We start from the raw sequence: 115,343 nt of genomic DNA, 5'->3' as shown, positions 1-115,343 counted from the left end.
GGTACGGCTCGGGCCTCGTGGCGCTGCATGGCCAGAGCGGCGACATCATGTTCCAGGGCTGTTCCACCGAGAACGTGCAGAAGGCGTTCGACGAGTTCAACGCCATCGGCTTCGATCTCGGCGGCGCGGGGCCTGCGCTGCGCACCTCGATGAGCTGCGTCGGCCACGCCCGCTGCGAGATGTCGTGCTACGACGAGGTCAAGGCGCACCGCCGGGTGATCAACGAGTTCCTGGACGAGATGCACCGTCCGGCGCTGCCCTACAAGTTCAAGTTCAAGTTCTCCGGCTGCGCCAATGACTGCGTCAACGCCATCCATCGCTCCGACTTCGCGGTGATCGGCACTTGGCGCGACGACATGAAGGTCGACCAGGCCGAAGTGAAGGCCTATGTCGCCAAGGTCGGACGCAAGTACGCCATCGACCACGTCATCGCCATGTGCCCGACGCGCGCGCTGTCGCTCAATGACGACGACACGCTCGACGTCGACAACCGCTCGTGCGTGCGCTGCATGCACTGCCTCAATGTGATGCCCAAGGCGCTGTCGCCGGGCGACGTGCGCGGCGCCTCGATCCTGATGGGCGGCAAGCGCGCCCTCAAGATCGGCGACCTGATGGGCACGATGATCGTGCCGTTCTTCAAGCTCGAGACGGACGAGGATTTCGAGCGGCTGGTCGAGTTCGCCCGCCGCGTGATCGACTTCTTCGCCGAGAACGCGCTCGAGCACGAGCGGATCGGCGAGACCATGGACCGCATCGGCCTGCCGGCCTTTCTTGAGGCCATCGGCATCGATCCGGACCCCAACATGGTCAATCATCCGCGCACCTCCTGCTACGTGCGCACCGACGACTTCACGGACGAGGCGGCGAAGTTCTTCGAGCGCAAGGCGCGCGAGGCCGGCCTCGACGTCGCGGCCGACTGACGCCACCCGTCCGCATCCTTGGCTCCAAGCCGGCGGCCACAGCCGGCACGATCAGACATCTGGGGGACCTCGCTCATGAGCACGGCGGAGCAACTGCGCCATCCGATCGAATCCGGCGTCCCGGATCCGTTCCCGTTCATGCATCCGGTGCTGAAGAAGAACTACGGCGCTTGGGTGTGGCACGACCGCCCGCGGCCCGGCGTGCTGCGCCACGTCGCCAAGAATGGCGACGAGGTGTGGACGGTGCGCGCCGGCACCCAGCGCCAGATGGACGTGTTCACGATTCGCACGCTGTGCGACATTGCCGACCGCTTCGCCGAAGGCTATGTGCGCTTCACCACGCGCAGCAGCATCGAGTTCATGGTCAGCGCCGCCGACAAGGTGGCGCCGCTGGTCGAGGCGCTCACCGCGGCGGGATTTCCGGTCGGCGGCACCGGCAACTCGGTGACCATGATCTCCCACACCCAGGGCTGGTTGCACTGCGACATCCCCGGCACCGACGCCTCGGGCGTGGTGAAGAGCATGATGGACATGCTGCACGCCGAGTTCGTCGCCGAGGAGATGCCCAACCGCGTGCACATCACCACCTCCTGCTGCCAGATCAATTGCGGCGGCCAGGGCGACATCTCGATCAACGTGCAATACACCAAGCCGCCGAAGATCAACCACGATCTCGTCGCCAAGGTGTGCGAGCGTCCTGCCGTGGTGGCGCGCTGCCCGGTCGCGGCCATCCGCCCGGCGATGGTCGACGGCAAGCCGTCGCTGGAGGTGGACGAGCAGAAGTGCGTGTGCTGCGGCGCCTGCTATCCGCCCTGCCCGCCGATGCAGATCAACGGCGCCGATTCGACCAAGATCGCGGTGTGGGTCGGCGGCAAGCACTCGAACGCGCGCTCCAAGCCGGCGTTCCACAAGCTGGTGGTCGCCAATCTGCCGAACAATCCGCCGCGCTGGCCCGAGGTCGCCGAGGTGGTGCGCACGATCCTCGCCACCTACAAGGCCAATGCCAAGGACTATGAGCGTATCGGCGAATGGATTGAGCGCATCGGCTGGCCGCGCTTCTTCGAGCTGACCGGCTTCGCCTTCACCCGGCACCACCTCGACACCTGGACCGGCGCGCGCAAGACCATGAACATGTCGGCGCACGTGCGGTTCTGAGCGACCCGCATCACATCGATCTCGGCATTCGGCGGAACGGCGCGGCGGGACCGCGCCGCCCCATCAGGGAGACGAACCCTTGCGCTTCGGCATTGTCGTCAATGAAGGCCCCTATACGCACCAGGCGTCGGACACGGCCTACCACTTCACCAAGGCCGTCCTCGCCGGCGGCCACGAGGTGTTCCGCGTCTTCTTCTATCATGACGGCGTCAACAACGGCACGCGCTACACCGTGCCGCCGCAGGACGACCGCAATCTGCAGAAGCTGTGGAGCGAGCTCGCCGAGCAGCACGGCATCGACCTCGTGGTGTGCATCGCGGCGGCGCAGCGGCGCGGCATCCTCGACGAGAGCGAGGCCAGGCGCCACGGCAAGAGCGGCGACAATATCGCGCCGGGGTTCCGGATCTCCGGTCTTGGCCAGTTGATCGAGGCCGGCATCGAAGCCGACCGCCTCGTGGTGTTCGGGGATTGAGGGCGGGGCGATGGCCGAAGGCAGCACGAAGAAATTTCTCTACATCAACCGCAAGGCGCCGCACGGCTCGATCTATGCGCTCGAATCGCTGGAGGTGGTGCTGATCGGCGCGGCGTTCGAGCAGGATGTCAGCCTGGCCTTCCTCGACGACGGCGTGTTCCAGCTCGCAGCCGGCCAGGACACCTCGGGCATCGGCTCGAAGAACTTTTCCAAGACCTATCGCGCGCTCGGCGACTACGAGGTGCGCAAGCTCTATGTCGAGCGCGAATCGCTGGCCGAGCGGGGCCTCAGCGAGGGCGACCTGATGCCGATCACCTATGAGGACGAGGATGACGACTATGCCGAGAAGCCGTCGATCCATCTCGTCGACCGCGCCGAGATGGCGCGCCTCATCCGCGACGCCGACGTGGTCTTGAGCTTCTGAGGGGGCCGTCATGCCGACGCTTCACACCGTCAACAAGTCACCGTTCGAGCGCAGCGCGATGGCGAGCTGCCTCAACCACGTCACCGACGGCGACAGCGTCCTGATGATCGAGGACGCGGTGGTCGGCGCCCGCAAGGGCACCGCGCTTGCCGACGATCTGCGCGACCGGCAGCGCACCTGCGCGCTCTATGTGCTGGGGCCGGATCTGGTGGCGCGCGGCCTGAAGCCGGACGACCTGATCGAGGGCATCACGGTGGTCGACTACGCAGGCTTCGTCGATCTCGCCGCGCGCAATATGCGCGTCTGCGCCTGGCTCTAGTCCTGGCTTAAGCATTGGCTCCGATCGGAGCAGCACTTTCGAACCGATAACCGAGGGAACAGCACCATGTCTGCCTATCAGTTCAACGGCTCCGCCGTCGCCCATGACGAAGAGGGCTATCTCGTCGACATTGCCGAGTGGTCGCCCGACCTCGCGCTGCTGATCGCCAAGTCCGAGAACATCGAAATGGCGCCGGAGCATTGGGAAGTCGTGAACTTCCTGCGCTCCTACTACGAGGAGTACCAGGTGGCGCCGGCCGTGCGCGTGCTGGTCAAGGAGATGACCAAGAAGTACGGCAAGGAGAAGGGCGACCAGAAGTATCTCTATTCGCTGTTCCCCTACGGCCCGGCCAAGCAGGCATGCAAGATCGCCGGCCTGCCGAAGCCGACCGGCTGCGTGTGAGGCACGACGTTCGGCTTGACGGCTCAAAAAGAAGCCGCGGCCCGGGGAGGAAACGGTGGCGAATGAAGCTTTCGTCGTCCTGGCATATGCCGTGGCGCTGATCTTCGCCGGCGGGCTGGCCTATCGCGTCTGGCAGTACGCGACGACGCCGGTTCCGCTGAAGATCCCGACGACGCCGGCGCCGGTCACCCGCGCTGGTGCCGCGGCGCGGATGCTGCGCGAGGTGGCGCTGTTCGAGAGCCTGTTCCGCTCCAACAAATGGACTTGGCTGTTCGGCTGGGTGTTCCACGTCTCGCTCGCGCTCGTCGTGCTGCGTCACCTGCGCTATGTCCTGGAGCCGGTGCCGCTTCTGGTGCAGCTCATCCAGCCGCTCGGCGTGCTGGCAGGCTTCACCATGGTCGGCGCGCTGCTGGCGCTGTGGGCACGCCGCCTGTTGGTGCCGCGCGTGCGCGTCATCTCCGGGCCATCCGATCATCTGATGCTCGCTTTGCTCGTCGCCATCGGCGCGAGCGGCTTGGCGATGACCTACGTCGCGCGCACCGACATCGTCGCGGTCAAGGCGTTCTGGCTCGGGCTCGTGCATGTCGACTGGCAGCCGCTGCCGACCGATCCGGCGCTACTCGTCCATCTCGGCCTCGTCGCGGTGCTGGCGCTTATCTTCCCGTTCTCGAAGCTGCTGCACGGCGTCGGCGTGTGGTTCAGCCCGTCGCGCAATCAGGCCGACGATGCGCGCGAGCGGCGCCACACCTCGCCGGCCGGTCTGGCCCCGGCTGTGCGGGAGGGCTGACGTCATGGCCGGCGACGACAACATCATCGACCGCGCCAACGGCGATCCGCTGGAGTGTCCGGCGCTTGCGCCCGGCGTGATGGCCTCCTCCAAGCCCTATGTGGCGGCGCCCGCGCATCAGGAGGCGCTGGGCTTCCCCGGCCAGCTCGTCGAGGGCTGGCAGGAGAAGGCGATCGCCCGGCTCGGCGAGCTGCTGGAAAGCTCGCGGGCGCTGCGCGTCTATCTCGACTCCTGCGTCAAGTGCGGCGCCTGCACCGACAAGTGCCAGTTCTTCCTGGGTAGCGGCGATCCCAACAACATGCCGGTGGCGCGCCAGGATCTGCTGCGAAAGGTCTATCGCCGCTATTTCACGCTGGCCGGGAAGCTCACGCCGTCGCTGGTGGGCGCCGAGGATCTCACCGAGCAGGTGCTGGAGGAGTGGTTCAGCTACTTCCACCAATGCTCGCAGTGCCGGCGCTGCTCGCTGTTCTGCCCCTATGGCATCGACACCGCCGAGATCTCGATGGCGGCGCGCGACATCATGGACACCATCGGCAAGGGGCAGAAATACTCCAACGAGATCATCGGCAAGGTGTTCAAGATCGGCAACAATCTCGGCCTGCCGCCCAAGGCGTTGAAGGCGACGCTCCAAGGGCTGGAAGAGGAGATCGAGGAGGAGACGGGGGTCGCCGTCCGCCTGCCGCTCGACGAGCCGGGCGCCGAGATTCTGCTGGTGACGCCGAGCGCCGACTTCTTCGCCTCGCCGCACATGGAGGGCCTGATCGGCTACGCCAAGGTGCTGCACGAATCCGGCATCAGCTGGACCTTCAGCTCCCATGCCTCCGAAGCCGCCAATTTCGGCATGTTCATCGGCTCCACCGACAACATGCGCAATGTCGCGCTGCGCATCCGCAAGGCGGCAGAGGATCTCGGCGTCAAGCGGCTGGTGTTCGGCGAATGCGGCCACGCCTGGCGCGTCGCCTACAATTTCCTCGACACGCTGGCCGGCCCGTTCGATTTCCTCGATCCGAAATATCCACGGCCGCAGCACATCTGCGAATTCACCTGGGACCTGATCAAGGCCGGCCGGCTCACCTTCGACAAGTCGAAGAACGACCAAATCCGTCTGACCTTCCACGACTCCTGCAACGTCGCGCGCGCCTCGCGCATGGGCGACGAGCCCGGCGGTCAGTTCGAGATCCCGCGCGCCATCCTGCGCGCCACCTGCAACCACTTCTACGACATGGCGCCGGAGACCATCCGCGAGAGCACGCTGTGCTGCGGCGGTGGCGGCGGGCTTCTGACCGACGAATTGATGGACGTCCGCATCAAGGGCGCCCAGCCGCGCATGCGGGCGCTGCGCGCCGTCGCCGACGAGCACGGCGTGACGCACATGGCGGCGATCTGCGCGATCTGCAAGGCGCAGTTCTCGAAGATCCTGCCCAAATACGGCTTCGACATGGAGGCGATCGTCAGCGTGCATCAGATGGTGTCGAATGCCATCGTGCTGAGCGGATCGCGGACGGGCGACGCGTCTGATGAGGACGACGCGCCGGACGGCGAACACGATGGCGGGCCTGCGGCACAAAAGGAGGGGAGCGGCGATGAGTGACGTGACCAGCGGCGAGAAGCTCACCTTCCGCCGGTTCGAGACCGGCAAGACCATGTGGGAATGGGACGACCTGACGGAGAAGGTGTTCCAGGCCGGCCGCTCCCACAGGTGCCCCACTTATGTCCACCGCACGCCGCCCTGTCAGGCGAGCTGCCCGTCCGGCCACGACATTCGCGGCTGGCTGGCGATCGCCCGCGGCATGGACAAGCCGCCGGTGGCCGGCATGCCCTGGCAGGAATATGCCTTCCAGCGCATGGCGGAGGCCAATCCGTTTCCGGCGGTGATGGGCCGGGTGTGCCCGGCGCCGTGCGAGGACGGCTGCAACCGCAACGAGGTCGACGATTTCGTCGGCATCAATGCGGTGGAGCATTATGTCGGCGACTGGGCGATCGAGCACGGCCTGTCCCTGCCGGCGGCGGCACCGCTCGGCGGCAAGACGGTCGCGGTGATCGGCGGCGGGCCGGCCGGCCTGTCGGCGGCCTATTTCCTGCGCCGCGCCGGGCACGCCGTCGTCATCTTCGAGGCGCACGACCAGCTCGGCGGCATGATGCGCTTCGGCATTCCCGGCTATCGCACGCCGCGCGACAAGCTCGACGCCGAGATCGGCCGCATCCTCGCGCTCGGCGGCATCGAGACGCGGCTCAACACCCGCGTCGGCCAGGACGTGGCGATCGCAGATCTGGAGCGCGATTTCGACGCCATCTTCTGGGCGATCGGCGCGCAGCGCGGCCGGCCGCTGCCGGCGCCCGGCGCCGATGCCGAGAACTGCCTCACCGGCATCGAATTCCTTGAGGCGTTCAACCGCGGCTGGGTGTTCTCCACCGCCATGCGCATCGTCGTGGTCGGCGGCGGCGACACTTCGATCGACGTCGCCTCGGTGGCGCGCCGCCTCGGCCACATCACCCGCGCCAACGAGCACGATGTGCGCCCCAGCACCGAGTTCGGCCACACCGCCCACGATGTCGCCGGCACGCTGCGGCGCGAGGGCGTGCGCGCGGTGCTGACCTCGCTGTTCCCGATCGCCGAGATGACGGCGGCCGAGCGCGAGCGCGAGGATGCGCTGCGCGAGGGCATCGAGATCAAGGGCGGCATCATGCCGCTCGAAGTGATCAAGGACGAGGCCGGCCGCGTCACGGCGCTGCGCGTGTGCGAATGCACCATGAAGGGCATGACGCCGCTGCCGGTGGACGGCAGCGAGTTCGAGATTCCCTGCGACATGATCATCTCGGCGATCGGCCAGATGGCCGACCTCGCCGACGGGTTGGAGCGCCTCGACAGCGGCCGCGGCGCCATCGCCATCGACCCGGTGTTCCAGGTCAAGACGATGCCGAAGCACTTCGCCGGCGGCGATGCCGTGCGGCCGCATCTTCTCACCACCGCCATCGGCCACGGCCGCATCGCGGCAGAGACCATCGGCGACTTTCTCGACGGCAAGCTCGGCGAGCGCCGGCCCAAGATCGATGTCCGCCACTTCGACATGATGGCGGAGCTGCAGACGCGCGGCCTCGCCCCGGCACCCTACGATCACCGGCAGGCGCGTGGCACCTCGGCCGGCAATTTCGCCATCCACAATTACGAGGACCGCAGCGCCACCCAGGTCGTCTCGCACGAGGATCTGTTCAAGGGCCACTTCGCCCATGTGCCGCGGGCGCGGCGGGCGGAACGCCATGTCGAGGCCGACGCGGTGCTCGGCGATTTCGCCGAACGCATCATCGGGCTCACCGAGGAGCAGGCGCGCAAGGAGGGCGAGCGCTGCATGAGCTGCGGCCTGTGCCTGGAGTGCGACAACTGCGTGATCTTCTGCCCGCAGCAGGCGGTGTCGCGCGTGCCGAAATCGCAACGCGCGGTCGGCCGCTACGTCACCACCGATTATGCGAAGTGCGTCGGCTGCCAGATCTGCGCCGATGTCTGCCCGACCGGCTACATCCAGATGGGCCTCGGAGACTGAGCGATGATCCGCGCAAGAGCGATGGCGGTTGCGCTGCTGGTCTCGCTCATCGGGGCGGGCAGCGCCATCGCGGGTGACGGCAGCGGCGCCGGCCGCACGCCGCGTCCCAACCCGCCGAAGGCGCAGGGCGAGGCGTGCGTGCGCGACACCGATGTCATGCGCCGCAACCACATGACCCTGCTGATGCACCAGCGCGACGACACGGTGCATCGCGGGGTACGCACAAAGAATCCGGGCACCAAGGATCTCAGCCTTTCCGGCTGCATAGGCTGTCACGCCGCGCCGGGCGCCGACGGCCGGCCGGTGAGCTATGCCGACCCCGGCCATTTCTGCCGTGCGTGCCACAGCTATGCGGCGGTGTCGATCGACTGCTTCGAATGCCACGCCTCGCGCCCCGCCCCGGCCAAGACGGCATCGGGCAGCGACGGCACGATGCCGGATCTCGCAAGGGACATGGCAAAGGATCTGTCGGCCTATCTCGACCAGGGGCGTGACCAGACGCGGGAGGACGGGCGATGAGCGATGCGCGCGACTCCCGCTCCGATCTCGCGGCCGACCGCCGCGCGCTGCTGCGCGGCGCTGGCGGCCTGCTGGCGGTGCTGCTCGCCCCCGGCGTCACGCTCTATGCGCTGGGCGGGACGGAGGCCGCGGCGCGCGCGCCGGGCGAGGCCGTCTCGCCCAAGGTGCGCTGGGGCCTGCTGATCGACGTCAATGCCTGCCCGGCCGAGTGCGACGCCTGCGTCGCCGCCTGTCGCACCGAGAATGGCTGGGCCGACACCGGCCACAGCGCGACCGATCCGCACTGGATCCGCAAGGTCAGCGTGCGCGATCCCGCGTCGGGTGCGGCGCGCGAAGTGCCGGTGATGTGCCAGCATTGCGCCAGCGCGCCCTGCGTCGATGTCTGCCCCACCGGCGCTTCGTTCCGGCGGGCCGACGGCATCGTGCTGGTCGACCGCCACATCTGCATCGGCTGCCGCTACTGCATCATGGCCTGCCCCTACAAGGCGCGCACGCTGGTGCACGAGCCGGTGCACGACCAGACGGCGGATGCGCCGCGCGGCAAGGGCACGGTGGAGGGCTGCACGCTGTGCGCGCCGCGCATCGATGCCGGCCGCCTGCCGGCCTGCGTCGAGGCCTGCGCCGCCAAGGGCGCGGCGATGCTGTTCGGCGACCTCAACGATCCGAATAGCGCGATCGCCAAGGCGGTCGCGGCACGGGCGCCGGCGCGCATCCGCGCCGACCTCCGGCTCGATCCCGGCGTCGGCTACCGGGGGCTGTGACGCTCTCCTTCAAGCGTGTGGACTCAAGCGATGGCGAAACTGGCGTTTCAGACACTCGACGACCACAGCACGCCGTTCTGGGCGCTCATCGCGTTCCATGTCGCGCTGGTCGCGGCGGGGCTCGGCGCGGCGCTGTACATGGAGGAGAACGGCCACATCGTCACCGGCATGAACAACCAGGTCGTCTGGGGCCTGCCGCACGTGTTTGCGGTGTTCCTGATCGTCGCGGCGTCGGGCGCGCTCAATGTCGCCTCGGTGTCCTCGGTGTTCAACCGCCTCGCCTACAAGCCCTATGCGCGCCTGTCCGGTCTTCTCGCCATCGCGCTCCTGATCGGCGGGCTTGCCGTGCTGGTGCTCGATCTCGGCCGGCCGGACCGGCTGCTGGTGGCGATGACCACCTATAATTTCAAATCGATCTTCGCCTGGAACATCTATCTCTATTCCGGCTTCGTCGTCATCGTCGCCGCCTATCTGTTCTCGATGATGGACCGGCAGGCGGCGAAGTCGGCGGCGTTCGGCAAGGCGATGGGCTGGCTCGCCTTCGGCTGGCGGCTGGCGCTGACCACCGGCACCGGCTCGATCTTCGGCTTTCTCATCGCGCGCGAGGCCTATGACGCGGCGATCCTGGCGCCGCTGTTCATCGCCGCCTCGTTCCTCTACGGGCTGGCCTTCACCGTGCTGGTGCTGCTCACCATGTCGCGCGAGACCCGCGACGAGCTGATGCCCGAGGAGATGCTGGGCAAGTTCCGCGGCCTCTTGGCGATCTTCGCGCTCGCTGTGCTCTATTTCACCGCCGTGCAGCACGTGACCAAGCTCTATTCCGCCGCGCATCAGGGCGTCGAGCTGTTCCTGCTGCGCGACGGCGGCGTCTTCCCGCTGGTCTTCTGGCTGGGCCAGATCGGCATCGGCACCGTGCTGCCGCTGGCGCTGCTGGCATTTGCGCCGCGCGGCACCAAGGGCCGGCTGGCGATCGAGCTGGCTTCGGCCTTGTTCCTCATCGGCGGCCTCGCCCAGCTCTACGTCATCATCATCGGCGGGCAGGCGTTTCCGCTCGCGCTGTTCCCGGGCATGGAGGTGTCGAGCCCGGCCCTCGACGGCGAGGTCGGCCGCTACGTGCCCGCGCTGCCCGAGCTGCTATTGGGCGCGAGCGGTGTGTCGATGGCGATGCTGATCGTTGCCCTGGCGCTGCGGCTGATGCCCTTCTTGCCCAAGGCGCCGGCTGGAGAAGTCTCCGCAAATGCGGCGACCGCTCAGGGGCTTGGAGCGTCCGATCCGATGCCGTCAGGTCGGACGCTCTGAGGCGTGATGAGTGATGGTGAGCCGGCTCCTCATCTCCGCCACCCATAAGTCGTCCGGCAAGACCACGCTGACGCTGGGCCTTGCCGCAGCACTCTCGGCGCGCGGGCTCCCCGTCCAGACCTTCAAGAAGGGGCCGGACTATATCGATCCGCTGTGGCATGCCTGCGCCAGCGGCAGGCCCTGCTACAATCTCGATTTCAACACCCAGAGCGAGGCCGAGATCGTCGCGACGTTCCGGCGCAACGCGCGAGGCGCGGACATCGCCATCGTCGAGGGTAACAAGGGCCTGCATGACGGCCTCGACCTGGAGGGGCACGACTGCAGCGCGGCGCTGGCGAAGCTGGTCGCGGCGCCGGTGGTGCTGGTCGTCGATGCCACCGGCATCACCCGCGGCGTGGCGCCGCTGGTCGCCGGCTATGCGGCGTTCGACCCCAAGGTGACGATTGCCGGCGTCATCCTCAACAAGGTCGGCTCGGCGCGCCAGGAAGCCAAGCTGCGCCAAGTGCTCGAACGCTACACCAACGTGCCGGTGCTGGGCGCGGTGCGCCGCAACGATGCGCTGGCCGTGGCCGAGCGCCATCTCGGCCTCACCACGCCGCTGGAGACCGAGCGTGCCGCCGCGGTGATCGCCGCCGCCCGCGAGGTGGTGGCGGACGGCGTCGATCTCGACCGCCTGATCGCGATTGCCGCCAGCGCGACACTTGAGAGCCCGGTCGCGCCCGCCATCGTCGAGCCGGCGCCGCGCCGGGATGTCCGCATCGCCGTGGCGCGCGATGCCGCCTTCGGCTTCTATTATGCCGACGACCTCGATGCGCTGGCCCAGGCCGGCGCCGATTGCGTGTTCTTCGACACGCTGGCCGACGCCCGCCTGCCGGCGGCCGATGCGCTTCTCATCGGCGGCGGATTTCCCGAAACGCAGGCGGCGCGGCTTTCCGCCAACACCGCGCTCCTCGCCGACATCCGCCAGGCGATCGCACGCGGCCTTCCGGTCTATGCCGAATGCGGCGGGCTGATGTATCTGACGCGTTCCATCACTTGGCGCGGCGTCACGCACCCGATGGTGGGGGCGATCCCGGCCGATACGGTGATGCATGAGCGGCCGCAGGGCCACGGCCTCGTCGCGCTGGAGGAGACGGCGGTCTCGCCTTGGCCCGGGCGGCTGATCGGCGCCACCATTCCGGCGCACGAGTTCCATCACGCGGCCCTGGAGAACGTCGCGCCGGACTGCCGGTTCGCCTATCGCGTGCGGCGCGGCGTCGGCATCGGCGGCGGCCATGACGGCGTCGTCGTCAAGAATGTGCTGGCGAGCTTCAGCCACCTGCGCAACACGTCGCGCAACGCCTGGGCGCAACGCTTCGTGGCGTTCATCCGGGAACAGCGGACACGCCGAGCGCTCGGCGGAACTCAGGACGTCTGGCTGGCGGCGAGCCGATGAGCGGGGCCTGCGCCCTGGAGCAGGTCCGGCGTGCCCACGACCTCGAGCGCATCGTCCGAACGCTGGAGGATGGCGAGGACGGTGTTGTCCTCGACCCGCAGGTCGTCGGTGAAGCCGGCGGCGAGGCACTGCATCGGCACGTTCGACTTCAGGCACGACAGCTCGATGCGGCGGATGTCGGCGCGCCGCGCCTCCTCAATCATCGCCACCATCAGGCGCGAGCCGATGCCGTGGCGGCGCCAGCAGCCCTCGACGCTGAAGGCGCCTTCCGCCGAGCGGGTGATCTCGTCGCTCAGCATCAGCTCGCAGGCGCCGCGGATCTCGTCCTCGACGACGAAGCCGATGACGATCCGACCGTCCGACAGCGCAGCACCGGCGTGCAGCACGACATGGAAATCCGAGACATCGGCGAAGAAGCGAAGTTCACGTGCCGCCTGATCGAGCCGCATCATGTGCTCGCAATAGCGATCGGCATCGGCAGGGCCGAGCCTGACGATGCTGCCGGGCATCTCGACGGATGAGGCCATGGTCTTGAACTTCCGATTCGCAGCGTGCTGCATCGCAGCAAAATGTGACAACACTTAGGCTAAAGTCGCATGATGACCATTGGGCACGCAAGACGTGGACAGAGTCTTAAATCATACGATTATTCGCATGTATTGATATTATGACGGGCGGCCGGTAGGCTGATCCTCGAAGCCGGCCGTTCGAGAGCCGGCACGGACGGAGGCGGCGCCGATGCGGCCCGCCCCGCGCGGGAGGCGCGAGCGACCATGCGACATCTGCCGATCTGTCTCGATATCGAGGGCAAGCCCATCGCGGTCATCGGCGGCGGCGTGGTCGCTGCGCGCCGCACCGAGCTTCTCCTGCGTACGGGCGGTCGCGTCACCGCGTTTGCGCCCGAGCTTGCGCCGGATTTCCGGGCCATTCTCGATCACCCCAATCTTCGGCACGAGCCGAGAGACCCGACGCCCGCCGACCTCGATGGCCGGGCACTGTGCTTCGTCGCAACCCCGAGCCCGGCGCGGGACGAAGCCTTCGGCGCCCTCGCCCGGCGCGCCGGCGTGCCGGTGAATGTCGCCGACCGGCCGGATCTGTGCGACTTCATCATGCCGGCGATCGTCGATCGCGATCCGCTGATCGTCGCGATCTCGACCTCGGGCGCCTCGCCGATCCTTGGGCGAATGCTCAAGGCGCGTCTAGAGAGTACGATTCCGGCTGCCTATGGCCGGCTGGCCGGTCTGGTCGGCCGGTTCCGCGAGCACGTGCGCGACCGGCTGTCCTCGCCCGCGGCGCGGCGCCGGTTCTGGGAGGACGTGCTCGAAGGCGCGGTCGGCGACCTCGCTCTGGCCGGCAACGACCGCGCCGCCGACGCCACCCTGCGGGCCGCGCTCGAACAGGCCGCCGCAAGTCACGGCGCAAGTCATGGTGAAGCCCAAGGCGAAGGCCATGCTTTGGCGCCGCGCGGCGAAGTCTATCTGGTCGGTGCCGGGCCGGGCGATCCCGATCTTCTCACCTTCCGGGCGCTCCGCCTGATGCAGAAGGCCGACGTCGTGGTCTACGATCGTCTGATCGACGACGGCGTGCTCAATCTCGTGCGGCGCGAGGCCGAGCGCATCTTCGTCGGCAAGGCGCCGGGCCGGCACACCCTGCCGCAGGCGGAGATCTGCAGCCTGCTCGTGCGGCTGGCGCGCGAAGGCAAGCGGGTGCTGCGCCTCAAGGGCGGCGATCCGTTCCTGTTCGGCCGCGGCGGCGAGGAGATCGAGGTGCTCGCCGCGCACGCCATCCCGTTCCAGGTCTGCCCCGGCATCACTGCGGCGAGCGGCTGCGCCGCCTATTCCGGCATCCCGCTCACCCACCGCGACCACGCCCAGGCCTGCGTGTTCGTCACCGGCCATGGCCGCGACGGCTTCGTCGATCTCGATTGGCAGGCCCTGCTGCAGCCGCGCCAGACGGTGGCGATCTATATGGGGCTTGCCCATCTCGACGACCTGATGGCGGAATTCATGGTCCGCGGTGCCGATCCCGACCTGCCGGCGGCGGTGGTCGACAACGGCACCCGCGCCGATCAGGCGGTGGTCACCGGTACGCTGCGCACGCTCGCCGCGGTGGCGCGCGAGACCAAGCTGCGCGGCCCGGCGATCATCATCGTCGGCACGGTGGTGACGCTGCACGGGCGGCTGAACCGCGGCGCCGGCGTGCAGCCGGCGCTGGACGACGCGGGCGACCTGCTCGCCGCCCATCGCGGCGCGCCGGCCGCGACCTGCCCGGTGTGAACCCGGATCATACGGTTTCCGGCCTTCAGGGCCGGAGAACCGTATTCCGATCGCCGAAAACCCTGCCCTCGAACAAGGGGTTTCGGCGAGACCGTTTCCGGTATCCCGGAGGGATCAACCGGAAACCGTATCAAGCCTCGCCGGTGGCCACCGGCGCCTCGGGCTGCAGCGCGTACTCGACCCAGGAGCGCTTGTAGAGCCGCACCCTGCCGAAGCCGAGCTCGGCCAGCACGGACGCGGTCTCGGTGGCGCGCACGCCCGACTGGCAATAGACCACGATCTCCTTGGCCGGATCGAGCGATGCATAGAGGTCGCGCAACTCGTCCAGCGGCTTCAGTCGCATGCCGGTGCTGTCGGCCACCAGCCCGCGGGCGAGCTTGACGGCGGTCTCCGGATCGCGCCAGTTGGCCTCGAACGGGATGTTGATCGCGCCCGGAATGCGGCCGCCGCGGGCGGCCCGCACGTCGGTGCCGGCGAACTCGCCGGGGGTGCGGACGTCGAGCAGCACCATGTCGGGCGCGCCGAGCCGCGCCAGCACCTCGCGGGTCGAAATGACGAGCGCCGGATCGAGCCGGAGTTCGACGGTCACCGGCTGCCGGCGGCTCCCGGTGGTCTCGATCGCCTCGCCGGCCTCGCGCCAACCCTCGATGCCGTCATGGAAGGTGGCGACGCGACGCGCCCCGAAATAGCGCAGCGCGAACGCCCCGGCATAGGCGAACGGGCTGCCGCGGGTGCCATAGGCGATGATCTCGCGGTCGAGATCGAGCCCGGCCTCGCCGAGGCTGTTCGCCACCCATGCCAGCTCGCCGCCCTCCTCCGGGGTCGGCAGCCGCAGCAGGCGCTCGCCGCCCGGCACGTGCACGGCGCCGGGAATGTGGCCCTGGGCGAAGCTTGCGCCGTCGCGCACGTCCCACACGATCGCATCGCGCGCCATGGCGGCGGCGACGCCTGCGGCATCGACGATGCCGGCCAGGCCCGAGGTCATCGACGGGGTGGCGCTGGCGGCGTTCGGCAGGGAAGAGGTCATCGGTTCGTTCCGGTGTGGCGTGGGGTCGGGGAGGGACGATTCACCGGAAGCGCGGGCGATGCAAGCCACGACGCTCGCCGGCAGACCGCCGATATGCGGGGCTCGGGCGTGTGGCCTCACGGACGTCATGCCGTCAATGCGGCGGCGTGCGGCGCCCGCGCGCCCCCAACGCCTTCGGCGGCACCGCGCTGCACGCCCCGGCGCAGAACAGGTCGTACAGCACGGCGATGATGCGCGACACGCCGACTGCGGCGATCGAATAATAGATCGTCTGCGACTCGCGCCGCGTCTTGACCAGCGCATCCAGCCGCAGCCGCGCCAGATGCTGCGACAGCGACGACTGGCTGAGACCCATCGCCTCCTGCAGCTCGCTCACCGAACGCTCGCCCTTGTGCAGCTCGCACAGGATCATCAGGCGGTGGCGGTTGGCCAGCGCCTTCAGGAAGGCTTCCGCATCCGCGGCCCGGGTGCCGAGCGTTTCAAATTCCATCTTGTTATATTAGTGTATTCTAATATATGTGTCAAACGACACTGGAGAGACCCGATGCGTCCGACACCACTCATCGCCGGCCTTGCCTGCACCCTGTTCGCGTCCGCCGCGCCGGCGGCGGAGATCGTCGTCAAGTCCGCCCCCGTCGAGGATTGGAAGGCGGTGTTCGCCACCGTCGAGCCGGTGCGCCAGCTCGTTGCGCGCGCGCGCATCGGCGGCACCATCGAGACGCTCAACGTCAAGGAGGGCGACGAGATCGCGGCCGGCGCCGAGGTCGCCACCGTGGTCGACGAGAAGCTCCTGCTGCAGACCAAGGCCTCCGACCAGCGCATCCGCTCGCAGGCCGCGCAGCGCGACCAGGCCAAGGTCGATTTCGCGCGCATCGAGGAGCTCAAGCGCCGCGGCGTCTCCTCGCAGACCCAGCTTGACCAGGCGCGCACCGCGCTCGACGTCGCCGAGCGCACGCTGGCGGCGATGCAGGCCGAGCGCAGCGTCATCGAGCAGCAGATGAAGGAAGGCGTGGTCCACTCGCCCGGTGCCGGCCGGGTGCTCACCGTGCCGGTGTCCGAAGGGCGCGTCGTGCTGCCGGGCGAGACCATCGCCACGCTGGCCGAGGACCGCTACATCCTGCGCCTGCGCCTGCCCGAGCGCCACGCACAGATCATGCATGCCGGCGACGCGGTGCGCATCGGCGCCCGCGGCCTGGGGAGCGACGACCTGAAGGGCAAGGGCGAGGAGGCACTGCGCACCGGCCGGGTGCGGCTCGTCTACCCGGAAATCCAGACCGGGCTGGTGGTCGCCGACGTCGATGTCGAGGGGCTGGGCAATTATTTCGTCGGCGAACGAACCCGGGTCTATGTGACGACCGGCCAGCGCAGCGCCATCGTCGTGCCGGCGTCGGCCGTCTATGCCCGGGCCGGCGCCCATTTCGTGCGGCTGAAGGACGGCACCGAGGCCGTCGTCCAGCCCGGCGAGACCCGCGACGGCCAAGTCGAGATCCTGTCCGGCCTCAAGGACGGCGACGTGGTGGTGACGCCATGAGCGCCGACATGCAGCCCGACGTCCGGCTCGGCCTGTCCGGCCGCCTCACCAAGACCTTCATCCAGTCGCCGCTGACGCCGCTCTTGCTCATCGGCAGCCTGATCGTCGGGCTTCTCGCGCTGCAGTCGGTGCCGCGCGAGGAGGAGCCGCAGATCTCGGTGCCGATGGTCGACATCCTCGTGGCCGCCAATGGCTACAAGGCCGAGGATGCGGTCGAGCTGATCACCCGGCCGCTGGAAGACATCGTCAAGGGCATCAACGAGGTCGAGCACGTCTACTCGCAGACGCTCGACGACAAGGTGATGGTCACCGCCCGATTCTATGTCGGCACCAACCAGGATACCGCGGTGCTGCGGGTGCACGACAAGATCCGCGCCAACATCACCGGCCTGCCCAAGGGCATTCCCGAGCCGCTGATCGTCGGCCGCGGCATCGACGACGTCGCCATCGTCGTGCTGACGCTGTCGCCGAAGCCGGAGCGCGCCGGGGCCTGGACCGACAACGGCCTCTATCAGGTGGCCGAGGAGCTGCAGCACGAGTTGAGCAAGGTCGACTCGATCGGCGGCAGCTACATCGTCGGCGGCAGCGCCAACCAGATTCGCGTCGAGCCCGATCCCGAGCGGCTGTCGCTCTACGGCATCACGCTCAACCAGCTCGTCGCCAAGCTGGAGAACGCCAACCGCTCCTTCCAGCTCGGCACCTTCCGCGAGCAGGGCCGCGCCGTGCCGGTGGTCGCCGGCCAGACGCTGCAGGGCATGCCCGATATCGGCCTGTTGCTGCTGACCTCGCGCGACGGCCGCCCGGTCTATGTCAAGGACGTCGCCGACGTGAAGGTCGGCGCGGCCCAGCCGGAGCATCTGAGCTGGACCCTGACGCGCAACGCCGAGGGCGGGCTCGACAAGCGGCCGGCGGTGAGCATCGCGCTGGCCAAGCGCAAGGGCGCCAATGCGGTGGTGGTGGCCGAGGACATCCTCAAGCGGCTCGATATCGTCAAGGGCCGCATCGTGCCCAACGACATCGAGATCGCGGTCACCCGCAACTATGGCGAGACGGCGACCGAGAAGGCCGACGAGCTGCTGTTCCACCTCGCGCTCGCCACCGTGTCGATCGTGCTGCTCATCACGCTGGCCATCGGCTGGCGCGAGGGCGTGGTGGTGATGGTGATCATCCCCACCACCATCCTGCTGACGCTGTTTGCGGCGTGGCTGATGGGCTACACCATCAACCGTGTCAGCCTGTTCGCGTTGATCTTCTCGATCGGCATCCTGGTCGACGACGCCATCGTGGTGGTCGAGAACGTGGTGCGCCACTGGAAGATGCGCGGCGACCGCGGGCTGGTCGAGACCGCCATCGAAGCCGTGGCCGAGGTCGGCAACCCGACCATCGTCGCGACGCTGACCATCGTCGCGGCCCTGCTGCCGATGATGTTCGTGTCCGGCCTGATGGGCCCATACATGGCGCCAATCCCGGCCAACGCCTCGATGGCGATGCTGTTCTCGTTCTTCGTCGCCGTCACCATCACGCCGTGGCTGCTGCTCAAGGTGGCGCGGCGCCGCTTCGAGCGCGAGCGCGGCACGCCGGGCGGCGACGGCCACGATGCCGGCGCCATGGGCCGCTTCTATGCCTGGGTGGCGCGGCCGCTATTGAAGGGCCGCACCCGCTCGAAGGTGTTCCTCACCGTCGTCGGCGTCGCCACCCTTGCCGCCTGCACGCTGTTCGCCACCAAGACGGTGCGGGTGAAGCTCCTGCCGTTCGACAACAAGTCGGAAATCCAGGTGGTGGTCGATCTGCCGCGCGGCGCGTCGCTGGAGGAGACCGACCGGGTGCTGACCGCGGCCGCCGGGCGGCTGAAGGATCTGCCCGAGCTGACCTCGATCCAGGCCTATGTCGGCACGGCCGCGCCGTTCAACTTCAACGGTCTGGTGCGGCACTACTATTCGCGCGAGACGCCGGAACTGGGCGACCTGTCGGTCAATCTCGTGCCCAAGGGCGACCGCGAGCGGCCGAGCCACGCCATCGCGCTCGACATCCGCAAGCGTCTCGCCGACCTGCCGGCGCCTGCCGGCACGGCGGTCAAGGTGGTGGAGGTGCCGCCGGGGCCGCCGGTGCTCTCGACCCTGCTGGCCGAGGTCTATGGGCCCGACGCCGAGACCCGGCGCGAGCTGGCGCGCAAGGTGCGCCAGGCGTTCCAGTCGGTGGATTTCGTCGTCGATGTCGACGACAGCTTCGGCACCCGCGGCGAACGCCTGCGCTATTCGATCGACCAGGACGCGCTGGAGTTCCACGGCGTCGAGGAGCAGGCGGTCTACGACACGCTGGCGGCGCTGATCGGCGGCGTGAAGATCGGCTATTCGCAGCGCGGCGGCAGCCTGAAGCCGATCGACATCACCGTGGCGCTGCCGCGCGCCGGCATGACGCCGGGCGAGAAGGTGCTGTCGACGCCGCTGCCGGCCGGCGGCACCGCGCGCCAGGGCGCCAATGTCGAGCTTGGCGACGTGGTGACGGCCAAGCGCGAGCTCGCCTCCTTCCCGATCTTCCGCCACAACGGTCGCTTCGCCGAGATGGTCAGCGCCGAGGTCGCCGGCCGCTTCGAGGCGCCGGTCTACGGCATGTTCGCGGTCGAGGATGCGCTCAAGTCCATCGACTGGGGCGAGGGCGGCCCGCCGGTGGTCAAGTATCACGGCCAGCCGGAGGACGACTCCCAGCCGACGATGCTGTGGGACGGCGAGTGGGAGGTCACCTATGTCACCTTCCGCGACATGGGTGCGGCGTTCGGCGTGGCGCTGCTCGGCATCTATCTGCTGGTGGTGGCGCAGTTCGGCTCGTTCCGGCTGCCGCTGGTGATCCTGGTGCCGGTGCCGCTGACGCTGATCGGCATCGTGCTCGGCCACTGGCTGTTCGACGCGCCGTTCACCGCCACCTCGATGATCGGCTTCATTGCGCTCGCCGGCATCATCGTGCGCAACTCGATCCTGCTGGTGGATTTCATCCGCCATGTGCGGGCGCGCGGCGTGCCGCTGCGGGCGGCGCTCATTGAGGCCGGCGCCATCCGCTTCAAGCCGATCGTGCTGACGGCACTGGCGGCGATGATCGGCGCGGCGTTCATCCTCACCGACCCGATCTTCCAGGGTCTGGCGATCTCGCTGGTGTTCGGCCTTGCGTCCTCCACCGCGCTGACGGTGCTGGTCATCCCGGCGATCTATGTGCTGCTGCGCGACGACGGTGTGCCGCTCGAACGCGGGCAGGCGGCGGGGTAGAAAGTTTCCCTCCCCGAAGATCGGGGAGGGAAAGAAAAGCCCGACATTTCCGGCTGTTGTCCCTCCTCCGCGAAGCGGGGGAGGGTGACCGAGCGCAAGCTCGGGCCGGTGGGGGGCTTCGGCGCTTGCCAAACCCCGACCCGATCAGCCGGAAACCGTCAGACGCAAACCGGATGACGGCGCGGCAGTGGCTCGGGCCGCTCCGCCCCGGCGGCGGTCTCCGCGGGCGGCGACTGTTCCGGCCGGCGGTCCGCCGCTTTGTCGCGCGCACCCCGGTCGCCATCGCTCAGCACGACCGGATCGGCGTTGACGCGGCGCCCGAGCTTGCCCGCCCGCGACAGGGCGTGGAGCTGCTTGCGGATCCCGGGCTCCATCGCCTCAGCTCCGTTCGATGTCGGCGACCGCGCGGTCGAGCGCCTCGGCAATGGTGCGCGCGGCGTCCTCGGTGAGCGGGCCGCGCTCCATGCGCATGCGCAGTGCCAGCTTCAGGTTTTCCATCGCGCGGATCACCGGCGCCGGCACGTCGGCGCGGCTGGCGCCGATCTCGGCCATGCGCGCCAGCATGGTCTCGACCGTCGCCCGGTTGGCGTCGAGATAGGCGCGGCCGGCCTCGGTGATCGCATAGAGCTTCTTGCCGCCCTCGGCGCTGCCGGCCTCGACCCAGCCCTGCTCCTCAAGCAGCGCCAGCGCCGGATAGATGGTGCCGGGGCTCGGGCTGTAGGCGCCGTTCACCGCGGCCTCGATCGACTTGATCAGCTCATAGCCGTGGCGCGGCTTCTCCGCGATGAGGTGCAGCACCACGAGGTGAAGGTCGCCATGGGCGAACAGGCGCCCCAGGCGTCCGCCGCGTCCCCGCCCGCGGCCCTGCTGCTCGCCCCAGGGGGCGAAGCCGTCGGTCTCGAAATCGCGTTGGCCGCGGCCGCGCCGTCCGCCGAAGCCGCCGGGGCCTCCCGGCCTGGAATTGAACATCTCTTTCTCCATCATCATTCGCTGGTGTCGCCGTTGGTGGCGCATGCGCCGCTGTTCGCCGTCCGGCGCGTCGGTGCCTGTGGGCTTCTCGGCCGCTGGGCCGGTCCGGCCCCAAAAGTGGCGGCGCTGTCGGCCGCCGTTCGTGTGCATCGGAAACATCTGTCCCTCTCTGGGTTTCGATGGCATTTAGATATATCGAAGACACGTCGAAATCAACACCCGTCATGACGAATCTGTCGCCGCGAGGCCCGATCGTTGCGGCTGGCCTCACGGCGCGGCCCGGCGTCCGGCCCCGTCCGGGCGGCCGGCGCCCCTCCGGGCCGCGCGATCAAGCGATCGTGGCTGGGGCCGAGGCTGCGCCTAAGACGCTGGTCGGATGACGATTTTTGAGGTGCGGCGGCGAAGCTCGGGTGTGGCCGGCCGAGGGTCGCGTCCGGGGATTTCTTCCCCGCGTCACGGACGGGAGTCATAATTTGGGGTTATGAACCGCCACCCGTCCCGGACGGGTGCGCCTCGCCAGGGTGCCTCAGGACGTCTCCCGCGCACGGAGACCGGAGCGGAGATCGACCAGCATGCAGACCGCGGTATCGGACCATCGGCAGACCCTGCCGGCGCCGGAGAGCGAGCGGCCGGCCCCCATCCTGCCGGCGGAGGCGGACTGGGACCGCTATTTCCACGCCGGCCTCGCCGCGCTGACCGGCGGCTTTTCGCCGATCCCGCTGCAGACCGCCCTCTACAATTGGGCGGCGCACCTCGCGACCTCGCCGGCGCGGCAGGCCGAGCTGTCGCTGCTGATGGTCCAGGAGTGGACGCGCTTCGCCGGGCTGGCGATGCAGACGGCGATGGCGGGCGGGACGTCCGAGCCCGCGGCGCGCGCGCTGCCGCAGGACCGCCGGTTCCGCCACGACAGCTGGCGGATCGCGCCATACGCCCTCTATGCCGAGGCGTTCCTCGGCATCGAGCGCTGGTGGCGCGAGGCGACCACCGGCGGCCACGGAATTGCCGCCGCCGACCGCGCGCTGCTCGAATTCGTCGCGCGCCAGGCGCTCGACACCGTGGCGCCGTCGAACTTCCCGGCCACCAACCCGGAGATTCTCGAACGGATCATGACCACCGGCGGCCGGTGCCTGGTCGAGGGCGCACTCAATGCCGCCGAGGATTGGACGCGCAAGGCCAGCGGCCAGCGGCCGCGGTCGACCGATGCCTTCGTCGTCGGCAAGACCGTGGCGACGGCGGAAGGGTCCGTGGTGCTGACGACGCCGCTGTGCGAGGTGATCCAGTATCGGCCGCGCACGGCGACCGTGCGCCCGGAGCCGGTGCTGATGATCCCGGCCTGGATCATGAAATACTACATTCTCGATCTGTCGCCCGCCAACTCGCTGGTGAACCACCTGCTTGAGGCCGGCTTCACCGTGTTCATGATCTCGTGGAAGAACCCGACGCCGGAGGACCGCGACGTCGGCTTCGACGACTATCGTCGCCTCGGCCTGCTGCCGGCGCTGCAGGCGGCGCTGGCGATCACCGGCGCCCGCCGCGCGCATGGCGTCGGCTACTGCCTCGGCGGCACGCTCTTGGCGATCGCCGCGGCGGCGATGGCGCGCGACGGCGACGACCGGCTGGCGAGCCTGAGCTTCCTCGCCGCCCAGACCGATTTCGAGGAGGCGGGCGAGCTCAAGCTGTTCGTCAACGAAAGCCAGGTCAGCCTGCTGGAGGACATGATGTGGCGCCAGGGCGTGCTCGCCGCGCCGCAGATGCAGGGCACGTTCAACCTGCTGCGCTCGAACGACCTGATCTGGTCGAAGATCGTCAAGCAGTACTGGATGGGCGATCCCGAGCCGTCCTTCGACATCATGGCGTGGGCGACCGACGCCACCCGCATGCCCTACCGCATGCATTCCGAATATCTGCGCTCGATGTACCTCAACAACGACCTCGCCCGCGGCCATTTCCTGGTCGATGGCAGGCCGGTGGTGGTGCAGGACATCCGCGCCCCGGTGTTCGCGCTCGGCACGGAATGGGACCACGTGGCGCCCTGGCGCTCGGTCTACAAGTTCAACCTGCTGGCCGACAGCGAGGTGACCTTCGTGCTCACCAATGGCGGCCACAATCAGGGCGTCGTCTCGCCGCCCGGGCGGCACGACCGCCACTACCGCATCGCCACGCGCCAGGAGCAGGACCGCTACATCGATCCCGAGGCGTGGGTCCGGCAGGTGCCGCCGCACCCCGGCTCGTGGTGGCCGGCCTGGTTCGAATGGCTGGCGCAGCGCTCGGGTGCGCCGGTCGCGCCCCCGCCGATGGGGAGGCCCGACCTCGGCCTCGCCGAGACCGCGCCGGCACCGGGCAGCTACGTGCTGGGGTAAGAGAGTGTCTTGCCGGTCGGGCCAGACACCGGGTGAGGCGGCAGCCGGCGATTGCCCGTTCCGCGGGCAGCGATGCCGCCCGCTGCGCCAGGCCCGGCGCCGCCTGGGGCTGCCGCCGGCACCGCATGCACGTTTTCGTGATGACAGCCAATGGCGTGGGCGGATGCCTGCCCAGATTTTGATCGCGCTGCCCGTTCTGTCGTCAGATTGGGCAGGCGGCGGTGGGCGTGCCCGATGCGCGCAACCGCGGCGAACGGTTGGCATCGCAGCATGAACAGCGCCTTGCTGCGCCGCGGGGGCGCGCGGCCATGTGGTTGGCCATGTGGCACGGCGGTTGCCCATGGCAGGGCGCAGCCAACCAATAGCCGGAGGCATTGTCATGTCATTCACCAGGCGCAGCATGCTTGGGGCCGTCTCACTGCTCGCATCCCTGTCCCTTGGGGTCGGCGCCGCGCGTGCCGAGGACACCATCAAGGTCGGCATCCTGCATTCGCTGTCCGGCACCATGGCGATCAGCGAGACGACGCTGAAGGACGTCATGCTGATGCTGATCGAGGAGCAGAACAAGAAGGGCGGCCTGCTCGGCAAGAAGATCGAGGCGGTGGTGGTCGACCCCGCCTCGAACTGGCCGCTGTTCGCCGAGAAGGCCCGCGAGCTCATCGCCCAGAACAAGGTTGCGGCCGTGTTCGGCTGCTGGACCTCGGTGAGCCGCAAGTCCGTGCTGCCGGTGTTCAAGGAGCTGAACAGCATCCTGTTCTATCCGGTGCAATATGAGGGCGAGGAGAGCGAGCGCAACGTGTTCTACACCGGCGCCGCGCCGAACCAGCAGGCGATTCCCGCCGTCGATTATCTGATGTCGGAGGAGGGCGGCGGCGTGAAGCGCTGGGTGCTCGCCGGCACGGACTATGTCTATCCGCGCACCACCAACAAGATCCTCGAGGCCTATCTGCTCGCCAAGGGCGTGGCCAAGGAGGACATCATGATCAACTACACGCCGTTCGGCCATTCCGACTGGCAGACGATCGTCGCCGACATCGTCAAGTTCGGCTCGGCCGGCAAGAAGACGGCGGTGGTCTCGACCATCAATGGCGACGCCAACGTGCCCTTCTACAAGGAACTCGCCAACAAGGGCGTGAAGGCCACCGACATTCCTGTGGTGGCGTTCTCGGTCGGCGAGGAGGAGCTTGCCGGCGTCGACACCAAGAACCTGCTCGGCCACCTCGCCGCCTGGAACTATTTCCAGTCGGTCGACACCCCCGAGAACAAGGAGTTCATCGCCAAGTGGCATGAGTTCACCAAGAACCCGAAGCGCGTGACCAACGACCCGATGGAGGCGCACGTCATCGGCTTCAACATGTGGGTCAAGGCGGTCGAGAAGGCCGGCACCACCGACCCCGACAAGGTGATCGACGCGATCATCGGCGTCGAGGTGCCCAACCTCACCGGCGGCACCTCGAAGATGCTGCCCAACCACCACATCACCAAGCCGGTGATGATCGGCGAAATCCGCGAGGACGGCCAGTTCGACGTGGTGTGGCAGACCAAGGATCTCGTGCCGGGCGACGCGTGGTCGGACTTCCTGGATGGCTCCAAGGACCTGGAGGCCGACTGGGTGGAGAAGAAGTGCGGCAACTTCAACACCAAGACCGGCAAGTGCGGCGGCTGAGCGCCACCTGACCCGAACAACGGAGCGGCCGGAAGCTTTGCCGGCTCAAGGCCGCTCCCCTCCCGCCCGGCCGCGGCGCCATGCCGCCGCGGCGACGTCCCTCGCACATCGTTCCGGACCATCACGGTGACCTTCATTTCGGGCAGACAGACTGGCCGCGTTCCGGCCTTGCGGGATTGCGGCAGGCGGGCGCTCGTGCGCGTCTTCGCCGTGCTGGCGCTGTTCGCGGCGCTGGCGCTGCCGGCCGCGGCCGCCTCGCTGCAGGAGACGCTGGCGCGCTTCGCCGCCAACGACTTTTCCGAGACCGCCAAAGCCATCGACGAGATCGCCGAGTCGGGCGCGCCGCAGGCGGCGAGCCTGATCGACGCGCTGCTCAACCGGCGGCTGGCGGTGACGCCGGACGGCGGCGTGTTCTTTACCGACGCTCAGGGCCGCGCCTTCGATGCGCTCACCGGCAGCCCGGTCGCCGCCGTGCCCAAGGGCGCCCAATTGGTGCGCACCAACAACAAGCTGCGCGGGCAGATCGAGAATTCGCTCGGCACGCTGCGGCTGCAGGCGCCCGATCCCGCCAAGCGGCGCGAGGCCGCGGAAATCGTGCTGCGCGCCCGCGACGTCAGCGCGCTGCCCGCGGTGCGCACGGCGCTTTCGCGCGAGCAGGATCCGGTCATCGCCAAGGTGCTGCGCGAGACGGAGGCGGCGCTGGTGCTGTCGCGCCCGGATGCGACGACCGAGCAGAAGACGCTCGCCATCTCCATCCTGCGCGCCCGCTCCGACCAGGACGCCATCGCCGCGCTGCGCGCCGCCACCGCCGGCGCGCCCTTCGCCATCGCCCAGGAGGCGCGGCGCGCCATCGTGGCGATCGAGAAGCGGCTGGAAGTCCAGGCAGCCATGCAGAATGTCTGGTACGGCCTGTCGCTCGGCTCGGTGCTGCTGCTGGCGGCGATCGGCCTTGCCATCACCTTCGGGGTGATGGGCGTCATCAACATGGCGCACGGCGAGATGGTGATGCTGGGCGCCTACACCACCTTCGTGGTGCAGGAGGTGTTCCGAGCCTACGCGCCCGGCGCCTTCGACTTCTCGCTGCTCGTCGCATTGCCCCTGGCCTTCCTGGTCGCGGGCCTCGTCGGCATCGCCATCGAGCGCGGCATCATCCGCTTCCTTTACGGCCGGCCGCTGGAGACGCTGCTCGCCACCTGGGGCGTCAGCCTCATCCTGCAGCAGGCGGTGCGCACCGCCTTCGGCCCCACCAATCGCGAGGTCGGCAATCCCAGCTTCATGTCCGGCGCCTTCGATCTGTGGGGGCTGCAGATCACCTATGGCCGGCTGTGGATCGTGGTGTTCACGCTGGTCGTGTTCGCCGGGCTTCTGCTGCTGCTCAAGGCCACCTCGTTCGGCTTGCGCATGCGTGCGGTCACTCAGAACCGGCGCATGGCCGCCTCGATGGGCATTCCCACCGCGCGCGTCGATGCGCTGACCTTCGGCCTGGGCTCGGGGATTGCCGGCATCGCCGGCGTGGCGCTGTCGCAGATCGACAATGTGTCGCCCAATCTCGGCCAGAGCTACATCATCGACAGCTTCATGGTGGTGGTGTTCGGCGGCGTCGGCAGCCTGTGGGGCACCTTCGTCTCGGCCTTCGCGCTCGGCATCGCCAACAAGCTGATGGAGCCGGTGGCCGGCGCGGTGCTGGCCAAGATCGTGATCCTGGTGCTGCTGATCCTGTTCATCCAGAAGCGGCCGCGCGGCCTGTTCGCGCTCAAGGGACGGGCGGTGGAATCATGATCACCCGCATGATCGTCTCCGCGCTCGGCGACCGCGGCAGCCTCGTCTTCCTCGGCCTGCTGGGGGTGGCGGCGCTGTTCGTGGCGCTGTCCAACCTGCTGCTGCCGCCGGGCTCGGCGCTGCATGTGCCGATCCACATCGTGGCCCTGCTCGGCAAGTATGTCTGCTACGCCACCCTCGCCGTGGCGCTCGATCTGGTGTGGGGCTATTGCGGCATCCTCTCGCTCGGCCACGGCGCGTTCTTCGCGCTCGGCGGCTACGCCATGGGCATGTACCTGATGCGCCAGGTCGGCACCCGCGGCGTCTATGCCGATCCGGTGCTGCCGGACTTCATGGTGTTCCTCAACTGGAAGGAGTTGCCGTGGTTCTGGCACGGCTTCGACAGCTTCCCGTTCTCCATGCTGATGGTGGCGCTGGTGCCGGGCCTGCTCGCCTTCGTGTTCGGCTGGTTCGCCTTCCGCAGCCGCGTCACCGGCGTCTATCTGTCGATCATCACCCAGGCGATGACCTACGCCTTGATGCTCGCCTTCTTCCGCAATGACATGGGCTTCGGCGGCAACAACGGCCTGACCGACTTCAAGGACATCGTCGGCTTCAACGTCCAGGCGCAGCCGACGCGCATCGCGCTGTTCCTGATCAGCGTGGCCGTGCTGGCGCTCACCTACGCGGTGGCGCGCGTGCTCGTCACCTCCACCTTTGGCAAGGTGCTGGTCGCCATTCGCGACGCCGAGAGCCGGGCGCGCTTTCTCGGCTACCGGGTGGAGAGCTACAAGCTCGTGGTGTTCGTGGTCTCGGCCTGCATGGCGGGCGTCGCCGGCGCGCTCTACGTGCCGCAGGTCGGCATCATCAATCCCGGCGAGTTCGCGCCGGCCAATTCCATCGAGGCGGTGATCTGGGTCGCGGTCGGCGGCCGCGGCACGCTGACCGGGGCAGCGCTCGGCGCCGTGGTCGTCAATGCGATGAAGACCACCTTCACCTCGGGTCTGCTCGCGCCCTATTGGCTGTTCATGCTCGGCGGCCTGTTCGTGCTGGTCACGCTGGCGCTGCCCAAGGGCATCGTCGGCACGCTGCAGGGCTGGTTCGCAAAACGCGGGGAGGCCAAGCGGGTGGAGACGAGCGAGCCGAGCCCGCCGCCCGAGGCGCCCGCGGCCGGCAAGGCGGAGAGCGCATCATGACCGACGCCCTGCTTGACGATGCCGCCCAGAAGGAGGCGGCGGCCAGGAAGGCCAGCGCCAAGGGCAGCGTGCTCTATCTCGACGGCGTCAGCGTGTCGTTCGACGGCTTTCGCGCGCTCAACGAGCTGTCGCTGGTGCTGGCGCCCGGCGAGATGCGCGCCATTATCGGCCCCAACGGGGCGGGCAAGACGACGATGATGGACGTCATCACCGGCAAGACCCGCCCCGACGAGGGCGAGGTGCTGTTCGACGGCACCCACGACCTGACCATGCTCGACGAGGCCGAGATCGCCAATCTCGGCATCGGCCGCAAGTTCCAGAAACCGACGGTGTTCGAGTTCCACACCGTGGCCGACAACATCCGCCTCGCGCTCAAGGGGCCGCGCACCACCCGTTCGGCGCTGTTCGGCGCCCGCAACCGCATCCCCGATGACGCCATCGACGAGGTGCTGAGCCGCGTGCGCCTGATCGAGCACCGCGCCCGGCCGGCCGGCGACCTCAGCCACGGCCAGAAGCAGTGGCTGGAGATCGGCATGCTGCTGGCGCAGGATCCCAAGCTGCTGCTGGTCGACGAGCCGGTCGCCGGCATGACCGACGCCGAGACCGAGGACACCGCCGAGCTGCTGCGCGAGATCGCGACCCGGCATTCGGTCGTCGTCGTCGAGCACGACATGTCGTTCGTGCGCGCGCTCGGCGTCAAGGTCACCTGCCTGCACGAGGGATCGGTGCTGGCGGAAGGCCGGATCGACGTGGTCTCGGCCGATGAGCGCGTCATCGAAGTCTATCTCGGCCGCTAGAGCATTCTCCGCAAAAGTGGGAACCGGTTTTGCGAAAGAGAATGCGATAAATCACAAACTTAGAGCATCCGATCTGGCGCAGTCAGATTGGATGCTCTAACGGGGAGCCGCATGCTGAGTGTCGAGGACATCGATCTGCACTATGGCGCGGCCCAGGCGCTGCGCGGCGTCTCGCTGATCGCCGAGCCGGGACAAGTGACCTGCGTGCTGGGCCGCAACGGCGTCGGCAAGACCAGCCTGTTGCGCGCCATCGTCGGCCAGCACCCCATCTCGCGCGGCCGCATCAAATGGAACGGCGAGGAGATCCAGCGCCTCTCCGCCCAGCAGCGCGCCAAGGCCGGCATCGCCCTGGTGCCGCAGGGCCGCGAGATCTTCCCGCTGCTCACGGTGAAGGAGAATCTGGAGACCGGATTTGCCGTGCTGCCGCGCCGCGAGCGCGAGATTCCCGGCGAGGTGTTCGATCTGTTTCCGGTGCTCGACGGCATGCTGCGCCGGCGCGGCGGCGACCTCTCGGGCGGCCAGCAGCAGCAGCTCGCCATCGCCCGCGCCATGGTGATGCGGCCCAAGCTCCTGGTGCTCGACGAGCCGACCGAGGGCATCCAGCCCTCGATCATCAAGGACATCGGCCGCGCCATCGCCTATCTGCGCTCGAAGGGCGATATGGCCATCGTGCTGGTCGAGCAGTATTTCGAGTTCGCGCGCGACCTCGCCGACCGCTTCGCGGTGCTGGACCGCGGTCAGGTCGTGCTGTCGGGAACCCGTGCCGGGATGGTGGAGGAGGATGTCCGCCGCAAGCTCGCCATCTGAGTCCTCGCCGCAGGCGCTGCAGACGCTGCGCGTCAAGGGCGGCGTGCGGGCGGCGTTCCGTGCGGCCTCGCGCGGCACCTTCGCCGCCAGCGTGCACGAGGCGGACGGCTGGCGCGTGCGCTTCCCCGATACCGGCCCCGGCGCGGACTGCGAGGCGGTGATCCTCAACACCGGCGGCGGCATCGCCGGCGGCGACGAGGTGCGGCTCGACTTCGACCTCGGCCCCGGCGCGCGGGTGACGGCGACCAGCGCCGCGGGCGAGCGCGTCTACCGGGCGCTCGATGTCCCCGCCCGCATCGCCACCGCGCTCAGCCTCGCCCCCGGCAGCGCTTTGGCCTGGCTGCCGCGCGAGACCATCCTGTCCTCGGGCGCGCGACTGGCGCGCCGCATCGAGGTCGAGATGGCGGAGAGCGCCAGCCTGAGCCTGCTCGACATCCTGGTGCTCGGCCGGCACGGCTCGGGCGAGCGCATGCAGGCCGGCATGCTCGACGATCTGTGGGCGATCCGCCGCGACGGCCGCCTCGTCCACGCCGAAGCGCTGCGCCTCGACGGCGCGATCGCCGACGCCCTGGCGCGGCCGGCCATCGCCGGGGGCGCGCACGTGATCGGCACGCTGCTTCACGTCGCGCCCGAAGCCGAGGCTTGTCTGGAGCGCGTGCGGCGTGAGATCGTGGGCCTCGGCGACATCGAGATCGCGGCCAGCGCCTGGGAGGGCAAGCTGGTGCTGCGCGCCCTGGCCGGCTGCGGCGGGCGGATGCGCGCGGCGATGCAGGTGGCGCTCAGTGCCCTGCGCGGCACGCCGATGCCGCGCGCCTGGATGATGTGATAGGAGCATTTTCCGCAATAGCGGATACCGGTTTTGCGACAGAAAATGCGACAACCAGGAAGCCTGGAGCGTCCGATCCGATGCAATCAGATCGGATAACGCTCCAGGAGCCGCCGCGAGACGGAGGAGGAAGCCATGAACCTCACACCACGCGAGAAGGACAAGCTGCTCGTCGCCATGGCGGCGATGGTGGCGCGGCGGCGGCTGGAGCGCGGCGTCAAGCTCAACCACCCCGAGGCGGTGGCGCTGATCACCGATTTCGTCGTGGAGGGCGCGCGCGACGGCCGCCCGGTTCGCGACCTGATGGAGCAGGGCGCGCAGGTGCTGACGCGCGATCAGGTGATGCCCGGCATTGCCGAGATGATCCACGACGTGCAGGTCGAGGCGACGTTCCCGGACGGCACCAAGCTCGTCACCGTCCACAACCCGATCCGCTGACGGAGGCCGTCATGATTCCCGGCGAAGTGTTCACCCTGGGCGGCGAGATCGGGCTCAATGCCGGCCGCGAGACCCGCACCATCGAGGTCACCAACACCGGCGACCGGCCGATCCAGGTCGGCAGCCACTATCATTTCTTCGAGACCAACCCGGCGCTCGCCTTCGACCGCGCGGCGGCGCGCGGCTTCCGGCTCGACATTCCGGCCGGCACCGCGGTGCGCTTCGAGCCGGGCCAGTCGCGCACCGTGCAACTCGTCGCACTGTCGGGCGCGCGCACCGTGTTCGGCTTCCGTCAGGCGGTGATGGGCAAGCTGGACAACTGAGGCGGGGGACGACAGATGCCTTATCGGATTTCACGCGCCGCCTATGCCGGCATGTTCGGCCCCACCATCGGCGACAAGGTGCGGCTCGCCGACACCGACCTGATCATCGAGATCGAGCGCGATCTGACCACCTATGGCGAGGAGGTGAAGTTCGGCGGCGGCAAGGTGATCCGCGACGGCATGGGCCAGTCGCAGGCCTCGCGCGCCGATGGCGCCGTCGATACCGTGATCACCAATGCCGTCATCGTCGATGCCGTCACCGGCATCATCAAGGCCGATGTCGGCCTCAGGGACGGCTTGATCGCGCGCATCGGCAAGGCCGGCAATCCCGACATCCAGCCCAACGTCGATATCGTCATCGGGCCGGGCACCGAGATCATTGCCGGCGAGGGCAAGATCCTCACCGCCGGCGGCTTCGACACCCACATCCATTTCATCTGCCCGCAGCAGATCGAGGAGGCGCTGAATGCCGGCCTGACCTCGATGCTGGGCGGCGGCACCGGCCCCGCCCACGGCACCTTCGCCACCACCTGCACGCCCGGCCCGTGGCATATCGAGATGATGCTGCGCGCCGCCGAGGCGTTTCCGATGAATCTCGGCTTTGCCGGCAAAGGAAATGCCGCGCTGCCGGCGGCGCTGGCCGAGATGGTGGAGGCGGGTGCGGCGGCGCTCAAGCTGCACGAGGACTGGGGCACCACGCCGGCCGCCATCGACAATTGCCTCGCGGTCGCCGACGCCTATGACGTGCAGGTGATGCTGCACTCCGACACGCTGAACGAATCCGGCTTCGTCGAGGACACCATCGCCGCCTTCAAGGGCCGCACCATCCACGCCTTCCACACCGAGGGGGCGGGCGGCGGCCACGCGCCGGACATCATGAAGGTGGCGGGGCTGGCCAATGTGCTGCCGTCCTCCACCAATCCGACGCGGCCGTTCACCGTCAACACCATCGACGAGCATCTCGACATGCTGATGGTGTGCCACCATCTGTCGCCGCGCATCCCGGAGGATCTGGCGTTCGCCGAGAGCCGCATCCGCCGCGAGACCATCGCGGCGGAGGACATCCTGCACGACATCGGCGCGCTGTCGATGATGTCGTCGGACAGCCAGGCGATGGGCCGCATCGGCGAGGTGATCATCCGCACCTGGCAGACCGCGCACAAAATGAAAGTGCAGCGTGGGCCGCTGCCGCAGGACAACGGCAACGACAATTATCGCGTGCGGCGCTACATCGCCAAATACACCATCAATCCGGCGATCGCGCATGGCGTCTCCAAGCACATCGGCTCCGTCGAGGCCGGCAAGCTCGCCGATCTCGTGCTGTGGTCGCCGGCCTTCTTCGGCGTCAAGCCCGATCTGGTGATCAAGGGCGGGATGATCGCGGCCGCGCCCATGGGCGATCCCAACGCCTCGATCCCGACGCCGCAGCCGGTGCATTACCGGCCGATGTTCGGCGCCTTCGGCAAGGCGGTGGAGGCGACGTCGCTCACCTTTGTCAGCAAGGCGGCGCTCGATGGCGGGCTGAAGCAACGGCTGGGGCTCGCCAAGCGCCTCGTCGCGGTCGAGAACGTGCGTGGCGGCATCTCGAAAAAGTCGATGGTGCTGAACGACGCCACGCCCAACATCGAGATCGACCCCGAGACCTATGAGGTGCGCGCCGACGGCGAACTGCTGGTCTGCCAGCCGGCGGCCGAGCTGCCGATGGCGCAACGGTATTTCCTGTTCTGATGCGAAATCCGATTGATCGCCTCGGAACAGCCGCTGACCGGGAGCCGCGCTCTTTCCCTCTCCCCTTGCGGGAGAGGGTGCCGAGCGATCTTTAGATCGCGAGGCGGGTGAGGGGTGAATCTTCAAACACGCGTCCGCACCGACCCCTCACCCGGCTCAACCTCGCTGACGCTCGGTCTCGCCACCCTCTCCCGCAAGGGGCGAGGGAAGAAGAGGCCGAAGCGATCGGCCGGAAACCGATAGGGATATTTCCATGCTGCGCGCCGCAACCGTGATCCGCCATGACCAACGCGCCGGGCGCGCCTGCGCCGACACCGTCACGCTCGACCGCGAGGCGCGGTTCCGGCGGCGGATCGCCATGACCAGCGATGGCGGCGTGGCGTTCCTGCTCGACCTCGATGCGGCGACCTATCTGGCGCAGGGCGACGCGCTGCAACTCGACGACGGCCGGCTGATCGAGGTCCGCGCCGCGGCCGAGGAACTGATGGAAATCGCGGCCCCCGATGCGCGCACGCTGGCGCGCATCGCCTGGCACATCGGCAACCGCCACACCCCGGCCGAGATCACTGGTGACGCCGTCTATATCCAGCCCGATCACGTGCTGGCCGAGATGGCGGCGGGCCTCGGCTATTCCGTGCGGCGCGTGACGCGGCCGTTCGAGCCCGAAGGCGGCGCCTATGGCAGCAAGGGCGCCCTGGTGTCCGGCCATCATCACGGCACTGACCAGGATCATCGCCATGATCATGGTCACGACCATGGCCACGATCACGCGCACGGCCATCATGAGCATGGCCACCACGCACATGGTGGCGTGCCCCCTGGTACGCACCGCGACCATGGCTGACGCCGGCGGACCGGCGATCGCCGTGCCGATCGAGCTGATGGTGTGGCTGTCGCCGGCCTTTCCGGTCGGCGCCTTCGCCTACAGCCACGGGCTCGAACAGGCGGTCGCGCGCGGCTGGCTCGCCACGCGTGCCGATCTCGAAATCTGGCTCTCCGACCTCATCGCCATGGGCTCGCTGCGGACCGACCTGATCCTGCTCGCCGCGGCGTGGCGGGCGGCAGCCGCAGGCAATGACGCCGACCTGCGCCACGCCAATGACTGGGCCTGCGCGCTGCAGCCCTCGGCCGAGCGGCACCTCGAAACCGTGACGCAGGGCGGCAGCTTCGTTGCCGCCATTCGCGCGGCGTGGCCGGCGCCGGGGCTCGACGCCCTGCCGGCGATGGCCGAGCGCGGCATCGCCTATCCCGTGGCGGTTGGCGCAGTGGCGGCGCGGCACGCCGTGCCGCTGGAGGGCACGGCGCTGGCCTATGGGGTGGCCTTCGTCGCCAATCTCGCCTCCGCCGCGATCCGCCTGAACATCATCGGCCAGACCGACGGCCAGCGCCTCATCACCGCGCTCTTGCCGCGCCTGCGCGATCAGGCGCAGCGCGTTCCCCACGTCACGCTTGGCGATCTCGGCAGCGCGACGCTGCGCGCCGACCTCGCCTCGCTCAGCCACGAAACCCAGTATTCGAGGATCTTCCGGTCATGAACAGTCCCCACGGTCCGTTGCGAGTCGGCATCGGCGGCCCGGTCGGCTCCGGAAAAACCACGCTCGTTGCCGCGCTCTGCGTCGCCTTTCGCGCGCGCTTCGAGATCTGCGTCATCACCAACGACATCTACACCAGGGAGGACGCCGAGATCCTGATGCGCATGCAGGCGCTGTCGTCCGACCGCATCCTGGGCGTGGAGACCGGCGGCTGCCCGCACACCGCGATCCGCGAGGACTGCTCGATCAACCTCGCGGCGATCGACACCATGCGCCGCCGCTTTCCCAGGCTCGACCTGATCCTGATCGAATCGGGCGGCGATAACCTCGCCGCCACCTTCTCGCCCGAGCTCGCCGACCTCACCCTCTATGTCATCGACGTGGCGCAGGGCGAGAAGATCCCGCGAAAAGGCGGCCCCGGCATCACCCGCTCCGACCTGTTGGTGATCAACAAGACCGATCTTGCGCCTTATGTCGGCGCCAGCCTCGAGGTGATGGAGCAGGACACGAAGCGCATGCGCGCCGACAAGCCGTTTGCGTTCGTTAGCCTGGCGAACAAACAGGGCGTCGACGACATCGTGCGCTTCATCGCCCAGGCCGGCGGGCTGGATTGACACCAACGGCGGCGACAGCCGGCCGTCGGTTCCGCTGGCCGGATACGGTTCTCCCGCTTGATCGGCCGGAAACCGTATCGCAGGGTTTCGAGGGCACGAGGACACGAGCACATGCGGCGCGAGGCAGCACAATGGTGAACCCCATCTTCGGCGAGGCCGGCACCACCATCTTCGAGGCGATGTCGCGCCTTGCCGCCGAGACCGGCGCGGTCAATCTCGGCCAGGGCTTTCCCGAGGGCCTGGAGCCGCCGGAGGTGGTGGAGGCGGCAAGCCGCGCGCTGCGCGAGGGGCCGCACCAATACCCCTCGATGATGGGCCTGCCGGCGCTGCGCCAGGCGGTGGCGGCGAGCTCCAAGCGCTGGCTCGGCCTCGACGTCGATTGGGAGCGCGAGGTGCTGGTCACCTCCGGTGCCACCGAGGCGCTGGCCGATGCGTTCTTCGCGCTGCTCAATGCCGGCGACGAGGTGATCGTGTTCGAGCCGGCCTATGATTCCTACATGCCGATCATCCGCCGCGCCGGTGCGGTGCCGGTGCCGATCCGCCTCGCCCCGCCGGACTGGCGCCTGCCGCGCGCGGAGATCGCCGCCGCCATCACCCCGCGCACCCGCGCCCTCGTCATCAACACGCCGATGAACCCGATCGGCAAGGTGTTTTCGGCCGAGGAGCTGCGCCTGCTGGCCGACCTGATGCTGGCGCACGACCTCGTGGCGATCTCCGACGAGGTCTACGAGCACCTGGTGTTCGACGGCCGCCGGCACCAGACGCTGTTCGCCTTGCCTGAGGTGCGCGACCGGGTGGTGCGCATCGGCTCAGCCGGCAAGACGTTCTCGGTCACCGGCTGGAAGGTCGGCTACGTGAGCGCGGATGCCAAGCTCCTGACGCCGATCGCCCGTGCCCACCAGTACGTGACCTTCACCACCCCGCCGGCGCTGCAGGCGGCGGTGGCCTTCGGCCTCAATCTGCCCGACGCCTATTTCGACGGGCTGCGCGCCGACCTCGCCCGGCGGCGCGACCAGCTCGGCACCGGGCTCAGTGCGGCCGGCTTCGAGATGGCCGAGGTGGCGGGCACCTATTTCGCGGTGGCGCCGATCGAGGGTCTCGATGCGGATGGCGACGATCTCGCCTTCTGCCGCCGCCTCGCCATCGAGGCCGGGGTGGCGGCGGTGCCGCTGTCGTCCTTCTACGGGGCGCGGGACGTGCGCAGCCACATCCGCTTCTGCTTCGCCAAGACCGAGGCGACGCTGGCGGAGGCGATGCGCCGCCTCGCCCGCTGGCGCGAGACGGCGGGGCTGCGGCCGGCGTCGTAGGAGACGTGTTCTCCCCCTCGCCGGCTCACCAGCTCCCGGTGTTGGGCATCGATGCCCAGGGTTCGGCCGGCGCCAGCGGCGTGCCCTTCTGCAGGAACTCGACCGAGATGCCGTCCGGCGTGCGGACGAAGGCCATGTGGCCGTCGCGCGGTGGGCGGTTGATGGGGACGCCGGCCGCCATCAGCCGGGCGCAGACGGCGTAGATGTCGGCGACCTGGAAGGCGAGATGGCCGAAGTTGCGGCCGCCCCGATAGTCCTCCGGATCCCAGTTCCAGGTCAGCTCGACCTCGGGCGCGCGGTGGGCGAGGGCGGCTTCAAAGTCCTCGTCGGCCGCGAGATAGATCAGCGTGAAGCGCCCCTTCTCGCTCTCCATCCGCCGCGTCTCGCGCAGGCCGATGAGCTCGAAGAAGCGGATGGTCGCTTCCGGATCGCTGACCCGGATCATCGTGTGCAGAAAGCGTGTCATGTGCGCACCTATTCGGCGTGGATCGCCCTGGGCGACGTTCTACCCGCTCCAGCCCGATAGGCTCAAATCGGTGTCGATCGGCGGCGGCGGGCCGGCGGATGAAGCCGGGTTTGGCCGGTCGAGACCCTGGATCATCGGGCGACGGACAAGGCACGGATTGAGCCGCGCGCCGGAGCGCAAACGCGCGCCCGGCCGGTGCCCGTGGCCAGCCGCTTTTCAATTGTCAGCAGTGCGCGACCGCGATATTGCCAGCGTGCGCGGCGGCACTGTTCGCGGCGCGCCGACTGGGGACTGGATGTCAGAGCTTGTGTGACAGGGCTCTCTGAATCTCAGAGAGCCGCGTGAAGTCAAAGCCGCCGGGTGCAGCGCACCCGGGGTGTTTTTTCACGTCTGTCATACAAGAATCCCATGAACATCTCACGCAATGAACAACGTGCGCTGCACGTTCTGGCCCTTGGCGGCCGCATTCTTCACGAGCGTGGCGACGGCCCCAAGATCACGTCCGTCATGTGCGTCACGCGCGAGGCGATGATCCTTGCCGACTTCGACCTGACCGTCTTCAACCGGCTGCGGCAGAAGCGGCTGATCGAATCCCGCTCGGGCGGCCCATACCGGATTTCGCGACGCGGCCGCACGTTCGTGCGCGCCCAACTCGACAATCAGGGGGCCTGACATGCTGATCCGCAACGAAACGGCCGGTGACATCCCGGCGATCGGCCGGCTTGTCACCGAAGCTCTGCTGATGCTCGCGCAATCCACCGGAACCGAGGCGGGCATCGTCGCGAGGCTGCGGGCGGAGGGCGCGCTCGCCCTGTCGCTGGTGGCCGAGGACGCGGGCGGTGTGGTCGGCTATCTCGCCGCCTCGGCGGCGCGGGTCGGGACGCAGGAGGGCTGGGGTCTGATCGGCCCGCTGGTCGTCTTGCCGTCAAGGCATCGCCGGGGCATCGGCACGGCGCTGATGGCGGAAGCCCTTTGCCGGCTGCGGCGGACCAGCCGCGGCGCGGCGCTGGAGCATTTTCCGCACAAGTGGATACCGGTTGTGCGAAAGACCCGAAGGGCCGCGTCAGCGAAAATGCGACAAACCAGAAACTTAGAGCGTCCGATCTGATGCAGTCAGATCGGATCACGCTCTGGTGGGCGACCCCGCTTATTATGGCCGGTTCGGCTTTCGCGCATTCCCTGGGCTGGGCGTGACCGGCTGTCCCCCCGAGGTGGTTCAGGCCCTGCCCTTCGACGGCACCGGGCCGCGCGGCGAACTGATTCACCACCCGGCCTTCGGCCTGCACCAGCCGGCGTGATGCTGTCTCCGGCCGGGAGACCGGAGAGCCGCATTCCGATCGCCGAAAATCCCGGTGTCGCGTGTTTCTTGCGGAACCGGGATTTTCGGCGAGATCGTTTCCGACATCCCGACAGGATCGAGCGGAAACCGAATTATCGCGCCTGCCTGTCCGGCTCTTGCCGCTCCCTGGTCACTCCGCGCCGGCGGCGGTCGGCAGCACGGTCGCGACGATCGAGGCGTCGAGCGCCTCAAAGGCGGCAAGGCCGATCAAATCGTAGAGCTCGGCGCGGGTCTGCATCTCGCCTTGCATTGCCTTGGTGCTGCCGTCGCGGGCGAGCGCGGCATAGAGCTTCTCCTGCGCTCTGTTGGCCACCCGCAGCGAGGACACCGGCCAGATCACCATGCGATATCCCATCGCCTCGAATTCGGCGGCGGTGAAGGTCGGCGTGCGGCCGAATTCGGTCATGTTGGCGAGCAGCGGCACGCCGGGCAGGCGCTCGGCGAAGGTGCGGAACATCTCCGCATCGGTGAGCGCCTCCGGAAAGATGGCGTCGGCGCCGGCCTCGACATAGAGCTTGGCGCGTGCCACCGCGCCGTCGAGCCCTTCGGTTGCAGCGGCGTCGGTGCGGGCGATGAGATAGAGGTGGCGGCGCGCGGTTGCGGCCGCGGCGACCTTGGCGGCCATGTCGTGGGCACTGGCCAGCTTCTTGCCGTTGAGGTGGCCGCACTTCTTGGGCAGGATCTGGTCCTCGATGTGCAGGGCGCCGGCGCCCGCCTCCTCGAACACCCGCACCGTGTGCATCACATTGAGCGCTTCGCCATAGCCGGTATCGGCGTCCACCAGCACCGGCAGTCCGCTGGCGCGCACAAGCTGGCGGATGAAGACCGCCACCTCGTCGACGGTGATGATGCCGAGGTCCGGCAGGCCCATGGACGCGGTCATCGCCGCGCCGGAGAGATAAAGCGCCTCAAAGCCGGCGGCCTGCGCCTGCAACGCCGCCATGCCGTTGTGGGCGCCGGGCAGGCGCAGGATGCTAGCGCGCTCGACGAGGGCGCGAAAGCGCACCCCCGCCGGCTCGCTCGGATGATCGGATGCAATCAGATAGGGCACGGCGACCTCATGCGGCGCGAATGGAAGACACGGAACGCCCGCGCCCTTCCAGCGGGACGAAGGGCCGGCACTCGGGACCGATGTAATTGGCCGAGGGGCGGATGATCTTGTTGTCGATGCGCTGCTCGATGATGTGGGCGCTCCAGCCGGAGGTGCGCCCGATCACGAACAGCGGCGTGAACAGCGCCGTCGGCACGCCCAGCATGTGGTAGGACACCGCGCTGAACCAGTCGAGATTGGGAAACATGGCCTTGGTCTCGTGCATCACCGTCTCGATGCGCTCGGCGATTTGGAACATGCGCAAGGAGTCGGCCTCGACGCAGAGATGGCGCGCCACCTCCTTGATGATGCGGCTCCGCGGATCGGAGATCGTATAGACCGGGTGGCCGAAGCCGATCACCACCTCCTTGGCCGCGACGCGGCGACGGATGTCCGCCTCCGCCTCGTCGGCATCGACATAGCGCTTCTGGATCTCGAACGCCGCCTCGTTGGCGCCGCCGTGCTTGGGGCCGCGCAGCGCGCCGATGGCGCCGGAGATGGCCGAGTAGAAGTCGGCGCCGGTGCCGGCGATCGAGCGGGCGGTGAAGGTCGAGGCGTTGAACTCGTGCTCGGCATAGAGGATCAGCGAGGTGTGCATCGCCCGGATGTGCGACGCCGAAGGCGGCCGGCCGTGCAGCAGGTGCAGGAAGTGCGCGGCGATGCTGTCGTCGTCGGTCTCCACCTCGATGCGCCGGCCGTTCTGGGCGAAGTGGTACCAGTAAAGCAGCATCGAGCTGAGCGAGGCCAGGAGACGGTCGGCGATGTCGCGCGCGCCGGGGAGGTTGTGGTCCTCCGGCTCCGGCAGCACGCAGCCGAGCGCCGAGACACCGGAGCGCATCACGTCCATCGGGTTGGCGCTGGCGGGCAGTTCTTCGAGAATGCGCCGCGCCGCGGCGGGCAGGCCGCGCAGGCGCTGCAGCTTGGCCTTGTACAGCGCGAGCTCGGCGGCGGTCGGCAGGGTGCCGTGCACCAGGAGGAAGGCGATCTCCTCGAACGTGCAGATCTCGGCGATGTCGAGAATATCGTAGCCGCGATAATGCAGGTCGTTGCCGCTGCGGCCGACGCTGCACAGCGCCGTGTTGCCGGCGATGATGCCGGACAGCGCGACCGACTTCTTGGGCGGCCGGCCCTGCCCTTGCGTGGCGGGCGCGGGGTCGGTTGAGACAGACTGCGTCATGACGGTCCTCCTCACGCGGAGACGACGGAGAGCGGGGCGGCGGCCGGCGCGACGTCATCGGCGCGCCAGTCGAAGATGCCGGTCGTCTCGCCGGCGGCGAGCAGCGTCGGATCGGCCGCGACAGTGAGGCCGGGCATGTCATCGGGCTTCAGCGCCGGCAGCCGCTCGACCGTGGCCAGGAAGCGGTCCTGCTCGCTTTGCGTGACGATGCCTTCGGCGAGGGTGCGGAACTTGGCGATGTAGTGGGCGCGCTCGAACGGCCGGGCGCCGAGCGGGTGGGCGTCGGCGACGGCGATCTGGTCCTCGATCACCCGCCCGTCATTGAGCGTCACCACCACGCGGCCGCCGAACGCCTTCTCCCTCGGGTCGTGGCTGTGATAGCGCCGCGTCCATTCGGAGTCCTCGACGGTCGAGATCTTGTGCCACAGCGCCACCGTCGAGGGGCGCGCCGCGCGCTCGGGCGTGTAGGATTTGACGTGGTGCCAGCCGCCATCCTCCAGCGCCACCGCGAAGATGTACATGATCGAGTGGTCGAGCGTTTCGCGGCTCGCCGTGGGGTCCATCTTCTGCGGGTCGCCGGCGCCGGTGCCGATCACGTAATGGGTGTGGTGGCTGGTGTGGATGACGATGCTCTTGACGCGGGCGAGATCGCCGATCCGCGGCCCCATGCGGCGGGCGAGGTCGATCAGCGCCTGGCTCTGGTACTCGGCCGAGTGCTCCTTGGTGTAGGTTTCCAGGATCGCGCGCTTGGGCTCGTCCTGTTCGGGCAGGCGCACCAGATAGGATACCTGCGGCCCGCCCAGCATCCAGGCGATGAAGCCGTCCTCGCCCTCCCAGGCCGGGGAGGGCGCGCCTTCGCCGCGCATCACCCGGTCGACCGCCTCCACCGCCATCTTGCCGGCGAAGGCGGGGGCGTAAGCCTTCCAGCTTGAAATCTCGCCCTTGCGTGACTGGCGGGTGGTAGTGGTGACGTGCAGCGCCTGCTGCACCGCCTGATAGACGGTCTCGGTGGCAAGCCCGAGTGCCGCGCCGATGCCGGCCGCGGCCGAGGGCCCGAGATGGGCGATGTGGTCGATCTTGTGCTCGTGCAGGCAGATGCCTTTCACCAGGTCGACCTGGATCTGGTAGGCGGCCGCCAGGCCGCGCACCAGTGCCGCGCCGTCGAGCCCGCAGTGCTGCGCCACCGCCAGCACCGGCGGGATGTTGTCGCCGGGATGCGAATAGTCGGCGGCAAGAAAGGTGTCGTGGAAATCGAGCTCGCGCACCGCCACGCCATTGGCCCACGCCGCCCATTCCGGCGAGACGCGCCGGTGCGCCGAGAGGCCGAACACGGTCGCGCCCGGGCGGAACGGATGAGCCTTGGCCTGGAGCCGGGCGTTGACCACCGGCCGGCGGTTCAGCGAGGCGGCGGCCACCGCGGCATTGTCGATGATGCGGTTGCCGATCATCAAGGCGACGTCGGGGTCGACCGGCACCGGGTCGGTCGCCACCTCGGCGATCTTCCAGGCGAACTGCTCGGTGCGCGGCAGCTTGTCGGCGGATTTGTGGGTGCGGACGCAATGGAGCTTCACGGTCGATTGTCCTTCAGTGAAAGCGGGCTTCGGCGCGCCGCCGACGGACGTCGTCGTTGCAGATGGCGCTTGCCCTGGCCGGTCGTCTCGCAATATTCACAATCGGAGCTGGTTGGGTAACTCCTGAATTGGCAAATAAATTCGCTGAACCGGGCGAAGGATTGCGAGGTTTGCGAAAGGGTGGGGCGATGAAGAAGGCGTTCGTCGGCGGGCGGCTGAAGCGGCTCAGGGAAGCGCGCGGCCTCACCCAGATCGCGCTGGCGCAGGCGCTCGGGCTGTCGGCGAGCTACGTCAATCAGCTGGAGAAGAACCAGCGTCCGCTCACCGTGCCGGTGCTGCTCAAGGTCAACGCCGTGTTCGGCGTCGACGTGCAGCTGTTTTCGGAGAACGAGGAGGCGCGCCTGGTCGCGGATCTCCGCGAGGTGTTCGCCGATCCGGCTAATGGCGAGACGGTGAGCCTGAGCGAGGTGAAGCAGCTCGCCGCCGACATGCCGGCGCTCGGCCGCGCGGTGGCGGCGCTGCATCGGCGCTACCGCACGGCGCTGGAGCGCGCCGATGCCATGGCCAACGAACTCGGGCTGGGCTCAGGGGGCGTTGCCACGCTCACCGCGCCGATGCCCTATGAGCAGGTGCGCGATTTTTTCTACGCCCACCACAATCATTTCGCGGCGCTGGACACCGCGGCGGAGCGGTTGGCCGACGCGTTGCGACCACTGGCACCGACGCTGGCGGTGGGCCTTGTGCACTATCTCGACCAGCGGCACGGCGTGCGGGTCAGCATCGGCCACTCGGACGATGCCACGCAGCGCCGGTTCGACCCGGTCGCCCGGCTGCTGACGGTCTCCGCCCGTCTCGACGATGGCCAGCGAGCATTTCAACTCGCCACGCAGCTCGCCTTCCTCGAAATGGACGAGGCGATCGAGCAGCTCGCCATGGAGGCCGCGCGTGGCTCGGCCGAGACCCACGCGCTCGCCCGCATCGGCCTTGCCAATTATTTCGCGGCGGCGCTGCTGATGCCGTACGCCGCGTTTCTCGGCGCGGCCGAGGCGCTGCGCTACGACATCGATCTGTTGGGCCGGCGGTTCGGCGTCGGCTTCGAGACGGTGTGCCACCGCCTGAGCTCGCTGCAGCGGCCGGGCGCGATGGGCGTGCCGTTCTTCTTCGTCCGGGTCGACCGCGCCGGCAACATCTCCAAGCGCCAGTCGGCGACCGACTTCCACTTCTCCCGCTCCGGCGGCACCTGCCCGCTGTGGAACGTCTACGAGGCGTTCGCGCAGCCGGGCCGCATCGTCACGCAGGTGGCGCGCATGCCGGACGAGCGCACCTATCTGTGGATCGCCCGCACCGTGCACGGTGCGCTCGGCGGCTATGGCGAGCCGGGCAAGACCTTCGCCATCGGGCTCGGCTGCGACATCCGCCACGCCGGCCGGCTGGTCTACTCAAAAGGGCTCGACCTCGACGATCCCGCGGCGGCGACGCCGATCGGCGCCGGCTGCAAGGTGTGCGATCGCCCTGCCTGCCCGCAGCGCGCCTTTCCGCTGATCGGACGGGCGCTGTCGGTGGATGAGACCCGCAGCGCGTTTTCGCCCTACGCCGCGCGGTGATGAGCGGTAGCGACATGGCTTATCTGCCGGACAACTCGGGAGCAAGCGACGCAACCTATGCGGCAATCGGCGGCCGATGGCGGAGAGGGAGGGATTCGAACCCTCGATAGAGTTTCCCCTATACACGCGTTCCAGGCGTGCGCCTTAAACCACTCGGCCACCTCTCCACGGACCCAGTCGATCGCGGCGCACGCGTTCCCTGTCAAGAACGCGCAGGGCTTTGCCCTGCGCTGTGCGCCTTAAACCACTCGGCCACCTCTCCACGGGCCCAGTCGATCGAGGCGCACGCTCTCTCTTTCAAGAGACCCGCGGGGCGAGCCCGCGTCACGCGCCGCCATCGGCTGGCGACCTGTCATCGCTCGTTTAGGATGGCCGGCCCGCCCTTTCAAGAGAAAGCGTCAGCACGAGCCACCGCTGCCCCCAGCCGAAAGGGCGGAGCGGGCGTTGCCGCCGCGCAATAGCACTTATGCCAACGGCCCCAAACGCTGACGCGTGGGGCCGTTGACTCTCACGGATTTTCTCATCCGAAATCAGAGATTTCGCGAAAATCCGCGACCCGAACCAACGGTCCGCGTTCGCGGCCGTTGGCATTACGCCCCGCGCGTGAACACGTAGAGGCGGCCGCATTCGGCAATGCCGAATCGCGGGCCGGTGAAGCCGCGCCGGATCAGCGCCCGCCGCAGGAACATCATCGAGCCGGCGTGGCTCACCACCAGCGTGTCGTCGGGCGCCTCCGTCAGCCGGTCGGCCACCCGCTCGATCTCGGTGAGGAAGGTGCGCTTCACGTCGCGCTGCGAGGAATGGGAGGTCATCCAGGCCAGCCGCAGCAGCATGCGCCAGCCGGCGAAGGGCAGGCGCAGGTCGCCGGTGCGGAACGGGTTGAGCTTCGGCTCGCACAGCTGCGGCAGGGTCTCGATGTCGCCCTGATAAAGCGCGCGCGCGGTGGTCAGCGCCCGCGGCGCAGTCGACGCGATGCAGCGCGGCCACGGCAGCGGCCCGAGATCGACCGGCTTGTGGCGCACGCCGGCGGCGTCATAGTCCTCGATCCAGCGGGCGATATCGGCGACCGACACCCAGCCGGCCGGCGGGCCGTGCGCCACCTCGAAATGGCGGACGAGGCCAAGACGCAGTGGCGCGCGCGCGGGGCGCGGCGCGCCGCCGGACCGGGGGCGGGCGTCCGGCCGCTCCGGCGCCTCCACGCTGGCGACATCCGGCTGACGATGACTCAGCGTCATGCTGCTCGCCATGGGTTCGCTCCTTCGTGCCCCGGCGAGGAGCCGCCGGTCGCGCGACGCGTTCTAACACACTTAAGACCGGGCTTGAGAGACCGGGCTTGACGGCGGTCGGCGCCGGCCGCCGTCCATTCTGTAACCGTTGATGTCCGGCGCGACAATGATGCAATCCCTGGCGGCAGGCCCGCCGCACCGGCGTCGGTTCAGCTTCCGCCGATCAGGATGCCGGCGGCCAGCACCAGCGCACCGCCCAGCACCACCTGGAAAGCGGCCCTCAGGAAGGGCGTTTCGAGATAGCGGTTCTGGATCCAGGCGATCGCCCACAGTTCGCAGAACACTACCGCAACCGCGATCGCTGTCGCCGTCCAGAAATGCGGGATCAGGTAGGGCAGCGCGTGGCCGAGCCCGCCCACCGTGGTCATGATGCCCGAGGCCAGCCCGCGCTTGACCGGCGAGCCGCGGCCCGAGATCACCCCGTCGTCGTGCGCGGCCTCGGTGAAGCCCATCGAGATGCCGGCGCCGACCGAGGCGGCAAGCCCGACCAGGAAGGTGGTCCAGGTATCCTGGGTGGCGAAGGCGGTGGCAAAGATCGGCGCCAGGGTCGAGACCGAGCCGTCCATCAGCCCGGCGAGACCGGGCTGCACGTAGGTCAGGATGAACTGGCGGTGGGCCTTGGCGTCCTCCTCGCTTTTTGCGTCCGGCGTCAGCCGCGTGGTCTGCAGCGCCTCCGCCTTGGCCTCGTGCTTGCGCTCGGCGGCGGCGAGGTCGCCCAGCAGCTTGCGGGTGCCGGGGTCGGTGGAGGCGGCGGCGGCGCGGGTGTAGAAGTCGGCCGCCTCGTCCTCCATCCGCGCCGCCTCGTCGCGGATGCGGTCGAGCCCGAGATTCTCCACCAGCCACACTGGCCGGCGGTAATAATAGCCGGCCACATGTTCGCGGCGGATCAGCGGGATGACCTTGCCGAAGCGCGCCTCATAGGCGTCGATCAGCATGCGGCGATGCAGGTTCTCCTCCGCCGCCATGGCGTCGAACAGCTCGGCGGTGGCGGGATAGTCGGCGCGCAGCCGCTCGGCGTAGGAGGCGTAGATGCGGGCGTCGTCCTCCTCGGAGGAGATCGCCAGCGCCAGCACCTCGGCTTCGGTGAGATCGGAAAACCGGCGGCGGCTGGCCAGGGCGGGGATCATCGGCAACCTCTTTAGAATGAATCTAATGTAACTTACCCTTCGCGACGTCGGACGGCAATGACGCTTCACCGCCGTCGTGGGGGTCGCGGCCGGCGAAGGAGAGGGATGCAAGGCCAAGTCGAAGCGTAAGCCATGTCGCACGGCGACGAAATCACCGGCGGGCGCGAAGTTTCCGATGGGCCATGCGGTTTCCGCAAGGCAGGGGCGCCCGCCGTCGCGCAGGTGGCGGGTCAGGATCCCCGAAGTCGCTCGGCGAACAGCGCCATGGTCTTGCGGTAGATCACCGCGCGGTTCCATTCGCGCATCACCTCGAAATTCGCGGTGCCCTCGCCGAACGGCGCGCCGGCCTGCCAGCCATTGACGCGCAGCAGATTGGCGGTGGAGGCCAGCACGTCGGGCACGCTGTGGCGCAAGTCGACATGGCCGTTGCCGTCATAGTCGACGCCATAGCGGATGTAGGAGGACGGCAGGAACTGGGTCTGGCCGAGCTCGCCGGCATAGGCGCCGATCATGTCGCGGAGCGGCAGGTCGCCGCGCTGGACGATCTGCAGCGCCGCCAGCAGCTCGCGCTGGAACAGCTCGGTGCGCCGGCAGTCGTGGGCCAGCGTCGCCAGCGTGCGCACCACCGGCCTGTTGCCCATGTCGCCGGTGCCGAAATCGCTCTCCAGCCCCCAGATGGCGACCAGAAGCTCGCGCGGCACGCCGAAGCGCTGCTCGATGCGACCGAGCAAGGCGGCGTGGCGGGCGAGCATGCGCCGGCCGGTGGCGATGCGGCCCTTGGTGACGCGGGTCGCCGCGTACTGCTCGAAGCTCTTGCGGAAGGTGCCGCGCTGGCGGCGGTCGAACGCCAGCACCGCGCCATCCTGGGTAACGCCGGCAAAGGCGGCATCGACCACCCCGCGCGACACGCCCCGGGCCTGCGCCTCCCGCCCCATGGCGGCAAGGAAGGCATTGAAATCCCCGCCGCATTGGGCGGCAAAGGCGGGGGTAAGGGTGAGGACGCAAAGGAGTGTGGCGAGCGCGCGAGCAACCATGCTGTGTCCGTTCTCGGCCGTCTGCGGCAGGCCGGCCGATCTCTGTCGCTTTTACACGAGGTCCAGCGTCGCCAGCCGCAGATCGAGCGCCGGGGCGAATGACATCGCCAGCGTCTCGTCCGGCCCGACCGTGAGCTGCTCGCGATAGCCGTCGATGCCGGCGTGGCGGCGGATATGGGTGATCAGGCTTTTCGCCTCGATCACCCAGACCTCGCGCACCCCGGCGGCGCCATAGATGCGGGTCTTGCGATCGAGGTCGTAGGCCAGACTGCTGTCGGCGACCTCCACCGCCAGCAGCGCGGTGGCGGGCGACAGCGCCGCCAGCCCGTCGGCCCGGCGGAAGAACACGAAATCCGGCTCGACGAAGGTGTCCTGGTTCAGTCGGAAGGTGGTTTCCTGGGCCAGCACGATGTCGTCCGGCAGCCGGCGGTTCCAGAAGCGCGCGAGGCTGATCTTCAGCGTCTCATGCAAGATGCCCTTGGGCGACATTGGCACGATCTCCCCGCCGATCAGCTCGAAGCGCTCGTCCTCCGCGAGGACCCCGGCCTCGACCATCGCCTCGATCTCGGCCACGCTCCAGCGCCGCCGCATCAGGCCCTCGGCGGCCTGGGTGGTGAGGGGGAGATCGGGCGTGCGCAGGTGCGTGTTCATGCGTGCAAGGCTACCACACCCTCGGGGCGGCTCAACGCACGAGTGCGCGCCGCGATTGGGGGCGAACGGCGATGCCCGGCCGCGCGCGTCGCGCCCGTCAACGAGAGAAGACCGCAAGCCAGATCGTCGGCGGCTCGGCCTGGGTGGCATCGACGCGATGGCGGCAATGCGCCGGGATGTCGACGAAGTCGCCGGGCCGCAGCGCCAGTTCGCGGCCGTCCTCGAAGCGGAGCGTCGCCGCGCCGGCCAGCAGCACCACGAACTCGTCCTCGTCCTGGTCGTACCAGAAGCCCGGCGGGCTCGCCTGCCCGGTCGAGACGATGCGCTCGATCCGCACGCCGCCGCGCGCAACCAGCGTCTCGATCACCTCGTCCGGCCCGGCGGCGGGAAGGGCGGCGAAGAGGTTTGCGGTGGGCATGGCGGGGCTCAGCGAGAAGGGCGGATCATGCCGATGGGGTCGAACCCGAGGAGACCGGCATCACGAGGGTCGGATGCCGGCGCGCTGGTTATGCCGCGGCCGGTGAAAGCTGGCCGGCGAGAGCCATTTCCTGGTGAAGGGCAAGGGCATCGACGGCAAAACCGTTCGGCCAGGTCGGCACACCCATTTCGACGAACACGCGGGCAAAGAAGGCCGGGTCGCGCAACGGCTCCACCATGAGCCCGCCTTCGTCGAGGATGTCCGTGAACGGCCGAACACCTTCGGTGCCGTCTGAAAACCGGACCCACAAGTGATGGCGCTCCAAGGCGCGCACGGCCACGACCTTCACGAGCTGGATCATTCGCTGTCGGCTCCCGGCACCAGTTCGAACGGCTGCCGCAGCATTCACTCGGTTTCCTTAGTTCAGGAGTGAATGCGGAATGTTGCTCATAGGGGAAAGGCTGGGCTTAGTTCAGATTGCGAAGATACCAGCCTTCTACCAAGCGAGGGGTGCTATGGGGCGCATTCATGAATCGGTTCGCGGTCAAATTCAACTGACCACAGAAGATTTAGCGCTCTTGAACCCGTTTCTCGTGGGGTTTGATGTGTCGTGGGGGAGGATTTATGAAAAATACAATGCAAAGCTTAAATCTTTCATAATAAAACCCGAGCAATATTTTAAGGAAACGTTTGGCGTTGAATCTGAAGTAGCTCTATTCATTAGCGAATATCAGACTATCCAAGATAGAACTATACAAGCGGCGAGTTATTTTTTGCAAGAGCAGCCCGCTCTGGGTAGGGTGGATCAAAGCTTGTTTTTTATGATTACACCAGATCCTGCGGGGCATAGATGGATAAGTGACTATCAGTCACGCAATCCTCAATCGAGAACCTGTGTAGTTTTCCTTGCGAGTGACCTTAATTCCCCCCTATCAAAGGACGGCTGGTTTATTCGCAATAATGTTGCAAAACAGCTATTTACAAGAGATTTATTTGATTATCAACTTCCTATCGACGCTGATAGATATTTTTTTGGAAGAGAGCAGATTGTTCAAGATTATATCGATGCAATACGAAAATCTCAGAATAGAGGATTGTTTGGCCTAAGAAAGACTGGAAAAACATCGACGCTGCTAAAAATAAAAAGAATATGCGAAGATGGTGGTATTGCTATAGTTAGGTATTATGACTGCAAGATACCCTCCATTCGGAGCCAAAAATGGGATGAGCTACTATGGAGAATAATTTGTGACATTGAAGGAAAGCCAATTAAACGAGATCGTCATATCTCAGATTTGTTCCTGAATACAATAAAAAATAAGGGCCGCAAAACACAAATATGTTTAATTTTCGACGAAATTGAGTTTATATCGCCAATATCGCCATTTGACGAGCACTGGAAGAAGGATTTTGTCGACTTTTGGCAAACTCTCTGGTCAACGCAAAGTCAGCAGAGATCTCTCTCTTTTGTGATTTCTGGTGTAAATCCGTATGTTGCTGAGCAGGATAAATTTTCCGGAGGCCAAAATCCTATTTTTGGGATAGTTAAGCCATTCTATATGAAGGGTTTTGAACAAAGTGATGTGCGAAAAATGGTCAGATTTTTTGGAAAAAGGATGGGGTTAGATTTTGATGAAGAAAGTATTAACTATCTTCATACCCGGTATGGCGGGCACCCTTTATTAATACGGATGGCTTGTAGCTATACCCATTCCCAGAGGGATATAAAAAGGCCAATTAAAGTTGGTAAAAGTCTTTTGATTGCAGAGGAGGAAAATAGAGAGGCTGAAATGCTTCCGTATTGTAGGCATGTTGTTTCAGAAATTAGGGATTTTTATCCTGATGAGTATGAGTTGCTAGAGCTGTTAGCTACTAGGCAGGTCGGTGATTATTGGGAGCTTAGCTCGGAAACAGAGTGGGTGCGTCATATCAAGTCCTATGGAATTGTGTCGAACGATTTAAAGGACAAGCCAAAATTTGAAATTCCAGTTCTTGAAAAATACATTTCGTCAGAAAGTAGAAAAAGGACCAAGGAGCCGGGAGCGTTAAGGCTTATAAGTGCATCAGAGCGATCTGCTTGGGCGCGGCGGCGGCTGGAGAGAATATTATCAAGCCACCGAAGCCTTGAAACGCTCTATCTAAATCATTACAACAAAAACATATGGCCAAATGGAATTTTGCCTGAGGCCGATAAGATTATCACCCTGGAGGCTTTAGATCACGAGAATGATTTTTCGAATTACATCATGCAGATGTATAAGACGTTCGTTGAGCCTGTCTATAAGCGGGGGATCTATAGTTTCGAAAAAAGGCTGATGTCTTTGCAGGAGGTCCTTGATATCATTCGGGTCTTACGTCACTCGGTTGGCCATGCTAATCTCACGCCCGACGTTCAAAAGAGATACGACGAAATAAAAAATCATGTAACGGGTAGGAGGGTTCAAATTTCAATGCGTGATCTTTACTGCATGTTTCAACAGTATTCGATCGATCAGCTGTTTGTCGCATTTCAAATTGAAATTCAGAAGCTTGGATAAGCTGCGACATGTAATGCCCTGGTAGGGCGGAATAGTGGAGTTTATTCCGCCCTAGACGCGTGCCCCTTCCATCAATTATCCAAAAAGCTCCTGAGCTTCCGGCTCCTTGACGGATGCTTCAGCTTCCTGAGCGCCTTGGCCTCGATCTGGCGGATGCGCTCGCGGGTCACCGAGAACTGCTGGCCGACCTCTTCCAGGGTGTGGTCGGTGTTCATGCCGATGCCGAAGCGCATGCGCAGCACGCGCTCCTCGCGCGGCGTCAGCGACGCCAGCACCCGCGTCGTGGTCTCGCGCAGGTTCGACTGGATCGCAGCGTCGATCGGCAGGATCGCGTTCTTGTCCTCGATGAAGTCGCCGAGGTGCGAATCCTCCTCGTCGCCGATCGGGGTCTCCAGCGAGATCGGCTCCTTGGCGATCTTGAGGACCTTCCTCACCTTCTCCAGCGGCATGCCGAGCTTCTCGGCCAGTTCCTCCGGGGTCGGCTCGCGGCCGATCTCGTGCAGCATCTGGCGCGAGGTGCGCACGATCTTGTTGATCGTCTCGATCATATGCACCGGGATGCGGATGGTGCGGGCCTGATCCGCAATGCTGCGGGTGATGGCCTGCCGGATCCACCAGGTGGCGTAGGTCGAGAACTTGTAGCCGCGGCGGTACTCGAACTTGTCGACCGCCTTCATCAGGCCGATATTACCTTCCTGGATCAGGTCGAGGAACTGCAGGCCGCGGTTGGTGTATTTCTTGGCGATCGAGATGACGAGGCGAAGGTTGGCCTCCACCATCTCCTTCTTGGCCTGCCGGGCTTCGCGCTCGCCCTTCTGCACCATCTGGACGATCTTGCGGAACTCTTGAATCTCAAGTCCCGTATCGGCGGCGAGATTGTGAATGTCGCCGCGGATGTTCTTGATGCCGTCCTTCTCGTGCGTGATGAAGTTCTTCCAGCCGCGGGCGCCGAGCTTGGAGACGCGCAAGAGCCACTTCGGATCGAGCTCCGAGCCCTGGTAGTTGCGCAGAAAGTCGGCGCGGTCGACGCCATAGCTTTCGGCGAGGCGCATCAAGCGGCCTTCGAGCGAGACGAGGCGCTTGTTGATGTCGTAGAGCTGCTCGACCAGCGCATCGATGCGCGCCTGGTTGAGTGACAGGCTCTTCACTTCGGTGACGATGTCGTCCTTGAGCTTCTTGTACTTGCGCTCCTGGGCCGGCGACAGCGACAGGTTCTTGAGCTTGTTCTTGACGTTCTCGTCCTGCAGCCGGCGCAGCTTGGTGTAGTTGTCGGCGATGGTGTCGAAGGTCTTCAGCACCGCCGGCTTGAGCTCGGCTTCCATCGCCGCCAGCGACAGCGAATTCTCAAGGTCGTCCTCGTCGTCGAACTCGGTCGGCTCGGGCACCGGCGGCTCGGTCTCGGCGATCGGCGGGGCGACGTCGGCCGCCATCTTCGGCACGTCGGACAGCGGGCCGCCCTCGGCCGGCGGCGGATTCTTGCCCTCCGGGCCGGCATAGGTGGCTTCCAGGTCGATGATGTCGCGCAGCAGCACCTTTCCTTCCATCAGCTCTTCGCGCCAGATGATGATGGCCTGGAAGGTCAGCGGGCTTTCGCACAGGCCGGCGATCATCGCCTCGCGGCCGGCCTCGATGCGCTTGGCGATGGCGATCTCGCCCTCACGCGACAGCAGCTCCACCGAGCCCATCTCGCGCAGATACATGCGCACGGGGTCGTCGGTGCGCTCGGACGGTTCGGACTTGGTCTCGGCGCGCGCCGGCGTGCGGGTGGAGGTGACCTCGACGAGGTCGCCGCCCTCGGGCTCCTCCTCCTCGGCCGCCGGCTCGGCCTCGGCATGCTCCTCGACCTCGGCCTCCTCGGCCTCGACGACATTGATGCCCATCTCGTTGAGCATGGCGAGGGTGTCCTCGATCTGCTCGGAGGTCACCTCCTCGGAGGGCATCACCTCGTTCAGCTCGTCATAGGTGACATAGCCGCGCTTCTTGGCGAGCTTGATCATCTTGCGGACGGCGGCGTCCGAAAGGTCGAGCAACGGGCCGTCCGGGGTATCGGTCTCCTTCTCCGGAGCCTGCCCCTCCTCCTTCGGCTTCGCCACCTTGGGCGCCGCCGCCAGAACAGCCTTCGCCTTGCTCTTGATCGCCATCTCGTCTCGTCTCCCAGGCAGGACGCCCGCCGCCCGCCCCGCCGGCGGTCCCGGATATCCTGCGAACGTTTGACACGGCGTCCGGCGGATCAGGCCTTCGAGCCGCATTCCGATCGCCAAGCATGCCGCCACCGAACGGGGCGTCTTGGCGCGCTGGCCTCCTCAGATCACGCAAGGATCATCCGGAAACCGTATCAAGTCTGGCGCGGCGGCATGGTTCGGCCCCGCCGTCCGATCTTTGCCGGCGTACCCGGCGCACCGCCCCGCCCGAAGGGGCACCCCAACGGCCGTCCGGCCTTTGCGAGGCTGTCCGATCGCTTCGAACCCACTTGTCGGTGGACACGATTAAATCTGCCTTAACCCTGCCCGCCAACCACGCTAACAATGCAGGATCAATGGGCCCGGTCGCCAGCCGTTCGTGCGGTTTCCGGCCGGCTTGGCCGTCGAGCCGCCGTCCGATCCCCGAAAATCCCGTTCTCGAACCCGGATTTTCGGCGAGCGTGGTTCCGCCATCCCGAAGGGATCGTCCGGAAACCGTATCAGAAGCCGCGCGATGCGCGGCCGGACGCCGCGCCGAACCCCTCGATCAAAGCCTCGGTTCCCTCGATGGCCGCAAGCCGTGCCTGAACGTCCCGCAGCCACGCCAGCGACCCCTCGTCCTGGGTCTTGGCGTGCGCCTCCTCCGCCTCCCGAAGTTCCCTAGATAGCGTACGTTTCTTGTGATGCAAGCCGACCACGTGGGTCCAGCAGGCTTCCACGTCGGCTGGCGCCGCCTCCGGCCGGGCCGGCCAGTCGGCGGTATGGGTGACCGCCCGGCGCACCCGCTCCAGCGCGTCGGTGGCGCCGAGCCCGGCAAGCGCCGCGGCCAGGGCTGCCGCATCGGCCGGCACATCCTCGGCGGCGGCATCCAGCAGCGCCCGCCGCAGCCGGTCGCAATCGCGGTGGGCGAACTCCAGCTCCGCCAATTCCTCGGCATGGTTGGCGAGAAGCCAGGGGTGGGCGAGGAAGATCGACAGCACCAGCGCCTCGCGGGTTGGAATGGCGGCGGCCGCGCCCCGCACCAGGGCGCTGAGCTTGAGGCTGGAGCCGCGCGGCGCGATCTCGGTCGCGGTCGGCATCAGCCTGACGAGGCTGCCGTTCGGCCGGCGGATCTGGCGCGGCCCCGGCAGGCCGCCGCGCCCCCGCCACGCCCCCGGCGGCCGCCCTGCCGCCTCGCCCGAGCGCTGGAACAGCAGCGTGGTGCGGGCGGCGAGATCGTCGCGATAATGCCGGCGCACCCGCTCGTCGGCGATGGTGCCGAGCACGGAGGCCAGCCGCGCCTCCAGCGCCGCCCGCCGCTCGGGCGTGTCGATCTGGGCGTCCTGGCTTTCGCGCTCCCACAGCATGTCGGCGAGCGGGCGGGCCTGGGCGAGGATCGCCTCCACCGCCGCCCGCCCGCCCGAGCGCACCAGATCGTCGGGATCCTGCCCTTCGGGCAGCACGGCGAAGGCCAGGCTCTTGCCCGGCTCCAGCCGCGGCAGGGCGAGATCGACGGCGCGGAAGGCGGCGCGCAGGCCAGCCTTGTCGCCGTCGAAGCACAGGATCGGCTCGGGACTCATCCGCCATAGCGCCGTTAGCTGGTCCTCGGTCAGCGCCGTGCCGAGCGGGGCGACGGTGGCCTCGAACCCGGCGGTGACCATGGCGATGACGTCGATATAGCCCTCGACCGCGATCACGCGCGCGCCGTCATGGGCGGCGGCCCGCGCCGGCCCGCCATTATAAAGCATCGAGCCCTTGTGGAAGAGCGGCGTCTCCGGCGAGTTCAGATACTTGGCCGGGGCGTCCTTGGACAGCGCCCGGCCGCCGAAAGCGATCACCCGGCCCTTGAGGTCGAGAATCGGGAACATCACCCGGTCGCGGAAGCGGTCGAACGGCACCGGGATGTCGTCGCCGGCGATCAGGAGCCCGGCCTCGACCATGTCGGGGATTGGCACGCCGGCCTCGGCCAGGTGCTGCTTGAGGGCCGAGCGGTCGTCCGGCGCGAAGCCCAAGCGGAACCGCTGCTGGGTGGCGGGAGTGAGGCCGCGGTCGGCGAGGTAGCCGCGCGCCCGGGCGCCGATGCGGCCCTGCAGCGCGTGTTCGAAGAACCGGCAGGCGAGCTCCATCACCTCGTGCAGGGTGCGGCGGCGCACCTCCTTTGCCGCCTCGTCGGCGCTGGGCTTGGGCAGGCTGACGCCCGCCTCGGCGGCCAGCCGCTCCACCGCCTCGGGAAAGGACAGGCCCTCGACGTCCATCAGGAAGGTGAAGATGTCGCCATGCTTGCCGGACGAGAAGTCGTGATAGAAGCCCTTCTGATCGTTGACGAAAAACGACGGGCTCTTCTCGGCGTTGAAGGGGGAGAGGCCCTTGAACTCGCGCCCCGCCCGGGCGAGCTTCACCTTGCGGCCGACGACGTCGGACACCCTAAGGCGGGATCGGATCTCATCGAGGATCTGGGGCGAGAAGCGCATGGCTTTTGGAACGGGGGCGCTGCGGGGGCTCTCAAGTCAACCCTGCATCCTCGCTTATGGCACCCCCATGGCGCCAAAATAGGGCGCCGGCCGGGCAGGGGTTATCCCCGCTGAACACAGGGGCTCTGCCAAATGGCCTTGTGCCAGTGCCTACGTTCGTATATACACCCCGGTGGGTTGCCGCGTTCGTGCTCCTATTCAGGGAAGGGAGCGTTGATACCCGAACAAACTCAAGTCAATGAAGTTACTTCCAAGCAATTAAGCTGACAATCGCACAAACCTCAAACGCACAAACCTCAAACGCACAAACGAGCTTGGAGCTGAAAAATGGAACTTAGATCCATTCGCTATTCCGAGAAGGGTTCCGGAAATGCTCGTAAGTATTACTGGCGAAAGTCTCTCGCTCCATGGATTTGAATGGGACGAGTTGAAGCGGAACGTAAATGTCCAAAAGCATGGTATCGATTTTACTGATGCGATCCGTGTCTTTCAGGATGATCGTGCAATTTCCGTGAGGACATACTCCGGAAGCGACAGTGTACGTTGGGTAACTGTTGGATTGGTGGATGGGCGGCTCGTCGCCGTGATCCATACGCAGCGCAACGACCGGACCCGAATCATTTCAGCGCGGGCTGCCCGTAACGAGGAACACAAAGTATATGGACCACCGTGAACAGATCGTCCGGCTGGTCTCGCTGCTGCCCGATGGCGAGTACATCATTGAACTGCCTGATGGCCGGCTGGAGAAGCGCAAGTCGGAGACCGACTGGGATCGCGTCTCCAAGATGACCGACGCCGAGATCGCGGCGTTGATGGCGGACGATCCCGACTGGCAGGAAGCCCAGTCGATCGACTGGTCGAAGGCCGAGGTGGTGGTCCCCGCCAACAAGGTGCCGATCTCGATCCGGCTCGACCCCGACGTGCTCGACTTCTTCAAGGCGGCCGGGCCCGGCTATCAGAAGCGCATCAACGCGGTGCTGCGCGCCTATATGCGCGCGCAGACGTCGAAGCCCGCGCGGTCCGCGGGCACGCCGGCGCGGGCCCCAAAGCCGAAGCCCAAGACCGGCACCTGAGGCGGTTTCCGGCGGATCAAGCCTTCGAGCGGTATTCCGATCGCCGAAAATCCCGGTGTCGAGTGTCTCTTGCGGAGACGGTGGCGTCCATGCAGCGGCGGAAAGGCCGGCACCGGCGTTGATGCCGCGAAATCCATCCGGTATGGTGCGCCGCGCGTTGGCACCCGTAGCTCAGCTGGATAGAGCGTTGCCCTCCGAAGGCAAAGGTCACAGGTTCGAATCCTGTCGGGTGCGCCAGCAAGATCAACAAGTTAGAGAAGCCGATCAAGCCAGCCAAGGTTCCGGGGTAACACCGGGGCAGCACGGCGCGGCAGGTCAGCGGCGATTCTGGGATGCAGTCTCGCGCTTTTGCGCGGCCAGCACCGCCCGCACGATCTCGGCAAGCGCCCGGTCGTCCTCCATCGGCTGCCACAGCTTGCGGATAATATCCGCCTGCCGGTGCCAATCGACCTGCCCGTATATCGACCTGCCCGTATGACGAGAAGGTGGTCAGCACCTTCTGGTGGCCGAGATTCTGGCTTCAGGCCTTGGATTCTTCGGGGGTCGAGCACGCCGGCTCGCCAAGCCGCGTCAGCGTGTTCCGGAAGGAATGCGGGTTGGAGGACGGCAGGCCGGCTGCCGTGAACGCCTCCTTGGAGATTTCGCGGATGGCCGCGGCACTTGCCCAGCATTTCCGCTCCAGTCCGGCAGCCTCGAATCGCTGGCCTTGCCCGACAATGACGCGGGTCGGCGGGAACAACCGGCCATGGTCGACAGCCGCAAGTTTGCGCAGATCGACAATGCGATCGGAGCATCATAGGCCGCGTCCGAACTTGAGGATGGGCGTTTTCGGGCTCTCTCCCCCATCGCTGCCGCCAGCGTGCTTGCCACCGCATTCGCCGCCCGGCGAAGCGGGGCCGCGTCAGTCAGCGGCCGGATCGCTTGAAGCGCGACCTCTTCAGGGGCGACTTGCTCCAAATGGACTTGACGGACAGAGAACAAAGAACAAACATCGCGCCTTCAAGGAGCCGACCCTTGCCGGTTGCAGACAGCGCTGCCGACCTGTTCCGACACGTGAGTGCCGAAAAGGCCGCATTCTATCGCGGCATCATGGACGTCTTCGCCGCCGCGAAGCGGCAGTACCGCCTGCAGTTGCGACCCGACGAGGTCCTGGCCGAGGCCGCGTGGCCGGGATCCGCGCCCCGCATCGAAGAGGTCGGCGCCGCTCTGGCTCAGCTCACGGCCTGGGGCAACCTGGAATCGCACCCGGATATGGCCCGGGTGTCGACCTTGAGCGATTTCTATCGCGCCCGCTTCCTCTACCGGCTGTCGCAGGGCGGCGAAGCCGTCGAAGCGGCGCTGGCGGCCTTCGTGCAGACGCTGCAGCGCCGGGCCGAGCTGCAGACCGTCGCGCTCGAGGACATCGCCAGCCGGCTCGAGGCGCTCCGGGCGCTGGCCGGCCACCCCGACACCGACGTCGCCGAGATTGACGTCGCCAAGATTCACGCGACGATGCGCGATCTCGTGCGGGTGTTCGAAGGGCTGGCCGAGAATGCGCAGGCCTTCATGGCCGGCGTGGCGCGCAGCATCGAATTGCAGCAGGCCGAGGCGAGCGCAGTGGCGAGCTACAAGCGCCGGCTGATCGACTATCTCGAACGGTTCATGGGCGACCTCGTCCGGCGCTCGGACTCCATCGCCCGCCTCATCGACGCGCTCGAGCCGCACATCGACGCCATGCTGTGGCACGTCGCCGCCCGCGAGGCGCGCGATGCCGCGCCGGGCGATGCGCAGGACTGGACCGATGCAAGGGACCGATACCACGCGGTCTGGCAGGAGCGCTGGCGAGGTTTGCGCGGCTGGTTTCTCTCAAGCGGCAACGAGCCGCCGCAAGCCGAACTTTTGCGGGCGCGGGCGCGGTCCGCCATTCCGCAACTCCTGGGCGCGATCGCGGCGCTCAACGAGCGGCGCAGCGGCCGCAGCGATCGTTCGGCGGATTTCCGGGTGCTCGCCAGCTGGTTCGCAGCCTGCGACGACGACACTGCGGCACATCGGCTCGCGCGGGCAGCCTTCGCAATCAACCCGGCGCGGCATTTCCTGCTCAATGCCGATGCTGACGCCGATCTGCCGGCGCACACGCCGTGGGCCGAGGCGCCATCTCTGCAGATACATCCTCGGCTGCGCGAATATGGCGAAGCCGCCCCGCGCGGCCCCTTGCCGCGCGTGAAAGACCGCGGCGAAGGCCGGGCCTTTCTCGCACTTCAACTCGCGCAGGAATCGACGCAGGTGGAGGCGGCGCGCCAGCGACTCGCCACCGGTCGGCCGGCGCGGCTTTCGGAACTCGGCGAACTCGATCGGCACGCATTCGGCCTGTTCCTCAGCCTGCTGGGCGAGGCCTTGAGCGGCCAGGCCGGACCGGACAGCACCGTGGAACGGCGCACGGGCGATGGTCTGTTGAAGATCAGGCTTGAGCCGCTGGCCCCGGGCAGCCGCGCGCGGATCACGACGCCAAACGGAATTTTTGCGGGCCGCGATCATCTCGTCACGATCACCCCCACTTAAGGCCGAGGGATGAGTTCAGATCGCCGCGCGGACCGGACGAGCCGCGACATCCGCGAGCGGCAGCAAGAGGCCGAGCGGGACGAGTTCCGCACCGCGGCGCGAAGCCTGCTCATGACGCCGCTGATGAGTCCGACGCACCAGGACTTCACCGTGGTGCGCCGCCATGCGGGGCCGCTGCGGGACTGGTTCGCGCGCGAGACGGGGTGGATCCTCCACGTCGAACGGGAAGGCGCCCGCCTGTACAAGCGGCCGGCCGACCTGACCGACGCCACGCGCGGCCTGCCGGGATACGGTCGCGGCCGATATGTGTTGCTGTGCCTCGCCTGTGCCGTGCTCGAACGCGCCGACCCGCAGATCACGCTGCACCTGCTCGGCGATCGGGTGCTGAAACTCTCTGTAGACCCGGTGCTCGCCGGGTGTGGCTATTCCTTCACGCTCGGCACCCAGAACGAACGGCGCGATCTGGTGGCGGTATGCCGCACATTGCTCGACCTCGGCGTGCTTCAGCGGGTCGCGGGCGACGAGGAGTCGTTCGTCCAGGCCGGCCGCGATCATGGCGATGCGTTGTACGACGTGCATCGGCGCGCGTTGGCCGGGATGCTGGCGGCGGTGCGCGGCCCTTCGACCTGGGCCGCCGGGGACGCGCCCGCCACCCTCGACGAGCGGCTGCATGCGCTCGCCGACGAGCACGTGGCAGACAGCGAGGAAGCCCGGCGTACGGCGCTTCGGCACCGGATCGCGCGGCAATTGCTGGACGATCCGGTGATCTATGTCGAGTGTCTCGAACCTCAAACCCGCGCCTATTTCGTCAACCAGCGCGGCGCCATGGCGGCGCGCTTGTGCGAGGCCACCGGCCTCATGCCCGAGCAGCGGGCGGAAGGCCTCGCGCTCACGGACGAAACGGGATCGCTGACGGACGTCGCGATGCCCGCCGAAGGCACCGACGCGCATGTGACGCTGCTTGTCGCGGAATATCTCGCGCGGCGCGCCAAGGACGGCCATCGGGCGTTCGAGGCCTTGCCCGAACAGGACATCGCCCACTTTCTGGGCGAGGCCAGGGAGCGTTTCGGCCGCTATTGGCGCCGCTCGGCGCGCGAGCCGGGCAGCGAGCGGGAGCTTGCTGCGATCGCGATCGAGCGGTTGGAAAAGCTGCGCCTCGTCGCCCGCGACGCCAACGGCGTGCAGGCACGGCCGGCGCTGGTGCGCTTTGCCCTCGGCGAAGCCGACATTCAGCTGTTCGGGGACGCCCGCCGCTCTCACGACGCTCCCGGGCTGAAGACGCCATGATGGACGGCATGACCCTGTCCGCGGCGGCCACCGAGAGGCCGGCCTTGCCGATGCCGGCGCGGGAGCGCTGGCAGCCGCTCCGGATCGGCCTGGTGGAGCTGTTCCACTATGACAGCGAAGAGTTCTGGTTCCGCGACGGTCACCTGCTGCTGCGCGGGAACAACGGCACCGGCAAGTCGAAGGTGCTGTCGCTGACCCTGCCGTTCCTGCTCGACGCGCAGCTCAAGCCGGCGCGCATCGAGCCGGACGGCGACAGCGGCAAGAAGATGGCCTGGAATCTGCTGATGAGCAGCTACGACAGGCGCATCGGCTATGCCTGGATCGAGTTCGGCCGCCTCGCCGAGGACGGAACGCCGCGCTTTCTCACGCTAGGGGCCGGCCTTTCGGCAGCGGCGGCGCGTCCGCAGGTGGAGGCCTGGTTCTTCATCCTGGAGGACGCCGACGGCGCGCGCCTCAATCGCGACCTGTGGCTCGTGAACGCCCAGCGCGTCGTGCTGACCAAGGAACGCCTGCGCGAGCAACTGCTCGGACGCGGTCAGGTCTTCGAGGCCGCGCGCGACTATCGGCGCGCCGTGGACGAACGGCTCTTCCGGCTCGGGGTCAGGCGCTACGATGCGCTGATGGATACGCTCATCCAGCTGCGACAGCCGCAGCTCTCGAAGCGGCCCGACGAAACCGCGCTCTCGAACGCGCTCTCCGAGGCCTTGCCGCCGCTCGCCCCCGAATTGCTCGGTGATGTCGCCGAGGCGCTCGGCCAGCTGGAGGAGGATCGGCGCCAGCTTGAGGAATTCCAGGCTCTGGCGAAAGCCGTCGAACAGTTCGAGCGGCGCTATCGGATCTATGCGGGCACGCAGAGCCGCCGGCAGGCGCGCGTGCTGCGTCAAGCGCAGAGCGAATTCGACAATGCCAGCCGCGCGCGCAACGACGCTCAGGCGCGGCTCGAACGGGCGCTGGCCGACGAGACGCGGGCCGGCGAGCGACACGACGAGGCGGACGCGGCATTCAGGCGCGCTCGTGCGCGGCTCGACGAGTTGCGCCAGGATCCGGCGATGAAAGACGCCGCATCCCTTGAGCGGGCCGAGCAGGAGGCTTCGCGACGTCGCGAAGCCCTCCACAGCGCTTCCGCGGCCGCCAGCGAGGCCGTCCGCCGGCTGGCCCGTGCCCGGGAGGACGTGGCGCGCGCCGAGCAGCGGGCGGAGCACGGGCAACGCCGATTGGAGGACAGGCGCCGGGAGGCCGCGGCCGACGCGGCGGCGGCCGGCCTTGCCGCGGCACACGCCGAGAATCCCGTAGCCGCGTCCGACGTCGACGCGCTGGTCGCCCTCGCGCCGCATGGGTTCGACGAGGCCGTCGCGGCCCTGGCGACTGCGGCCAGGGCTCGGCGCGAGGACATCGCGCTGCTGCGACGGCGCCGGGACGAGATGGAAAGGGCCGAAAGGGAGCACGCGGAGCGTCGCCGCATTCGGGATGAGCGCCAGTTCGACGCGGACGCCGCCGAGGAACGCCGCGCTCAAGCCGATGCCGACGTGGAGGCGCAGGGCGTAAACTTGGTCGGCGCTTGGGAACGCCACCTCGCCGATCTCGTGCAACTGGCCGTCGAACCGGACGATGGCCTTGGGGCGCTCGCCGCCTTGGCCGCCTGGGTCACGGTGATGGACGGCGACAATCCGGCGCGACGCCTTCTGCAGGCGGCTCAGCAGCGGGCCGCGGAACGCTTCGCGGAGCGCGCCGCCGCGCTCGACGGCAGCCGAAAGACCCTGGAGGTTGAGACCGCCGCGCTCGAAGACGAGCGCCGCCGCCTCGAAGCCGGCACCGATCCGCCGCCGCCGCCGCCCTACACGCGCGATCCGGACGCGCGACGGGTGCGGTCCGGCGCGCCGCTCTGGCAACTCGTCGACTTCCGCGAACGGGTGAGCGAGGCGCAGCGCGCCGGGCTCGAAGCGGCGCTGGAAGCCGCCGGGCTGCTCGACGCCTGGGTCTCGCCCGAGGGCCGCGTTGAGACCGGCGATGGCGGCACGCTGCTGCGCGATACGCAGCTCATGACGCGACCGGGATATCCGTCCTCCCTGGCGGACTGGCTTGTCCCGGCAGGGCCGCCCGAAAGCGGCGTGCCGGCCGATATCGTTGCGGGAATCCTCTCCGGCATTGCCTGCACGGACGATGATGTGATCGAGGCCGAAGCGTGGGTCGCGCCCGACGGCCGCTTCCGCCTCGGCACGCTCGCCGGCGCCTGGACGAAGCCGGCCGCCATCCATGTCGGGCACACGGCCCGTGCCGCGGCGCGCGCGCGGCGATTGGCCGACATCGCAGTGCGCCTGACGCAGATCGCCGATGAGCGCGCCGTCCTGCAGGCGATGGCCGCCGAGATCGCGTCCGACCGGTCGCGCGCCGACGACGAGTGGCGGCGCTCGCCCACCGAGGACGCGCTCCGCGCCGCTCACCTGGCGGCTGCGGCCGCCGCGCGCGAAGCCCAGCTGGCCCGCGTACGGCTCGCCGAAGCCGAGGACAGGCGCGGCACCGCCGAGCAGGCCCTGAAGGCTGCCCGCGAACGCCTCGCGACCGACGCCGCCGACATGCGCCTGCCCGACTCCGCCGAGGCCTTGATGGACGTGGAAACGGCGCTGGAGCGCTACCGCGATACGCTCGGCCAGCTGGCGCAGGCCGGCCACGAGGTGCGTCTCGCCGCGCCCGAGCTGCAACGATCCCGCGTCCGCGAGGACGAGGCGAGGGCCGATCTCGAGGCGGGCCAGGAGCGGCTCGGCGTCGCCCGAACCGAGGCGGAGGAGGCCTCCGCACGGTTCGAAACCTTGCGCAGCGCCATCGGTGCCAAGGTCGATGACCTGAAGCGGCAGTTGGCGGAGGCCACGGAGGCTGCAAAGACCAGCGAGAGCGCATTGGATGATGCGCGGACCGCCCAGAGCAGCGCCCGCGAAGCCCGCGCGGTGGCCGGCGAGCAGGCGAGGTCCGCGGCCGAGACGCTGCAGCAGAAGAGCGATGCGCGCGGGCTGGCGGTCGCCCGGTGGCAGCAGTTCGCCGCCACCGGCCTGCTCGCCGCCGCCATTCCCGACCTCGATCTGCCGGACATCGGCGTGCCGTGGACGATCGATCCGGCGCTCACGCTGTCGCGGCGCGTCGAGCAGGCTCTGTCCGACCTCAAGGACGACGACGATGCCTGGTCGCGCGTCCTGAAGCAGCTGAACGAGGAGTTCGCCGACCTGCAGCGTGCGCTCGGCGCGCTGGGCCATCAGGCCGTCGCGGATGTCGGCGATTGGGGCCTGGTCGTTTACATCGTCTATCAGAACCGTCCGGAGCGTCCCGATCGCCTGTCTGCCCGCCTCGCCGACGAAATCGCCCAGCGCGGCGAACTGCTCACGGCCAAGGAACGCGAAGTGCTGGAGAACCACCTGCAGGCGGAGATCGCAACGGGAATCCAGCGCCTGATGCAGAACGCGGAGGCGCAGCGCGACGCCATCAATGGGGAGTTGTACAAGCGCCCGACCTCCACCGGCGTTCGCTTCCGCCTCATCTGGCAGACGCTGGACGAGGAGGACGGCGCACCCATCGGCCTCGATGCGGCACGCAAGCGTCTGCTCAACACCAGCGCCGATCTGTGGTCCGCGGAGGATCGTGCCGTGGTCGGCGCCATGCTGCAGCGCTGCATCCTTGCCGAACGCGAGCGCGCCGACCCCATCGGCGGCGGCAGCCTGCTCGACCAGCTTTCCGCCGCGCTCGACTATCGCCGCTGGCACCGCTTCCGGATCGAGCGCTGGCAGGATGGCCAGTGGCGCAAGCTGTCCGGGCCGGCGTCCAGCGGCGAACGCGCGCTCGGCCTGACCGTTCCGCTGTTCGCGGCGGTCGCGAGCTTCTACGGCCAGGGCGCCTCGGCGCAGGCGCCGCGGCTGATCTTGCTCGACGAGGCCTTCGCCGGCATCGACGACGCCGCACGGGCCCACTGCATGGGCCTCATCCACGAGTTCGACCTCGACTTCGTCCTCACCAGCGAACGCGAGTGGGCCTGCTATGCCGAGCTGCCCGGCGTCGCCATCTGCCAGTTGCAGCGGCGCGAAGGCATCGACGCCGTCTTCGTCTCGCGATGGACGTGGGACGGCCGGGCACGCCGGCGCGAGGCCGATCCCGACCGCAGGTTCGCACCCGCATGAGCGAGCCGGCCGACGTCCGCCTGCTTCGTCTGCTCGGTGGCGAAAGCCTTGCCGGGTTGCGCCAGCGATTGCGGCGGCGTTTCGCGCATGCGCATCCTGACCGGCCGCTGGAGCATATTCGCATCGATGGCCTGACCGCCGACGAACACGCGGCGCTGGCGTCCCTCACCGGCCGGCCGCAGCGATTTTCCGCCTCCATGCGCATCGACCTCGACCTCGTCGATGCGTCATTTCGCAACGCCGGCGTCGCAGGCTCGCTGCGCGACGCGTTGGAGCGCCTCGACGGTCCCATTCCCGACGTGGTGGCGACGCGCCTGCGGGCGCGCGATCAGTGGGCACAGGTCGTTGAAAATTGTCGCGATCCCCGATTGTCGGATCTGCTCCGCGAGCCTTCGGGTTTGGGCCTCCTCAGACGCCTGGCCCGGCAGGATGCCGCGAGGGCAACGGAGCTGTGCCGCCGCGCCGAGGCCGTCTTGCGGCGGTTGCCGGCGCATGGCATCACGCGGTCGCAACTCGCCGCCGAGGTCCTGGGCGATGCCCATGCGCTGGACGCGGGCCAACCCGTTGCGACCCTTGTGCTCGCGACGCAGCGCCGGCTCGCTTTGTCCGCGCGCAGGGAGACGGGCGAGGATGTCGGCGGCGCGCCGGCGCAGGAGGCCGACGCCGTTTCACAGCCGGCCGCCGAGCGTGCGCGGGATCTCTGGGCCATGGCCGGCGTGCTCGTCAACGAACTGGCGCGTCCTGCGCTGTTCCTGAATCTGCCGGCGAAGGGCCTATGCGCCGGCGGAGACGGAGAGCCGCGCTACGCATCGCTGCGCGCGCTGCTGCGCGCGCCGCCGCGATGGGACGCCGCTGGCCTTGAGGTCCATGTCTGCGAGAATCCCAATTTGCTGGCGATCGCCGCCGATCGCCTGGGCGCGCATTGCGCGCCGCTGGTGTGTACCGATGGCATGCCTGCGGCGGCCCAGCGGACGCTTCTCGCCCAGCTTGCAGAAGCCGGCGCACGCCTGCTCTATCACGGCGATTTCGACTGGCCGGGCCTGCGCATCGCCAATCATGTGATGCGCGCGTTCGACGCGCGGCCGTGGCGTCTTGGCGCGAGCGATTACCTGGCCGCCGTCCACGCCGCCGCCGGCATGGGACACTCTCTCCAAGGCGAGCCGGCCGAGGCGTCGTGGGACGTGGCGTTGGCCGCAGCCATGCAGGAACATCGCCTGGCCATCGCCGAGGAAGCGCTCACGGAGCCGCTGCTGCAGGATCTCGACACAGGCCGGTCGACCGGCCAGCCGATCGTCAGCCATTCTTGATCGATCTCGAGTTCGGTCCGGGACAACGGCCCGGCGCTCTTTCGGCAGCTCTTTGCGAGAGGGCCGCCGGCCCGGCGACCGGCCTCAGCGCGGGCGCCGCCTTGTCTCCCATTCGCTCCGCCCCGCTGCGCCTCAGCCCGGCGGGGTCGGCACCACGCGGTAGAGCTGGAAGCGGGTGCCCTCATAGACCAGCGACATCCAGGCCGGCGCCGGGTTCTCGCTGCCGCGCTCGGCATAGAGCAGATAGACGTAGTCGAACCGGCTCGGCCAATCGTCCCAATAGTTCTGCACCGCATCGACGCTGCGCAGCGAGGAGGCGACGAGCTGGCTCTCCGAGGGCGGCGTGCCGTCCTCGGTGTCGGCATGGTCGCGCCAGGCCGGCTTGATCTGCAATATCTGCTTGCCGCGCACCGTGAAGGCGGTGGTGACCAGCGCCGATTTCTCGATCATCGCCAGACAGGCGGCGTGGGACAGGCCGAGGTCGCGCACGTCGTCGGCCTGGGCGTTGTCGGCATAGGCCACCAGCACCTTGGCGCCGCGGTCGATCATCTGCACCGACTGCCGGAAGGAATCGGTCCAGCGGGTGAGCTGCCGCCACGCCAGTTGCACTTCGAGCACCCGCACCGCCAGCAGCGCCACCAGCACGATGCAGAACGCCCGCATCGTCCAGCGCCGGTGCAGGTCGAGGTCGGCGAACGCCACCGCCATGAAGGCCAGCGCGATCGGCAGCCGCTGGTCGGCGTAATAGGAGCCGAACAGCACGCGCGGCAGCGCCAGATAGACGATGGCGCCGACCGCGAACACGATCCAGGCCGACGGGTGCAGCTTCAGCAGGCCGTGGCGGGCCGCCCAGCCGGCGGTGATCGCCACCGCCGCGGTGAGGCCGAACGCCACCACGTCGGAATAGACCTCGATGACGGTGACGAGGCCGTCGATCTTTCCGGTCGGCTCCCACTCGTTCTGGGTCGCCAGCCCCCAGGTCGGGCTGCGCACCAGCAGCACCGGCACGATCAGGAACGGCAGCCCGCTCAGGACGAAATCGAGGATGCGCCACGGCCGCGAATCGTCCGATGTGGTCAGGCGCCAGATCTCGAAGCCGAGAAGGCCGATGGCGTAGAGGCCCACCGCGAACAGGTGGCAGACATAGAGCAGGCCCACCATCACCGTCGCCAGCACGAGGCGTACCGGCAGCCACGTCTCGCGCCAGTGCACCCAAGCGGCGAGCCCCCATAGCGCCAGGCCGATGCCGAACAGATAGTTCATCAAGCCGAGCAGGAAGGCGCCGCTGTAGAGCAGCGGAAAGGCGATGAACGGCCACGCCGACCAGCCGCCGAACAGCACGCGGTTCAGCACCGTCGTGCCGGACATGATCAGCAGGAAGGTCAGGATCGTGAAGATCTGGCCGGCGGTGTAGACGTCGACCACCCGGTCGATCCACGGCACCACCAGATCCATCATCAGGTTGGGGATGATGTGCCAGTCGAGCTCGTAGAAGCGCGCGAGGTCCGGGTCGCGGTCGAGCACGGCGATGACGTGCATGCGCGCCAGATGGTTCGGATAGTCCGACAGCGGCGGCACCGGATGGGTCAGGATCGGGATCGCCGCCAGCGTCGCCAGCGCCAGGAACAGGGCGGCAAGCTGGGGGCGTGTGAAGCGGGACGCGGTCGGGCGTGAGGTCTGCCGGGGGCTGGTCATGGAGCGAGGGGATGGCGCGCGTGCGGGACACGCGGGGGGCTGGCGGCTGCATCGCATTCGGGCGTCTTCGGCAAGGGCGGGAGCCGGCCCTGCGTTCGAAAATGCGATACCTCATACAAATCCGGCCCCAGGGGCCGGAGCGGCATCTCCCGGTCGCCGAAAACCCCGTTGTCGAACAAGGGCTTCCGGCGCATCTGCTTCCGCGCGATCGCCACGCGATCCCCGGAAGCCGCCTCAAGGGCCTGAGCGTCCGAGCTGATTCCGTCAGATTGGAGGTGCTCTAGCATCAAAGGCTGCGGCACGACACCGTGGCGCAGAATAAAGCCATTCCAAGGCCGGCATACGGCCTCCGGCCGATCGGGCCTTCGAGCCGCCCGCCCGTCGCCGAACAATCCCTTCCAGATCGGAGATTTTTCGCCGAGACCGTTTCCGGGATCGCGAGGGGACCGGCCGGAAACCGCATCGCGCAGGTATTGTCCCGCACGCGTTGGCGCGCACGCATTGCCGTGATGGCGCCGGTTGTCGTCCGCCCGGTGGCCCAGTATAGACCCCGCGTGCGCCGCGTCTTCTCTCCCACTCCCGACGAACGCTATGCCCGCCGCATGGCCCGGATCGCCCGTTGGTCTCGCCCGATCGACGGACCGGTGGCGCGCGCCTCGGCCTGGGCCAACATGCTTATGGCCGACCACGGGGTGTTCCGGCTGTTCTGGAAGAACCGCCACCGCGTGTCCGAAAAGCTGTGGCGGTCCAACCAGCCGGCGCCGCACGACATCGCCGCCTTGGCCCGCATGGGGATCAGGACGGTGGTCAATCTGCGCGGCGGGCGGGAGTTCGGCAGCTATCCGCTGGAGGTCGAGGCCTGCGCCCGCCATGGCCTCAGGCTGGTCGACCTGCCGGTGCGCTCGCGCGAGCTGCCGCCGCGCGAGGATATTCTCGCCGCCGAGCGGCTGTTCGCCACCATCGAGTATCCGGCGCTCATCCATTGCAAATCGGGCGCCGACCGCGCCGGCTTCGCCGCCGCCCTCTACCTCGTGCTGCACGAGGGACGCCCGGTGGCCGAGGCCGCCGGCCAGTTGTCGACGCGCTACGGCCATTTCCGGCAGTCGCGGACCGGTGTGCTCGACGCCTTCTTCGAGACGTATCTTGACCGCAACGCCGCCGCGCCGATCGAGTTTCGCGACTGGGTAGCAAAACACTACGATCCGGTGGCGATCCGTCGGGCGTTTCACGAGGACCGTCTGGCCAGTTTCTTCGTCGACAAAATCCTCCGCCGCGAATAATCCATAGACCTGTTGGGAATTTTTCTTACTCTACTTCGCGCAGGCGGACGCGCGCGTGCCGGGTTCGGAACCACCGTCCGCCGCCGGCGTTCTCTCCCGGTCGGGGCTTCAAGCGCTTCAGGGAAATGCCAGCGTCTCTCCAGAAGACGAGCGATGATGCACGGTGCCGAATGCGGCGCCGGCCCGCAAAGGTCCTGGCGGCCGCGGCGGTGCTGCTGCCGATCACCATTTTCCTGGCCGAAGCGGTGCTGGACTATCGGCAGACGGCCGAGAAGGTCCGCGACGACGTCGAGGCCAAGACCGAGGCTCTCGCCAACCATGCCGAGGCGGTGCTGCGGAGCATCCGCGTGGTCATGGCCCGCGTCGAGGACCGCGTGGGCAGGCAGCCCTGGGACGCCGTTCGCGGCTCGGCGGAGCTTCGCGCCTATCTCGACGAGGTGAGGGCCGAGATCCCCGAAATCGAGTCGATCTATGTGGTTGGCCCCGACGCCCACCGGGTCTCTGCCGGGGGCGTCTTCCGGGCGCTCCCGGCGGAGGAGACCGGCGCCGAGCCGGGCGCCGCCGAGCCGGGCACGGCGCTGCGCGTCGGGTCGGCCGCGTCCCTGCCCGAGGGCGGGGCGGCGGCCTTCACGCTGAGCCGCCCTCTTCGGCGCGACGGCGGGTTCGCCGGCGACGTCGGGGTGGCCGTCTCGGCCCGGCCGTTCGAGGCGCTGTTGCGCTCTGCCGGCGGCGGCCGCGACGCAGCCGTGGCGCTGGTGCGCACCGACGGCACGGTCCTGGTGCGCCAGTCCCTGCTCGACCGCCACACCTTGTCCCGCGAAGCAGGGGGGGCGCTGTCCGCGGCGCGCGCGGCGGACGGTCAGGCCGGATCCAACGAGGGCGAGGCCGCCCCCGACTCCAGCAGCGGCATCGCCGCCGTCCGCAAGCTCGACGGGGCGCCGCTCGCCGTGGCCTATTCGGTTCCGGCCGTGGCCGTTCACGGTCCCTGGCTGCAGCGGATGGCGGCGCTGGCGGCGCTGGCGCTGATGACCAGCGTCACCTTGATGTGGGCGGGCCGGCGGGCGCTGCAGGACGCCAGGTCCGAGCTCGATCTCGGCCGCGCCCACCTCGAAGGCGTGGTGCGGGCCATGCCGATCGGCGTCATCGTCGCCGAGGCGCCCTCGGGGCGGCTGGTCCTGGCGAACGATCAGGTCGGCCGCATCCTGCGCGCCCCCGCCGATCCGTCGGGCGGCATCGACGCCTATTCGAATCTCGTCGGCTTGCATCCGGACGGCCGGCGGCTCGCGCCCGAGGAGTGGCCGCTGGCACGCGTGCTGGGCAGCGGCGAGGGGGCGCCCGAGCAGGAAATCCGCGTCCTCCGCGGCGACGGCAGCCGCGGCATCATCGCCGTCAATTCCGCACCGGTGCGCGACCGTTCGGGGGCGCTGGTCGCCGCGGTGGTGGCCTTCTACGACATCACGGCGCGCAAGGATTCGCAGGTCCGCGTCGAGATGCTGATGCGCGAGACGCTGCACCGCGCCAAGAACCAGCTTGCCGTCGTCGAGGGCATGGCGCGCCAGACCGGCCGCATCGCCAGCGGCATCGACGATTTCCTCGACCGCTTCTCGGAGCGCCTGCAGGGCCTCGCTCTGACCCAGACGCTGCTGGTCGAGCGGCAGTGGGAGAGCGTGCGGCTGAAGGATCTGCTGATCGCCCAGATGACGGCGTTCCCGGCGCCGCTGGGCGACCGGATCGACCTCGACGGGCCGGAGGTGGAGGTGGCGCCCGAGCCGGCCCACAATCTCGGCCTCGCCTTCCACGAGCTCGCCCGCAATGCGGTCCAGTACGGCGCGCTGTCGGACGGCGCCGGGCGCATCCGCGTCCATTGGGGCGCGGGCTCGGGCGGCCGGTTCCGGCTGGAATGGGTGGAGGAGGGCGGCCCGCCGATCGAGACGCCGCCGATCGAGCGCGGATTCGGCTCGATGGTGCTCACCCGCGTCGCCGGGGCGGCGGTCGACGGCACGGTGACCATGGAGTTCAACCGCTCCGGCCTCGTCTGGCGCCTCGACGGCAGCGCCCGGTATTTCCATTGATACGGCTTCCGGCCTGAGGGGCCGGAGACTTGTGTTCCCATCAAGTGGGAAAAGTGCCGTCGCGCGCCAGCACGTCGCCGGCCAGATAGAGCGAGCCGGTGACCAGCACCCGCGGCGCGTCCTCGAAGGCTGTCGCGAGACGCGCTAGCGCCGCCTCGACATTCTCGGCCGCGTCGGCCTCGAAGCCAAGGTCGCCGGCCGCCTCGACCAGCGTCCCGGGCGGGCGCCCGCGCTCATGGCCCGGCACCGGCACCGCCACGAGGCGCCGCGCGAGGCCGGCGAAATGCCGCAGGAACGGCTCGGGCTCCTTGGTGTCGAGCATGCCGCACACCAGCGCCAGCGGCTTGGGTGCGCGCTCCTCCAGGTCGGCCAGGGTGGCCGCGACCACCTCGCCGCCGCCGGCATTGTGGCCGCCGTCGAGCCACAGCTCGGCGCCCGCCGGCAAGAGACGAATCAGCCGGCCGGCCCCCAGCCGCTGCAGCCGCGCCGGCCAGTCCGCCGCGGCGACCCCGGCCTCGTAGGCCGACATCGGCAGCGCGAACTTCCCCGCCCGCAGCGCGGCGATGGCCGTTCCGGCATTCTCGATCTGGTGGCGGCCGATCAGCCGCGGCCGCGGCAGGTCGAGCAGCCCGTCCTCGTCCTGGAACACCAGCCGGCCGCCCTCCTCATGGGCGTGCCATTGCTCGCCCGAGACGAACAGCGGCGCGGCGAGGCGCGCCGCCTGCCGCTCGATCACCTCCAGCGCATCGAGCGGCTGGCGGGCGACCACCGCCGGCACGCGGCGCTTGAGGATGCCGGCCTTCTCCCGGGCGATCTCCTCGATCGTCGTGCCGAGATAGTCGACATGGTCGAGCGAGACCGGGGTGATGACGCTGACCGCCGGCCGTTCGATCACATTGGTGGCGTCGTAGCGGCCGCCCATGCCGACTTCCAGCAGCACCACGTCGGCCGGGTGGCGCGCGAACAGCACGAAGCCCGCCGCGGTGATGATCTCGAACACGGTGATCGGCTGGCCGGCGTTGGCGCGTTCGAGCTCGCCCAGCACCGACTCCAGCTCGTCGTCGGAAACGAGGCGGCCACCGCCGGCCTGCCCCAGCCGGAAGCGCTCGTTGAAGCGCACGAGGTGCGGCGAGGTGTAGACGTGCACCCGCCGGCCGGCCGCCTCGAGAATCGCCCGCAGGAAGGCGATGGTCGACCCCTTGCCGTTGGTGCCGGCGACGTGGATGACCGGCGGCAGGCTGCGCTGCGGATCGCCGAGCCGCGCCAGAAGGCGGTCGATGCGCTGCAGCGACAGGTCGATGGTCTTGGGGTGCAGGGCGCTCAGCCGGCCGAGCACAGCGTCGAAAGCGGTCACGTCGGTCTCCGCGGGCGGCTCTCGTTCGCCCCATGCAGCGGCGGCCCAGATCCGCCCAGCGCCCATATCGGGACGTTCGCGCCGGTGCGCAAGCGCGCCCGCAATGCGGTTCCGGTTGATCCCTCCACGCGCCGGGGGCGTACCCCCTCAAGGCCCCTCACTCCCCGCTCAGCCCAGTTCGCCCGCCAGCGCCTTGTCGATCAGCGCCACGGTCTCGGGCAGGCCGTAGATCGCCACGAACGAGCCGAAGCGCGGCCCCTTCTCCTGGCCGAGCAGCAGGCGGTAGATGGCGGCGAACCATTCCTGCGACACGCCGGGGCGCTCCGGCGTCGCGCCCTTGGCCTTGAGGTCGTGGTAGCGCGGAATGGCGCGGCCGATGTCGTAGACCTTGACCTGGATGTCCTCGGCCGACGTTTCGGGCGGCAGTTCGGCCAGCGCGGCGCGCAGGGCGGCCAGCGCCTCGCGCTCCACCTCGTCCGCCACCGCGAAGCGCTTCGACGGCTTGACGAAGTCGTGGTAGTAGCGTACCGCGTAGCCGACCAGCTCGTCGAGCTTGGGGTGGCTCTCCGGCCCCGAGCCCGGCGCGTAGCGCTGGATGAAGCCCCACAGCACCGCCTTGTCCTCGGCGTGCGACACTGATGCGAGGTTCAGCAGCATCGAGAACGAGATCGGCACGGCCATCTTCGGCGGCGCGCCGGAATGGATGTGCCACACCGGGTTGGCGAGCCTGGTCTTGTCGTCCTGGCCGGGATACTTGTCGAGGAAGGTCAGATAGTCGTCCACCGTCTTGGGGATGACGTCGAAATAGAGCCGCTTGGCGGTTTTCGGCTGCTGGAACATGTAGAGCGCCAGGCTCTCCGGGCTGGCATAGGCGAGCCACTCCTCGATGGTGAGGCCGTTGCCCTTGGACTTCGAGATCTTCTGGCCCTTCTCGTCGAGGAACAGCTCGTAATTGAAGCCTTCCGGCGGCGTGCCGCCGAGCGCCTTGCAGATCTCGCCCGACAGCTTGACCGAGTCGATGAGGTCCTTGCCGGCCATCTCGTAGTCGATGCCGAAGGCGGTCCAGCGCATCGCCCAGTCCGGCTTCCATTGCAGCTTGCAGTGCCCGCCGGTGACCGGCACCGTGACGCGCTCGCCCGTCTCGGGGTCGTCGTAGGCGATGGTGCCGGCCGCCACGTCGCGCGCGACGATCGGCACCTGCAGCACCACCTTGGTGCGCGGGCAGATCGGCAGGAATGGCGAATAGCTCTGCGCCCGCTCCTCGCGCAGCGAGGGCAGCATGATGGCCATCACCTCGTCGAAGCGCGCCAGCACGGTGAGCAGCGTCTTGTCGAACCGGCCCGACGTGTAGCAATCGGTGGCCGAGACGAACTCGTAGTCGAAGCCGAAGGCGTCGAGGAAGGCGCGCAGGCGGGCATTGTTGTGGGCGCCGAACGAGGGGTGGGTGCCGAACGGGTCGGGCACCTGGGTCAGCGGCTTGCCGAGCGCGGTCGCCACCAGATCCTTGTTCGGGATGTTGTCGGGCACCTTGCGCAGGCCGTCCATGTCGTCGGAGAAGGCGATCAGCCGCGTCGGCACCCGGTCCTCGGTGAGCACGCGGAAGGCGTGGCGCACCATGGTGGTGCGCGCCACCTCGCCGAAGGTGCCGATGTGCGGCAGGCCGGAGGGGCCGTAGCCGGTCTCGAACAGCACGGCCTCGCCGTCTGTCTTCGGCCGCCGCTTCAGCCGCTCGACCACCTTCTTGGCCTCCTCGAACGGCCAGGCGGTGGAGGATTCGGCGAGCGCCCTGAGGGCGGCGGTGTCGGTGGTCATGACAAATCTCGGATGATGGCGCGCGGGAGATAAATCCCGCAGGGCTCAAGGCGTCAATCGGACGGTTTCCGGGCGATCCCTTCGGGATGCCGGAAACGAAACAACCGTTGCCAGGGAAGACGCGGCCCTGGGAGCGGTCCGCGCGCTCAGAAGTAGCCGATCGGGAAGTAGCGCAGATAGAGGTCGGTATAGACCCCCTTCTCCCACAGCTTCTGCAGCGCCCAGTCGAAGGCGCGCCGCAGCGCCTCGTTGCCCGAGCGCACGGCGATGCCGACGCCCTCGCCGAAATAGCGGCTCTCCAGGAACGGCCCGCCGCGGAAGGCGCAGCAATTGGCCGAGTCGCTGCCATTGAGCCAGAACGCCAGCGCGATGCCGTCGCCGAACAGGAGATCGACCTGCCGCGCCTTCAGCGCCTCCTTGGCGGCATCGAAGCTGGGGAAGGTCTTGAGGCTGGTCTCGGCGAAGAACGCCCGCAGATAGGCCTCGTGCGCGGTGCCGGCGACCACCGCCACGGCGCGGCCGGTGATGGTTTCGGGCCGGATGTCGGTGAGGTCGAAATCGGTGCGGGCGACGAAGCGGGCCGGCGAGCGATAGTAGCGGTCGGTGAAATCGGCCCGCGCCCGGGTCTGCGCGGTGATGGCGAGCGAGGCGATGACCGCATCGCCACGGTTGTCGTTCAGCGCATCGAGCAGCGTGTCGAAGCGGCGCATCTGCACGGTGCAGGCGACCTTCAGCTCCTCGCAGATGGCGCGGGCGAGATCGACATTGAAGCCGGTGGGCGTGCCGTCCGCGCCCTTGAAGTTGAAGGGCGGATAATCCTCCTCGGTGAGGAAGCGGATCAGCGCCAATCGCCCGAGCTCGGGCTTTTCCGGCCGGTGCTTGGGATCCCAGAAGCTCGGCACGCGCACGCCGGTGTCCGCCGCAACCGCCGGCGCGGCCGGACCGGCCAGGGCCGACCCCAACAGCGCCGATCCCACCAGCATCGCCGCCACGCAGACGCCGGCTGCGCGCAGGACTCGCATCAAGATCAACTTACGCGCTCCGCGTTTATCCGCAGTTTCCATCGGCCGCACGCTTACAGACGATTGTGGCAGGCGCAAGCGGGCGGGGGCGCGGTGTCGGCGGAAAATTCAGGGGCGTGGCCTCGGCAGGCACGGCTGGCCGGCCTGCCGGTCGAGCTCGTGCCGATGATCGGCACGCTGCCGCTCGCCACGCTGTTCGATGCCGCAGCCCGCGCCGAGCGCATCGGCGTCGGCGGCGACGAGGCGCTGGTCGGCGCCGGCATCATCGGGCGCGACGCCTATATGCGGCGGCTCGCCGCCTGGCTCGGCCTGCACTTCGCGGCGCTCGACGGCGCGGACGACCGCCCCGACGACCTGGCGCCGCGGCCGCAGGCGCTGGCCGCCGGGTTCGTGGCGATCCGGCGCACACCGTCCGGCCTGCTGATCGCCGCCGCGCCGCAGGGGCGGCGCATCCGCGACCTGGTGCGGCTGGCGCGCGCGCTGCCCGCCACCGGGACCACCCTGTGCCTGACCTCGCCCGCCCGGCTCGAAGCCTATGTGCTGCGGCGCGCCGGCCGGCGGCTGGCGGAGGCCGCGGCCTTCGACCTCAAGCGACGCGCACCGGACCTGTCGGCGGCGGTCCGCCGGCGGCGGCGATATCTGCCGGCGGCGATCGGCGGCGGGATCATTCTTGCCGCGCTGACGGCGGCGGGCGTGGCCGAAGCCGTCGTGCAGATCCTGCTGTCGTTCGTCTTCCTCGGCTGGATCGCGCTGCGCGGCGTAGCGCTGATGCACCCGGACGATGCGCGAGCGCCCCGCCTCGCCTGTCCCGACTGCGACCTGCCGCGCTACACCATCGTCGTGCCGCTCTATCACGAGGCGGCAATGGTGGCGCCGCTGCTCGGCGCCCTCGGCGCCCTCGACTATCCGCCCGAGAAGCTCGACATCCTGCTGGCGGTCGAGGCCGACGACGACGAGACCCTGGCCGCGATCGAGGCGGCGGGCGCGCCGCCGCACGTCCGGGTGGTGGTGTCGCCGGCGCCGGGCCCGCGCACCAAGCCCAAGGCGCTCAACGCCGCGCTGCCGTTCGCCCGCGGCGAGCATCTCGTGGTCTACGACGCCGAGGACCGGCCGGAGCCCGGCCAGTTGCGCCAGGCCGTGGCGGCGTTCCGCAAAGGCGGGCCGGCGCTCGCCTGCGTGCAGGCGCGGCTGGCGATCGACAATGCGCGCGACGGCTGGCTCACCCGTTTGTTTGCCGGCGAATACGCCGGCCAGTTCGACGTGCTGCTGCCGATGGTCAGCGCCCATCGCCTGCCCGTGCCGCTCGGCGGCACGTCCAACCATTTCCGGGCCGACGTGCTGCGGCGGATCGGCGGCTGGGATGCGTTCAACGTCACCGAGGATGCCGACCTCGGCATCCGGCTGGCGCGGTTCGGCTGGCAGACCGGGCTGATCGCCTCGACCACCTGGGAGGAGGCGCCGCGCCGCCTGCCGGCCTGGCTCAAGCAGCGCACCCGCTGGTTCAAGGGCTGGATGCAGACCTGGCTGGTGCACATGCGCCAGCCGCGCCGGCTGCTCGGCGAGCTGGGCCTCACCGGCTTTCTCGCCTTCCAGCTGATGATCGGCGGCAGCGTGCTGTCGGCGCTGGTGCACCCGCTGTTCGTGCTGGTGCTGGCGCTGCAGGCGGCCCGGGGGGGCGCCGCCGCCAGCGACGCAATCGGCGTCGTGCTCACCGGGCTCGCCGTCGCCACCTTGACGTTCGGCTATCTCACCTCGGCGGCGCTGGTGCTGGCCGGGCTGGCGCGGCGGCGGCTTCTGTCCATCGGCTGGGTGGCCGCCACCATGCCGGTCTATTGGCTGCTGCTGTCGGCCGCGGCGTGGCGGGCGGCCTGGCAGCTCGCCGTCGATCCGTTCCGCTGGGAAAAGACCGAGCACGGCTTCGCCCTGACCTCGGTGCGAACCAAGCCCGCGCCGCAGGAGGCACGCACGCGCGACAAGCGCCGGATCGGCGACGACGCGCTGGCCCAAAAAGCCGGCTAAATATCACGCCGGCGCGGCGATCCGGCCGTTCCGGCCGGCCACCTTCTCGACATTGCCGATGAACAGCCGGGCGCTGGCCTCCCAGCTATGGGCCAGCGCATAGTCGCGGCAGCGCTGGCGCGGGATGTCCAGCGCCGCGAGGCAGGCGCGCCGCAGATCCTCGTCCAGCACGCCGACCGGCGCGTCGCCGATGGCGTCGAGCGGACCGGGCACCGGAAAGGCGGCGACCGGAACCCCGGCGGCCAGGGCCTCCAGCATGACATTGCCGAACACGTCGGTGCGGCTCGGGAACACCAGCACGTCGGCGCAGGCATAGTGCGCCGCCAGCTCCTCGCCGTCCTTGGCGCCGACGAACCTCACCTCGGGATAGCGCCGCTCCAGCGCCGTGCGCGAGGGCCCGTCGCCCACCACCAGCTTCGAGCCCGGCAGATCGAGATCGAGGAAGGCCTCGACGTTCTTCTCGACCGCGACGCGCCCGACATAGAGGAACACCGGGCGCTTGAGGCCGAGGTCGGCGCCGGGGCGCGGCCGGAACAGATCGGCGTCGACGCCGCGGGTCCAGCGCATGACATTGCGGAAGCCGCGCGCCTGCAGGTCGCGCTCGAAGCTCGCGGTGACCACCATCACCCCGCCGCCGGCATTGTGGAACCAGCGCAGCGCGGCATAGGTGAGGCCCTGCGGCACCGGGGCGCGGGCGGCGATGTATTCGGGAAACTTGGTGAGATAGCTGGTGGTGAACGGCCGTCCCGCCTCCAGGCAGGCGGCGCGGGCGAGAAAGCCGAGCGGCCCCTCGGTGGTGACGTGGACGTGGTCGGCGCCCGAGTCCCGGATGCGCCGCGCCACCGACGACGGCCGCGCCAAGGACAACGGGATCTCGGGATAGAAGGGCAGCGGAACCGTGGAGAATTCCTGCGGTGTCAGGAACTCGAAGGTGACGCCCAACCGGGCTGCGGCGGCGCTGGTCTGTTGGAGGGCCCGAACGACGCCGTTGCGCTGCGGTTGCCACGCATCCGTCGCAACCAAGATCTTCATCGGGCCGCCCCTCGCATCCGACTCGCCGGCTCCGGTGTGGCTGACGCCGATGCCGTGGTCAACCCGATGCGCCTGCGTCATTCCGGTCCGCGTGCGCCGCAGGCGCGGGCACGAAACCAATCAGACGATGCACACGCAGATCGCAACCGTGCACTGGCGTCCTTCGTTGGTGCCGCAGCTCATCCGGTCGGCTGCGGCCTTCGGCCTGCTGCATCCGACCGGGCAGGACACCACCGGGCAAGACACGACCGGGCAGGACACTAGGCGGCAGCCCGCGCCGGCGCCGCATCGGTCTCGGCTTCCTCGTCCGGCTCGGCCGACGCCTCCGCCCGCGTCGTCCAGGTGATGATCTCGAACCGGCCATCCGCATGCTCGGCCACCGCCGTGCAGCTTTCGACCCAGTCGCCGCAATTGATGTAGTGCGTGCCATGCTGGTCGGTGATCGCCGCATGGTGGATATGACCGCAGATCACGCCGTCGACCTGATGGCGCTCGGCCTCGCCGGCCAGCGTGGTCTCGAACTCGCCGATGTAGTTGACCGCGTTCTTGACCTTCAGCTTCGCCCACTGCGACAGCGACCAATAATTGAGGCCGAACAGGCGGCGCACGCGGTTGACATAGGTGTTGACACCGAGTGCGAAGACATAGGCCCAGTCGCCGAGCAGGGCGAGCCAGCGGGCGTGCCGCACCACCATGTCGAACACGTCGCCATGGATGACCAGATAGCGCTTGCCGTCGGCCGTCTCGTGGATCGCGGTCTCCTGCACCTCGATGCCGCCGAAATGCGTGCCGTAATAGTCGCGCAGGAACTCGTCGTGGTTGCCCGGCAAATAGATGATGCGGGCGCCCTTGCGCCCCTTGCGCAGCAGCTTCTGGACGACGTCATTGTGCGCCTGCGGCCAGTACCAGCCGCCGCGCAGCCGCCAGCCATCGATGATGTCGCCGACCAGGTAGATGGTGTCGGCATCGTGGTGGCGGATGAAATCGAGAAGCAGGTCCGCCTGGCATCCCTTGGTCCCGAGATGGACATCGGAGATGAACAGCGACCGGAAGTGCCGCGCGTCTGCCATGGTGTCTCACGCACCCCGTGCTCCGTCGCCGGAGCCTGATCTGCGGACACATAGCGTGACTCACATCACGGAATTATGACGCCGCTGCATCGCAGCAGTCCGCCGCCGTCGGCGCGCAAATAGAATGCTTGGCCCGGAACGTTGCATCAGAGCAACAGATGCGACCGAATTGTCACGCCTTCCTCGGCTCGAACTTGCACGCCCGGGATGGGCGACGCAAGATCGGGCTGCTCGCGGCCCCGCCGCCCTCAACGACTTGGTTCCCATCATGAAGCTCTGCCGCCACGGCCCGCGCGGCCGCGAGAAGCCTGGTCTTGTCGCGCCCGACGGCACCATCCGCGATCTCTCCGGCGTGCTGGAGGATCTGACGGGCGTGGCGGATCTCGCCGGGGCGGCGCTGGCGCCGCGCAACCTCGCCAAGCTCCGAAAGGTCAATCCGGAGAAGCTGCCCAAGGTGTCGAGCCGCGCGCGCATCGGCGCCTGCGTCGGCGGCACCCGCAACTTCATCGGCGTCGGGCTGAACTATGCCGACCACGCCGCCGAGACGCACGCCGAGGTGCCGAAGGAGCCGATCCTGTTCAACAAGGCGCCCTCCTGCATCAACGGCCCCGACGACGACGTGATGATCCCCAAGGACTCCAAGAAGACCGACTGGGAGGTCGAGCTCGCCGTCGTCATCGGCGCCAAGGCGCGCTACGTCGACGAGAAGGACGCGCTGAAGTTCGTCGCCGGCTTCTGCATCTGCAACGACGTCTCCGAGCGCAGCTTCCAGACCGAGCGGTCGGGCCAGTGGATGAAGGGCAAGGGCTGCGAGACCTTCGGCCCGCTCGGGCCGTGGCTCGTCACCCCCGACGAGATCAAGGACGTGCAGAACCTCGACATGTGGCTCGACGTCAATGGCGAGCGCATGCAGACCGGCTCGACCCGCACCATGGTGTTCGGCGTCGCGGCGCTGATCTCCCACATCAGCCACTTCATGGTGCTGGAGCCCGGCGACGTCATCACCACCGGCACGCCGCCCGGCGTCGGCATGGCCAAGAAGCCGCCGAAATATCTGCGGCCCGGCGACGTCATCTCGCTCGGCATCCAGGGGCTCGGCATGCAGTGCCAGAAGGTGGTGGCGTGCGCGTGAGGTGAGGGGCCCTGTCGCCGCGTCGTCCCGGGCAAGCGGCGAAGCCGCGCGACCCGGGATCGCCCGACGTTCTCGGTTCTATCCTGCGTACGGTCCCGGCTCGGCGCCGGCTGCTTCACAGCCCGCGCCGTCCGGGACGACGTGCCGGCGATCACATCCTTCCACCCTTGGATCGCCCACCTTGAACCACAGCGCCGCGAACGCCGGCAGGAACACCAGCGTCAGCACCGTCGCCATGGTCAGGCCGCCGATCATGGCGTAGGCCATCGGCCCCCAGAACACGTTGGTGGTGAGCGGGATGAAGGCCAGCACCGCGGCGAGCGCGGTCAGCACCACTGGGCGGGCGCGCCGCACCGTCGCCTCCAGGATCGCCTCGCTCATGCTTGAGCCGTTCGCCAGATCCTGGTCGATCTGGTCGACCAGGATCAGCGTGTTGCGCATGATCATGCCGCCCAGCGCGATGACGCCGAGAATGGCGACGAAGCCGAACGGCTCGCGGGCGATCATCAGCGCGCCCACCGCGCCGATCAGCCCGAGCGGGAAGGTGACGAACACCAGCACGGTGCGCGAGAAGCTCTGCACCTGGATCATGATCAGCACCAGCATGGCGACGACCATCAGCGGGAACACCGCAAACAGCGCATCATTGGCGCGGGCGCTCTCCTCATAGGCGCCGCCCGCTTCGATGCGCACGCCGGGCGGCAGCGGCTTCATCTCGGCCGGCAGCCGCTTGAGGAGATCGGCGGTGACGTCCGGCCCCTGCACGCCGGGCGCGACGTCGGCCCGCACGGTCAGCACCATTTCGCGATTGCGCTTCCAGATGATGGGATCCTCGGCGCCGTAGACGACGCGGGCCACCTGGCTCACCGGGATCGCCCGGCCGTCGCGCGAGGCCACCACGAGATCGTCGATGCGCTCGAGCGCCGTCCGGTCCTCGGGGGCGGCGCGCAGCATCACCGAGACCTGCCGCGTGCCCTCGCGCACCTGCGTCGCCTCATAGCCCGACAGCAGCATCTGCAGCGCCAGCGCCACGTCGCTGGTGTCGAGCCCGAGCAGCCGGGCGCGATCCTGGTCGACCTTCAGCTCGATGGTCTTGGCGCGCTCGCCCCAATCGAGATCGACGTCGCGGGTGCGGCGGTCGGCGCGCATGACGTTGCGCAGATCCTCGGCGGTGCGGCGGATGTCGGCAAGCTCGGTGCCGGAGACGCGGAACTGCACCGGATAGCCGACCGGCGGGCCGAGCTCGAGCCGGCTGACCCGCAGCGTCGCCGCGCCCTCCGCCTGCCCGGCCTGCTGCAGCAGCTTGGCGTGCACGCGCTCGCGGGCCGCCTCGTCCCGGGTCTGGATCAGCACCAGCGCGTAATTGGGATTGGGCAGCGTCGGATTGAAGGCGAGGAAGAAGCGCGGCGCGCCGGCACCGATGAAGGTGGTGTACCACGCGACATCCGGATCGTCGGCGATCAGCGCCTCGATCCGTCGCGCCTCGGCGTCGGCCAGCGCGAACGAGGCGCCCTCCGGGCCGCGCAGTTCGGCCAGCAGCTCGGGGCGCGTCGAGGACGGGAAGAACTGCTGCGGCAACAGCTTCAAGCCGATGCCCGCGCCGACCAGCAGCAGCAGCGTCGCCGCCACCACCATGCGCTTGCGGCGCATCGCCAGGCGGATGATGCGGCGCAGCCGCTCGTAGGCCGGCGTCTGGTAGATCGCGTGCTCGTCATGGCCGAACCGCTTCGCCTTCGCCTCCAGCGATTTCGGCAGCAGGTGCAAGCCGAGGAACGGCGTGAAGATCACCGCCACGAACCACGAGATGATCAGCGCGATCGCGATCACCTTGAAGATGCCGCCGGCATATTCGCCGGTGGAGGAGGCCGCCAGGCCCACCGGCAGGAAGCCCGCCGCGGTGACCAGCGTGCCGAACAGCATCGGGAACGCGGTCGACTCCCAGGCGAAGGTTGCGGCCTTCGCGCGCTCCCAGCCCTGCTCGATCTTCACCACCATCATCTCGATGGCGATGATGGCGTCGTCGACCAAAAGGCCCAGCGCCAGGATCAGCGCGCCGAGCGACACGCGCTGCAGATCGATGCCGAAGGCGAGCATGGCGGTGAAGGTGCCGGCCAGCGTCAGCGGCACGGCAAGCGCGACGATGACGCCGGTGCGAAAGCCCAGCGACAGAAACGACACGACGAGGACGATCGACACCGCGACGGCGAACTTGAACAGGAATTCGGAGATCGCCTCCTCGACCACCTCGGCCTGGTTGGTGACCTGCGACAGATCGAAGCCCACCGGCAGTTCGCGCCGCAGCGCGTCCGCCGCCGCCGCCAGGTGCTCGCCGAGCGCGATGACGTTGGCGCCCGTCTTCATCGCCACTGCGAGCCCCAGCGCCCGCTCGCCGGTCTTGCGCACGCGAAAGCTCGGCGGATCCTCAAGACCCGCCGACACCTCGGCGATGTCGCCCAGCCGCAGCGCGCGGCCGTTCGCCGCCACCGGCACCGCCTTCACCGCCTCCACGCCTTCCAGCGCGCCGGTGACGCGAAGCGTCACGCGCTCGCTTCTGGTGTCGTAGAATCCGGCCGGCACCACCGCATTCTGGCGCGACAGCGCCTCGATGATCGTCTGGGGGGTGAGGCCGAGCTGGGCCAGCTTGGCGTTGGAGATGTCGACGAAGATGCGCCGCGCCTGCTCGCCGATCAGCTCGACCTTCTCGACATCGGGCACGCGCAAGAGGCCCATGCGCGCGCGCTCGGCGGCCGCGACGAGATCGGCCTCCTTGGCCTCCGGCGCGATGAGCGTGAACACCGCGATATAGACGTCGGAATATTCGTCGTTGAAGGACGGGCCGATCACGCCGGCCGGCAGGTCGCCCTTGATGTCGCCGACCTTCTTGCGCACCTGGTACCACAGCTCGCCGACATCGGCGGGCGGCGTGTCGTCGCGCAGCACCACCTGCAGCGCCACGAAGCCGGGGCGGGTGTAGGTCTTGACGTAGTCGAGCGAAGCCAGCGTCTGCAGCCGCCGCTCGATGGGATCGGCGACCTGCCGGTTCATCTCGTCGGCGGTGGCGCCCGGCCACACCGCGGTGACCACCATCACCTTGACGGTGAAGCTCGGATCCTCGTTGCGGCCGAGCTTGGTGTAGGACCACGCGCCGGTCGCCGCCAGCACGACGATGAAGAACAGCACCAGCGCCTGATGGCGCACCGCCCAGGCCGACAGGTTGAAGCGGGACATGCGGATCTCAGTTCAGCTCGGAGATGCGGATCGGCATCGTGGCGTCGAGCCGGTGGACGCCGAGCACCACCACCTTGTCGCCCGGCCTGAGATCGCCGCGCACGGCGGCGCGCTCGGCGCCCAGCCGTTCGATCGACACCTCGCGCTCGACAAGACGTCCCTTGGCCTCGTCGGCCACCCACACCATCGCCTGGTCGCCGCGCCACCACACGGCGGTCGACGCGACCTCGGCGATCTCGGGGCCGCCCTGCGGCGTCGGCGCCGGGGTGACGGCCACCTGCGCGGTGATGCCGAGCGGCAGGCCGTCGCCGGCCGCGTCGAGCGCAAAGCGAGCGAGGAAGGTTCGGGTCACCGGGTCGGCCTCGGGCGACAGCTCGCGCAGGCGGGCCGAAACCGTGCGGCCCGGCATCGCCCAGAACGTCACCAGGGCCTCGCCCGTGCCGAGCGCCGGCAGGCGGCTTTCGGGCACCGCGACCACCGCCTCGCGGGCGGTGCCGGTGGCGAGCGTCAGGACGGCCCGGCCCTCGGCCACCACCTGCCCGGGCTCGGCGGCGACGCTCATCACCACGCCGTCGGCCTCGGCCTTGAGATCGGTATAGGCCAGCCGGTTGGCGGCGATCTCGCGCTGGCTGTTCGCCGCGTCGAGCCGCTCGCGGGCGGCGCGGGCGGTGGTCACCGCCTGATCGAGCGCGGCCTGCGAGGCGTGACCCTTGGCGGCAAGATCGCGGGAGCGCACCTCCTGGGCGGTGGCACGCTCCATCTCGGCCTCGGCGGCGCGCACATCGGCCTCGGCGGCGCGCAGCGCCAGCCGGTAGTCCTCGGCCTCCAGGCGGGCCAGCACCGCGCCGGCCGCAACTCGCGCGCCGGCATCGACCCGGCGCTCGGCGATCTTGCCGGGCACGCGGAACGCCATCGGCGTCTCGTGGCGGGCGCGCACCGTGCCGGTGAGGGTGAGGGCGGATTGCAGCGGCACGAGCTGGACGGCCTCGACCCGCACGGTGCGCGGCGGCTCGGCCGTCTGCTTGGCCTTGCCGTCGGTGCAGCCGGCCGTCGCGAACGCAAAACCAATCGCGACGGCGGGCGCCAGCCAGGGCATGAGCTTCGCAAGGCACGAAAGCGTCCGGAGCGGGGGCCTCTGGAGCGGGGGCTTTGCGGGGATCCGGCACGGCGGCATGACAGAGCGCTCCCTCATCGGCCCGGCAATCTATATGATAACTGACGATTGTCAATAACCGTCACTGCTCATATATGGGACAGGTCGCTGCACCATGCCGATCCTGCGTTGACGCCCTTTCGGGCGCTCAGCAGAGTGTCGGGCGAGACGGTTTCCGAAGGCTGGGTGCGCGAACGTGGCGTGCCGGGAGCCGCCTTCCTTCCCTCTCCCCTTGCGGGAGAGGGTGCCGAGCGATCGAAGCTCTTGAGTTGTCGCATTCTCTTCCGCAAAACCGGTATCCACTTTTGCGGAGAATGCTCTAGATCGCGAGGCGGGTGAGGGGTGACATCGAGTGGGCTTGAAGAAACCCCTCACCCGGCTCGACCTCGCCTTGCTCGGTCTCGCCACCCTCTCCCGCAAGGGGAGAGGGAAGAGGGGAGTCGGTCCGCCTGGGACCGCAGGAGGAGGTTGGCCGTGGGCCGATCCGTTGCATCGCGTGACGACGACCAAAGCGCGCCGCTGCGCTCGGGCGGCGACACGCCCGAGGCGCGTGACACCCGCGCCCGCATCGTCGAGACCGCCGAGCGGCTGTTCCGGCTCTATGGCTACCAGAAGACCACGGTGGCCGACATCGCCCGCGAACTCGGCATGTCGCCGGCCAATGTCTACCGCTTCTTCCCCTCCAAGGGCGCGATCAATGAGGAGGTGGCGGCAAGCCTCGTCAACCGCCTGCTGGTGACCGCCCGCGCCATTGCCGCCCGCCCGGAGCCGGCGACCGCAAGGCTCGCCAGCGTCGTGCGCACCGTCCACGTCCAGAGCTGCGCGCTGTTCCTCGACGACCGCAAGATGCACGACATGGTGGCGGTGGCGATGGATGAGAACTGGCGCGTGGTGCAGGACTATATCGATGCGTTCGTCGCCATCGTCGGCACCATCCTGGCCGAGGGCGCAAGCCGCGGCGAGTTCGCCCCCGACGCCGCCGCCAGCGCCAAGCCGGCGTTCGGCGCCTTCGCGGCGTTCTTCCACCCGCAGCTCATCGAGCAGTGCCTGCGCGAGCGCGAGGAGGGCGACCTCGACCAGATGCTGCGGCTGGTGGTGCGGGGCCTGGGCGGCGACCCGGCGCGCATTCCGGCGGGGTGATACGAAATCCGGCCGATCAGGCCGGAGTTTCGTATTCCGGTCGCCGAAAAATCCTCGTCGGTTCAAGGATTTTTCGGCGAGACCGTTTCCGGTATCCCGAAGGGATCAACCGGAAACCGTATAACTCGTCATCCCGGGCAAGCGGCGAAAGCCGCGCGACCTGGGACCGTAGACAAGAAGAAGCGCGAAATCCCCTCACGATCCCGGCTCTCGCTGACGCTCGGCCGGGACGACGAGGAGGCCCCTTATACGGTTTCCGGTTGATCCCTTCGGGATACCGGAAACGGTCTCGTCGAAAATCCCTTGTTCGATAACGGGATTTTCGGCGATCGGAATACGGCTCGAAGGCTTGATCAGCCGGAAACCGTATTATTCCATCACCGCCGCCTTGAGGATGCACACCATGGTGGCGTGGGCCGGCTCCGACCCGGCATTGCGCACCACGTGGCGGCGGTCGCAGCGGTAGCGCAGCGTCTCGCCGGGGCCGGCGCGCTCGACCACGTCGCCGATCTCCACCTCCATGACGCCCGAGATCACCGACAGGCATTCGACCGAGCCGCGCTGGTGGCCGTCCGATTCCAGCACGCCGCTCGGCTCGGCGACGAGGTCGTACCACTGCAGCCATTCGACGGTCTTGATCCAGCCGATGATGGCGAGCCGCACCTTGCCGTCCTCGGACACCAGGAGCGGCGTGTCGCCCCGGCTCAGCGTCTCGATGAAGGGCTGCTCCTCGGAGGAGGCGAGAAAGCGCTCGATCGACACGTCGAGCGCCTGCGACAGCCGCCAGATGGTGGCGAGCGTCGGGTTGGTCTCGTTGCGCTCGATCTGGCTGATGATCGACTTGGCGACGCCGGACTGCTCGGCGAGGTCGGACAGCGACAGGTTGTAGGCCTTGCGCAGGCGCTGGACGGTCTTGCCGAGCTGGCCGGTGAGCTGCTGCGCGCCCTCGTCAAGCCCCGTGCGGAAAGCACCTCGTCCCGGCATGTCTCATCCCCCGGCCCGGCCCAGACCACGCCACAGGTTCTTGTTTTGCCGCATTCTCTTTCGCAAAACCGGTTCCCACTTGTGCGGAGAATGCTCTAGCGGGCGGGCCGCTGCGGCGCAACCAACCGCTTGATGCCCTCACCACCACGCATGAAAATGGTGCGTCGGCCCGCGGCCGCGGCCGATGGCCAGCCGGTCGCCGGCGGCGATCGCCTCCGTCACATAGTCCTTGGCGGCCACGACCGCCGCGTCGAGCGCCAGCCCCTTGGCGAGGCCGGCGGCGATCGCCGAGGACAGCGTGCAGCCGGTGCCGTGGGTGTTGGCGGTCGCCACCCGCGGCCGCGCCAGCCGGACGATGCGGCCGGGCTCGACGAGCAGGTCGACGGCGTCGGGCCCGGCGAAATGGCCGCCCTTGATCAGCACCGCGCGCGGCCCCATCGCCAAAATCGCCTGCCCCTGCGCCGCCATCGCCGCCTCGTCGGCCGCCACGGCCGCGCCGAGCAGGGCGGCTGCCTCGTGCAGGTTGGGCGTCGCCACCAGCGCCCGCGGCAGGAGCTGGCTCTTCAGGGCCTCGATCGCCTCGGGCGTGATCAGCCGATCGCCCGAGGTCGCCACCATCACCGGGTCGAGCACGACGTTTGCCGCCTGCCAGCGGTCGAGCCCGGCCGCCACCGCGGCGATGGTCTCGGGGCGCGACAGCATGCCGATCTTCACCGCGCCGACCGCGAGATCGGCGAACACGCTGTCGATCTGGGCGGTGACGAAATCGGCCGGCACGTCGAAAATGCCCTGCACGCCCAGCGTATTCTGGGCGGTCAGCGCGGTGATGACGCTGGCGCCGAACACGCCCAGCGCCGAGAACGTCTTGAGATCGGCCTGGATGCCGGCGCCGCCGCCGGAATCCGAGCCCGCAATGGTGACGGCGATCGCGGTCATCGCGCCCCCCGCGCCTCTTCGATTGCCCGGCGGATCGCCGCGACCGCCACCGCCGGATCGGCGGCCTTCGCCACCGCCGAGATCACCGCCACGCCGTCGGCGCCGGCGCGGATGACGTCGCCGGCATTGGCGGCATCGATCCCGGCGATCGCCACGACCGGCAGACCGGCCTTGCGCGCCCTGAGGCCGGCGATGCGCTCAGCAAGGCCGGCAAGCCCCAAAGGCGGCTCGGGATTGTGCTTGCTGAGAGTGGCGAACACGCCGCCCACCGCCGCGTAGTCGACGGCGCCCAGCGGCAGGGCGGCGGCGTGCGCGGCGGTCTTGACGCTCTGGCCGATGATGGCGCGCGGGCCGAGCAGGCGGCGCGCCGTCGCCGGGTCCATGTCGTCCTGGCCGAGATGGACGCCATCGGCGCCGGCCGCCATCGCCACGTCCACCCGGTCATTGACCAAGAGCGGCACGCCCAGCGGCGCCAGCGCCGCCGTCAGCGCCCGGGCCAGCTCGATCGCCGGGCGAATGGCGCCGCGCTTGTCGCGAAGCTGGATCAGCGTCGCCCCGCCCGCCGCCGCGGCGCGCGCCAGCGCCACCGGGTCGTGGCCACAGGCCTGGTCGGGGTCGATGAGGACGTAGACGGAGAGATCGAACCTCATGCCGGGTCTCTCATTGCCGGGATCCTCATGGCTTCACGTCGAGCGGGCCGGCGACCTTGGCGCGGGTCGCCAGCGTGTGGCGGTCGAGAAGATAGACGGCATCGATCAGCCGCGGCACCAAGGTGCCGGGGCCGCGCGCCCCGGCCGCCGCGATCTCGCCGGCAACGCCGAGCGCCAGCAGGCCGGCGCAGGCGGCGACGAACGGATCGTCCTCCACCGCGAGGCAGGCGGCGATCAGCGCCGTGCCGGCGCAGCCCACCGCGGTCGCCCGCGCCATCAGCGGATGGCCGTTGGCGATGGCCGTCCGCTTGGTGCCGTCGGTGACGATGTCGGTCGGCCCGGTCATCGCCAGCACGGTCAGATTGTCGAGGGCGAAGCGGTCGAACGCCGCCGATTCGACGTCCTCGACGTCCTGGCCGGTCAGCGCCGCGACCTCGGCGCGGTTGGCGCGCACCACCTCGGGCTCGCGGGCCGCGAGGTCGCGGGCGAAGGCGGCCCGCGCGGCGGAGCGGTCGCAGAACACCGGATCGAGCACCCAGGGGATGCGGCTCTCGTCGGCCTCGTCGAGCGCGATCAGCGCCGCCTGGCGCCGGGCCGCGTCGAACGTGCCGAGATTGACCAGCAGCGCATCGGCGCCCGACACGAAGGCCGTGACCTCGTCGGCCGAGATGGTCAGCGACGGCACCGCGCCCACCGCCAGCAGCAGGTTGGCGGTCAGCACCTGGGCTGCGGTGTTGGTGATGCAGTGGACGCGCGGGGCGCGCTCGCGCACGCGGTCGAGAATGTCGGCGGCGGTGTTCGCCAGCGGCCGGGCGTTCATGCGCGTCCTTCCGCCGGCAGCGATTCGGCCGCCAAGCGGCGGTGCCTGATGTTCATCCCGGAGTCCCTCCCCCGGCATGCCCGGTCATGGGTTCGGCGGGTCGGCCGGCGGGGATCCGCGCGGCCCGTCAGTCCCTAGTGGTCCGATCCCGCGGACGCAAGTCAACCCGCGGGGCGTCATCCGAAGGGGACGCCGATCCAGGGAGACCTCGGTGCCTGGGACGGCGCCCGCCCTCGCGCCGCTTGCGCTGGCGGGCCGGCTGTGGTGCTGTCGCGCAACTCGCTGGAGCTTTCCGATGATCCCGTTCTTCGTTCAGATCAAGTGCCACCTCGGCCGAGCCTATGACGTCGCCAACGCCCTCGCCGACGCCGAGATCGCCTCGGAGATCTACTCCACCGCCGGCGACTATGACCTGCTGGTGAAGTTCTACGTCCCGGCCGGCACCGATATCGGCCATTTCGTCAATGAGAAGGTGCAGCTCATTGCGGGCATCCAGGACACCAAGACGATCATCACCTTCAAGGCGTTCACCGGCGCCCGGTAAGGCTTGCGCCCGGTAAGGCTTACGCTGCGGAATGGCCGCGCGGCGAAAACCCGCGGAGAAGACCCGCGGAGAAGACCCGCGGCGGCAGGTGCGGCATCGATGTCGTCAAATTGACATCCCACCGTCTTGCGGGCGACGCACTCGCTCTCCATATTGCATCCATCGGCGGCGCATTAAGTTGCGACGCTGGTGTACGGCCACGCTGAGGGCAGATGACGCCGGATGTACGCGCATCAGCCTTAGCGTTGGCCGTCTTCATTTGTGAGCCTCGGCTTCGCTGTAAACGTCGGCTTCGTTGTAAGCGCCGGCTTGGTTTGTGGGTGGCGGCGTCGTTTGCGATTGCCGGCCTCGTTTCTGGGCGTTGAGGGCTTTCTCCTCGTTTGGCCGGGTCATCCCGGCCATTCGCGTCTTCGGACGCCGCCGTGCCCCGGCCCTGGTACCCGACCCGCCTGTCCCGGCCCGACCCGCCTTCGCAAGTCCCGAGAGCTTGCCACCGGGCGAACCTTTGCGCCGGGCGAATCCTTGCCGCAGCGCAAATCCTTGCCGCCGGGCGATTCGGCGCCCACTTCTCCATCGACACACCGATGGAGAGCGATTTGCCCGATCCCGACTTGTTCGATCCCGACTTGCCCGATCTCGACTTGTTCGATCCCGCGCGGACGCCGAACCCGCTCCTCGCCGACTGGTCCACGCCGTTCGGCCTGCCGCCGTTTTCGGCGATTCGCCCCGAGCATTTCCCGCCGGCCTTCGAGGCCGCCCTCCAGGCCCACCGCGCCGAGATCGAATCGCTCGCCGCCGACCCCGCGCCGCCCAGCTTCGAGGCCACGCTGCTCGGCCTCGAATCGAGCGGCCGGCTGCTCACCCGCGTCGCGAACGTGTTCTTCAATCTGAGCAGCGCCGACACCAATCCGGCGCTGCAGGCGATCGAGCGCGACATCGCGCCGAGGCTCGCCGCCCACCACGCCGCCATCTTCACCGACGCCCGGCTGTTTCAGCGCATCGACGCGCTGGAGGCCGGCAAGGACCGGCTGGACGCGGAAGCCCAGCGCCTGCTGCAGCGCACCCGCCTCGCCTTCATCCGTGCCGGCGCGAGGCTCGACCCCGCCGGCAAGGCCCGCATGGCCGCGATCGTCGAGCGGCTGGCGACGCTGGGCACCCAGTTCGCCCAGAACCTGCTGGCCGACGAGGCGGCCTGGACGCTGGTGCTGGACACCGACGACGACCGCGCCGGCCTGCCGGATTTCGTCATCGACGCAGCATTGCGGGCCGGCGCCGAGCGCGGCCACCCCGGCAAGGCGGCGATCACGCTGTCGCGCTCCTCGATCGAGCCGTTCCTCACCTTCTCGACCCGCCGCGATTTGCGCCAGCAGGCCTATGACGCCTGGATCCGCCGCGGCGAGATGGGCGGCGCCACCGACAACCGCGCGCTGGTGGCCGAGATGGTGGCGCTGCGGCTGGAGCGGGCGCGCCTGCTCGGCTACCCGACCTTTGCCGCCTACAAGCTCGACGACACCATGGCGCGGACGCCGCAGGCCGTGCGCGCGCTCCTGGAGGAGGTGTGGGCGCCGGCCAAGGCCCGCGCGCTGCGCGAGCTCTGCGACCTGCAGCGCCTCGCCGAGCAGGAGGGCTTCAACGGCACCATCGCCGGCTGGGACTGGCGCCACTATGCCGAGAAGCTGCGCAAGGCCCGCTTCGACCTCGACGAGGCGGCGACCAAGCCCTATCTGCCGCTCGACCAGGTGATCGCGGCGGCGTTCGACACCGCGTCCCGCCTGTTCGGCCTCGCCTTCACCGAGCGGACCGACGTGCCGGTCTATCATCCCGATGTGCGCGCCTTCGAGGTGACGCGGGACGGCCGCCACGTCGCGCTGTTCCTCGGCGACTATTTCGCCCGGACCTCCAAGCGCTCGGGCGCCTGGATGTCGAGCTTCCGCACGCAGGAGAAGCTGAAGGGCGACATTCGGCCGATCATCGTCAATGTGATGAACTTCGCCAAAGGCGAGCCGGCGCTGCTCTCCTTCGACGACGCCCGCACGCTGTTCCACGAGTTCGGCCACGCGCTGCACGGCATGCTGTCGGACGTCACCTATCCCAGCCTCGCCGGCACCGACGTCGCCACCGATTTCGTCGAGCTGCCCTCGCAGCTCTACGAGCACTGGCTGTCGCGGCCGGAGGTGCTATCGGTGTTCGCCCGCCACCACGCCACCGGCGCACCGATGCCCGAGGAGATGATCGCGCGCATCAAGGCGGCGCAGACCTTCAACCAGGGCTGTGCAACCGTGGAATATGTCGCTTCCGCGCTGGTCGACCTCGCCTTCCACGAGCTGACCGACACAGCAGCCCTCGATCCGCTGGCCTTCGAGGCGAAGGAGCTCGCCCGCATCGGCATGCCGGCGGAGATTTCCATGCGCCACCGCACGCCGCACTTCGCCCATGTGTTCACGGGCGACGGCTACTCGGCCGGCTATTATTCCTATCTGTGGAGCGAGGTGCTGGACGCCGACGCGTTTGCCGCCTTCGAGGAGGCCGGCAACGTGTTCGACCCGGCGACCGCCGAGCGGCTTTCCCGCTTCATCTACGCCGCCGGCAACCGGCGCGACCCGGCCGAGGCCTATATCGCCTTCCGCGGCCGGCTGCCGACCACCGCGGCGCTGCTGAAGAAGCGCGGGCTGGATGAGGCCGCCTAGAGCATCCGCCGATCCGGCAGATGCTCTAGGCTGTTGAATTGTCGCATTCTCTTGCGCAAAATCGGTTCCCTCGTTTGCGGAGAATGCTTCAGGGGAAGATCGTCGTCCCGCGCAAGCGCGCTGAGCGCGCGCGACCCGGGACGACGCCGAGCGAGGCGATCCATTCTGACGACGGTCCCGGGTCCTCGCTCCGCTCGGCCCGGGACGACGAGGCGACCAGATGAAGCGTCTCAGTCCGCCTCCGGCCGGGCGCGCAGGCGCTTGACCGCGCCGGATTTCGCCTTGGCCTCCAGGCGCCGCTTGACCGAGCCGGCGGTGGGCCGCGTCGCCCGCCGCCGCTTGGGCTCCACCGCCGCCTGCCGGATCAGCTCGACCAGCCGCGCCAGCGCGTCGGCGCGGTTGGCCTCCTGGGTGCGGAAGCGCTGGGCGCTCAGCACCACCACGCCGTCCTTGGTGGCGCGCCGGCCGGCGAGCCGCAGCAGCCTTGTGATCACCGGCGCCGGCAGCGAGGGCGAGCGCAGCGCATCGAAGCGCAGCTCGACCGCGGTCGCCACCTTGTTGACGTTCTGGCCGCCCGGCCCCGCCGCGCGCACGAAGGTCTCCTCGATCTCGCGCGGATCGAGCGAAATGGTGGCGGTGACCGGGATCATCGGGGCAAAGATCAATCGCAATCGGGTCCGTCGAGGAACGGGTTGGTCGCGCGCTCCTCGCCGATGCTGGTGGCCGGGCCGTGGCCGGGCAGGCAGACGAGGTCGTCGCCGAGCGCGAACAGCTTGGTCTTGATGCCGGAGATCAGCTGGGCGTGGTCGCCGTAGGGAAAGTCGGTGCGGCCGATCGAGCCGCGAAACAGCACGTCGCCGACCAGCGCGAAGCGATCCTTGGCATCGACCAGCACCACGCTGCCCGGACTGTGGCCGGGCACGTGGAGCACGTCGAACACCAGCTCGCCGACGCTGACGGTGTCGCCGTCCTTGAGATAGCGGGTCGGCGTCACCGGCCGGGCGCCGGCGAGCCCGTACATGTTGCCCTGGGTGGTGAGGGCGTCGAGCAGGAACTGGTCGGCCTGGTGCGGCCCCTCGACCGGCACGCCGAGGGAGTCGGCCAGCTCGGCGGCGCCGCCGGCATGGTCGATATGGCCGTGGGTGAGCAGGATCTTGTCGACCGTGACGCCAAGCTCGGCCAGCGCCTCGCGGATGGTGTCGAGATCGCCGCCGGGATCGACCACGGCGGCATGGCCGGTCGCGGTGCACATCACGATCGAGCAGTTCTGCTCGAACGGCGTCACCGGCACCACCGCAACCTTGAGGGCGGGCGTCGAGTCGGAGGAGGTCATCGGGCGCCTTTCTGCGACGGAGGAAGCCCTTCCGTGTCGCAGTCCGGCAGGCCGGCGGTCAAGGGCGATTCGGCGGCCGAACCTGTGCGCTCAGTCCGCCTCGGGCGGCACGATCAGGCCGCGCGGGGTGACCACCACCATGCGGCCGTCGCGCTTCTCGATCGCCACGACCCGGCCGAGGCCGGGCAGCGGCGAGCCGACGCCGACCTCGAACATGCCGCGCCGGCCTTCCACCAGCGCCGTGCCGTCGGCGGCCTCGCGCAGCACCCAGCCGGCGGCGACCGGCCGCTTCGCCGGCGCCGGCTCGACCGGGCGGATCGGCTGGGCAGGCGGCGGCTCGACGCTCGGCCGCAGCGACAGCGAGGCGGTGACGATGTTGGGCGAGGGCAAAGCGGCGGTGAGCGCGGCCTTGGCGGCGGTGGCGATGCGGCCGTCGAGGCCGGAATCGAGCGTCGCGAGCTGGCTCGCGACCTCCGCCTGGGCCTGCTCGGTGCGTTCCAGCCGCTCGACGATCCGGCCGAGGCGGGCGTCGGTCGCCTGCGCCTGGCCGTCGGCGGCGGCGACGCGGGCCTGCACCTCGGCCAGCGCGGCGGCGAGCGTGGCCATGTCGGCGCTGGCGCGCGGCTGGCTGAGGATGGTCCAGGTCAGGGCGCCGGTGGAGAGTGCGAGCGCCAGGGTGGCGGCGATGAGGGCGACCCGCCCTTCGGTCGGCGCGCGGCGGTTCTTCGGCACGGCGGCCGGCCGCCGCGCCCGGCCCGGCGGCGGCAGGCGGAGCTCGACCATCGGGGCGGTCAGCACGTGCGGAGCGCGCGGCTCGCAGGGCGGATCCTCCGCACCCTCGGCGGAGGCCGGCGATGTCCCCGGCGCCTCGGCCGGCGCAACCGCGCGCAGCCCGACATAGCCTTCCTCGGAGACCACCGGCGTCACAGTCCCGGAGTCGGCCGCAGGTAGGATCTGGATGTACTCCTTGTACATGCCCCGCCGCTTGCTCATGGCGCCCTTCCACCGGAAACGTTCACCTTCAAGTAACCTTTTTCCCCTTACCAATTGGTTACCGGACCGGTGACGAACGCCTGTTCGACCGCGGCAAAGGCGGATATCAGGGCATTATGATTGCTCCCAGCCTGTCCGCCGAAGAGCTTGAGCGCTATGCGCGCCATATCGTGCTGCGCGAGGTCGGCGGCCCCGGCCAGCAGGCGCTGAAGCGCGCGCGGGTGCTGGCGATCGGCGCGGGCGGCCTCGGCTCGCCCCTCTTGCTCTATCTGGCGGCGGCCGGCGTCGGCACGCTCGGCATCGTCGACGACGACGCGGTGTCGCTGTCCAACCTGCAGCGCCAGGTGCTGCACGGCACCGACGATCTCGGCCGGGCCAAGACCGACAGCGCCGCAGCCGCGCTCGCCCGCCTCAACCCGCACGTCGCGGTGATCCCGTTCGCCGAGCGGCTCGATGCGGACAATGCCCGCGCGCTGGTGCGCGGCTGGGACGTGGTGGCCGACGGCTCGGACAATTTCGCCACCCGCTATGCGGTGTCGGACGCCTGCTGCCTGGAGCGGCGGCCGCTGGTCGCCGCAGCCCTCGGCGCGTTCGATGCCACCCTCACCACGCTGCGGCCGTTCGAGACGCGGCCGGACGGCGAGCCGAACCCCACCTATCGCTGCCTGTTCCCGACCCCGCCGCCGCCCGGCGCGGTGCCCGCCTGCAGCGAGGCCGGCGTGCTCGGCGCGCTGGCCGGCGTCGCCGGCAGCCTGATGGCGCTGGAGGTGATCCGGGCGATCGTCGGCTTCGGCGAGCCGCTGGTCGGCCGGCTCCTGATGATCGACGCGCGCTTGATGCGCTTCGAGACGCTGGCCTATCGCTGGGATCCCGACAACCCGCTGACCGGCCGGGCGGCCGATCGCGGGTAGAGCGCGACCCGATCTGACTGCATCAGATCGGGCGCTCTAAGGTCTTGAGTCGTCGCATTCTCTTTCGCAAAACCGGGTCCCGCTTTTGCGGAGAATGCTCTCGATCGTCGAGGTGCGCGACGCCCGGCCGGGGATCGTCGTCCTCACAGCATGCTGAGCAGCACGCGGTCGGGCGGGCGGTGGCCGTCGATGAAGGTCTTGATGTTGACGATCACCTTCTCGCCCATGTCGATGCGGCCTTCCAGCGTCGCCGAGCCCATGTGCGGCAGGATGACGATGCGGCCGGCGCGGGCGAGCTTGATCAGCTTGGGGTTCACCTCGGGCTCGTTCTCGAACACGTCGAGGCCGGCGCCGGCGAGCTCGTCCGCCTCGATCATGCGGATCAGTGCCGACTCGTCGATGATCTCGCCGCGCGCGGTGTTGACGACGTAGGCCTCGCGCTTCATCAGCTTCAGCCGCCGCGCCGACAGCAGGTGGTAGGTGGCGGGCGTGTGCGGGCAGTTGACCGAGACGATGTCGACCCGCGCCAGCATCTGGTCGAGGCTCTCCCAATAGGTGGCCTCCAGCGCCTCCTCCACCGCCACCGGCAGGCGCCGGCGGTTGTGGTAGTGGATCTGCATGCCGAAGGCGCGGGCGCGCCGCGCCACCGCCTGGCCGATCCGGCCCATGCCGAGGATGCCGAGCCGCTTGCCCGAGATGCGCCGCCCCAGCATCCAGGTCGGCGACCAGCCCCGCCACTCGCCGTGCTCCAGCACCTCCAGGCCCTCGGCGACCCGGCGCGGCACGGCGAGGATCAGCGCCATCGTCATGTCGGCGGTGTCCTCGGTGAGGACGCCGGGGGTGTTGGTGACGGTGATGCCGCGCGACATCGCCACCTGCACGTCGATGTGGTCGACGCCGGTGCCGAAGCTGGCGATCAGCTTCAGGTTCGGCCCGGCATGGGACAGCACCGCCGAATCGATCCGGTCGGTGACGGTCGGCACCAGGACGTCGGCCTCCCGCACCGCCTCGGCCAGCTCGGCCTGCGTCATCGGGTGGTCGTCTTCGTTCAGGCGGGCGTCGAACAGCTCGCGCAAGCGGGTCTCGATGACCGCAGGCAGCGTTCGCGTCACAATGACCAGAGGTTTTTTCTTGGCCGGCATCGGGGATCTTCCGGAGCCCATTAAGGCAAATTTAACCGGCCGAGCCGACTGTCGCCGCCGGCGGACGGCAAACCCTCTCTAGCAGACGGGGTCGGAAACTCAAGGCAGGTTCCTGAACCCGTGTCATGAGCGCCCGGCGAGGGCCCGGTGCCCGACACGGTTTCCGGACGAAGCTTTCGGGGGCCGATCCCGGCAGCGGTCGCGCCGAAATCCTGGTCCATACGGTTTCCGGTATCCCAAAGGGATCAACCGGAAACGGTCTCGAAGGGAATTTTCGGCCACCCCGCGAGACGGAGCGGGTCGGCACGCCGCACGCAAAGGGGGTGTCCATCGATGCGTTGGCTGGTTGTGGTGCTGATCGGAGCTCTGGCTGCCGCTGCGGCCGGAATGGTCGCGACCAAGGCCTCGGCGCCGGCGCGGCCGGCCGAGGAGACCAACCTCGGCACCCATTCGGGGCTGCCCGTTCCGCGTTTCGTCAGCCTCAAGGCCGACCGCGTGAATGTCCGCGGCGGGCCTTCGCGCGACCATGACGTCACCTGGGTGTTCACCCGCCCGCGCCTGCCGGTGGAGATCGTCGCCGAATTCGAGACCTGGCGCCGGATCCGCGACGTCGACGGCCAGGAAGGCTGGGTCTACCACTCGCTGCTGTCGGGCCGCCGCACGGCGATGGTGGCGCCGTGGGTGTCCAAGGAGACGGTGATCCTGCGGGCCGACCGCTCGGCGGAGGCGCGAATCGCCGCCCGCCTGGAGCCGGGGGTGGTGGGCGCCGTGCGCGCCTGCCGCGGCGGCTGGTGCCGGATCAGCGGCCAGGGGTTCGACGGCTGGGTGCAGCAGGACCGGCTGTGGGGCGTCTACCCCAACGAGAGCATCGAATAGAGCGTCCGCCGCAACCGCGACCGCCGGTCTTGCGGAAAAGACTGCGACAAATCAACAACTTATACCAACGGCCCCAAACGCTGACGCGTGGGGCCGTTGACTCTCGCGGATTTTCTTTAGGGAAATCAAAGATTTCGCGAAAATCCGCGACTGGAACCAACGGTCCGCTTTCGCGGCCGTTGGTATTATGCCGGCCTGCGCGGACGGGAACCTGCGGGGCCAGGCGACATGGCCGGAACAGCCCCCATCATCGCCGGGCTTGTCCCGGCGATCCCGACACCCTGGTCATCCGCCTGCCGCCCTCTTTGCCGGCCCCGCCGCGGTGCCATCGAGATCGCCGGGACAAGCCCGGCGATGACGACGGAACGAGCGCCAGCACCTCATGTCAGGGCGCGCAGCCTCCGGCAAACCGCCTCATGCGGTTTCCGGTTGGTCCCTTCGGGATACCGGAAACGGTCTCGCCGGAAACCGTATCACTGGGCGGCGACGGGCAGCGGAATCGCGTCGTCCTCGTAGAGCGCGCGCATGTGCATGATGTCGGCCTCGGTCGGCAGCTTGGATTCATTGCCGAGCCGCTGCACCGCATTGGCCGAGGCGGCGCGGGCGCGGATGAAGTGCTCCTCCCAGCGCGCGCCGGGATAGGCGAGGAAGGAATAGACATAGGTGCCGTGGAAGATGTCGCCGGCGCCCGAGGTGTCGATCACCTTGTCCATCGGCACCTGCAGCGCCGGCAGGGTCTGCACCTTGCCCGCCTCGTCGTACCAGAGCATGCCGCGCTCGCCCATGGTGACGCCGGCGATCTTGACGCCGCGGCGCTTGAGATAGGCCAGCATCTCCTCCGGCGTCAGGTTCATCTGGGCGCACAGCGCCTCGGCGACCACCGCGACGTCGATATAGCCGATCAGCTCCTCGAGGTTCGGGCGCAGGTTGCCGCCGTCGAGCGAGGTGGGGATGCCGAGCTTGCGGCACACCTTGGCGTAGTGCAGCGCCGCGTCCGACTGGTGGCCGTCGAGATGGAGCACCCGGCAGCCGTCGAGCTTCAGGGCCGGGAAGCGTTCGAGATAGACGTCGTCGCGGGCGCGCAGGATGGCGCGCTTGCCCTCCTTGGGGATGACGAAGGACAGCGAGCCGTGCTGGACCCGGCGGCCGTGGACGGTGACGCCGTACTTGTGGGCCATGTCCAGGAACACGTGGCCGAGCCAGTCGTCCGACAATGTGCACAGGAGGTCGGCGGGAATGCCGAGCCGGGAGCAGCAGAAGGCGGCGGTCACCGCATTGCCGCCGAACGAGACGGCGTAGTCGTCCGCCACCTCCTTCTCGTCGCCGGTCGGGATCACCTTCGACAGCAGGGTGACGTCAATATATGTGTGGCCGATAAAGAGTGCGTCCATCGGGGGAACCTCCGTCCTCTCAAGACTTGCCGCTTCATTTGACGGAGGCAAGTCCAAGACGCGCCGCCCCCCACGGCCGCGCGCCTAGCGTGTCAAAAATACCGCAGCCACACATAGACGTGGGCGATGGCGATCGATACCAGCATCATCGGGAATGCGTAGAGCGTGAAGGTCACGAAGCGGAACGGCACGCCGTTGCGCTCGCCGATGCCGGCCACGGTGAGATTGGCCGAGGCGCCGATCAGCGTGCCGTTGCCGCCGAAGCAGGCGCCGAGCGACAGGCACCACCACAGGGGCTCGATGTGCTCGGGCCCGCCGAAGGCCGGGGCCATGGTCTTGACCAGCGGAATCATGGTGGCGACGAACGGAATGTTGTCGATGATCGCCGACAGCACCGCCGAGGCCCACAGGATGGCGTAGCCGGTCAGCGCCAGATCGCCGCCGGTGAGCGCCACCAGCTCGCGCCCGAGCAGGCCAAGCAGGCCGCCGGCCTCGACGCCGTGCACCACCACGAACAGGCCGAGAAAGAAGAAGATGGTGATCCACTCGACGTCGGAGAACGTCTTGTGGATGTTGGCGGCCGCCCTCTCGCCATGGTGGCGCCAATTGTCGAGCAGCATCAATGTGGCGGCGCCGCCGAGCGCGACCGAGGCCGGCTCCAGGTGGATGAAGCGGGCCGAGACGAAGCCGAGGATGGTGAGGGCGAGCACACCGAGGGACTGCTTGAGCAGCGTCCAGTCCTCGATGGTCTCGATCTCCCGCATCTCCATGACGTGGGCGCGATCCGCCGGCGCGGCCACGAGCGCACGACCCCACAGCAGATGGATCATCGCCACCTGCACCATGAGCGCCACCACCACCACCGGCGCCAGGTGATAGATGAAGGCGTTGAAGTCGAGCCCGACCAGCGAGCCGATCAGGATGTTGGGCGGATCGCCGATCAGCGTCGCCGTGCCGCCGATGTTGGAGGCGAAGATCTCGGCGAACAGGAACGGATAGGCCGGCACCTTGAGCTCGCGGGTGATGGCCAGCGTCACCGGCACGATGAGCAGCACGGTGGTGACGTTGTCGAGCAGCGCCGACAGCACCGCCGTGACCAGTTGCAGCAGCAGCAGGATGCCCCACGGGCTGGCGTGAGCCTTCTTCGCCGCCCACACCGCGACATACTGGAACATGCCGGAGCGGCGCGAGATCGACACCAGGATCATCATGCCGGTGAGCAGGCCGATGGTGTTGAAGTCGATGCCGCGCACCGCCTCGGCCTGATCGAGCACGCCGACCACGATCATCAGGCCGGCGCCGAGCAGCGCGACGATGGCGCGGTTGACCTTCTCGCTGATGATCAGTGCGTAGGTGGTGGCGAGGACGGCGGTCGAGACCCAGAGCGGATCGAGGCCGAAAATCACGTGCGGCACGAGCGTGCCGGATCCGCCATGCATGGGTGAAACAGCCCCTGATCAAGGAAAAATCCGCCGCCCGTCGAACCCGGCGCGGCGGAACCGCAAGCTCCGCCATTCCCTTGGCCGCTGTCAACTCGGGCCGGCGGGCACGGGCGCAGGATTCATAGGGTCTCCGGCGGATCATCCGGAAACCGCGTCAATGCGCCTCGTCCCAATTGGCGGCGGCGCGCGCATCGACCTTGAGCGGCACCTTCAGCGCCACCGCCGGCAGCGCCGCCTCGGTCATCACCCGGCAAACGACCGGGATCATCGGCTCGACCTCGTCCATCGGCACCTCGAACACCAGCTCGTCGTGCACCTGCAGCAGCATCTTCGATGACAGCTTGGCCGCGGCGAGCGCCGGCTCGATGCGGATCATCGCCCGGCGGATGATGTCGGCGGCCGAGCCCTGCAGCGGCGCGTTGATGGCGGCGCGCTCGTTGAACGCCCGCACCGAGGCGTTCGACGCCTTGATGTCGGGATAGTGCGCGCGCCGGCCGAACAGCGTGGCGACGTAGCCATGGGTGCGGCAGAACGCCTTGGTCGCCTCCATGTAGTCGCGGATGCCGGGGAAGCGCTCGAAATACTTGCGGATGTAGGCGCCGGCCTCCTCGCGGCCGATGCCGAGCTGGTTGGCAAGCCCGAACGCCGAGATGCCGTAGATGATGCCGAAATTGATGGCCTTGGCGCGCCGGCGCACCTCCGGCGGCATGCCGGCCACCGGCACGCCGAACATCTCCGACGCCGTCAAAGCGTGGATGTCGATGCCGTCGGCGAAGGCCTGGATGAGCTGGGGAATCTCGGCGACGTGGGCGAGCAGGCGAAGCTCGATCTGCGAATAGTCGGCCGACACCAGCCGGCAGCCCTCGGCGGCGACGAAGGCCTTGCGGATCTTGCGGCCGTCCTCGGTGCGCACCGGAATGTTCTGCAGGTTGGGCTCCGACGACGACAGCCGGCCGGTGGTGGTGGCGGCCAGCGCGAACGAGGTGTGCACGCGCCCGGTCGCCGGATTGACGTAGGCCGGCAGCGCGTCGGTGTAGGTCGATTTCAGCTTGGTGAGCTGGCGCCAGTCGAGGATGCGCGCCGGCAGGTCGAAGCCCTGCTCGGCGAGCTCGTCGAGGATGGTGGCCTTGGTCGACCACGCGCCGGTCGCGGTCTTCGTGGCGCCGGGCAGGCCCATCTTGCCGAACAGGATGTCGCCGATCTGCTTCGGAGACCCGACATTGAAGCTCTCGCCGGCGAGCTGGTGGATCTCGGCCTCCAGCGCTGCCGCCTTCTGGGCGAACTCGCCGGAGAGCCGCGACAGCACCTGCCGGTCGATGGCGATGCCGCGCGCCTCCATGCGCGCCAGCACCGGAAGCAGCGGCCGCTCCAGCCGCGCATAGACCCGGCTCATGCCCTCGGCTGTGAGGCGCGGCTCCAGCACCCGCCACAGCCGCAGCGCGGCGTCGGCGGCGCCGGCAGCAAAGGCTCGGACGTCGTCGATGGCGACGCGCTCGATCGGCAGCGCCGCCTTGCCGGAACCGGTGACCTCCTGCCGGCTCTTCGGCTCGAAGCCCAGCCAGTGGCGGGCGAGCGACACGAGGTCATGCGCGGCGCGGCCGGCGTCGAGCACGTAGGACACCGTCATGACGTCCTCGAGCGCGGCGCAGGCGACGCCGGCGCGCTCCAGCACGACGCTGAGGCCCTTGATGTCGTGGCCGATCTTGCGCACCGCGCCATCCGCCAGCAGCGGCCCGAGCCGGGCCAGCGCCGCAGCCGCGTCGAGCTGCCCCGCCGGCCGGCCGTCGCCGAACAGGCCCTCGCCGGAGACGTGGCCGAGCGGGATGTAGGCCGCCCGGCCGGGCTCGACCGCCAGCGCCAATCCCACCAGCTCGGCCCGCATCGGGTCGGCGCCGGACAGCACCGCGCCCAGCGCCACGGCGCCGGCGTCCAGGATGCGGGCGATCCAGGCGTCGAGCGCCTCAAGCGTGGACACCGTCTCATACTGGGACGGCTCGAACGGGATGGCCTTGATGGCGGCGGCGCGCGCCTTGGCCAGCGCCGCCGGGGTCAGCTCGCGCGCCTCAGCCGGGCGTGCCGCGGGCTTTGCCGCCGGCAGCGCGCCGCCCGTAGTCGCCGTCACCTCGGCGCGCTCGCCCTCGGCCGCCGGCCCGGCGCCGATCAGCGCCAGCAGGCGGTCGGAGGTCTCCCCGCCCGGCGCGAGGTCGGGGTCGGGGTCGATCTGGCTCGGGTCGACCTCGTAGATCTCGCCGGCCCGCTTGGTCAGCAGGGTCAAATCGAGCGCCTTGAAGAAGCCGATCAGCGGCTTCGGCTCGGGCGCGACCAGCCGCAGGCGCTCGATCGGCACCGGCAGCGGCGCGTTGACGTCCAGCGTCACCAGCCGCTTGGAGAGGCGGATCTTGTCGATGATCTCGGGGTCGGTCAGGGTGGCGCGGCGCTTGGGCTGCTTGATCTCGTGGGCGCGCGCCAGCAGCGTGTCGAGGTCGCCATAGTCGGCGATGAGCTGGGCCGCGGTCTTGATGCCGATGCCCGGCGCGCCCGGCACGTTGTCGGTCGAATCGCCGGCCAGCGCCTGCACGTCGGGGATCTTTCCGGGCGGCGTGCCCTCCCAGCGCTCGGCCACCTCGGCGGCGTGCAGGAGGCGCTCGGGCCGGTAGCCCGGCTTGCCCTTGATGCCCGATTCCGGATCGTAGAAGGCGACGGAGCCATCGACGAGCTGCATCAGGTCCTTGTCGGAGGACACGATCAGCACCTTGGCGCCGGCCGCCGTGGCCTCGCGGGCATAGGAGGCGATGAGGTCGTCGGCCTCGAACCCCTCCAGCTCGATCGGCTCCAGCCCGAACGCCGTCACCGCCTTGCGCATCAGCGGGAACTGCGGCACCAGCTCGGCCGGCGGATCGGGCCGTTGGGCCTTGTAGTCGGGATAGATCTCGGTGCGGAAGGTCTTCTCCGACCGATCGAAGACGATGGCGAGGTGGGTCGGCTTGATGCCAAGCGCCCCGTCCTTCACGAACTGGAACATCTTGGTGCAGAACAGCCGCACCGCGCCGGTCGGCAGGCCGTCGGACCGCGCATTGTACTTGCGGTCCTGGTTCATCGACTGGAAATAGGCACGAAAGACGAAGGAAGACCCGTCGACCAGGAAGACATGGTCGCCGGGCTTCAATCCGCGGGCGGGGGTATCGGTCATCAAGGGATCCGGGTCTCAAATTGGGCCCGGATCATAGACCGCGCGGCGCCGGTGGCGAGTCCCGGCCGCCGCCGCCAGGATGGGGATCACTCCGCCGGCTGCAGCTTCGGGCGGCTTGGCACCAGCTTGAACGCCTCGGGCCGCACGAACAGATAGCGCGCCGGGGTGTTCTTCACCGCCAGATGCAGCAGCAGCGGCCCGGTGACGGCGATCAGCGTGACGATGACCGACAGCCAGCCGGCATCGGTGACGAGGCCGAGCTTGATCAGCGCCACGCGGCTGGTCGCCATGAACAGGAAGAAGGCGAGATAGATGACCAGCGTGTTGCGGCCGCAATAGCGCAAGGGGGCGAACACATCGCGCCCGGCCATCAGCGCCGAGGCCGCCACCACCGCCATTGCCCCGGCCATGCCGAGAATGAGCGACACCACCGGCAGCGCCGAGATGCCGAGATGGACGGCCAGCGCCTCCGCCACCGCCCACAGCGCAAGCCCGGCCAGGGCGAGGCGGACGTGGTCCTGCGCCCAGGCGGCGAGCGCGAAGACATGGCGGCAGGCATAGTAGCCGGCGAGGAAATAGACGACGCGGGCGCAGAACTGGTCGACCACGAACATGCCGGTGTCGATGTGGGCGATCTCCAGCGCCGCCGCCACCCCGAGCACCAGCGGCATCGGCAGCCGCCGGGTGAGGCGGGCGACGATGAAGAAGATCGGCAGCATGTGGATGAACCACAAGGTGCCGAACGGCTCGACGAAGGCCATCGCCAGCGCCAGCGGCAGCTCCATCAGCGAGGCGCCGCCGAACAGCAGCCCCTTCACCAGGAACACGATGGCCGACCACAGGAGCAGGAAATAGACGAAGTGCACCACCTTGCGGTCGAGATAGGTGCGCCAGTCGCGGTCGATCACCCGCCCGACGAACAGGCCCGACAGCAGGAAGAAATCCGGCACGCGGAACGGCGTCATGAACTCGACGAGCGGGTGCATGAAGCCCTCGCGGCCGAGCTGGGCCTCGACGCCGAAGGTGGAATGCATCATCACCACGAAGACGATGCAGAAGCCCTTGGCGTAGTCGACCCAATCGACCCGCCCGCCGCTCGCCACGCCTGTTGCCGTCATCCGCGCCATCCGGTCCTTCGCGCCGTTCGCCGAAACCCCCGTGCCCGGTGCTGTCGCCTCCCTGTCCGCAAGGCCGGTTCGCGCCCGTGCGGCGGACGACTCCAGTCCCGCCCCCGTACAGTGCCGGTGCAATGGTGACCAAAGCCGCAAAGACCATGCCGCGCCGCCTGGAGCGTCCACCGATCCGATTGGATCAAGCGGACGCTCTAAGTTTTTGAATTATCGCATTCTTTTTCGCAAAACCGGTGCCCGCCTTTGCGGAGAATGCTCCAGCGCGCGCGGACAGACGCCCGGCATGGTGAACGGAGGCTCTTTCGATCGGCGCGGATTTGACTTGATCCCGCGTCAGCGGCGCGGCGCGGCCGCGTCTTCGCGCGGCGGCGCGGACTGGACCAGCCGCGGCAGCGTGCGCTCGTCGATCGACACGCTCTTCACCAGCGCCTGCACCTCGTCGCCGACATCGAGGCCGAGGGAGTCGAGCGCCAGCCGCGTCGCATAGGCATAGAGCCGGTCGCCGCCGGCCAGCGCCACCGCCACCAGCGCGAACGGGCCGCCATCGGTCTCCACCCGCTCCACCGTGCCGAACAGCACCGTGCGCACGCTGACGCCGCCGGGCCGGCCGACCGCCAGCGTCACATTGGTCGAGCGCACGGCGATGCGCACCGGTCCCGCGGCCGGCTCGATGCGCCCCGGCACCACGATCTCGCCGGCCGGGTGCGCGACCAGCGTCACCGCGTACTCGGGATCGTAGCGCGTGACGCGGCCGGTGATCACCGACACCGCCTCGAAGCGGTCGGCGGCGGTGGCGTAGAGGGTCGGCGCCAGCACCTCGGCCGGCGGGCCGATCGCCGTCACCTTGCCGGCTTCGAGCTTCACCACCCGCGCGGCCAGCCGCGCCACCTCCTCCACCGCGTGCGACACATAGACGATGGGGATGGCGAACTCGTCGCGCAGCCGCTCGATGAACGGCAGCACCTCCAGCTTGCGGTCGGAATCGAGCGAGGCCAAGGGCTCGTCCATCAGGAGCAGGCGCGGGCTCGCCAGCAGCGCCCGGCCGATGGCGACGCGCTGGCGCTCGCCGCCCGACAGCGTCATCGGCCGGCGGTCGAGCAGGTGGGAGATGCCCAGCACCTCGACCACCGGATCGAACGCCACCACCCGGCCGGCGGCCGGGGTGAAGAAGCGGCCATAGCCGAGATTGGTGCGCACCGACAGATGCGGGAAGAGCTGGGCATCCTGGAACACCAGGCCGAGCCGGCGGCGGTGCGGCTTCACATTGCGGCCGGCCGCGGTGTCCAGCAGCACCGTGCCGTCGACCTCGATGTGGCCGCGCTGCGGCCGGGCGAGGCCGGCGAGCAGGCGGATGACGGTCGACTTGCCCGAGCCGGAATGGCCGAACAGCGCGGTGATGCCGCCCTCGGCCTCGAAGGCGACGTCGAGCGCGAACGCGCCCTGCACGTGGTGGCAATCGAAGCGGATCATCGCGTCACAAGGTCTCCGGTTGACCGGCTCGGAAAAGTCTCTGCCAGGAGCCGCGCTCTCTTTCCCTCTCCCACCCGGGCCGCGCTTGCGCGCGCCCGGGCGCAGGCTCTTGTGGGAGAGGGTGCCGAGCGATCGAAGATCGCGAGGCGGGTGAGGGGTGGATGCGGACGGACCCTGGAAGATTTACCCCTCACCCGGCGCGACCTCGCTTCGCTCGCTCCCGCCACCCTCTCCCGCAAGGGGAGAGGGAAGAAAGGGCCGAACGCATCGCCCGGAAACCGTCATACGGTTTCCGGTTGATCCCTTCGGGATACCGGAAACGCCCTCGCCGAAAAATCCTTGAGTTGAAGGGATTTTTCGGCGATCGGAATACGGTTCTCCGGCTTGATCAGCCGGAAACCGTATCACTCGACCCGCACGCCGCGGCGGTCGCTGCGGCGGGCCATGAGTTCGGAGGCCACCAGCGCGGCGAGCGAGATGACCACGGCGACCAGCGACAGCCGCAGCGCCGCCATCTCGGCGCCCGGCACCTGGGTGTAGCCATAGATGGCGGCCGGAATGGTGCGCGTCTCGCCGGGAATGCTCGACACGAACGTAATGGTGGCGCCGAACTCGCCCAGCGCCTTGGCGAAGCACAGCACCGCCCCGGCGATCACCCCGGGCAGCGCCAGGGGCAGCGTGACGGTGGCGAACACCCACAGCGGCGGGGCACCGAGCGTGGAGGCGGCCTGCTCCAGCCGTGCGTCGACCGCCTCGATGGTCAGGCGGATCGCCCGCACCATCAGCGGAAAGCCCATCACCGCGCAGGCCAGCGCCGCACCCGTCCAGCGGAACGAGAGCACGATGCCGAAATTGCTCTCCAGGAAGCTGCCGACCGGCGCGCGCCGGCCGAAGGTGAGCAGCAGCATGTAGCCGGTGACCACCGGCGGCAGCACCAGCGGCAGGTGCACCAGCCCGTCCAGCACGGTCTTGCCGGGGAAGCGGCCGCGCGCCAGCAGCAGCGCCACGGCAATGCCGAGCGGCAGGCTGGCGAGCGTCGCGACGCCGGCCACCTTGAGGCTGAGCTGGATCGCCACCCATTCGTCTGCGGTCAGTGTCCCCATCGGGCGGGGCGTCCTCTGCGTTTGCGGCGGCCGCCGGGTCAGGCCGGGTGCCGGTGAGCGGGTCGGGGCTTCGTCGCCCGGTTGCCGAAAATGCCGTTATTGAACGAGGGCGTTCGGCGAAAGTGTTGCAGGGATCACGACGGGATCATCCGCAAGTCCTCCCCGCCGATCTCTAAACCTGTCACCCATGTCGTCGGTCTGAACTGTCACCCATCTACCCGGTCAGAACCCGTGTCTTCCCTCTCCCCTTGCGGGAGAGGGTGCCGAGCGATCAAGGATCGCGAGGCGGGTGAGGGGTGATATCGAGCAAGCTTGGACGGGACCCCTCACCCGGCGCGACCTCGCTGACGCTCGGCCGCACCACCCTCTCCCGCAAGGGGAGAGGGAAGAAAGAGCCGATCTCATAACCCGAAACGGCATCATCCGCCGCGGGATCGACGAATCTCTCTTACCTCTGTTCCGAGAGGGCTGAGAAGGTCGGCCGATCTGGGCTGCTCCGACCGGCCCTCACGCTCTTGCCCTCAGGCCCCGGCCTCAGGGCAATGATGGCTCAGGGCTTCGGCACGATGGTGAAGCCCTGGCCGGTGAGGATTTTCTCGGCGGTGGGCGAGCGCAGGAAGGCCACGAAGGCCGCGGCGTCCGGGTTGGCCGAATTGGCGGTCAGCGCGATCGGGTAGAGCACCGGGTCGTGGCTGTCGGTGGGGAAGGTGTCGACCACCTTCACCTTGGGCTCGGCCTTGGCGTCGGTGGCATAGACGATACCGAACCTGGCCTCGCCGCGGGCGACCAGCGCCAGCGCCGCGCGCACGCTCTCGGCCCCGGCGATCTTCGGCTCCACCGCCTCCCACACGCCGAGCGCGCTCAGCGCCTGCTTGGCGTAGTTGCCGACCGGCACGGCGGGGATGGCGCCGGTGGCAAGGCGCGAATCGCCGATCGCGGCGGCGAGCGGGAAGCCCTTGGCGATCTTGAGGTCGGTCGCGGCGTCGAGCGGGGCGATCAGCACCAGCGCATTGCCGAGCAGGGTGTCGCGGCTGCCCTCCTTGATCAGCTTCTTCTCGGCGGCCCAGTTCATCCAGCGCAGGTCGGCCGAGGCGAAGACGTCGGCCGGCGCACCGGATTCGAGCTGGCGGGCCAACGCCGAGGAGGCGGCATAGGAGAACGACACCTTCTTGCCGCTTTCCTTCTCCCAGGCGGCGCCGATGGCGTTGAAGGCGGTGGTCAGGCTCGCCGCGGCGAACACCAGCACCGGCGCCTGCCCCTTCGGCGCAGCCGGCTCGGCGGCCGTGGCCGCTTCCGTGGCCGCTTCCTTGGCCGGCTCCTTGGCGCTCTTGGCGTCCTTGGCGTCCTTGGCGAGCGACGGCAGCGCGGGCTGGAGCGCCAGCGCGAGAAGACCGGCGAGGGCGACGGAGGCGATGCGGCGGGTGGGTGTCCAAGCCATGGGATATCCTTTCGTGATGCGCTATTTTCTACCGAATATAGCGCGCGGCGCAACACGGCTCAGGCTCGGCTGACGAGGGATCGGAACGCCGAGCCGAGGAGACCGGGGGTGGCGACGACCGCCCCGATCGCTGATCCATCAAATCGAGGCAATCCCGCGACGGTCTTCATGCCCCCCGGAGGGCATGCGCCGGTCAGCCGCTGGCGCGGGTTGGTTCCGGGAAGAACGTCACGCCACCGGATTTCGCTTCGAAGCGCAGGCCGATGGAGGACAGCACCTTCACGACGGTCGCGAACTCGGGATTGCCCCTGGCATCGAGCGAACGATAGAGGCTCTCGCGTGCGAGGCCGGTCTCGCGCGCGATCCGGCTCATGCCGCAGTCCCGGGCGATGGCCCCCAATATTATCATGGCGGCGGTCGCATCGCCCCGTGCAAGCGCATCGTTCAGCAGCGCCAGAGGCTCGTCGAGCGACGGGGGCGGGGGGGCAGGTTCGCCCGAATCCGCCATGCCCGCCGCGAGGTCCGCAGGTGCGCCGTCTGCGGGCGCAAACAGGGACGGCTGGAGGTCGTTCTCGACGAGCCGCCATTCGTCGGCGGTGGCGCGCGCCTTCAGGTCGGCGAGAAGCTCCTGGCTGCATCGGGCGAGGAAGAGCCTCAACTGGTCGGCCGTCTTGATGTTGACGACGTCCCTTCCCGGCACATCGAACAGGACCGCGATCTTTCCCGCGAGCGCAAGGCGCAGCACGTTCAGGACGGTGCCGGGGCTCCTGCCATCCCAGATCATCAAGCCGAAATCGGCCTCCTGCGCCATTTCCCGGTCCTTGGCGGCGTGGAACTGGAAGCCTCTGACCGATTTCGGGACTGCGACGGGCCGCGTCCGCCACGCACCGACGTTATTCCGGGGCGCATCACCCGAACAGAAGATGGTCACGTTTGGATAGCGCCGGTCGAACAGGTGCTTCTGCACGGCCTTGTCGGCGCCGTTCGCATCCCCGACGATCACTTGATGTCCGCTTGCGACGACATTGTCGATGCGCGCCTTGACCTCGGCGGGAAGCCGGGAGACGTGGCGAGAGCCTCCCATGAAGATGGTATTCATCGTCATTTCCCGACGAGACGCCGTGCAACTTGCTGGCCACGCTCTTGGCGCCTCTGGTTGCTCACGTTATAATGTGAATTGATGGTCTTTCACGCGCGATACTAAGGACCGATGCCCGCACCTCCTCGGAGAAATCATGCTTAACATTCGTTTTCCATTAACTTTTGAATCATGATTTCAAGCGCCGCGGCCCAGCTTGACTGCTAGCTGTGACTTAACTTTCGCGTCGAAGATGCGGTGTATACGCTTTTTCGTGTCTAGAGTGGCCTTCCTCAATTCATCGTCCATTAGTTCCACTCGCGATAGGTTCTTCCTGCGCTGCTGTTCACGCTTCACCAGTTCATCGAGATTTTTCATTCTGAGCATGAGCGCTCTCCATCTTATGAGCTAGCAACCGTTCAACGCGTTGGAAGTACCTCGAGTTCAACTCGGGTGAAAAATAATGCTTACGCTTAACCCATACGAATCCCTCGGATTGAGAAATCACAGCCACATCAATGGGACCACCGACCGTCTCCATCCCGCGGGAAACTCGCCTCTTGATCGACGTAAGATTAACTAACGCCTCCGCCATATCGGCCAACTCTTGCTTTGGCATAAATTCTACCATGTCCTCAATCTGCGCTCGCGACCTGTTTCTAATAGCTTCAAAAGCATGCATTTTTAGTCCATTCGCGAACGCCGCCTCTGCCGCCTCAACCACCTTTTGAATAACGTCAGCTCCCTTTGGATCTGCAAATTCTATCTTTTCCAGTATTTTTTCAGCGATGCTCGAAATTGTACTTTCACAGAAGTCCGCAATATCGGTTTGTATTTTTTCATCAAGGCCGTATAAAAACCTCTCAACCATTTCTTTTTGTGCAAACGGTATTACCGTCGCTCGACTTGTTGAGCCGTCAATTATATCAATATCTACGTGATTGGTTTTTATATACTTTAACTTGCTGCCGATTATTCCGTCCACCTCAAACGACACAAGCGTGGGGAAAATCTCGTCTGTGCCGAATCCCGCAATAACGATGCCGGTGGCTGAGTCAGACATGACACTTTTTGACAACAAAAGCTCAGAAACTTGAAATAGCTTATTTTTCGTAATTTTAGATGTATCAGGAAATAGGCGTGATATGCATTCGACAATATTGCTGCGCAATTTTTCCGTAAGGGTGAAATCGCCATCCATAAATAGTGCGTCATCTTGTTTTTTCAATATGATTATGTATTCATCCGCGAGGCGCTTAATAATTGAGTTCCCGAATGCAGCGATTCCCTTTTGTGTTGGGTTTTTGTTATTTTCTAAATATCCTCCAAGCTCTTTTTCAAATGCGTCGGCAGCTTCTTGGCGAATTTTTAATAACCTTCGGCTTATTGTGTGAATTGCGTCGCTGTTCTTAGCGGATTCTGGAGCTGACGCGCCATAATTTTGTAAAAATTCAAGAAACGCCGACGCCGCTACCTCTACCTTGTCGTATCCACACGATTTTGTTCTGAACAATTTAATCAGCGACGGAAGCGGCGTCCCAGCAAAACTCATCCCATTGTAAATCATAATACCTATCGGATTATGGTCGCACAGTTCAAATAACTTGTCTGCAGTGTCAAATATCTTTTCCTGCCTGGTGCCCGTTGTGATTGTCACAGCACTATCTGCGGCAAGGGCGATCGCAGATTTATTGATGATTGCAATTTCAGCTGTCATTTTCCGCCACCTTGCGGCAGCGGCCTGCTTCGTGATTTCGGCGCGGCGTTCTATCGACAGCAATCCCGCCCACGCGCGACCTCCCCGCAAGCCGCCCGCCTCCCAAGCTCCAACATGGAATTACTAGCTGACTCTGCAATGCCTTGGCTATCGGCAGCTGTGTCGCCGGCGCTGAATTTCGCACGCGGCATTGTAACGCGCGGGCGCGTACGAACTTCCCGCCCATATCGAATGCGTACCATGGAGCGGTGCGCCGGGCACATCTTATCAGGTTCGGCGGATCTCAAGCGGAAGCATCACTCGGGCAACGTTTCGTGCGCCGCCGCAACGACGTTGCCCGGACTTCAGGATTTCTGTCACGCGCCCCCGCCTGGCCGTTTCCCTTTGCCTTTTCTTCGTGCAAACGGCCGGCCCAGCCTTGCCGCGGCCGCGGGCGGCGGGTACCTCTCGCCTCACCACCGCTTGGAGGTGCATCCGATGGCGTCCGAATCCCGCAGTGCCGATCACCCCCGCAGTGCCGATGGTCCTTGCAGCGCCGATGACGCGCGCGTCACCCGGCGGCTGGCCTTTGTCATCACCGGCTACGAGCCGCTGCCGCCCGAGAAGCAGCACGCCCGCTTCGTGCGCGAGATCGGCCGGTTCGAGACCACCTGGGGCGTCAAGGCCACGGTGTCGGAGGCCGAAGGGCTCGACGGGCCGGTGCCGCGCTGGACGGTGGAGACGGTGGCGCCCGACTGGCGGGTGGACACCGAACTGCGGCTGCTCGACTGGCACGAGGTGGTGGCGGCCGATTTCAGCCGCACCGAGCCGCGGCGCATCCTCGACGGGGTGATGGCGATGGCCGACTTCGTGCTGACCGGCACGCTGTTCCGCTACATCCGCTGCAATTTCCGCTACGGCCTGTTTTTCCTCTATCCGCTGGTGCTGCTGGGGCTGATCGCCGCCGCCGGCATCTATGCGGGCATCTGGTATGCCGGAAAGGCCTCCACCGCGCCGCTGCTCGGCTTCCCGGCCGCCTTCACGGTGGTGTGGATCCTCTACCTGATGGTGCGCAACCGGCTGTTCCTGGCCTATATCCTCGACGACTGGTCGTTCGCCCGCGACCTGGTGCGCGGCCGGCGGCCCGACCTCGACGCGCGGCTCGACCAGTTCGCGACGTCGATGACCGAGGCCCTCGCCACCACCAAGGCCGACGAGGTCGTGCTGATCGGCCACAGCCTGGGCGCAGCGCTGATGGTGGAGGTGCTGGCCCGCGTGCTGGCAAACCGGCCGGCGGGTGCGACGCCGCAGGCGGCCGAAACGGCGCCGCAGGGCGAATCAACGGCGCCGCAAGCCCCGCCGGCGACGCCGCAAGCCTCGCCAACGGCGCCGCAACGGCCGCTGGCGCTGATGACCTGCGGCTCCTCCATCCTCAAGATCGGCCTGCACCCGGCGGCCAAGCAGTTGCGCGAGGATGCCAGTATCGTCGCCAACAGTCCCAAGGTTTTCTGGGTCGAGTATCAGGCGCTGGTCGACATCATCAATTTCTACAAGTGCAATCCGGCGCAGTTGATGGGCCTGAAGGTCGAACGACTGCCGGAGGTGCGCACGGTGCGTATCCGCAACATGCTGAAGGAAGAGACCTACCGGCGCTTCCGTGGCGACTTCTTCCGCATGCACCGTCAGTTCGTGATGGGCAACGAGCGCCGCTATCATTACGACTACTTCATGATCTTGTGCGGCCCCGTGCCGTTGGAGACCCGGGTTTTGTCGCCGGATGCGGCGATGGCCGCCGTTTGTGCGGAGGGCGCCGCTGCCGCGCCGGTAGCCGAGGCCGCATCATGACGGTGGAGTTTGCCAAGATCCTGTGGCTGATCGGCGGCGTCGGCTGGTACGTGATCCGCTTTCCCTATGAGCGTCGCAACAAGCGCAAGAACAAGGTCGTCAAATCCCAGTTCGATCTTCGCGAAACGCTTCTGCTTGCCTGCTCGCTGTCGGGCCTCGGCATCGTTCCGCTGATCTATGTCTTCAGCGGATTTCCCGCCTTCGCCGACTATTCGTTCCATTGGCTGCAGGCCGGGGCCGGAGCGGTGGCGATGGTGGCGGCGCTGGCGATGTTCCGGCTGAGCCACCGCGACCTCGGCCGCAACTGGTCGGTCAGCCTGGAGCTGCACGACTCGCACAGTCTGGTGACCGAGGGAAGTTATCGCTACGTCCGCCACCCGATGTACACGGCGTTCTGGCTGTTGGCGCTGGCGCAGGTGCTGTTGTTGCCGAATTGGATCGCAGGTCCGGCCGGTCTCGTCGGTTTCGGTATTTTGTTCTTCGGCCGGGTCGCGCGCGAAGAGGCGATGATGCTGTCGATCTTCGGCGATCAGTATCGCGAATACATGAAGCGCACGGCGCGAATCTTTCCGGGCCTGTATTGACATCGTGGCCGCCACGCGTTGCGCCGTGGCAACACGTCTGCGGCGAACGTTCGCCGCCTCGTTTCGGCGCTGGCGTTTGACGGCGCCGGTGGGTATGAGGGGATTCGCCCCAGCGCAACCTTCCGGCGGCTACGGATTCGTCAGAACATGCTCGGATTCCAGCGGTTTTTCCTCGCAGTCGGCGCCCTCGCCTGCCTCGCTCTCGCCCCCGCCCAGGCGGCCCCGCCGGCACAGACCAGCGAGACGCGGGTGTATCTCCTGCGCGGGCTCGCCAATGTGTTCTCGCTCGGGCTCGACGACCTCGCCGACAAGCTGTCGCGCCGCGGCATCCAGGCCACCGTCGCCAACCACGCCGACGCCGACGCCCTCGCCGATGAAATCGTCTCCCGCCGCGCCGCCGGCTGGCGCGGGCCGGTGGTGCTGGTCGGCCACTCGCTGGGCGCCGATGCGGTCTATCCGATGGCCGCGCGGCTGGCCGCGGCCAAGGTGCCGGTGTCGCTGGTCGTCAGCTTCGACCCGGTCGGCTACCAGACCGTTCCGCGCAACGTCACCAAGGCGGTTAATTATTACCTCTCCGGCTGCTGCAACGCGGTCCGCTCGGGCCACGGCTTCAAGGGTTCGCTGACCAATTTCGACCTCGAGGGCAAGAGCGACCTCGGCCACCTGAACATCGAGAAGTCGCCGCAGCTCCATGAGGAGGTGATCGCGCGGATCGTTGCGCTCAAGGCGCCGCCGCGCAAGCGGAGGAAGCCCGCCCAGCCCGCGCCCGACACCGTCAAGGACGCGACCAAGCCGGCAACCGACGTGACCGGAACGGCCCCGGCCTCGACCACCGCCGGCGTGCCGGCCGCGGCTCCCGCGACGACGCACTGATCGTCGCCGGCGCCGTCGAGCCCGACCCGAACGGCCGGGTTTTGAGACGGTTGCCGGTTGATCCGTTGGGAATCCCGGAAGCGATCCTGCCGAAAACCCCTTGTTCGACAATGCCAACGGCCCCACGCGTCAGCGCATGGGGCCGTTGGCATGATGCGGGCTCTCTTCGAGACGCGGCCCGTGTCCGGGTCGGCTCGGGGGCTTCAACTTGTGAGGCGGCTTCGGCTTGAGGCGGCGTCAGCTCGCGGTCTTGCGCCGCAGCCGCACGACCACGTCGACGCGCGCCACCTCATAGCCGGCTGGCGGCTCGGGCGTCCGCTCCAGGGTCACCGCGCTGGGCAGGGGAATCGCAGATGAGTATAAGGGCATTGCGCGGGAGGTAGAGAAGGATTCATTCATGAGGCTTCTCGATTCGGGGAGGCTCCCATGCAGGCTCTCATCTCGATTTTCCGCCAAGTTCACGATCCTCGCGACATCAA

95 protein-coding genes, 2 tRNA genes and 1 pseudogene (1 of these 98 running past the window's edge) are annotated in these 115,343 nt (G+C 68.2%); 54 read left to right on the top strand and 44 right to left on the bottom strand.

The window, feature by feature from the left end; genetic code table 11:
- From dsrA to F1193_RS05820, 13 genes are all read left to right on the top strand, one after another.
- A protein-coding gene (dsrA, locus tag F1193_RS05880) for a dissimilatory-type sulfite reductase subunit alpha (protein ID WP_150096748.1) crosses the window boundary here: on the top strand, positions 1-920 show its 3' portion. Its footprint begins 397 nt before the window's first position; 920 of the gene's 1,317 nt are visible here — the last part of the coding sequence; its start codon lies off the left edge, out of view; its stop codon occupies positions 918-920.
- A gap of 75 nt (positions 921-995) precedes the next feature.
- Complete coding sequence (dsrB, locus tag F1193_RS05875; protein ID WP_150096747.1) at positions 996-2,075, top strand: dissimilatory-type sulfite reductase subunit beta; 1,080 nt, start codon at positions 996-998, stop codon at positions 2,073-2,075.
- Positions 2,076-2,154: 79 nt separating this feature from the next.
- Positions 2,155-2,547 carry a sulfurtransferase complex subunit TusD gene (gene tusD / locus F1193_RS05870; protein ID WP_150096746.1) on the top strand — a complete coding sequence of 131 codons (393 nt, stop codon included), beginning with the start codon at positions 2,155-2,157 and terminating at the stop codon, positions 2,545-2,547.
- 10 nt (positions 2,548-2,557) lie between these two features.
- Positions 2,558-2,971 carry a sulfurtransferase complex subunit TusC gene (tusC, locus tag F1193_RS05865; RefSeq protein ID WP_150096745.1) on the top strand — a complete coding sequence of 138 codons (414 nt, stop codon included), beginning with the start codon at positions 2,558-2,560 and terminating at the stop codon, positions 2,969-2,971.
- A 10-nt stretch (positions 2,972-2,981) separates the two neighbouring features.
- The gene (gene tusB, locus F1193_RS05860) at positions 2,982-3,290 is read left to right on the top strand and encodes a sulfurtransferase complex subunit TusB (protein WP_150096744.1); all 309 of its coding nucleotides are present in this window, start codon (positions 2,982-2,984) and stop codon (positions 3,288-3,290) included.
- 66 nt (positions 3,291-3,356) lie between these two features.
- Positions 3,357-3,692: a TusE/DsrC/DsvC family sulfur relay protein gene (locus F1193_RS05855; RefSeq protein ID WP_150096743.1), complete on the top strand. Its 336-nt coding sequence runs from the start codon at positions 3,357-3,359 to the stop codon at positions 3,690-3,692.
- A 55-nt stretch (positions 3,693-3,747) separates the two neighbouring features.
- The gene (locus tag F1193_RS05850) at positions 3,748-4,479 is read left to right on the top strand and encodes a respiratory nitrate reductase subunit gamma (RefSeq protein ID WP_150096742.1); all 732 of its coding nucleotides are present in this window, start codon (positions 3,748-3,750) and stop codon (positions 4,477-4,479) included.
- 4 nt (positions 4,480-4,483) lie between these two features.
- Positions 4,484-6,070: a sulfate reduction electron transfer complex DsrMKJOP subunit DsrK gene (gene dsrK / locus F1193_RS05845; RefSeq protein ID WP_150096741.1), complete on the top strand. Its 1,587-nt coding sequence runs from the start codon at positions 4,484-4,486 to the stop codon at positions 6,068-6,070.
- Complete coding sequence (locus F1193_RS05840; RefSeq protein WP_150096740.1) at positions 6,063-8,018, top strand: NAD(P)-binding protein; 1,956 nt, start codon at positions 6,063-6,065, stop codon at positions 8,016-8,018. The genes dsrK and F1193_RS05840 overlap by 8 nt, the downstream gene beginning before the upstream one ends.
- 3 nt (positions 8,019-8,021) lie before the next feature.
- Positions 8,022-8,537 (top strand): sulfur reduction protein DsrJ, encoded by a 516-nt coding sequence (locus F1193_RS05835; protein WP_150096739.1) that lies wholly within the window; start codon positions 8,022-8,024, stop codon positions 8,535-8,537.
- Entirely contained in the window at positions 8,534-9,298 is a 765-nt protein-coding gene (dsrO, locus tag F1193_RS05830) for a sulfate reduction electron transfer complex DsrMKJOP subunit DsrO (protein ID WP_150096738.1), read from the top strand. The genes F1193_RS05835 and dsrO overlap by 4 nt, the downstream gene beginning before the upstream one ends.
- A 30-nt stretch (positions 9,299-9,328) precedes the next feature.
- On the top strand, positions 9,329-10,597 hold the full coding sequence (gene nrfD / locus F1193_RS05825; protein ID WP_150096737.1) for an NrfD/PsrC family molybdoenzyme membrane anchor subunit: 1,269 nt from the start codon (positions 9,329-9,331) through the stop codon (positions 10,595-10,597).
- A gap of 13 nt (positions 10,598-10,610) precedes the next feature.
- Positions 10,611-12,032 (top strand): cobyrinic acid a,c-diamide synthase CobB, encoded by a 1,422-nt coding sequence (locus tag F1193_RS05820; RefSeq protein ID WP_246164161.1) that lies wholly within the window; start codon positions 10,611-10,613, stop codon positions 12,030-12,032.
- On the opposite strand, the gene F1193_RS05815 is transcribed toward F1193_RS05820, so the two are convergent.
- Positions 12,002-12,559, bottom strand: coding sequence for a GNAT family N-acetyltransferase (locus F1193_RS05815; RefSeq protein WP_150096736.1), 558 nt, complete (start codon positions 12,557-12,559; stop codon positions 12,002-12,004). The two genes, F1193_RS05820 and F1193_RS05815, sit on opposite strands and share 31 nt — an antisense overlap.
- A gap of 246 nt (positions 12,560-12,805) precedes the next feature.
- Here F1193_RS05815 and cysG point away from each other — a divergent pair, with 246 nt between their 5' ends.
- Positions 12,806-14,308, top strand: coding sequence for a siroheme synthase CysG (gene cysG / locus F1193_RS05810; protein ID WP_150096735.1), 1,503 nt, complete (start codon positions 12,806-12,808; stop codon positions 14,306-14,308).
- 130 nt (positions 14,309-14,438) lie between these two features.
- Here the strand turns inward: cysG and F1193_RS05805 are convergent, their stop codons facing one another.
- Both F1193_RS05805 and F1193_RS05800 read right to left on the bottom strand, forming a co-directional pair.
- Positions 14,439-15,335 carry a sulfurtransferase gene (locus F1193_RS05805; RefSeq protein WP_170263408.1) on the bottom strand — a complete coding sequence of 299 codons (897 nt, stop codon included), beginning with the start codon at positions 15,333-15,335 and terminating at the stop codon, positions 14,439-14,441.
- A gap of 133 nt (positions 15,336-15,468) precedes the next feature.
- Positions 15,469-15,825: an ArsR/SmtB family transcription factor gene (locus F1193_RS05800; RefSeq protein ID WP_150096733.1), complete on the bottom strand. Its 357-nt coding sequence runs from the start codon at positions 15,823-15,825 to the stop codon at positions 15,469-15,471.
- A gap of 54 nt (positions 15,826-15,879) precedes the next feature.
- On the opposite strand from F1193_RS05800, the gene F1193_RS05795 reads away from it, so the two are divergent.
- Entirely contained in the window at positions 15,880-16,866 is a 987-nt protein-coding gene (locus F1193_RS05795; protein ID WP_150096732.1) for an efflux RND transporter periplasmic adaptor subunit, read from the top strand.
- Positions 16,863-20,123, top strand: a complete 3,261-nt coding sequence (locus F1193_RS05790) for an efflux RND transporter permease subunit (protein ID WP_150096731.1) — start codon at positions 16,863-16,865, stop codon at positions 20,121-20,123. Before F1193_RS05795 ends, F1193_RS05790 begins: the two co-directional genes overlap by 4 nt.
- Positions 20,124-20,281: 158 nt before the next feature.
- Here F1193_RS05790 and F1193_RS05785 read toward each other — a convergent pair whose 3' ends face one another.
- Both F1193_RS05785 and F1193_RS05780 read right to left on the bottom strand, forming a co-directional pair.
- Positions 20,282-20,497, bottom strand: coding sequence for a hypothetical protein (locus F1193_RS05785; RefSeq protein ID WP_150096730.1), 216 nt, complete (start codon positions 20,495-20,497; stop codon positions 20,282-20,284).
- Between the two features lie 4 nt (positions 20,498-20,501).
- Positions 20,502-21,092, bottom strand: a complete 591-nt coding sequence (locus tag F1193_RS05780) for a PadR family transcriptional regulator (RefSeq protein ID WP_246164160.1) — start codon at positions 21,090-21,092, stop codon at positions 20,502-20,504.
- Positions 21,093-21,664: 572 nt separating this feature from the next.
- Between F1193_RS05780 and F1193_RS05775 the strand changes: the two genes are divergently transcribed.
- From F1193_RS05775 to F1193_RS05710, 14 genes are all read left to right on the top strand, one after another.
- Positions 21,665-23,452 carry a PHA/PHB synthase family protein gene (locus tag F1193_RS05775; protein WP_150096729.1) on the top strand — a complete coding sequence of 596 codons (1,788 nt, stop codon included), beginning with the start codon at positions 21,665-21,667 and terminating at the stop codon, positions 23,450-23,452.
- A 379-nt stretch (positions 23,453-23,831) separates the two neighbouring features.
- Positions 23,832-25,118 (top strand): urea ABC transporter substrate-binding protein, encoded by a 1,287-nt coding sequence (urtA, locus tag F1193_RS05770; protein WP_150096728.1) that lies wholly within the window; start codon positions 23,832-23,834, stop codon positions 25,116-25,118.
- Positions 25,119-25,313: 195 nt separating this feature from the next.
- A complete protein-coding gene (urtB, locus tag F1193_RS05765) occupies positions 25,314-26,897 on the top strand; it encodes an urea ABC transporter permease subunit UrtB (protein ID WP_150096727.1) in 1,584 nt (527 codons plus the stop codon).
- Positions 26,894-28,072, top strand: a complete 1,179-nt coding sequence (gene urtC, locus F1193_RS05760) for an urea ABC transporter permease subunit UrtC (RefSeq protein ID WP_150096726.1) — start codon at positions 26,894-26,896, stop codon at positions 28,070-28,072. Before urtB ends, urtC begins: the two co-directional genes overlap by 4 nt.
- A complete protein-coding gene (urtD, locus tag F1193_RS05755; protein ID WP_126401477.1) occupies positions 28,069-28,869 on the top strand; it encodes an urea ABC transporter ATP-binding protein UrtD in 801 nt (266 codons plus the stop codon). Before urtC ends, urtD begins: the two co-directional genes overlap by 4 nt.
- Before the next feature lie 111 nt (positions 28,870-28,980).
- Positions 28,981-29,676: an urea ABC transporter ATP-binding subunit UrtE gene (gene urtE, locus F1193_RS05750; protein WP_150096725.1), complete on the top strand. Its 696-nt coding sequence runs from the start codon at positions 28,981-28,983 to the stop codon at positions 29,674-29,676.
- Positions 29,651-30,502 carry an urease accessory protein UreD gene (locus F1193_RS05745; RefSeq protein ID WP_150096724.1) on the top strand — a complete coding sequence of 284 codons (852 nt, stop codon included), beginning with the start codon at positions 29,651-29,653 and terminating at the stop codon, positions 30,500-30,502. The genes urtE and F1193_RS05745 overlap by 26 nt, the downstream gene beginning before the upstream one ends.
- 135 nt (positions 30,503-30,637) lie before the next feature.
- On the top strand, positions 30,638-30,940 hold the full coding sequence (locus F1193_RS05740; protein ID WP_150096723.1) for an urease subunit gamma: 303 nt from the start codon (positions 30,638-30,640) through the stop codon (positions 30,938-30,940).
- Between the two features lie 11 nt (positions 30,941-30,951).
- On the top strand, positions 30,952-31,263 hold the full coding sequence (locus tag F1193_RS05735; protein WP_150096722.1) for an urease subunit beta: 312 nt from the start codon (positions 30,952-30,954) through the stop codon (positions 31,261-31,263).
- 15 nt (positions 31,264-31,278) lie between these two features.
- The gene (gene ureC / locus F1193_RS05730) at positions 31,279-32,991 is read left to right on the top strand and encodes an urease subunit alpha (RefSeq protein WP_150096721.1); all 1,713 of its coding nucleotides are present in this window, start codon (positions 31,279-31,281) and stop codon (positions 32,989-32,991) included.
- Between the two features lie 253 nt (positions 32,992-33,244).
- Entirely contained in the window at positions 33,245-33,835 is a 591-nt protein-coding gene (locus F1193_RS05725; RefSeq protein WP_150096720.1) for an urease accessory protein UreE, read from the top strand.
- Positions 33,729-34,526 (top strand): urease accessory protein UreF, encoded by a 798-nt coding sequence (locus F1193_RS05720; RefSeq protein ID WP_246164158.1) that lies wholly within the window; start codon positions 33,729-33,731, stop codon positions 34,524-34,526. Before F1193_RS05725 ends, F1193_RS05720 begins: the two co-directional genes overlap by 107 nt.
- Positions 34,523-35,137, top strand: a complete 615-nt coding sequence (ureG, locus tag F1193_RS05715) for an urease accessory protein UreG (protein WP_150096718.1) — start codon at positions 34,523-34,525, stop codon at positions 35,135-35,137. The genes F1193_RS05720 and ureG overlap by 4 nt, the downstream gene beginning before the upstream one ends.
- A 131-nt stretch (positions 35,138-35,268) precedes the next feature.
- Positions 35,269-36,444, top strand: coding sequence for an aminotransferase (locus F1193_RS05710; protein WP_150096717.1), 1,176 nt, complete (start codon positions 35,269-35,271; stop codon positions 36,442-36,444).
- A gap of 25 nt (positions 36,445-36,469) precedes the next feature.
- Here F1193_RS05710 and F1193_RS05705 read toward each other — a convergent pair whose 3' ends face one another.
- Positions 36,470-36,910, bottom strand: coding sequence for a VOC family protein (locus tag F1193_RS05705; protein WP_150096716.1), 441 nt, complete (start codon positions 36,908-36,910; stop codon positions 36,470-36,472).
- A 360-nt stretch (positions 36,911-37,270) separates the two neighbouring features.
- Here F1193_RS05705 and F1193_RS05700 point away from each other — a divergent pair, with 360 nt between their 5' ends.
- Genes F1193_RS05700 through F1193_RS05690 form a run of 3 tightly spaced genes read left to right on the top strand, consistent with a single transcriptional unit; the run spans position 37,271 to position 38,208 of the window.
- Complete coding sequence (locus F1193_RS05700) at positions 37,271-37,582, top strand: YjhX family toxin (protein WP_425457209.1); 312 nt, start codon at positions 37,271-37,273, stop codon at positions 37,580-37,582.
- Between the two features lies 1 nt (position 37,583).
- Positions 37,584-38,018 carry a GNAT family N-acetyltransferase gene (locus tag F1193_RS05695; protein ID WP_150096715.1) on the top strand — a complete coding sequence of 145 codons (435 nt, stop codon included), beginning with the start codon at positions 37,584-37,586 and terminating at the stop codon, positions 38,016-38,018.
- Between the two features lie 25 nt (positions 38,019-38,043).
- Positions 38,044-38,208, top strand: a complete 165-nt coding sequence (locus F1193_RS05690; RefSeq protein WP_246164156.1) for a hypothetical protein — start codon at positions 38,044-38,046, stop codon at positions 38,206-38,208.
- 171 nt (positions 38,209-38,379) lie between these two features.
- Here F1193_RS05690 and prpB read toward each other — a convergent pair whose 3' ends face one another.
- From prpB to F1193_RS05675, 3 genes are read right to left on the bottom strand one after another with little or no spacing between them, the layout of a single operon-like run.
- Entirely contained in the window at positions 38,380-39,300 is a 921-nt protein-coding gene (gene prpB, locus F1193_RS05685; protein WP_150096714.1) for a methylisocitrate lyase, read from the bottom strand.
- A gap of 7 nt (positions 39,301-39,307) precedes the next feature.
- Complete coding sequence (gene prpC / locus F1193_RS05680) at positions 39,308-40,516, bottom strand: bifunctional 2-methylcitrate synthase/citrate synthase (RefSeq protein WP_150096713.1); 1,209 nt, start codon at positions 40,514-40,516, stop codon at positions 39,308-39,310.
- 11 nt (positions 40,517-40,527) lie between these two features.
- Positions 40,528-42,087 carry an MmgE/PrpD family protein gene (locus tag F1193_RS05675; protein WP_150096712.1) on the bottom strand — a complete coding sequence of 520 codons (1,560 nt, stop codon included), beginning with the start codon at positions 42,085-42,087 and terminating at the stop codon, positions 40,528-40,530.
- Positions 42,088-42,275: 188 nt separating this feature from the next.
- Between F1193_RS05675 and F1193_RS05670 the strand changes: the two genes are divergently transcribed.
- Positions 42,276-43,691: a short-chain fatty acyl-CoA regulator family protein gene (locus F1193_RS05670; protein ID WP_150096711.1), complete on the top strand. Its 1,416-nt coding sequence runs from the start codon at positions 42,276-42,278 to the stop codon at positions 43,689-43,691.
- Positions 43,692-43,768: 77 nt separating this feature from the next.
- Here F1193_RS05670 and F1193_RS05665 read toward each other — a convergent pair.
- The 7 genes from F1193_RS05665 to F1193_RS05635 form a co-directional block, all read right to left on the bottom strand.
- Positions 43,769-43,858 (bottom strand) — tRNA-Ser (locus F1193_RS05665).
- A 423-nt stretch (positions 43,859-44,281) separates the two neighbouring features.
- A complete protein-coding gene (locus F1193_RS05660) occupies positions 44,282-44,938 on the bottom strand; it encodes a phosphoglycerate mutase (protein WP_150096710.1) in 657 nt (218 codons plus the stop codon).
- A gap of 188 nt (positions 44,939-45,126) precedes the next feature.
- Positions 45,127-46,104, bottom strand: a complete 978-nt coding sequence (gene mbfA, locus F1193_RS05655) for an iron exporter MbfA (RefSeq protein WP_150096709.1) — start codon at positions 46,102-46,104, stop codon at positions 45,127-45,129.
- A 230-nt stretch (positions 46,105-46,334) separates the two neighbouring features.
- Positions 46,335-47,138: a lytic murein transglycosylase gene (locus F1193_RS05650; protein ID WP_150096708.1), complete on the bottom strand. Its 804-nt coding sequence runs from the start codon at positions 47,136-47,138 to the stop codon at positions 46,335-46,337.
- Positions 47,139-47,189: 51 nt separating this feature from the next.
- The gene (locus F1193_RS05645) at positions 47,190-47,789 is read right to left on the bottom strand and encodes a Uma2 family endonuclease (protein WP_170263406.1); all 600 of its coding nucleotides are present in this window, start codon (positions 47,787-47,789) and stop codon (positions 47,190-47,192) included.
- A gap of 97 nt (positions 47,790-47,886) precedes the next feature.
- Positions 47,887-48,207: a cupin domain-containing protein gene (locus tag F1193_RS05640; protein WP_150096707.1), complete on the bottom strand. Its 321-nt coding sequence runs from the start codon at positions 48,205-48,207 to the stop codon at positions 47,887-47,889.
- 88 nt (positions 48,208-48,295) lie between these two features.
- Complete coding sequence (locus F1193_RS05635; RefSeq protein ID WP_150096706.1) at positions 48,296-48,568, bottom strand: DUF2442 domain-containing protein; 273 nt, start codon at positions 48,566-48,568, stop codon at positions 48,296-48,298.
- A gap of 79 nt (positions 48,569-48,647) precedes the next feature.
- Here F1193_RS05635 and F1193_RS05630 point away from each other — a divergent pair, with 79 nt between their 5' ends.
- A complete protein-coding gene (locus tag F1193_RS05630) occupies positions 48,648-50,744 on the top strand; it encodes an ATP-binding protein (protein ID WP_150096705.1) in 2,097 nt (698 codons plus the stop codon).
- A gap of 71 nt (positions 50,745-50,815) precedes the next feature.
- Here F1193_RS05630 and rpoD read toward each other — a convergent pair whose 3' ends face one another.
- Together rpoD and dnaG are read right to left on the bottom strand one after the other, a co-directional pair.
- Positions 50,816-52,885 (bottom strand): RNA polymerase sigma factor RpoD, encoded by a 2,070-nt coding sequence (rpoD, locus tag F1193_RS05625; RefSeq protein ID WP_150096704.1) that lies wholly within the window; start codon positions 52,883-52,885, stop codon positions 50,816-50,818.
- Positions 52,886-53,424: 539 nt separating this feature from the next.
- Positions 53,425-55,374 (bottom strand): DNA primase, encoded by a 1,950-nt coding sequence (dnaG, locus tag F1193_RS05620; protein WP_150096703.1) that lies wholly within the window; start codon positions 55,372-55,374, stop codon positions 53,425-53,427.
- Between the two features lie 370 nt (positions 55,375-55,744).
- Between dnaG and F1193_RS17760 the strand changes: the two genes are divergently transcribed.
- The 7 genes from F1193_RS17760 (at position 55,745) to F1193_RS05585 (ending at position 65,739) form a co-directional block, all read left to right on the top strand.
- Positions 55,745-56,047, top strand: a complete 303-nt coding sequence (locus tag F1193_RS17760) for a BrnT family toxin (RefSeq protein WP_150096702.1) — start codon at positions 55,745-55,747, stop codon at positions 56,045-56,047.
- Positions 56,034-56,447 (top strand): BrnA antitoxin family protein, encoded by a 414-nt coding sequence (locus F1193_RS05610; RefSeq protein WP_246164154.1) that lies wholly within the window; start codon positions 56,034-56,036, stop codon positions 56,445-56,447. The genes F1193_RS17760 and F1193_RS05610 overlap by 14 nt, the downstream gene beginning before the upstream one ends.
- A gap of 160 nt (positions 56,448-56,607) precedes the next feature.
- Positions 56,608-56,684, top strand: a tRNA-Arg gene (locus tag F1193_RS05605).
- Positions 56,685-57,461: 777 nt separating this feature from the next.
- Positions 57,462-58,985, top strand: a complete 1,524-nt coding sequence (locus tag F1193_RS05600; protein ID WP_246164152.1) for a TIGR02677 family protein — start codon at positions 57,462-57,464, stop codon at positions 58,983-58,985.
- A 9-nt stretch (positions 58,986-58,994) separates the two neighbouring features.
- Positions 58,995-60,272: a TIGR02678 family protein gene (locus tag F1193_RS05595; RefSeq protein ID WP_150096700.1), complete on the top strand. Its 1,278-nt coding sequence runs from the start codon at positions 58,995-58,997 to the stop codon at positions 60,270-60,272.
- On the top strand, positions 60,269-64,432 hold the full coding sequence (locus tag F1193_RS05590) for a TIGR02680 family protein (RefSeq protein ID WP_210247306.1): 4,164 nt from the start codon (positions 60,269-60,271) through the stop codon (positions 64,430-64,432). The genes F1193_RS05595 and F1193_RS05590 overlap by 4 nt, the downstream gene beginning before the upstream one ends.
- On the top strand, positions 64,429-65,739 hold the full coding sequence (locus F1193_RS05585; RefSeq protein ID WP_150096698.1) for a TIGR02679 family protein: 1,311 nt from the start codon (positions 64,429-64,431) through the stop codon (positions 65,737-65,739). Before F1193_RS05590 ends, F1193_RS05585 begins: the two co-directional genes overlap by 4 nt.
- A gap of 132 nt (positions 65,740-65,871) precedes the next feature.
- Here the strand turns inward: F1193_RS05585 and F1193_RS05580 are convergent, their stop codons facing one another.
- Positions 65,872-67,434, bottom strand: a complete 1,563-nt coding sequence (locus F1193_RS05580; RefSeq protein ID WP_150096697.1) for a hypothetical protein — start codon at positions 67,432-67,434, stop codon at positions 65,872-65,874.
- 602 nt (positions 67,435-68,036) lie between these two features.
- Here F1193_RS05580 and F1193_RS05575 point away from each other — a divergent pair.
- Together F1193_RS05575 and F1193_RS05570 are read left to right on the top strand one after the other, a co-directional pair.
- A complete protein-coding gene (locus F1193_RS05575) occupies positions 68,037-68,714 on the top strand; it encodes a protein tyrosine phosphatase family protein (protein ID WP_425457210.1) in 678 nt (225 codons plus the stop codon).
- Positions 68,715-68,884: 170 nt separating this feature from the next.
- Entirely contained in the window at positions 68,885-70,786 is a 1,902-nt protein-coding gene (locus F1193_RS05570) for an HWE histidine kinase domain-containing protein (protein ID WP_170263405.1), read from the top strand.
- A 40-nt stretch (positions 70,787-70,826) separates the two neighbouring features.
- Here the strand turns inward: F1193_RS05570 and F1193_RS05565 are convergent, their stop codons facing one another.
- The 3 genes from F1193_RS05565 to F1193_RS05555 form a co-directional block, all read right to left on the bottom strand.
- On the bottom strand, positions 70,827-72,140 hold the full coding sequence (locus tag F1193_RS05565) for a bifunctional folylpolyglutamate synthase/dihydrofolate synthase (RefSeq protein ID WP_246164150.1): 1,314 nt from the start codon (positions 72,138-72,140) through the stop codon (positions 70,827-70,829).
- Positions 72,141-72,308: 168 nt separating this feature from the next.
- Entirely contained in the window at positions 72,309-73,952 is a 1,644-nt protein-coding gene (locus tag F1193_RS05560; protein WP_150096694.1) for a lysine--tRNA ligase, read from the bottom strand.
- A 146-nt stretch (positions 73,953-74,098) separates the two neighbouring features.
- Complete coding sequence (locus F1193_RS05555) at positions 74,099-74,974, bottom strand: transporter substrate-binding domain-containing protein (protein WP_150096693.1); 876 nt, start codon at positions 74,972-74,974, stop codon at positions 74,099-74,101.
- 93 nt (positions 74,975-75,067) lie between these two features.
- Here F1193_RS05555 and F1193_RS05550 point away from each other — a divergent pair, with 93 nt between their 5' ends.
- Entirely contained in the window at positions 75,068-76,993 is a 1,926-nt protein-coding gene (locus F1193_RS05550) for a glycosyltransferase (protein ID WP_150096692.1), read from the top strand.
- Positions 76,994-76,996: 3 nt separating this feature from the next.
- On the opposite strand, the gene F1193_RS05545 is transcribed toward F1193_RS05550, so the two are convergent.
- On the bottom strand, positions 76,997-78,025 hold the full coding sequence (locus F1193_RS05545) for a glycosyltransferase family 4 protein (RefSeq protein WP_150096691.1): 1,029 nt from the start codon (positions 78,023-78,025) through the stop codon (positions 76,997-76,999).
- 260 nt (positions 78,026-78,285) lie between these two features.
- Positions 78,286-79,095: a UDP-2,3-diacylglucosamine diphosphatase gene (locus tag F1193_RS05540; RefSeq protein WP_150096690.1), complete on the bottom strand. Its 810-nt coding sequence runs from the start codon at positions 79,093-79,095 to the stop codon at positions 78,286-78,288.
- Positions 79,096-79,363: 268 nt separating this feature from the next.
- Between F1193_RS05540 and F1193_RS05535 the strand changes: the two genes are divergently transcribed.
- Positions 79,364-80,227, top strand: coding sequence for a fumarylacetoacetate hydrolase family protein (locus F1193_RS05535; RefSeq protein ID WP_150096689.1), 864 nt, complete (start codon positions 79,364-79,366; stop codon positions 80,225-80,227).
- Between the two features lie 78 nt (positions 80,228-80,305).
- On the opposite strand, the gene F1193_RS05530 is transcribed toward F1193_RS05535, so the two are convergent.
- Positions 80,306-83,455 carry an efflux RND transporter permease subunit gene (locus F1193_RS05530; RefSeq protein WP_150096688.1) on the bottom strand — a complete coding sequence of 1,050 codons (3,150 nt, stop codon included), beginning with the start codon at positions 83,453-83,455 and terminating at the stop codon, positions 80,306-80,308.
- Between the two features lie 7 nt (positions 83,456-83,462).
- Entirely contained in the window at positions 83,463-84,551 is a 1,089-nt protein-coding gene (locus tag F1193_RS05525) for an efflux RND transporter periplasmic adaptor subunit (RefSeq protein ID WP_170263403.1), read from the bottom strand.
- A gap of 531 nt (positions 84,552-85,082) precedes the next feature.
- Between F1193_RS05525 and F1193_RS05520 the strand changes: the two genes are divergently transcribed.
- Positions 85,083-85,748: a TetR/AcrR family transcriptional regulator gene (locus F1193_RS05520; protein WP_170263400.1), complete on the top strand. Its 666-nt coding sequence runs from the start codon at positions 85,083-85,085 to the stop codon at positions 85,746-85,748.
- 369 nt (positions 85,749-86,117) lie between these two features.
- Here F1193_RS05520 and F1193_RS05515 read toward each other — a convergent pair whose 3' ends face one another.
- The 4 genes from F1193_RS05515 to thiM form a co-directional block, all read right to left on the bottom strand.
- The gene (locus F1193_RS05515; protein ID WP_150096685.1) at positions 86,118-86,732 is read right to left on the bottom strand and encodes a helix-turn-helix domain-containing protein; all 615 of its coding nucleotides are present in this window, start codon (positions 86,730-86,732) and stop codon (positions 86,118-86,120) included.
- Positions 86,733-86,870: 138 nt separating this feature from the next.
- Entirely contained in the window at positions 86,871-87,668 is a 798-nt protein-coding gene (thiD, locus tag F1193_RS05510; protein WP_150096684.1) for a bifunctional hydroxymethylpyrimidine kinase/phosphomethylpyrimidine kinase, read from the bottom strand.
- Positions 87,665-88,318, bottom strand: coding sequence for a thiamine phosphate synthase (gene thiE, locus F1193_RS05505; protein ID WP_150096683.1), 654 nt, complete (start codon positions 88,316-88,318; stop codon positions 87,665-87,667). Before thiE ends, thiD begins: the two co-directional genes overlap by 4 nt.
- A gap of 25 nt (positions 88,319-88,343) precedes the next feature.
- Entirely contained in the window at positions 88,344-89,138 is a 795-nt protein-coding gene (gene thiM, locus F1193_RS05500) for a hydroxyethylthiazole kinase (RefSeq protein WP_150096682.1), read from the bottom strand.
- Between the two features lie 295 nt (positions 89,139-89,433).
- Between thiM and F1193_RS05495 the strand changes: the two genes are divergently transcribed.
- Together F1193_RS05495 and F1193_RS05490 are read left to right on the top strand one after the other, a co-directional pair.
- Positions 89,434-89,682, top strand: a complete 249-nt coding sequence (locus F1193_RS05495) for an Lrp/AsnC ligand binding domain-containing protein (RefSeq protein ID WP_150096681.1) — start codon at positions 89,434-89,436, stop codon at positions 89,680-89,682.
- Between the two features lie 584 nt (positions 89,683-90,266).
- Positions 90,267-92,369: a M3 family metallopeptidase gene (locus F1193_RS05490; RefSeq protein WP_150096680.1), complete on the top strand. Its 2,103-nt coding sequence runs from the start codon at positions 90,267-90,269 to the stop codon at positions 92,367-92,369.
- 230 nt (positions 92,370-92,599) lie between these two features.
- Here the strand turns inward: F1193_RS05490 and arfB are convergent, their stop codons facing one another.
- The 3 genes from arfB to F1193_RS05475 form a co-directional block, all read right to left on the bottom strand.
- Entirely contained in the window at positions 92,600-93,019 is a 420-nt protein-coding gene (gene arfB / locus F1193_RS05485) for an alternative ribosome rescue aminoacyl-tRNA hydrolase ArfB (RefSeq protein ID WP_150096679.1), read from the bottom strand.
- Positions 93,020-93,030: 11 nt separating this feature from the next.
- Positions 93,031-93,702: an MBL fold metallo-hydrolase gene (locus F1193_RS05480; RefSeq protein ID WP_150096678.1), complete on the bottom strand. Its 672-nt coding sequence runs from the start codon at positions 93,700-93,702 to the stop codon at positions 93,031-93,033.
- 90 nt (positions 93,703-93,792) lie between these two features.
- The gene (locus tag F1193_RS05475) at positions 93,793-94,695 is read right to left on the bottom strand and encodes a hypothetical protein (RefSeq protein ID WP_150096677.1); all 903 of its coding nucleotides are present in this window, start codon (positions 94,693-94,695) and stop codon (positions 93,793-93,795) included.
- A gap of 116 nt (positions 94,696-94,811) precedes the next feature.
- Here F1193_RS05475 and F1193_RS05470 point away from each other — a divergent pair, with 116 nt between their 5' ends.
- Complete coding sequence (locus tag F1193_RS05470) at positions 94,812-95,606, top strand: HesA/MoeB/ThiF family protein (RefSeq protein ID WP_150096676.1); 795 nt, start codon at positions 94,812-94,814, stop codon at positions 95,604-95,606.
- A gap of 143 nt (positions 95,607-95,749) precedes the next feature.
- On the opposite strand, the gene F1193_RS05465 is transcribed toward F1193_RS05470, so the two are convergent.
- Positions 95,750-96,748 (bottom strand): 2-hydroxyacid dehydrogenase, encoded by a 999-nt coding sequence (locus tag F1193_RS05465; RefSeq protein ID WP_150096675.1) that lies wholly within the window; start codon positions 96,746-96,748, stop codon positions 95,750-95,752.
- Positions 96,749-97,081: 333 nt separating this feature from the next.
- On the opposite strand from F1193_RS05465, the gene F1193_RS05460 reads away from it, so the two are divergent.
- Positions 97,082-97,624, top strand: a complete 543-nt coding sequence (locus F1193_RS05460) for an SH3 domain-containing protein (protein ID WP_150096674.1) — start codon at positions 97,082-97,084, stop codon at positions 97,622-97,624.
- Between the two features lie 473 nt (positions 97,625-98,097).
- On the opposite strand, the gene F1193_RS05455 is transcribed toward F1193_RS05460, so the two are convergent.
- From F1193_RS05455 to F1193_RS05415, 9 genes are all read right to left on the bottom strand, one after another.
- The gene (locus tag F1193_RS05455) at positions 98,098-99,015 is read right to left on the bottom strand and encodes a sugar kinase (protein WP_150096673.1); all 918 of its coding nucleotides are present in this window, start codon (positions 99,013-99,015) and stop codon (positions 98,098-98,100) included.
- A gap of 92 nt (positions 99,016-99,107) precedes the next feature.
- Entirely contained in the window at positions 99,108-100,430 is a 1,323-nt protein-coding gene (locus F1193_RS05450) for an ArsB/NhaD family transporter (protein WP_210247304.1), read from the bottom strand.
- Positions 100,431-100,611: 181 nt separating this feature from the next.
- Complete coding sequence (polA, locus tag F1193_RS05445) at positions 100,612-103,647, bottom strand: DNA polymerase I (protein WP_150096671.1); 3,036 nt, start codon at positions 103,645-103,647, stop codon at positions 100,612-100,614.
- Positions 103,648-103,733: 86 nt separating this feature from the next.
- Positions 103,734-104,765: an acyltransferase family protein gene (locus F1193_RS05440; protein WP_150096670.1), complete on the bottom strand. Its 1,032-nt coding sequence runs from the start codon at positions 104,763-104,765 to the stop codon at positions 103,734-103,736.
- Positions 104,766-105,110: 345 nt separating this feature from the next.
- A complete protein-coding gene (gene modC, locus F1193_RS05435) occupies positions 105,111-106,247 on the bottom strand; it encodes a molybdenum ABC transporter ATP-binding protein (protein WP_150096669.1) in 1,137 nt (378 codons plus the stop codon).
- A gap of 404 nt (positions 106,248-106,651) precedes the next feature.
- Positions 106,652-107,350: a molybdate ABC transporter permease subunit gene (modB, locus tag F1193_RS05430; protein WP_150096668.1), complete on the bottom strand. Its 699-nt coding sequence runs from the start codon at positions 107,348-107,350 to the stop codon at positions 106,652-106,654.
- Between the two features lie 550 nt (positions 107,351-107,900).
- Positions 107,901-108,788, bottom strand: coding sequence for a molybdate ABC transporter substrate-binding protein (gene modA / locus F1193_RS05425; protein WP_150096667.1), 888 nt, complete (start codon positions 108,786-108,788; stop codon positions 107,901-107,903).
- Positions 108,789-108,981: 193 nt separating this feature from the next.
- A complete protein-coding gene (locus tag F1193_RS05420) occupies positions 108,982-109,887 on the bottom strand; it encodes an addiction module antidote protein (RefSeq protein WP_150096666.1) in 906 nt (301 codons plus the stop codon).
- Positions 109,888-110,227: 340 nt separating this feature from the next.
- The gene (locus F1193_RS05415; RefSeq protein ID WP_150096665.1) at positions 110,228-111,583 is read right to left on the bottom strand and encodes a hypothetical protein; all 1,356 of its coding nucleotides are present in this window, start codon (positions 111,581-111,583) and stop codon (positions 110,228-110,230) included.
- A 477-nt stretch (positions 111,584-112,060) separates the two neighbouring features.
- Here F1193_RS05415 and F1193_RS05410 point away from each other — a divergent pair, with 477 nt between their 5' ends.
- The 3 genes from F1193_RS05410 (at position 112,061) to F1193_RS05400 (ending at position 114,864) form a co-directional block, all read left to right on the top strand.
- Positions 112,061-113,407 carry a hypothetical protein gene (locus tag F1193_RS05410; RefSeq protein WP_150096664.1) on the top strand — a complete coding sequence of 449 codons (1,347 nt, stop codon included), beginning with the start codon at positions 112,061-112,063 and terminating at the stop codon, positions 113,405-113,407.
- Entirely contained in the window at positions 113,404-113,991 is a 588-nt protein-coding gene (locus F1193_RS05405) for a protein-S-isoprenylcysteine O-methyltransferase (RefSeq protein WP_150096663.1), read from the top strand. Before F1193_RS05410 ends, F1193_RS05405 begins: the two co-directional genes overlap by 4 nt.
- 147 nt (positions 113,992-114,138) lie before the next feature.
- The gene (locus tag F1193_RS05400; RefSeq protein WP_150096662.1) at positions 114,139-114,864 is read left to right on the top strand and encodes an alpha/beta hydrolase family protein; all 726 of its coding nucleotides are present in this window, start codon (positions 114,139-114,141) and stop codon (positions 114,862-114,864) included.
- Positions 114,865-115,101: 237 nt separating this feature from the next.
- Here F1193_RS05400 and F1193_RS17755 read toward each other — a convergent pair.
- Positions 115,102-115,203: pseudogene (locus tag F1193_RS17755) on the bottom strand (transcriptional repressor); the annotation flags it as partial.
- Positions 115,204-115,343: the final 140 nt, after the last annotated feature.

The organism is Blastochloris sulfoviridis (assembly GCF_008630065.1).
Taxonomy (GTDB): Bacteria; Pseudomonadota; Alphaproteobacteria; order Rhizobiales; family Xanthobacteraceae; genus Blastochloris; species Blastochloris sulfoviridis.
This window is presented reverse-complemented; position numbering and strand designations above follow the sequence as displayed.

Excerpts from the sequence above, each read along its gene's own strand:
- F1193_RS05800 (WP_150096733.1), bottom strand. The coding sequence starts at position 15,825 with ATGGAATTTGAAACGCTCGGCACCCGGGCCGCGGATGCGGAAGCCTTC.
- urtC (WP_150096726.1), top strand. The coding sequence starts at position 26,894 with ATGATCACCCGCATGATCGTCTCCGCGCTCGGCGACCGCGGCAGCCTC.
- dsrB (WP_150096747.1), top strand. The coding sequence starts at position 996 with ATGAGCACGGCGGAGCAACTGCGCCATCCGATCGAATCCGGCGTCCCG.
- F1193_RS05815 (WP_150096736.1), bottom strand. The coding sequence starts at position 12,559 with ATGGCCTCATCCGTCGAGATGCCCGGCAGCATCGTCAGGCTCGGCCCT.
- F1193_RS05855 (WP_150096743.1), top strand. The coding sequence starts at position 3,357 with ATGTCTGCCTATCAGTTCAACGGCTCCGCCGTCGCCCATGACGAAGAG.
- modB (WP_150096668.1), bottom strand. The coding sequence starts at position 107,350 with ATGGGGACACTGACCGCAGACGAATGGGTGGCGATCCAGCTCAGCCTC.
- F1193_RS05575 (WP_425457210.1), top strand. The coding sequence starts at position 68,037 with ATGGCCCGGATCGCCCGTTGGTCTCGCCCGATCGACGGACCGGTGGCG.
- F1193_RS05530 (WP_150096688.1), bottom strand. The coding sequence starts at position 83,455 with ATGTCCCGCTTCAACCTGTCGGCCTGGGCGGTGCGCCATCAGGCGCTG.
- mbfA (WP_150096709.1), bottom strand. The coding sequence starts at position 46,104 with ATGATCCCCGCCCTGGCCAGCCGCCGCCGGTTTTCCGATCTCACCGAA.
- F1193_RS05525 (WP_170263403.1), bottom strand. The coding sequence starts at position 84,551 with ATGCCCTGGCTGGCGCCCGCCGTCGCGATTGGTTTTGCGTTCGCGACG.
- arfB (WP_150096679.1), bottom strand. The coding sequence starts at position 93,019 with ATGATCCCGGTCACCGCCACCATTTCGCTCGATCCGCGCGAGATCGAG.
- F1193_RS05515 (WP_150096685.1), bottom strand. The coding sequence starts at position 86,732 with ATGCCGGGACGAGGTGCTTTCCGCACGGGGCTTGACGAGGGCGCGCAG.
- F1193_RS05495 (WP_150096681.1), top strand. The coding sequence starts at position 89,434 with ATGATCCCGTTCTTCGTTCAGATCAAGTGCCACCTCGGCCGAGCCTAT.
- F1193_RS05555 (WP_150096693.1), bottom strand. The coding sequence starts at position 74,974 with ATGCGAGTCCTGCGCGCAGCCGGCGTCTGCGTGGCGGCGATGCTGGTG.
- F1193_RS05790 (WP_150096731.1), top strand. The coding sequence starts at position 16,863 with ATGAGCGCCGACATGCAGCCCGACGTCCGGCTCGGCCTGTCCGGCCGC.
- F1193_RS05465 (WP_150096675.1), bottom strand. The coding sequence starts at position 96,748 with ATGCCGGCCAAGAAAAAACCTCTGGTCATTGTGACGCGAACGCTGCCT.
- F1193_RS05720 (WP_246164158.1), top strand. The coding sequence starts at position 33,729 with ATGATCATGGTCACGACCATGGCCACGATCACGCGCACGGCCATCATG.
- rpoD (WP_150096704.1), bottom strand. The coding sequence starts at position 52,885 with ATGGCGATCAAGAGCAAGGCGAAGGCTGTTCTGGCGGCGGCGCCCAAG.
- F1193_RS05840 (WP_150096740.1), top strand. The coding sequence starts at position 6,063 with ATGAGTGACGTGACCAGCGGCGAGAAGCTCACCTTCCGCCGGTTCGAG.
- F1193_RS05670 (WP_150096711.1), top strand. The coding sequence starts at position 42,276 with ATGAAGAAGGCGTTCGTCGGCGGGCGGCTGAAGCGGCTCAGGGAAGCG.
- F1193_RS05540 (WP_150096690.1), bottom strand. The coding sequence starts at position 79,095 with ATGGCAGACGCGCGGCACTTCCGGTCGCTGTTCATCTCCGATGTCCAT.
- F1193_RS05420 (WP_150096666.1), bottom strand. The coding sequence starts at position 109,887 with ATGAATACCATCTTCATGGGAGGCTCTCGCCACGTCTCCCGGCTTCCC.
- ureC (WP_150096721.1), top strand. The coding sequence starts at position 31,279 with ATGCCTTATCGGATTTCACGCGCCGCCTATGCCGGCATGTTCGGCCCC.
- thiD (WP_150096684.1), bottom strand. The coding sequence starts at position 87,668 with ATGACCGCGATCGCCGTCACCATTGCGGGCTCGGATTCCGGCGGCGGC.
- F1193_RS05780 (WP_246164160.1), bottom strand. The coding sequence starts at position 21,092 with ATGTTCAATTCCAGGCCGGGAGGCCCCGGCGGCTTCGGCGGACGGCGC.
- F1193_RS05595 (WP_150096700.1), top strand. The coding sequence starts at position 58,995 with ATGAGTTCAGATCGCCGCGCGGACCGGACGAGCCGCGACATCCGCGAG.
- dnaG (WP_150096703.1), bottom strand. The coding sequence starts at position 55,374 with ATGCGCTTCTCGCCCCAGATCCTCGATGAGATCCGATCCCGCCTTAGG.
- F1193_RS17760 (WP_150096702.1), top strand. The coding sequence starts at position 55,745 with ATGCTCGTAAGTATTACTGGCGAAAGTCTCTCGCTCCATGGATTTGAA.
- nrfD (WP_150096737.1), top strand. The coding sequence starts at position 9,329 with ATGGCGAAACTGGCGTTTCAGACACTCGACGACCACAGCACGCCGTTC.
- F1193_RS05740 (WP_150096723.1), top strand. The coding sequence starts at position 30,638 with ATGAACCTCACACCACGCGAGAAGGACAAGCTGCTCGTCGCCATGGCG.
- F1193_RS05795 (WP_150096732.1), top strand. The coding sequence starts at position 15,880 with ATGCGTCCGACACCACTCATCGCCGGCCTTGCCTGCACCCTGTTCGCG.
- F1193_RS05580 (WP_150096697.1), bottom strand. The coding sequence starts at position 67,434 with ATGACCAGCCCCCGGCAGACCTCACGCCCGACCGCGTCCCGCTTCACA.
- F1193_RS05570 (WP_170263405.1), top strand. The coding sequence starts at position 68,885 with ATGCGGCGCCGGCCCGCAAAGGTCCTGGCGGCCGCGGCGGTGCTGCTG.
- cysG (WP_150096735.1), top strand. The coding sequence starts at position 12,806 with ATGCGACATCTGCCGATCTGTCTCGATATCGAGGGCAAGCCCATCGCG.
- urtD (WP_126401477.1), top strand. The coding sequence starts at position 28,069 with ATGACCGACGCCCTGCTTGACGATGCCGCCCAGAAGGAGGCGGCGGCC.
- F1193_RS05440 (WP_150096670.1), bottom strand. The coding sequence starts at position 104,765 with ATGACGGCAACAGGCGTGGCGAGCGGCGGGCGGGTCGATTGGGTCGAC.
- tusC (WP_150096745.1), top strand. The coding sequence starts at position 2,558 with ATGGCCGAAGGCAGCACGAAGAAATTTCTCTACATCAACCGCAAGGCG.
- F1193_RS05820 (WP_246164161.1), top strand. The coding sequence starts at position 10,611 with ATGGTGAGCCGGCTCCTCATCTCCGCCACCCATAAGTCGTCCGGCAAG.
- modC (WP_150096669.1), bottom strand. The coding sequence starts at position 106,247 with ATGATCCGCTTCGATTGCCACCACGTGCAGGGCGCGTTCGCGCTCGAC.
- prpC (WP_150096713.1), bottom strand. The coding sequence starts at position 40,516 with ATGACGCAGTCTGTCTCAACCGACCCCGCGCCCGCCACGCAAGGGCAG.
- F1193_RS05490 (WP_150096680.1), top strand. The coding sequence starts at position 90,267 with ATGGAGAGCGATTTGCCCGATCCCGACTTGTTCGATCCCGACTTGCCC.
- F1193_RS05635 (WP_150096706.1), bottom strand. The coding sequence starts at position 48,568 with ATGATCCAGCTCGTGAAGGTCGTGGCCGTGCGCGCCTTGGAGCGCCAT.
- F1193_RS05805 (WP_170263408.1), bottom strand. The coding sequence starts at position 15,335 with ATGACCTCTTCCCTGCCGAACGCCGCCAGCGCCACCCCGTCGATGACC.
- thiM (WP_150096682.1), bottom strand. The coding sequence starts at position 89,138 with ATGAACGCCCGGCCGCTGGCGAACACCGCCGCCGACATTCTCGACCGC.
- urtE (WP_150096725.1), top strand. The coding sequence starts at position 28,981 with ATGCTGAGTGTCGAGGACATCGATCTGCACTATGGCGCGGCCCAGGCG.
- F1193_RS05660 (WP_150096710.1), bottom strand. The coding sequence starts at position 44,938 with ATGGCGAGCAGCATGACGCTGAGTCATCGTCAGCCGGATGTCGCCAGC.
- F1193_RS05695 (WP_150096715.1), top strand. The coding sequence starts at position 37,584 with ATGCTGATCCGCAACGAAACGGCCGGTGACATCCCGGCGATCGGCCGG.
- F1193_RS05460 (WP_150096674.1), top strand. The coding sequence starts at position 97,082 with ATGCGTTGGCTGGTTGTGGTGCTGATCGGAGCTCTGGCTGCCGCTGCG.
- tusB (WP_150096744.1), top strand. The coding sequence starts at position 2,982 with ATGCCGACGCTTCACACCGTCAACAAGTCACCGTTCGAGCGCAGCGCG.
- F1193_RS05415 (WP_150096665.1), bottom strand. The coding sequence starts at position 111,583 with ATGACAGCTGAAATTGCAATCATCAATAAATCTGCGATCGCCCTTGCC.
- dsrO (WP_150096738.1), top strand. The coding sequence starts at position 8,534 with ATGAGCGATGCGCGCGACTCCCGCTCCGATCTCGCGGCCGACCGCCGC.
- F1193_RS05785 (WP_150096730.1), bottom strand. The coding sequence starts at position 20,497 with ATGGAGCCCGGGATCCGCAAGCAGCTCCACGCCCTGTCGCGGGCGGGC.
- polA (WP_150096671.1), bottom strand. The coding sequence starts at position 103,647 with ATGACCGATACCCCCGCCCGCGGATTGAAGCCCGGCGACCATGTCTTC.
- F1193_RS05560 (WP_150096694.1), bottom strand. The coding sequence starts at position 73,952 with ATGACCACCGACACCGCCGCCCTCAGGGCGCTCGCCGAATCCTCCACC.
- F1193_RS05735 (WP_150096722.1), top strand. The coding sequence starts at position 30,952 with ATGATTCCCGGCGAAGTGTTCACCCTGGGCGGCGAGATCGGGCTCAAT.
- F1193_RS05710 (WP_150096717.1), top strand. The coding sequence starts at position 35,269 with ATGGTGAACCCCATCTTCGGCGAGGCCGGCACCACCATCTTCGAGGCG.
- F1193_RS05645 (WP_170263406.1), bottom strand. The coding sequence starts at position 47,789 with ATGAACACGCACCTGCGCACGCCCGATCTCCCCCTCACCACCCAGGCC.
- F1193_RS05590 (WP_210247306.1), top strand. The coding sequence starts at position 60,269 with ATGATGGACGGCATGACCCTGTCCGCGGCGGCCACCGAGAGGCCGGCC.
- F1193_RS05475 (WP_150096677.1), bottom strand. The coding sequence starts at position 94,695 with ATGAGCAAGCGGCGGGGCATGTACAAGGAGTACATCCAGATCCTACCT.
- F1193_RS05470 (WP_150096676.1), top strand. The coding sequence starts at position 94,812 with ATGATTGCTCCCAGCCTGTCCGCCGAAGAGCTTGAGCGCTATGCGCGC.
- F1193_RS05545 (WP_150096691.1), bottom strand. The coding sequence starts at position 78,025 with ATGAAGATCTTGGTTGCGACGGATGCGTGGCAACCGCAGCGCAACGGC.
- F1193_RS05705 (WP_150096716.1), bottom strand. The coding sequence starts at position 36,910 with ATGACACGCTTTCTGCACACGATGATCCGGGTCAGCGATCCGGAAGCG.
- F1193_RS05835 (WP_150096739.1), top strand. The coding sequence starts at position 8,022 with ATGATCCGCGCAAGAGCGATGGCGGTTGCGCTGCTGGTCTCGCTCATC.
- modA (WP_150096667.1), bottom strand. The coding sequence starts at position 108,788 with ATGGCTTGGACACCCACCCGCCGCATCGCCTCCGTCGCCCTCGCCGGT.
- F1193_RS05455 (WP_150096673.1), bottom strand. The coding sequence starts at position 99,015 with ATGGACGCACTCTTTATCGGCCACACATATATTGACGTCACCCTGCTG.
- dsrK (WP_150096741.1), top strand. The coding sequence starts at position 4,484 with ATGGCCGGCGACGACAACATCATCGACCGCGCCAACGGCGATCCGCTG.
- F1193_RS05400 (WP_150096662.1), top strand. The coding sequence starts at position 114,139 with ATGCTCGGATTCCAGCGGTTTTTCCTCGCAGTCGGCGCCCTCGCCTGC.
- F1193_RS05745 (WP_150096724.1), top strand. The coding sequence starts at position 29,651 with ATGTCCGCCGCAAGCTCGCCATCTGAGTCCTCGCCGCAGGCGCTGCAG.
- F1193_RS05410 (WP_150096664.1), top strand. The coding sequence starts at position 112,061 with ATGGCGTCCGAATCCCGCAGTGCCGATCACCCCCGCAGTGCCGATGGT.
- F1193_RS05775 (WP_150096729.1), top strand. The coding sequence starts at position 21,665 with ATGCAGACCGCGGTATCGGACCATCGGCAGACCCTGCCGGCGCCGGAG.
- thiE (WP_150096683.1), bottom strand. The coding sequence starts at position 88,318 with ATGAGGTTCGATCTCTCCGTCTACGTCCTCATCGACCCCGACCAGGCC.
- F1193_RS05535 (WP_150096689.1), top strand. The coding sequence starts at position 79,364 with ATGAAGCTCTGCCGCCACGGCCCGCGCGGCCGCGAGAAGCCTGGTCTT.
- F1193_RS05630 (WP_150096705.1), top strand. The coding sequence starts at position 48,648 with ATGTTGCTCATAGGGGAAAGGCTGGGCTTAGTTCAGATTGCGAAGATA.
- ureG (WP_150096718.1), top strand. The coding sequence starts at position 34,523 with ATGAACAGTCCCCACGGTCCGTTGCGAGTCGGCATCGGCGGCCCGGTC.
- F1193_RS05650 (WP_150096708.1), bottom strand. The coding sequence starts at position 47,138 with ATGGTTGCTCGCGCGCTCGCCACACTCCTTTGCGTCCTCACCCTTACC.
- F1193_RS05480 (WP_150096678.1), bottom strand. The coding sequence starts at position 93,702 with ATGACCTCCTCCGACTCGACGCCCGCCCTCAAGGTTGCGGTGGTGCCG.
- F1193_RS05405 (WP_150096663.1), top strand. The coding sequence starts at position 113,404 with ATGACGGTGGAGTTTGCCAAGATCCTGTGGCTGATCGGCGGCGTCGGC.
- F1193_RS05725 (WP_150096720.1), top strand. The coding sequence starts at position 33,245 with ATGCTGCGCGCCGCAACCGTGATCCGCCATGACCAACGCGCCGGGCGC.
- urtA (WP_150096728.1), top strand. The coding sequence starts at position 23,832 with ATGTCATTCACCAGGCGCAGCATGCTTGGGGCCGTCTCACTGCTCGCA.
- F1193_RS05610 (WP_246164154.1), top strand. The coding sequence starts at position 56,034 with ATGGACCACCGTGAACAGATCGTCCGGCTGGTCTCGCTGCTGCCCGAT.
- F1193_RS05585 (WP_150096698.1), top strand. The coding sequence starts at position 64,429 with ATGAGCGAGCCGGCCGACGTCCGCCTGCTTCGTCTGCTCGGTGGCGAA.
- F1193_RS05640 (WP_150096707.1), bottom strand. The coding sequence starts at position 48,207 with ATGCCCACCGCAAACCTCTTCGCCGCCCTTCCCGCCGCCGGGCCGGAC.